This is a genomic window from Roseomonas populi (assembly GCF_024594815.1).
Taxonomy (GTDB): Bacteria; Pseudomonadota; Alphaproteobacteria; order Acetobacterales; family Acetobacteraceae; genus Roseomonas; species Roseomonas populi.
On record NZ_JANJOU010000001.1, the window covers coordinates 331071 to 443646 of the forward strand.

At 71.4% G+C, this 112576-nt stretch carries 99 protein-coding genes, 1 tRNA gene and 2 pseudogenes (2 of these 102 only partly in view); 51 read left to right on the forward strand and 51 right to left on the reverse strand.

What is annotated here, in order from left to right:
• On the reverse strand, positions 1–433 hold the 5' portion of the coding sequence (locus NRP21_RS01710) for an ABC transporter substrate-binding protein (protein WP_257714430.1). The gene continues 1160 nt to the left of window position 1, outside the view; only the first 433 of its 1593 coding nucleotides appear in the window; its start codon is at positions 431–433; its stop codon lies off the left edge, out of view.
• Positions 434–549: 116 nt separating this feature from the next.
• Here NRP21_RS01710 and NRP21_RS01715 point away from each other — a divergent pair, with 116 nt between their 5' ends.
• The gene (locus tag NRP21_RS01715; RefSeq protein ID WP_257714431.1) at positions 550–1269 is read left to right on the forward strand and encodes a gamma-glutamylcyclotransferase; all 720 of its coding nucleotides are present in this window, start codon (positions 550–552) and stop codon (positions 1267–1269) included.
• On the opposite strand, the gene NRP21_RS01720 is transcribed toward NRP21_RS01715, so the two are convergent.
• The 4 genes from NRP21_RS01720 to NRP21_RS01735 all read right to left on the reverse strand — a co-directional run bounded on the left by NRP21_RS01720 (position 1235) and on the right by NRP21_RS01735 (position 5201).
• The gene (locus NRP21_RS01720; RefSeq protein ID WP_257714432.1) at positions 1235–2647 is read right to left on the reverse strand and encodes an NAD(P)(+) transhydrogenase (Re/Si-specific) subunit beta; all 1413 of its coding nucleotides are present in this window, start codon (positions 2645–2647) and stop codon (positions 1235–1237) included. The genes NRP21_RS01715 and NRP21_RS01720 overlap by 35 nt on opposite strands.
• Positions 2648–2651: 4 nt before the next feature.
• Positions 2652–3056, reverse strand: a complete 405-nt coding sequence (locus NRP21_RS01725) for an NAD(P) transhydrogenase subunit alpha (protein WP_257714433.1) — start codon at positions 3054–3056, stop codon at positions 2652–2654.
• A 13-nt stretch (positions 3057–3069) separates the two neighbouring features.
• Positions 3070–4218 (reverse strand): Re/Si-specific NAD(P)(+) transhydrogenase subunit alpha, encoded by a 1149-nt coding sequence (locus tag NRP21_RS01730; protein ID WP_257714434.1) that lies wholly within the window; start codon positions 4216–4218, stop codon positions 3070–3072.
• 89 nt (positions 4219–4307) lie between these two features.
• The gene (locus NRP21_RS01735; protein WP_257714435.1) at positions 4308–5201 is read right to left on the reverse strand and encodes a LysR family transcriptional regulator; all 894 of its coding nucleotides are present in this window, start codon (positions 5199–5201) and stop codon (positions 4308–4310) included.
• Between the two features lie 109 nt (positions 5202–5310).
• On the opposite strand from NRP21_RS01735, the gene NRP21_RS01740 reads away from it, so the two are divergent.
• From NRP21_RS01740 to NRP21_RS01750, 3 genes are read left to right on the forward strand one after another with little or no spacing between them, the layout of a single operon-like run.
• Positions 5311–6291 carry a Bug family tripartite tricarboxylate transporter substrate binding protein gene (locus tag NRP21_RS01740; protein WP_257714436.1) on the forward strand — a complete coding sequence of 327 codons (981 nt, stop codon included), beginning with the start codon at positions 5311–5313 and terminating at the stop codon, positions 6289–6291.
• Positions 6291–7646: an acyclic terpene utilization AtuA family protein gene (locus NRP21_RS01745; RefSeq protein ID WP_257714437.1), complete on the forward strand. Its 1356-nt coding sequence runs from the start codon at positions 6291–6293 to the stop codon at positions 7644–7646. Before NRP21_RS01740 ends, NRP21_RS01745 begins: the two co-directional genes overlap by 1 nt.
• A complete protein-coding gene (locus NRP21_RS01750; protein WP_257714438.1) occupies positions 7643–7954 on the forward strand; it encodes an AtuA-related protein in 312 nt (103 codons plus the stop codon). The genes NRP21_RS01745 and NRP21_RS01750 overlap by 4 nt, the downstream gene beginning before the upstream one ends.
• A 158-nt stretch (positions 7955–8112) precedes the next feature.
• On the opposite strand, the gene NRP21_RS01755 is transcribed toward NRP21_RS01750, so the two are convergent.
• Together NRP21_RS01755 and NRP21_RS01760 are read right to left on the reverse strand one after the other, a co-directional pair.
• Complete coding sequence (locus NRP21_RS01755) at positions 8113–9468, reverse strand: ABC1 kinase family protein (protein WP_257714439.1); 1356 nt, start codon at positions 9466–9468, stop codon at positions 8113–8115.
• Complete coding sequence (locus NRP21_RS01760) at positions 9461–11305, reverse strand: M3 family oligoendopeptidase (RefSeq protein ID WP_257714440.1); 1845 nt, start codon at positions 11303–11305, stop codon at positions 9461–9463. The genes NRP21_RS01755 and NRP21_RS01760 overlap by 8 nt, the downstream gene beginning before the upstream one ends.
• A 140-nt stretch (positions 11306–11445) precedes the next feature.
• On the opposite strand from NRP21_RS01760, the gene NRP21_RS01765 reads away from it, so the two are divergent.
• The 3 genes from NRP21_RS01765 to NRP21_RS01775 all read left to right on the forward strand — a co-directional run bounded on the left by NRP21_RS01765 (position 11446) and on the right by NRP21_RS01775 (position 15078).
• Complete coding sequence (locus NRP21_RS01765; RefSeq protein WP_257714441.1) at positions 11446–13170, forward strand: AMP-dependent synthetase/ligase; 1725 nt, start codon at positions 11446–11448, stop codon at positions 13168–13170.
• Positions 13171–13252: 82 nt separating this feature from the next.
• The gene (locus tag NRP21_RS01770) at positions 13253–14227 is read left to right on the forward strand and encodes a Bug family tripartite tricarboxylate transporter substrate binding protein (protein WP_257714442.1); all 975 of its coding nucleotides are present in this window, start codon (positions 13253–13255) and stop codon (positions 14225–14227) included.
• Entirely contained in the window at positions 14224–15078 is an 855-nt protein-coding gene (locus tag NRP21_RS01775; RefSeq protein WP_257714443.1) for an amidohydrolase family protein, read from the forward strand. Before NRP21_RS01770 ends, NRP21_RS01775 begins: the two co-directional genes overlap by 4 nt.
• A gap of 17 nt (positions 15079–15095) precedes the next feature.
• Here NRP21_RS01775 and NRP21_RS01780 read toward each other — a convergent pair whose 3' ends face one another.
• From NRP21_RS01780 to NRP21_RS01795, 4 genes are all read right to left on the reverse strand, one after another.
• Entirely contained in the window at positions 15096–15407 is a 312-nt protein-coding gene (locus NRP21_RS01780) for a DUF2312 domain-containing protein (protein ID WP_257714444.1), read from the reverse strand.
• Between the two features lie 202 nt (positions 15408–15609).
• The gene (locus NRP21_RS01785) at positions 15610–16290 is read right to left on the reverse strand and encodes an EI24 domain-containing protein (protein WP_257714445.1); all 681 of its coding nucleotides are present in this window, start codon (positions 16288–16290) and stop codon (positions 15610–15612) included.
• A complete protein-coding gene (locus tag NRP21_RS01790) occupies positions 16291–16596 on the reverse strand; it encodes a DUF1244 domain-containing protein (protein ID WP_257714446.1) in 306 nt (101 codons plus the stop codon). It lies immediately after the preceding gene.
• 81 nt (positions 16597–16677) lie between these two features.
• Positions 16678–17100 carry a GFA family protein gene (locus tag NRP21_RS01795; protein ID WP_257714447.1) on the reverse strand — a complete coding sequence of 141 codons (423 nt, stop codon included), beginning with the start codon at positions 17098–17100 and terminating at the stop codon, positions 16678–16680.
• Between the two features lie 538 nt (positions 17101–17638).
• Between NRP21_RS01795 and NRP21_RS01800 the strand changes: the two genes are divergently transcribed.
• On the forward strand, positions 17639–29629 hold the full coding sequence (locus tag NRP21_RS01800) for an SdrD B-like domain-containing protein (RefSeq protein WP_257714448.1): 11991 nt from the start codon (positions 17639–17641) through the stop codon (positions 29627–29629).
• Between the two features lie 83 nt (positions 29630–29712).
• On the opposite strand, the gene NRP21_RS01805 is transcribed toward NRP21_RS01800, so the two are convergent.
• Positions 29713–30030 (reverse strand): hypothetical protein, encoded by a 318-nt coding sequence (locus tag NRP21_RS01805; RefSeq protein ID WP_257714449.1) that lies wholly within the window; start codon positions 30028–30030, stop codon positions 29713–29715.
• Positions 30031–30132: 102 nt separating this feature from the next.
• On the opposite strand from NRP21_RS01805, the gene NRP21_RS01810 reads away from it, so the two are divergent.
• Positions 30133–31185, forward strand: a complete 1053-nt coding sequence (locus NRP21_RS01810) for an exopolysaccharide biosynthesis polyprenyl glycosylphosphotransferase (protein ID WP_257714450.1) — start codon at positions 30133–30135, stop codon at positions 31183–31185.
• Positions 31186–31236: 51 nt separating this feature from the next.
• Here NRP21_RS01810 and NRP21_RS01815 read toward each other — a convergent pair whose 3' ends face one another.
• The 6 genes from NRP21_RS01815 to NRP21_RS01840 all read right to left on the reverse strand — a co-directional run bounded on the left by NRP21_RS01815 (position 31237) and on the right by NRP21_RS01840 (position 39096).
• Complete coding sequence (locus tag NRP21_RS01815) at positions 31237–32862, reverse strand: hydantoinase B/oxoprolinase family protein (protein WP_257714451.1); 1626 nt, start codon at positions 32860–32862, stop codon at positions 31237–31239.
• Positions 32862–34901 carry a hydantoinase/oxoprolinase family protein gene (locus tag NRP21_RS01820; protein WP_257714452.1) on the reverse strand — a complete coding sequence of 680 codons (2040 nt, stop codon included), beginning with the start codon at positions 34899–34901 and terminating at the stop codon, positions 32862–32864. The genes NRP21_RS01815 and NRP21_RS01820 overlap by 1 nt, the downstream gene beginning before the upstream one ends.
• Before the next feature lie 83 nt (positions 34902–34984).
• On the reverse strand, positions 34985–36349 hold the full coding sequence (locus NRP21_RS01825; protein WP_257714453.1) for a TRAP transporter large permease: 1365 nt from the start codon (positions 36347–36349) through the stop codon (positions 34985–34987).
• The gene (locus NRP21_RS01830) at positions 36346–36972 is read right to left on the reverse strand and encodes a TRAP transporter small permease subunit (protein ID WP_257714454.1); all 627 of its coding nucleotides are present in this window, start codon (positions 36970–36972) and stop codon (positions 36346–36348) included. Before NRP21_RS01830 ends, NRP21_RS01825 begins: the two co-directional genes overlap by 4 nt.
• Positions 36969–38057, reverse strand: coding sequence for a TRAP transporter substrate-binding protein (locus tag NRP21_RS01835; RefSeq protein WP_257714455.1), 1089 nt, complete (start codon positions 38055–38057; stop codon positions 36969–36971). The genes NRP21_RS01830 and NRP21_RS01835 overlap by 4 nt, the downstream gene beginning before the upstream one ends.
• A 145-nt stretch (positions 38058–38202) precedes the next feature.
• A complete protein-coding gene (locus NRP21_RS01840; protein ID WP_257714456.1) occupies positions 38203–39096 on the reverse strand; it encodes a LysR family transcriptional regulator in 894 nt (297 codons plus the stop codon).
• Positions 39097–39398: 302 nt separating this feature from the next.
• Between NRP21_RS01840 and NRP21_RS01845 the strand changes: the two genes are divergently transcribed.
• Positions 39399–39989 (forward strand): PEP-CTERM sorting domain-containing protein, encoded by a 591-nt coding sequence (locus tag NRP21_RS01845; protein ID WP_257714457.1) that lies wholly within the window; start codon positions 39399–39401, stop codon positions 39987–39989.
• 479 nt (positions 39990–40468) lie between these two features.
• Here NRP21_RS01845 and NRP21_RS01850 read toward each other — a convergent pair whose 3' ends face one another.
• The 6 genes from NRP21_RS01850 to NRP21_RS01875 form a co-directional block, all read right to left on the reverse strand.
• Entirely contained in the window at positions 40469–41458 is a 990-nt protein-coding gene (locus NRP21_RS01850; protein WP_257714458.1) for a Bug family tripartite tricarboxylate transporter substrate binding protein, read from the reverse strand.
• 64 nt (positions 41459–41522) lie between these two features.
• Positions 41523–42743 carry a CaiB/BaiF CoA transferase family protein gene (locus NRP21_RS01855; RefSeq protein ID WP_257714459.1) on the reverse strand — a complete coding sequence of 407 codons (1221 nt, stop codon included), beginning with the start codon at positions 42741–42743 and terminating at the stop codon, positions 41523–41525.
• Between the two features lie 7 nt (positions 42744–42750).
• Positions 42751–43728, reverse strand: coding sequence for a hydroxymethylglutaryl-CoA lyase (locus tag NRP21_RS01860; protein ID WP_257714460.1), 978 nt, complete (start codon positions 43726–43728; stop codon positions 42751–42753).
• A gap of 10 nt (positions 43729–43738) precedes the next feature.
• Positions 43739–44476: an enoyl-CoA hydratase/isomerase family protein gene (locus NRP21_RS01865; protein WP_257714461.1), complete on the reverse strand. Its 738-nt coding sequence runs from the start codon at positions 44474–44476 to the stop codon at positions 43739–43741.
• Complete coding sequence (locus tag NRP21_RS01870; RefSeq protein ID WP_257714462.1) at positions 44473–46398, reverse strand: acetyl/propionyl/methylcrotonyl-CoA carboxylase subunit alpha; 1926 nt, start codon at positions 46396–46398, stop codon at positions 44473–44475. The genes NRP21_RS01865 and NRP21_RS01870 overlap by 4 nt, the downstream gene beginning before the upstream one ends.
• Before the next feature lie 20 nt (positions 46399–46418).
• Positions 46419–48044: an acyl-CoA carboxylase subunit beta gene (locus NRP21_RS01875; RefSeq protein ID WP_257714463.1), complete on the reverse strand. Its 1626-nt coding sequence runs from the start codon at positions 48042–48044 to the stop codon at positions 46419–46421.
• A gap of 166 nt (positions 48045–48210) precedes the next feature.
• Between NRP21_RS01875 and NRP21_RS01880 the strand changes: the two genes are divergently transcribed.
• Positions 48211–48990: an IclR family transcriptional regulator gene (locus tag NRP21_RS01880; RefSeq protein ID WP_257714464.1), complete on the forward strand. Its 780-nt coding sequence runs from the start codon at positions 48211–48213 to the stop codon at positions 48988–48990.
• 48 nt (positions 48991–49038) lie between these two features.
• Here the strand turns inward: NRP21_RS01880 and NRP21_RS01885 are convergent.
• Together NRP21_RS01885 and NRP21_RS01890 are read right to left on the reverse strand one after the other, a co-directional pair.
• A pseudogene (locus NRP21_RS01885) lies at positions 49039–49488 on the reverse strand (SDR family NAD(P)-dependent oxidoreductase); the annotation flags it as partial.
• A 24-nt stretch (positions 49489–49512) separates the two neighbouring features.
• Complete coding sequence (locus NRP21_RS01890) at positions 49513–50304, reverse strand: helix-turn-helix domain-containing protein (protein ID WP_257714465.1); 792 nt, start codon at positions 50302–50304, stop codon at positions 49513–49515.
• A 137-nt stretch (positions 50305–50441) separates the two neighbouring features.
• Between NRP21_RS01890 and NRP21_RS01895 the strand changes: the two genes are divergently transcribed.
• The 10 genes from NRP21_RS01895 (at position 50442) to NRP21_RS01940 (ending at position 58553) form a co-directional block, all read left to right on the forward strand.
• Complete coding sequence (locus tag NRP21_RS01895; RefSeq protein WP_257714466.1) at positions 50442–51764, forward strand: CaiB/BaiF CoA transferase family protein; 1323 nt, start codon at positions 50442–50444, stop codon at positions 51762–51764.
• Positions 51761–52738, forward strand: coding sequence for a Bug family tripartite tricarboxylate transporter substrate binding protein (locus tag NRP21_RS01900; RefSeq protein ID WP_257714467.1), 978 nt, complete (start codon positions 51761–51763; stop codon positions 52736–52738). Before NRP21_RS01895 ends, NRP21_RS01900 begins: the two co-directional genes overlap by 4 nt.
• 4 nt (positions 52739–52742) lie before the next feature.
• Positions 52743–53900 carry an acyl-CoA dehydrogenase family protein gene (locus NRP21_RS01905; RefSeq protein WP_257714468.1) on the forward strand — a complete coding sequence of 386 codons (1158 nt, stop codon included), beginning with the start codon at positions 52743–52745 and terminating at the stop codon, positions 53898–53900.
• Positions 53900–54898, forward strand: a complete 999-nt coding sequence (locus NRP21_RS01910; protein WP_257714469.1) for an acyl-CoA dehydrogenase — start codon at positions 53900–53902, stop codon at positions 54896–54898. Before NRP21_RS01905 ends, NRP21_RS01910 begins: the two co-directional genes overlap by 1 nt.
• Positions 54895–55689, forward strand: coding sequence for a crotonase/enoyl-CoA hydratase family protein (locus NRP21_RS01915; protein ID WP_257714470.1), 795 nt, complete (start codon positions 54895–54897; stop codon positions 55687–55689). Before NRP21_RS01910 ends, NRP21_RS01915 begins: the two co-directional genes overlap by 4 nt.
• Before the next feature lie 208 nt (positions 55690–55897).
• Positions 55898–56377, forward strand: a complete 480-nt coding sequence (gene msrB / locus NRP21_RS01920; protein ID WP_257714471.1) for a peptide-methionine (R)-S-oxide reductase MsrB — start codon at positions 55898–55900, stop codon at positions 56375–56377.
• A gap of 102 nt (positions 56378–56479) precedes the next feature.
• Entirely contained in the window at positions 56480–57178 is a 699-nt protein-coding gene (gene msrA / locus NRP21_RS01925; protein WP_257714472.1) for a peptide-methionine (S)-S-oxide reductase MsrA, read from the forward strand.
• 49 nt (positions 57179–57227) lie between these two features.
• On the forward strand, positions 57228–57725 hold the full coding sequence (locus NRP21_RS01930) for a GAF domain-containing protein (RefSeq protein ID WP_257714473.1): 498 nt from the start codon (positions 57228–57230) through the stop codon (positions 57723–57725).
• 429 nt (positions 57726–58154) lie between these two features.
• Positions 58155–58352, forward strand: a complete 198-nt coding sequence (locus tag NRP21_RS01935; RefSeq protein WP_257714474.1) for a hypothetical protein — start codon at positions 58155–58157, stop codon at positions 58350–58352.
• A 27-nt stretch (positions 58353–58379) separates the two neighbouring features.
• The gene (locus NRP21_RS01940) at positions 58380–58553 is read left to right on the forward strand and encodes a hypothetical protein (protein ID WP_257714475.1); all 174 of its coding nucleotides are present in this window, start codon (positions 58380–58382) and stop codon (positions 58551–58553) included.
• 14 nt (positions 58554–58567) lie between these two features.
• Here the strand turns inward: NRP21_RS01940 and NRP21_RS01945 are convergent, their stop codons facing one another.
• From NRP21_RS01945 to NRP21_RS01965, 5 genes are all read right to left on the reverse strand, one after another.
• Positions 58568–58744, reverse strand: a complete 177-nt coding sequence (locus NRP21_RS01945) for a hypothetical protein (RefSeq protein ID WP_257714476.1) — start codon at positions 58742–58744, stop codon at positions 58568–58570.
• Complete coding sequence (locus tag NRP21_RS01950) at positions 58741–58926, reverse strand: hypothetical protein (protein WP_257714477.1); 186 nt, start codon at positions 58924–58926, stop codon at positions 58741–58743. The genes NRP21_RS01945 and NRP21_RS01950 overlap by 4 nt, the downstream gene beginning before the upstream one ends.
• A gap of 509 nt (positions 58927–59435) precedes the next feature.
• Positions 59436–59511 (reverse strand) — tRNA-Glu (locus NRP21_RS01955).
• A 24-nt stretch (positions 59512–59535) separates the two neighbouring features.
• Positions 59536–59736, reverse strand: a complete 201-nt coding sequence (locus tag NRP21_RS01960; protein WP_257714478.1) for a DUF2256 domain-containing protein — start codon at positions 59734–59736, stop codon at positions 59536–59538.
• Between the two features lies 1 nt (position 59737).
• The gene (locus tag NRP21_RS01965) at positions 59738–60028 is read right to left on the reverse strand and encodes a DUF6476 family protein (protein WP_257714479.1); all 291 of its coding nucleotides are present in this window, start codon (positions 60026–60028) and stop codon (positions 59738–59740) included.
• On the opposite strand from NRP21_RS01965, the gene NRP21_RS01970 reads away from it, so the two are divergent.
• Together NRP21_RS01970 and rpoH are read left to right on the forward strand one after the other, a co-directional pair.
• Entirely contained in the window at positions 60015–61025 is a 1011-nt protein-coding gene (locus tag NRP21_RS01970) for an RluA family pseudouridine synthase (RefSeq protein WP_257714480.1), read from the forward strand. The two genes, NRP21_RS01965 and NRP21_RS01970, sit on opposite strands and share 14 nt — an antisense overlap.
• A 298-nt stretch (positions 61026–61323) precedes the next feature.
• Positions 61324–62208, forward strand: coding sequence for an RNA polymerase sigma factor RpoH (gene rpoH, locus NRP21_RS01975; RefSeq protein WP_257714481.1), 885 nt, complete (start codon positions 61324–61326; stop codon positions 62206–62208).
• Positions 62209–62292: 84 nt separating this feature from the next.
• On the opposite strand, the gene NRP21_RS01980 is transcribed toward rpoH, so the two are convergent.
• Positions 62293–63459 (reverse strand): MFS transporter, encoded by a 1167-nt coding sequence (locus NRP21_RS01980; protein WP_257714482.1) that lies wholly within the window; start codon positions 63457–63459, stop codon positions 62293–62295.
• 140 nt (positions 63460–63599) lie between these two features.
• Positions 63600–64883 carry a Gfo/Idh/MocA family protein gene (locus tag NRP21_RS01985; protein WP_257714483.1) on the reverse strand — a complete coding sequence of 428 codons (1284 nt, stop codon included), beginning with the start codon at positions 64881–64883 and terminating at the stop codon, positions 63600–63602.
• A gap of 151 nt (positions 64884–65034) precedes the next feature.
• On the opposite strand from NRP21_RS01985, the gene NRP21_RS01990 reads away from it, so the two are divergent.
• Together NRP21_RS01990 and NRP21_RS01995 are read left to right on the forward strand one after the other, a co-directional pair.
• Positions 65035–65544 (forward strand): VOC family protein, encoded by a 510-nt coding sequence (locus NRP21_RS01990; RefSeq protein WP_257714484.1) that lies wholly within the window; start codon positions 65035–65037, stop codon positions 65542–65544.
• A gap of 32 nt (positions 65545–65576) precedes the next feature.
• Positions 65577–66950, forward strand: coding sequence for a deoxyribodipyrimidine photo-lyase (locus tag NRP21_RS01995; RefSeq protein WP_257714485.1), 1374 nt, complete (start codon positions 65577–65579; stop codon positions 66948–66950).
• Positions 66951–67229: 279 nt separating this feature from the next.
• Here NRP21_RS01995 and NRP21_RS02000 read toward each other — a convergent pair whose 3' ends face one another.
• The 3 genes from NRP21_RS02000 to NRP21_RS02010 all read right to left on the reverse strand — a co-directional run bounded on the left by NRP21_RS02000 (position 67230) and on the right by NRP21_RS02010 (position 70607).
• Positions 67230–67895, reverse strand: coding sequence for a hypothetical protein (locus tag NRP21_RS02000; RefSeq protein ID WP_257714486.1), 666 nt, complete (start codon positions 67893–67895; stop codon positions 67230–67232).
• 76 nt (positions 67896–67971) lie between these two features.
• Positions 67972–69162 (reverse strand): FAD-binding protein, encoded by a 1191-nt coding sequence (locus tag NRP21_RS02005; RefSeq protein WP_257714487.1) that lies wholly within the window; start codon positions 69160–69162, stop codon positions 67972–67974.
• Positions 69159–70607, reverse strand: a complete 1449-nt coding sequence (locus NRP21_RS02010) for an FAD-linked oxidase C-terminal domain-containing protein (RefSeq protein ID WP_257714488.1) — start codon at positions 70605–70607, stop codon at positions 69159–69161. Before NRP21_RS02010 ends, NRP21_RS02005 begins: the two co-directional genes overlap by 4 nt.
• Before the next feature lie 139 nt (positions 70608–70746).
• Between NRP21_RS02010 and NRP21_RS02015 the strand changes: the two are divergent.
• A pseudogene (locus NRP21_RS02015) lies at positions 70747–70974 on the forward strand (VOC family protein); the annotation flags it as partial.
• A gap of 13 nt (positions 70975–70987) precedes the next feature.
• Positions 70988–71125, forward strand: a complete 138-nt coding sequence (locus tag NRP21_RS02020; protein ID WP_257714696.1) for a VOC family protein — start codon at positions 70988–70990, stop codon at positions 71123–71125.
• A 52-nt stretch (positions 71126–71177) separates the two neighbouring features.
• Here the strand turns inward: NRP21_RS02020 and ykgO are convergent, their stop codons facing one another.
• Positions 71178–71303 carry a type B 50S ribosomal protein L36 gene (gene ykgO / locus NRP21_RS02025; RefSeq protein ID WP_209376756.1) on the reverse strand — a complete coding sequence of 42 codons (126 nt, stop codon included), beginning with the start codon at positions 71301–71303 and terminating at the stop codon, positions 71178–71180.
• A 334-nt stretch (positions 71304–71637) separates the two neighbouring features.
• Here ykgO and NRP21_RS02030 point away from each other — a divergent pair, with 334 nt between their 5' ends.
• Positions 71638–71967 (forward strand): hypothetical protein, encoded by a 330-nt coding sequence (locus NRP21_RS02030; protein WP_257714489.1) that lies wholly within the window; start codon positions 71638–71640, stop codon positions 71965–71967.
• Here the strand turns inward: NRP21_RS02030 and NRP21_RS02035 are convergent.
• Both NRP21_RS02035 and NRP21_RS02040 read right to left on the reverse strand, forming a co-directional pair.
• Entirely contained in the window at positions 71958–73226 is a 1269-nt protein-coding gene (locus NRP21_RS02035) for an Hsp70 family protein (protein WP_257714490.1), read from the reverse strand. The genes NRP21_RS02030 and NRP21_RS02035 overlap by 10 nt on opposite strands.
• An 89-nt stretch (positions 73227–73315) precedes the next feature.
• Positions 73316–74146 (reverse strand): sulfite exporter TauE/SafE family protein, encoded by an 831-nt coding sequence (locus tag NRP21_RS02040; RefSeq protein WP_257714491.1) that lies wholly within the window; start codon positions 74144–74146, stop codon positions 73316–73318.
• A 108-nt stretch (positions 74147–74254) separates the two neighbouring features.
• On the opposite strand from NRP21_RS02040, the gene NRP21_RS02045 reads away from it, so the two are divergent.
• From NRP21_RS02045 to NRP21_RS02055, 3 genes are all read left to right on the forward strand, one after another.
• The gene (locus NRP21_RS02045; protein ID WP_257714492.1) at positions 74255–75016 is read left to right on the forward strand and encodes a sulfite exporter TauE/SafE family protein; all 762 of its coding nucleotides are present in this window, start codon (positions 74255–74257) and stop codon (positions 75014–75016) included.
• 176 nt (positions 75017–75192) lie between these two features.
• A complete protein-coding gene (cuyB, locus tag NRP21_RS02050; RefSeq protein WP_257714493.1) occupies positions 75193–75912 on the forward strand; it encodes a cysteate racemase in 720 nt (239 codons plus the stop codon).
• Between the two features lie 75 nt (positions 75913–75987).
• The gene (locus tag NRP21_RS02055) at positions 75988–77574 is read left to right on the forward strand and encodes an ABC transporter substrate-binding protein (protein WP_257714494.1); all 1587 of its coding nucleotides are present in this window, start codon (positions 75988–75990) and stop codon (positions 77572–77574) included.
• Positions 77575–77614: 40 nt separating this feature from the next.
• Here the strand turns inward: NRP21_RS02055 and aceA are convergent, their stop codons facing one another.
• A complete protein-coding gene (gene aceA / locus NRP21_RS02060) occupies positions 77615–79027 on the reverse strand; it encodes an isocitrate lyase (RefSeq protein WP_257714495.1) in 1413 nt (470 codons plus the stop codon).
• 130 nt (positions 79028–79157) lie between these two features.
• Between aceA and NRP21_RS02065 the strand changes: the two genes are divergently transcribed.
• On the forward strand, positions 79158–80561 hold the full coding sequence (locus NRP21_RS02065; protein WP_257714496.1) for a helix-turn-helix domain-containing protein: 1404 nt from the start codon (positions 79158–79160) through the stop codon (positions 80559–80561).
• Here NRP21_RS02065 and sugE read toward each other — a convergent pair.
• The 3 genes from sugE to NRP21_RS02080 form a co-directional block, all read right to left on the reverse strand.
• A complete protein-coding gene (gene sugE / locus NRP21_RS02070) occupies positions 80550–80870 on the reverse strand; it encodes a quaternary ammonium compound efflux SMR transporter SugE (RefSeq protein WP_257714497.1) in 321 nt (106 codons plus the stop codon). The two genes, NRP21_RS02065 and sugE, sit on opposite strands and share 12 nt — an antisense overlap.
• 103 nt (positions 80871–80973) lie before the next feature.
• Positions 80974–81213, reverse strand: coding sequence for a hypothetical protein (locus NRP21_RS02075; protein ID WP_257714498.1), 240 nt, complete (start codon positions 81211–81213; stop codon positions 80974–80976).
• A 139-nt stretch (positions 81214–81352) separates the two neighbouring features.
• Positions 81353–82423 carry a tartrate dehydrogenase gene (locus NRP21_RS02080; protein ID WP_257714499.1) on the reverse strand — a complete coding sequence of 357 codons (1071 nt, stop codon included), beginning with the start codon at positions 82421–82423 and terminating at the stop codon, positions 81353–81355.
• A gap of 117 nt (positions 82424–82540) precedes the next feature.
• On the opposite strand from NRP21_RS02080, the gene NRP21_RS02085 reads away from it, so the two are divergent.
• Both NRP21_RS02085 and NRP21_RS02090 read left to right on the forward strand, forming a co-directional pair.
• Entirely contained in the window at positions 82541–83827 is a 1287-nt protein-coding gene (locus NRP21_RS02085; RefSeq protein ID WP_257714500.1) for an NAD(P)/FAD-dependent oxidoreductase, read from the forward strand.
• Positions 83828–83900: 73 nt separating this feature from the next.
• Positions 83901–84497, forward strand: coding sequence for a hypothetical protein (locus tag NRP21_RS02090; RefSeq protein ID WP_257714501.1), 597 nt, complete (start codon positions 83901–83903; stop codon positions 84495–84497).
• 6 nt (positions 84498–84503) lie between these two features.
• Here NRP21_RS02090 and NRP21_RS02095 read toward each other — a convergent pair whose 3' ends face one another.
• Positions 84504–85502, reverse strand: a complete 999-nt coding sequence (locus tag NRP21_RS02095; protein WP_257714502.1) for a mitochondrial fission ELM1 family protein — start codon at positions 85500–85502, stop codon at positions 84504–84506.
• A 96-nt stretch (positions 85503–85598) separates the two neighbouring features.
• Here NRP21_RS02095 and NRP21_RS02100 point away from each other — a divergent pair, with 96 nt between their 5' ends.
• Positions 85599–86324: an orotate phosphoribosyltransferase gene (locus tag NRP21_RS02100; protein ID WP_257714503.1), complete on the forward strand. Its 726-nt coding sequence runs from the start codon at positions 85599–85601 to the stop codon at positions 86322–86324.
• Between the two features lie 269 nt (positions 86325–86593).
• On the forward strand, positions 86594–88876 hold the full coding sequence (locus NRP21_RS02105; protein ID WP_257714504.1) for a hypothetical protein: 2283 nt from the start codon (positions 86594–86596) through the stop codon (positions 88874–88876).
• 139 nt (positions 88877–89015) lie between these two features.
• On the opposite strand, the gene NRP21_RS02110 is transcribed toward NRP21_RS02105, so the two are convergent.
• Entirely contained in the window at positions 89016–89624 is a 609-nt protein-coding gene (locus NRP21_RS02110; RefSeq protein ID WP_257714505.1) for a hypothetical protein, read from the reverse strand.
• A 219-nt stretch (positions 89625–89843) separates the two neighbouring features.
• Here NRP21_RS02110 and NRP21_RS02115 point away from each other — a divergent pair, with 219 nt between their 5' ends.
• The 6 genes from NRP21_RS02115 to NRP21_RS02140 all read left to right on the forward strand — a co-directional run bounded on the left by NRP21_RS02115 (position 89844) and on the right by NRP21_RS02140 (position 96800).
• A complete protein-coding gene (locus tag NRP21_RS02115) occupies positions 89844–91175 on the forward strand; it encodes an Nramp family divalent metal transporter (protein ID WP_257714506.1) in 1332 nt (443 codons plus the stop codon).
• Positions 91176–91240: 65 nt separating this feature from the next.
• Positions 91241–92179 carry a 2-hydroxyacid dehydrogenase gene (locus NRP21_RS02120; protein WP_257714507.1) on the forward strand — a complete coding sequence of 313 codons (939 nt, stop codon included), beginning with the start codon at positions 91241–91243 and terminating at the stop codon, positions 92177–92179.
• Positions 92180–92190: 11 nt separating this feature from the next.
• A complete protein-coding gene (locus tag NRP21_RS02125; protein ID WP_257714508.1) occupies positions 92191–93312 on the forward strand; it encodes a DUF2252 domain-containing protein in 1122 nt (373 codons plus the stop codon).
• 32 nt (positions 93313–93344) lie between these two features.
• Positions 93345–95042: a peptide ABC transporter substrate-binding protein gene (locus NRP21_RS02130; protein ID WP_257714509.1), complete on the forward strand. Its 1698-nt coding sequence runs from the start codon at positions 93345–93347 to the stop codon at positions 95040–95042.
• 10 nt (positions 95043–95052) lie between these two features.
• A complete protein-coding gene (locus NRP21_RS02135) occupies positions 95053–95982 on the forward strand; it encodes an ABC transporter permease (protein WP_257714687.1) in 930 nt (309 codons plus the stop codon).
• A complete protein-coding gene (locus NRP21_RS02140) occupies positions 95979–96800 on the forward strand; it encodes an ABC transporter permease (protein ID WP_257714510.1) in 822 nt (273 codons plus the stop codon). Before NRP21_RS02135 ends, NRP21_RS02140 begins: the two co-directional genes overlap by 4 nt.
• 9 nt (positions 96801–96809) lie before the next feature.
• On the opposite strand, the gene NRP21_RS02145 is transcribed toward NRP21_RS02140, so the two are convergent.
• Positions 96810–97406: a TetR/AcrR family transcriptional regulator gene (locus tag NRP21_RS02145; RefSeq protein ID WP_257714511.1), complete on the reverse strand. Its 597-nt coding sequence runs from the start codon at positions 97404–97406 to the stop codon at positions 96810–96812.
• 141 nt (positions 97407–97547) lie between these two features.
• Between NRP21_RS02145 and NRP21_RS02150 the strand changes: the two genes are divergently transcribed.
• Positions 97548–97946 (forward strand): RidA family protein, encoded by a 399-nt coding sequence (locus NRP21_RS02150; protein WP_257714512.1) that lies wholly within the window; start codon positions 97548–97550, stop codon positions 97944–97946.
• Between the two features lie 13 nt (positions 97947–97959).
• On the opposite strand, the gene NRP21_RS02155 is transcribed toward NRP21_RS02150, so the two are convergent.
• Entirely contained in the window at positions 97960–99933 is a 1974-nt protein-coding gene (locus NRP21_RS02155; RefSeq protein WP_308219860.1) for a PhoX family protein, read from the reverse strand.
• 114 nt (positions 99934–100047) lie between these two features.
• A complete protein-coding gene (locus NRP21_RS02160; RefSeq protein ID WP_257714513.1) occupies positions 100048–100620 on the reverse strand; it encodes a DUF2585 domain-containing protein in 573 nt (190 codons plus the stop codon).
• 103 nt (positions 100621–100723) lie between these two features.
• Here NRP21_RS02160 and NRP21_RS02165 point away from each other — a divergent pair, with 103 nt between their 5' ends.
• Both NRP21_RS02165 and NRP21_RS02170 read left to right on the forward strand, forming a co-directional pair.
• Positions 100724–101956: a hypothetical protein gene (locus NRP21_RS02165; RefSeq protein ID WP_257714514.1), complete on the forward strand. Its 1233-nt coding sequence runs from the start codon at positions 100724–100726 to the stop codon at positions 101954–101956.
• 118 nt (positions 101957–102074) lie between these two features.
• Complete coding sequence (locus NRP21_RS02170; RefSeq protein ID WP_257714515.1) at positions 102075–102809, forward strand: NADPH-dependent F420 reductase; 735 nt, start codon at positions 102075–102077, stop codon at positions 102807–102809.
• 9 nt (positions 102810–102818) lie between these two features.
• Here NRP21_RS02170 and NRP21_RS02175 read toward each other — a convergent pair whose 3' ends face one another.
• Positions 102819–104015 (reverse strand): Zn-dependent hydrolase, encoded by a 1197-nt coding sequence (locus tag NRP21_RS02175; protein WP_257714516.1) that lies wholly within the window; start codon positions 104013–104015, stop codon positions 102819–102821.
• A 79-nt stretch (positions 104016–104094) separates the two neighbouring features.
• The gene (locus NRP21_RS02180; protein WP_257714517.1) at positions 104095–105273 is read right to left on the reverse strand and encodes a calcium-binding protein; all 1179 of its coding nucleotides are present in this window, start codon (positions 105271–105273) and stop codon (positions 104095–104097) included.
• Between the two features lie 188 nt (positions 105274–105461).
• Between NRP21_RS02180 and queA the strand changes: the two genes are divergently transcribed.
• From queA to queG, 4 genes are read left to right on the forward strand one after another with little or no spacing between them, the layout of a single operon-like run.
• On the forward strand, positions 105462–106529 hold the full coding sequence (queA, locus tag NRP21_RS02185) for a tRNA preQ1(34) S-adenosylmethionine ribosyltransferase-isomerase QueA (protein ID WP_456300225.1): 1068 nt from the start codon (positions 105462–105464) through the stop codon (positions 106527–106529).
• Positions 106526–107680 (forward strand): tRNA guanosine(34) transglycosylase Tgt, encoded by a 1155-nt coding sequence (gene tgt, locus NRP21_RS02190; RefSeq protein WP_257714518.1) that lies wholly within the window; start codon positions 106526–106528, stop codon positions 107678–107680. Before queA ends, tgt begins: the two co-directional genes overlap by 4 nt.
• Positions 107677–108138 carry a preQ(1) synthase gene (gene queF / locus NRP21_RS02195; RefSeq protein ID WP_257714519.1) on the forward strand — a complete coding sequence of 154 codons (462 nt, stop codon included), beginning with the start codon at positions 107677–107679 and terminating at the stop codon, positions 108136–108138. Before tgt ends, queF begins: the two co-directional genes overlap by 4 nt.
• On the forward strand, positions 108135–109187 hold the full coding sequence (queG, locus tag NRP21_RS02200; protein ID WP_257714520.1) for a tRNA epoxyqueuosine(34) reductase QueG: 1053 nt from the start codon (positions 108135–108137) through the stop codon (positions 109185–109187). Before queF ends, queG begins: the two co-directional genes overlap by 4 nt.
• A gap of 16 nt (positions 109188–109203) precedes the next feature.
• Here the strand turns inward: queG and NRP21_RS02205 are convergent, their stop codons facing one another.
• A complete protein-coding gene (locus NRP21_RS02205; RefSeq protein WP_257714690.1) occupies positions 109204–109929 on the reverse strand; it encodes a GntR family transcriptional regulator in 726 nt (241 codons plus the stop codon).
• An 804-nt stretch (positions 109930–110733) separates the two neighbouring features.
• On the opposite strand from NRP21_RS02205, the gene NRP21_RS02210 reads away from it, so the two are divergent.
• Both NRP21_RS02210 and NRP21_RS02215 read left to right on the forward strand, forming a co-directional pair.
• Positions 110734–111498, forward strand: a complete 765-nt coding sequence (locus NRP21_RS02210; protein WP_257714521.1) for a transglycosylase SLT domain-containing protein — start codon at positions 110734–110736, stop codon at positions 111496–111498.
• A gap of 68 nt (positions 111499–111566) precedes the next feature.
• Positions 111567–112576 carry the 5' portion of a ligase-associated DNA damage response exonuclease gene (locus NRP21_RS02215; RefSeq protein WP_257714522.1) on the forward strand. Its footprint extends 58 nt past the window's final position, so only the first 1010 of its 1068 coding nucleotides appear in the window; the start codon lies at positions 111567–111569; its stop codon lies beyond the right edge, outside the window.

Here is a 112576-nt window from a genome sequence, read left to right on the forward strand (position 1 = left end):
AGAGGATGCGGCGGTCATCGGGGGCCGAGAGCTCGTCCGTGGCGGCCATGAGCGTGGCACCGAAGCCGTCTCGGCTGGCCCAGCGGCGGATGGAGGCGACGCAGTCCCGGGCGAGCACGGGCTCGCCGTCGTGCCAGCGCAGGCCCTCGCGCAGGGTCAGGGTCCAGCGGCGGCCGTCCTCCTCCACGGTGTGGCCTTGCACCATCTGCGGCTGCGGCTGGTAGTCCGCATCGGTGCCGTAGAGGGTGTCGAACACCATGAAGCCGTGGTTGCGGGTGACGTAGGCGGTGTTCCAGTGCGGATCGAGGGTGGAGAGGTCCGCCTGCGGGATGAAGCGCAGGACCCGCGCGCCCGCCCCGGTTCCCTGGGCCGCCGCCAAGCCGGGGGTTGCCAGCGCGGCGCCCGCCGCGCCCAGGAATTGCCTTCGCCGCATCACACCCCAACCTTCTGCCAGGCCCGTATGGCAGCACGGGTTGCCGCGCCCGTCACCCTCCGCCGCACAACTGAAGGGCCCCTGCCCCGTTGGTCCCCCGCAGCACCGGACCGACCATGCCCCAGCTCACGCCCGACCTGATCACCCGCGTTCCTCCGCCGCCCGAGGGCTCCGCCGCGCCCCCGCCGGACGAAGCCCGGCTGCGGGCGGAGATGACGGTGTTCCTGCACGACCGGGACCCGAAGCTCGGCATCTGGGTCTTCGCCTACGGCGCGCTGATGTGGAAGCACGAGGACTGCGCGCCGGATATCATCACCCCGGCGCGGCTGCCGGGGCTGGCGCGCCGCTACGAGCTGTCGGACGTGCATGACCGGGGGGCGCCCGCGCGGCCGGGGCTTACCCTCGGGCTCTCTCCCAACGCGGCACTGGCCTGCCCGGGGCTGCTGCTGCACCTGCCGGGTCCGGATCTGCCGAACCGCCTCTGGCCGGTGTGGAAGCAGGAAATGGGGCCAGGGTTCTACATACCGGAATGGCATGACGCGCTGCTGACCACCACCCATGACGGGCACGGCGCCCCGGTGCGCGCGCTGTGCTTCGTCACGCGCCGGGACCACCGGCTCCATGTCGGGGAGCGGCCGGTGCACGAGGTGGCGGATACCCTGTCCCGCGCCGCCGGGCCGAACGGCAGTGCCGCCGCCTATCTGATGGACGCCGTGGGAATCCTGCGGGCGAACGGGATGCGGGACGCGATGCTGGAGAGCATGGAGGCGGAGGTTGCCCGCCGCCTCCATGCCATGGAACCTACTTCTGGAGAGCCTGGACGATCTGCTGGGTGACCTTCTTGGCGTCCCCGAACAGCATCATGGTGTTGTCGCGGAAGAAGAGCTCGTTCTCCACGCCGGCATAGCCGCTGGCCATGCCGCGCTTGACGAAGAACACTGTCTTGGCCCGCTCCACCTCCAGGATGGGCATGCCGTAGATGGCGGAGGATTTGTCCGTCTTCGCGGCCGGGTTGGTCACGTCGTTCGCGCCGATGACGTAGGCGACGTCGGCCTCCGCGAATTCCGGGTTGATCTCCTCCAGCTCGTGCACGTCGTCATAGGGCACGTTGGCCTCGGCCAGCAGGACGTTCATGTGGCCGGGCATGCGGCCGGCGACGGGGTGGATGGCGTATTCCACCGTCGCGCCCTCCTTCTTGAGGAGGTCCGCCATTTCCCGCACCACCTGCTGGGCCTGGGCCACCGCCATGCCGTAGCCGGGGACGATGATGACCTTGCCGGCGTTCTTCATGATGTAGGCCGCGTCCTCCGGGCTGCCGGACTTCACGGGGCGGGCCGGGCCGGCATTGCCGCCGGCCGCCGCCGCGCCGCCCGCCTCGGCGCCGAAGCCGCCGAGGAGGACGTTGAGGATGGAGCGGTTCATCCCCTTGCACATGATGTAGGAGAGGATGGCGCCCGAGGCGCCGACGAGGGCGCCGGTGACGATCAGCAGCAGGTTGCCGATGGTGAAGCCGATGCCGGCCGCGGCCCAGCCGGAGTAGGAGTTCAGCATCGAGACGACGACGGGCATGTCTGCCCCGCCGATCGGGATGATGAGCAGGAAGCCGAGCGCGAAGGACAGGATCGCGATGATCCAGAAGAGCCAGGCCGGGCCGCCTGTGGCGACGAAGGTGGCGATCAGCAGGATCAGCACGATGCCCAGCGCCGCGTTCAGGGGGTGCTGGCCCTTGAACAGGATGGGCGCGCCGGACATGCGCCCAGCCAGCTTGGCGAAGGCAATGACGGAGCCGGAGAAGGTGACGGCGCCGATGGCCAGGCCCAGCGACATTTCGACCAGGGACTGGGCGTGGATGTTGCCGGGGGTGCCGATGCCGAAGCTGGTGGGCGCGTAGAGGGCGGCGGCGGCCACGAAGACGGCGGCGAGGCCGACCAGGGAGTGGAAGGCGGCCACCAGCTGGGGGAGCGCCGTCATCTGGATGCGGTTGGCCACCACCGCGCCGATGGTGCCGCCGATGGCGAGGCCGGCGATGATGAGGCCGATGCCGCCGACCCGCATCCCCGGCTGGGCGAGGGTGGCGACGATGGCGATCGCCATGCCCACCATGCCCATCATGTTGCCGCGCCGGCTGGTGCTGGGGTGGGAGAGGCCCTTCAGCGCCAGGATGAAGAGGATGGAGGCGACGAGGTAGGCGAGCGTCGAGAGCGTGTGCGCCACCGGTTCAGCCCTTCCGCTGGAACATGGCGAGCATCCGCCGGGTGACGAGGAAGCCGCCGAAGATGTTCACGGCGGCCAGGGTGACGGCGAGGAAGCCGAACGCCTGGGCGATCCAGGATTCTCCGAGGCCCGTGGCGAGCATGGCGCCCACCACGATCACGGAGGAGATGGCGTTGGTGACGCCCATCAGCGGGGAGTGCAGCGCGGGCGTCACGCTCCAGACCACGTGGTAACCGACGAAGCAGGCCAGCACGAAGATGGTGAAGAGCAGGAGGAAGGGCTCCGCGGCGGCCGCGTGCTCCTCGATGATCGGCATGGCTTCGCCCGCGGCCGCGCGGGCCTCAAGCGCCAGGGCCATGGCCCGTTCGGCCATCGCCTGGGCGCGGATGGCGAGTTCCTCAGCGTGCATGTGTCGGGTTCCCTCAGCCGGCCGCGAAGTTCGGGTGCACCACCTGGCCGCCGCGCGTGAGCATCACGCCGCGAACGAGGTCGTCCTCCGCCGGAAGGGCCGGCTTGGAGGAGTCCTTGTCCCAGAAGGTGGTCAGAAAGGTCAGGAGGTTGCGGGCGTAGAGGCTGCTGGCCGCGGCGGGGATGCGCGCGGGCCAGTTGCGCCAGCCCAGGATGATGACGCCGTTCTCCGTCACCACCCGCTCGCCGGGCTTGGTCAGGGCGCAGTTGCCGCCCGCGTCGGAGGCGATGTCCACGATGACGGAGCCGGGCTTCATGGAGGCGACCATGGCCTTCGTGACCAGGATCGGGGCGCGGCGGCCCTGCACCAAGGCCGTGCAGACCACGATGTCCATCTTGGCGATGGCGCCGGCCACGACCTCGGCCTGCTTGGCAAGGAATTCGGGGCTCATCGCCTTGGCGTAGCCGCCTGAAGTCTGGGCGGCCTTCGATTCCTCGTCCTCGTAGCCGACGAAGCTGGCGCCGAGGGACTTGATCTCCTCCTTCGCGGCCGGGCGCACGTCCGTCGCGGAGACGCGGCCGCCGAGGCGGCGGGCGGTGGCGATGGCCTGCAGCCCGGCCACGCCCGCACCCATCACCAGCACGTTCGCGGCAGGGATGGTGCCGGCCGCCGTCATCAGCATGGGGAAGGCCTTGTCGAAGGCCGCCGCGCCCTCGATCACCGCGCGGTAGCCCGCGAGGTTCGCCTGGGAAGAGAGCACGTCCATGCTCTGCGCGCGGGTGGTGCGGGGCAGCAGCTCCATCGCCGCGGCGTCCACCCCGGCGGCGGCCATCCGGGCCACCGAATCCTTGTCCGCGCCCATGGTGGCGATCACCAGCGCGCCGCGCGGGATCAGGGCGAGCTCGTCGGGCCCTTCCTCCCCCTCCGCCAGCGGGGCGCGGACCTTCAGCACGATTCCCGCGCCGGAGAGGGCGGACGCGGCGTCGGGCGAGACCTCCGCCCCGGCCTCGGCATAGGCGGCATCGGGGATGCCGGAGGCGGTGCCCGCCCCGCTCTCCACGGCAACCGTGTTCCCCAGCGCGATCAGCTTCCTCACCGTCTCCGGCGTCGCCGCCACCCGGGCCTCGTCCGCCCGGCGCTCCTTCAGTACGGCAAGCCGCATGATTCCGTTCCCGTCGCTTCCTGCACGCAGGATCGCGGGGCGTATCAAAAGCTGCAAGTCCGGAAGGACAGCAGGGGCGGCGGTGCGGGTCAGCCCCCCTCCCCGGCCGCTTCCCGCAGGGCGGCCAGGAAGGCCTCCGCGGCCGGGGAAAGGGTTCGCCCGGCGCGGCGGATGAGGAGGATGTCCCGCCGGATCTCCGGGCGGGCGATCGGGGCGGCGGCGATTCCGGGCAGGTCGGCCCCGACGGCGGAGGAGGGGAGAATCGCCACGCCCAGCCCGGCCCGCACGAGGCCGAGCGCCGTGCTCATGTAGGTCACCTCATAGGCCGGGGAGGCGGCCAGGCCCTGCCCGGCGAAGGCGCGGTCCACCAGCACGCGCACGCTGCTCTCGGGGTCGGTGAGGATGAGGGGGCTTCCCGCGAGGTCCGCCAGGTCCACGGAGGGGCGCCCGGCCAGGGGATGGCCTGCGGGGATGGCGGCCACCATGCGGTCAGCGATGAGCGGGGTCGCCTCCAGCTCCGTGTCGGCCTCCAGGTCGGTGCCGATCGCCAACTCGACCTCCCCTGCCCTCAGGAGCGCCGCGACGCGCCGGGCCACAGCGTCCCGGATCAGGATCTGGATGCCCGGCCGCCTCTCCCGCAGCCGGGCCAGGGCGCGGGGCAGCAGGGTGGTGCCGATGGAGGGCAAGGCGGCCAGCCGCACCGTGCCCACGCGCTGCGCCGCCACGTCCCGGGCCTGGGTGACCAGCAGGTCGAAGTCGCCGATCAGGCGCTCGAACTCGGCCGCGAGGCGGAGCCCCTCGGCGGTGGGAAGGGTGCCGCGGGCGCCGCGGTCCAGCAGGCGAAGGCCGAGCGCCTCCTCCAACTGGCGGAGCTGCACTGTCAGGGTTGGTTGGGAGACGCCCAGGGCCTCGGCAGCCCGCGTGAGGCTGCCGAGGCGGACGGCGGCGACGAAGGCGCGGGCTTGTCGCAGGCTTACGGCCATGGAGTTCCTCTATGGGACCGATCAGAAGCTTTCAATTGTCTGATGGCGGGTCGTCGGCTCAACTGGGCGGAGAAGCACGGGCCGCACCCGCCGCACGAGGAAACCTGCCATGAAGTCCCCTGCCGGCACGCGCCGGGCCCTGCTCGCCGCCCTTGCCGCCCCTGCCCTTGCCCGCCCGGCCCTGGCCCAGGCGGCTTATCCGAGCAGGCCCATCCGCATGATCGTGCCGTTCGCCGCGGGGACGAGCACGGACATCATGACCCGCCTCGTCACGCCGCGCATGACGGAGGAGCTGGGGCAACCGATCGTGGTGGAGAACCGGCCGGGCGCGGGCGGGATCGTGGGATCGGACGCCGTCGCGAAATCAGCGCCGGATGGGTACAACCTGTGCATGGGGTCCATCGCGTCCCACTCGGTGAATGCGACGCTGATCAAGACCATCCCCTATGACGTGCTGCGGGATTTCACGCCCGTCTCGCTCGTCACCAATGCGCCGAACCTGCTCGTCGTCGGCAATTCCGTGCCGGCGAAGAACCTGCCGGAGTTCATCGCCTGGGCGAAGACGCAGCGGAGCGTGGCCTATGCCTCGGCGGGGAACGGCACGTCCTCGCACCTCGCGGGGGAGTTGCTGAAGCTGCGGACGGGCGCGCCGCTGGAACACGTGCCCTACCGCTCCGCGCCCCAGGCGCTGACGGACGTGATCTCCGGCCAGGTGCCGATGACGATCTACCAGGTGACGGCGGTGCTGCCCTTCGTGCGGGACGGGAAGATGCAGGCGCTGGCCGCCACCTCCGCCAAGCGGCTGGAGTGGACGCCGGAGGTGCCGACCGCGATCGAGCAGGGGATCGCCGACTTCGACGTCTCGGCGTGGCACGGACTTTTCGCGCCCGCCAACCTGCCGGCGCCGATCCTGGAGAAGGTTTATGCGGCGCTGAACAAGGCGCTGACGGACACGGCGCTGCGGCCGAAACTGGTGGAGCAGGGGCTGGAGCCGGTGGGGATGCCGCCCGCGCAGTTCCGGCCCTTCCTTGAGGGTGACATCGCCAAGTGGCGCGAGGTGATCCGCGCCGCCGACATCAAGGCGGACTGATGATGCTGCGGATCGGCTGCGGCTCCGGCTTTTCCGGGGACCGGATCGACGCGCCCATTCCCGTGGTCGCCGCGCTCGCGGCGGCCGGCGGGCCGGCGGCGCTCATGCTGGAGTGCCTGGGGGAGCGGACCCTGGCGCTGGCCCAGGGGGAGCGGCTGAGGAATCCGGACCACGGCTACGAGCCGATGCTGGAGGCACTGCTGCGACCGATCCTGAAGACCTGCCGGGAGCACCGCATCCCCATCGTGACGAATGGCGGCGCGGCCAATCCCCGGGCCGCCGGCCGCGCGGCGCTGCGGCTGGCGGCGGAGCTGGGGATCGAGGGGCTTCGCGTGGCCGTGGTGGAGGGGGACGACGTGCGGGGCACCGATGCGCTCGATGACCTCGCGCCCTGGGAGGGCGAGCCGGGCGCGGTGATGGAGAAGGAGAAGGTGATCGCGGCCAATGTCTATCTCGGGGCGCAGCCGATCGCGCGGGCGCTGCGGGAAGGGGCGGAGGTGGTGATCACCGGGCGGTGCTCGGACCCCGCCCTCGCGCTCGGGCCGATGATCGCGCATTTCGGCTGGGCGGAGGATGACTGGGACCGGCTGGCGGCGGGAACGGCCTGCGGGCACCTGCTGGAATGCGGGAGCCAGGTGACGGGGGGGTACTTCGCCGACCCTGGCGTGAAGGACGTGGAGGGAATGGCGGAGATCGGCTTCCCGATCGCGGAGATCGACGGGGATGGCGGCTTCACCATTACCAAGCCGTCCGGCACGGGCGGGCTGGTGGACCTCCGGACGGTGAAGGAGCAGCTGCTCTACGAAATCCATGATCCCGCCGCCTACCTGACGCCCGACGTGGTGCTGGACATCACGGAAGTTGAGCTGGAGCAGGAAGGGCCGGACCGGGTGCGGGTGCGGGGATGCCGCGGCAAGCCGCGGCCGGACCGGCTGAAAGCCACCGTCTCCTTCCCCGGCGGATGGCTGGGCGAGGGCGAGATCTCCTATGCCGGGCCGAATGCGCGGGCGCGGGCGGAGCTGGCCGGGCGGACCTTGCTGGAGCGCGCCCGGAACCTTGGGCTTGAGGGCCGCGCGCGGCTGGACCTGATCGGCGTGGCGAGCGTGCACGAGGGCGATTCGGGCGCGCTGCGCGGGGTGCGGCGGGACGAGCCGGCCGAGGTGCGGCTGCGGCTTTCCCTGGCGACGGAGGCCCGCGCGCCTGCGGAGCGGGCGACACGGGAGGTGCTGGCGCTGCTGTGCTGCGGGCCGGCCGGGGGCGGCGGGGCGCGCATGCGCGTAGTGGACCGGGTGCGAACCCTCTCCTTCCTCGTGCCGCGCGAGCGCGTGCACCCGACGGTGGAGTTCGTGGCGTGATCCTGCACCAGCTCGCCCATGCCCGGGCCGGGGACAAGGGCAACCGGCTGAACATCGGCCTTTTCGCGCGCGATCCCCGGCACTACCCGCATCTGGCTGCCGAAGTGACGGAGGAGCGGGTGATGGCTCTCTTCGCGCATCGCGGCTGCACGAAGGTGGTGCGCTACGAGTTGCCGCGGCTGCACGGGTTCAACTTCGTGCTGGACGACGTGTTGGAGGGTGGCGTGAACGGCGCGCTGAACCTGGACGGGCATGGGAAGACCCTGTCCTTCCTGCTGCTGGGGATGGAAATCCCGGCGCCCGGCTGAGGGCGGCGCGCACGGATCCTCAGCCCGGAACCGGGATCAATCGGGCGGCCCCTGGGAACCCTCGACGACCCGCAGCTTCGGCTACCTGACCGAACGTCACGAGCCGCTGACAGTCGCCATCTCTGTTGCGATAGAGAGGCGGGAGCCCAGAAGGCGGCCTAGGGGGCCGCCTCGGGAACGCCCGCCTCGCGCAGGGTGGCGGACTGGCGCGCGGCCAGATCCTCCTCGCGGTAGTCGTCCACCAGCTCGTGGAAGAGCTGGTGCCAGTTCATCTCCGCCTTGAGGCGCAGGAAGACGCTTCCCAGGCCGACCGCGGCGCGGTCCATCAGCACGAACTCGCGCGGGGGGCGCACGCCGCCGACGCGCTTGAGGCCGGCATGGACCTCCTCCGCGACCTTGCGGCCGTATTGCGGGTCGTTCGTCTCCTGCACGGGACGGATGCGGTCCTCCAGCAGGGGCTCGTAGAGGAAGCGGGCCCAGCGGAGGAGGACTTCCATCGTCTCTCGCTTGAGGTCCTTGAAGCCCCAGAGCTCGAAGGCGTGGGCGGCCTTGTCGTTGTCGGAGTCCCGCACCGCCTCGTAGAGCGTGAGCGTCCCCGTGATGAAGCGGGGCGGGAAGACGCGGATGGCGCCGAAATCCAGCAGGTTGATGCCGCCATCGTTCGGACGGACTTGATAGTTCCCGAGATGCGGGTCGCCGTGGATGATGCCGTAGCGGTAGAGCGGCACGTACCAGGCGTGGAACAGCGCCTTGGCGTAGGCGTTTCGCTCCTCCAGCGAGGGCTCCTCGGAGAGGCGGGTGAGGATGGAGCGGCCGTCCAGCCAGCTCATCGTCAGCAGGCGCTTCGTGGTCAGCGCCTGCACGGGGGTGGGCACGTGCACATGGGGCTGGTCGCGCAGCATGAGGCCGTAGGCGCGCATCTGCGCGGCCTCGCGCTCGTAATCCAGCTCCTCGCGCAGGCGCTCGCTCAGCTCCTCGTACACGTCGTCGTGCTGGATGGTGTTGTCCATGCGCGCGTAGAGGCCCATGGCCAGCCGGAGCTGCTTCAGGTCCGCCTCCACCACGCTCGGCATGTCCGGGTACTGGAGCTTGCAGGCCACGCGCGTGCCGTCCTTCAGCGTCGCGCGGTGGACCTGGCCGAGGGAGGCGGCGGCGGCGGCCTCGCGCCCGAAATCGGTGAAGTTGGACTCCCAGGCCGGGCCAAGCTCCGTGCCCATGCGGCGGCGGACGAAGGCCCAGCCCATGGGCGGGGCATTGGCCTGCAGGGAGGCGAGCTGCTGTGCGTACTCCTCCGGCAGGGCGTTCGGCACGGTGGACAGGAACTGCGCCACCTTCATCAGCGGGCCCTTCAGCCCGCCGAGGATGGATTTCAGGTCCTCGGCATGGGCCGCCTTGTCGGTCTTGATGCCGAGGAAGCGCTCCCCCGCCACGCGCGCCGCGATGCCGCCCACGGCGCCCGATGTGCGGGCCATGCGGCGGATCTCGCCGAAAAGGGAATTCTCCCGGTCAGCCATCCGCGCGCTCCAGCTCGTCGATGAAGCCCGCGATCACGTCCAGGCCGCGCTTCCAGAAGCGGGGGTTGGAGGCGTCGAGGCCGAAGGGCGCCAGCAATTCCTTGTGGCGCAGCGTGCCGCCTGCGCGGAGTAGGTCCAGGTACTTGCCGGCGAAATCCGGCACCGCCCCGTCCTGGTACACGCCGTAGAGGGCGTTCACCAGGCAGTCCCCGAAGGCATAGGCATAGACGTAGAAGGGCGTGTGCACGAAGTGCGGCACGTAGGACCAGTACACGCCGTAGTCGGGCGTGAAGTCGAAGGCCGGGCCGAGGCTTTCCGTCTGCACCCGCATCCAGAGGGCGGCGATCTCCTCCGAGGAGAGCTCGCCCTTGCTGCGGGCGTCGTGCAGCAGCGTCTCGAAGCGGTAGAAGGCGATCTGGCGCACCACCGTGTTCAGCATGTCCTCCACCTTGGAGGCGAGCATCAGGCGGCGGCGCGCGGGATCCGTCTCGGCGTCCAGCATGGCGCGGAAGGTCAGCATCTCGCCGAAGACGGAGGCGGTCTCGGCCAGCGTCAGCGGCGTGCCGGACATCAGGTAGCCCTGGTCGGCGGCCAGGCGCTGGTGGACGCCGTGGCCCAGCTCATGCGCCAGCGTCATCACGTCCCGCGTCTTCCCGTGGTAGTTCACCAGCAGGTAGGGATGGGCGGAGGGCACGGTGGGGTGCGCGAAGGCGCCGCTGGCCTTGCCCGGGCGAAGCGCGGCGTCGATCCAGGGCTTGTCGAAGAAGTCGCGGCCGAGCGCCGAGAGCTCCGGGCTGAAGGCGGCGTAGGCGTTCAGCACCTGGTCGCGCGCGGCTTCCCAGGAGATGGCGCGGTCCACGTCACCGGGCAGCGGCGCGTTGCGATCCCAGTGCTTCAGCTTGTCCAGGCCCAGCCAGCGGGCCTTCATGGCGTAGTAGCGGTGCGACAGGCGCGGGTAGCTCTCCACCACGGCGGAAACGAGGGCGTCCACCACCTCGTCCTCCACCATGTTGGCGCGGTTGCGGGAGGTGCCGGGGCGCGGGTAGTTGCGCCAGCCGTCGATGATCTCCTTGTCCTTCGCCAGCGTGTTGGTGATGAGGGAGAAGAGGCGGATGTTGTCGCCGAAGGCTTTCGAGACGCCGGTGGCCGCGGCCTCGCGCACCGCGCGGTTCGGATCCGACAGCAGGTTCAGCGCGGCGGAGACGGTCAGCTCCTCCGCCCGGCCCTCCCGCGTCACGGGCACGCGCATATGGGCCACCGTCTCGTCGAAGAGGCGGTTCCAGGCGGAGCGGCCGGTCACCTCCTTCTCGTGCAGCAGCTTCTCCACCTCGTCCGAGAGCTGGTGCGGGCGGAAGACGCGCAGGTCGCGCAGCCAGGGGCGCCAGCGGGCCAGTGCCGGGGAGCCGGCGATGCGGCCCTCCAGCAGGCCGTCGTCCAGCCGGTTCAGCTCCAGCGTGAAGAAGAGCAGGTGGCTGCCGATGCCGGTCACCCGCTCCTGCATGGTCTGGTAGAAGCGCCCGTTCTCCGCGTTCTGCGCGTCGCCGCTGAAGAGCAGCTGGGCGTAGGACATCACGCGGCCGATGATCTCCTCGATCCGCTCGTACTCGCGCAGCGCCGCGGCCAGGGCATCTCCGGAGAGGGAGGCGAGGCGGCCGGCATGGGCGGATTCGAAGGCCTGGGCGGCGCGCTCGGCGGCATCCAGATCGGCGGCCAGCGCGGGGTCGTCGGGGCGGGCGTAGAGGTCACGCAGGTCCCATTCCGGCAGGCGCTCCGCCGCCGGGGCGGCGCCGATCCGGGACTCCGTGTCTCGGACTGGCGCGGGGTTTTCACGAGTCATTCGGTCGGGACGCCTTGTGGTATCGGGATTCTCCCCCCCGATATAAGCCCGTGCCAAGGTGAGCCAAGGGCGGCCGGGGCGGAAGCACGGGCGGAACACCCCTTGGGGGTGGCCCGGACCGAACGGGGATGGGGAGCGGAATGGATCAGGTGACGGGCCACCCTGAGGGGGAACGCTGGACGAGCCTGCCCGGCATGATGCTGGGGCTGGCGGCCCGAAACCCCGATGCTCCGATGATCCGCCATTGGCAGGGGGGCGCTTGGCGGCGGACGCTTTGGCGGGACTTCGCGCTGGCGGTGGCGAATGTCGCGGCGGGGCTGCGGGCCCAGGGCGTCTCGCCGGGGGACCGGGTGGCACTGGTAATGGAGAGCCGGCCGGAGTTCCTGATCGCGGACACGGCGCTGATGGCGATCGGGGCCGTGACCGTGCCGACCTATGTCACCAATACCGTCGCCGATCACGCCCATGTGCTGCGGGACAGCGGGGCGCGCGCCGCCATCGCGGGCAGCGCCCGGTTGGCGGGGCGGCTGCGGGAGGCGGCGGGCGACGACGGGCTGGACCTTCTGGTCTGCCTGGAGGAGGCGCCGGGCGCGCTGCCCTGGTCCGAGCTGGCCGCGGCGCCGGGCGACCTCGCGATGCTGCTGGCGGAAGTGCAGCACATCCCGGAGGGGCGGCTGGCCTGCCTCATCTATACGTCCGGCACGGGCGGGAAGCCGCGGGGGGTGATGCTGCCGCACCGCGCCATGCTGGCGAACCGGGAGGGGGTGGCGCCCTTCATCCGGCAGCTCAACATCTACTGGAAGGGGGAGTGCTACCTCTCCTTCCTGCCGCTCTCCCATGCCTATGAGCACACGGTGGGGGGGTTCCTGCTGCCTTCCTGCGGGCTGGAGATCGTCTTTTCCCGCGGGGCGGACCGACTGGCGAACGAGTTCCGGGAGATCGAGCCGGCCCTCGTCACCGCCGTGCCGCGGCTGTTCGAGGTGTTGAGGACGCGGATCCTCGCGGGGCTGGAGAAAGAGAAGCCCTGGAAGCGCAAGCTCTTTGACCGGACCCTCGCGCTCGGGCTGCGGCGGCTGGACGGGCCGCCGCTTGGGCTGCTGGAGCGGCTGGAGGACGCAGTGCTGGACCGGCTGGTCCGGAAGCCCGTCCGCGCCCGGTTCGGCACCAAGCTCTGCGCCCTGGTTTCCGGCGGGGCGCGACTGGACCCGGACCTTTCCGGCTTCTTCCTCGCGCTCGGCGTGACGGTGCTGCAGGGCTATGGCCAGACGGAGGCGGGGCCCGTCGTGGCCGTGAACCTGCCCTGGGACAACCAGCGCCGCACCGTCGGCAAGCACGTGGCGGGGGTTGAGGCGCGGATCGCGGAGGACGGGGAGCTGCTGATCCGCGGCAACCTCGTGATGGACGGGTACTGGAACGCGCCGGAGGCGACGAGCGCCGCCCTCTCCGTTCCGCCCGGGGAGAACCGGCCCTGGCTGCATACGGGCGATGTGGGCGCCATCGACGCGGAGGGGCGCATCACCATCACCGACCGGAAGAAGGACTTCATCAAGACCCTCGGCGGCGACATGGTGAGCCCGGCGCGGATCGAGACGCTGCTGATGGCGGAGCCGGAGATCGCGCAGGCCGTGGTGGCGGGTGAAGGGCGGCCGGGGATCGTGGCGCTGGTGGTGCCGGCGGAGGGTGCCTCGGCCGAGAAGGCGGTGCAGCGGATCAACGGCAAGCTCTCCTCGCTGGAGCGTATCCGCAAGTGGACGGCGGTGGATGCCTTCACGCTGGAGAACGGGCTGCTCACCCCCACCATGAAGGTGAAGCGGCGCGCGGTGCTGGAGCGGCATGCGGGGACCGTGGACGGGCTCTATGGCTGAGGCTTGACCGCTTCCGTTCCGCCCGCCTGAACTGCGGGGAAGGAAGCGGCCGGCATCGAACCGGCCGCGCGGAGGAACGGGAATGCTCAAACGCCGCCACGCCCTGGCGCTGCCTGCCCTTGCGCTTATGGCGCGCCCTGCCCTTGCAGCCTGGCCGGAGCGCCCGATCCGGGTGGTGGTGCCTTATGCCGCGGGCGGCAACATCGACGTGGTGAGCCGCCTTCTGGCCCCTGCCCTGACGGAGCGCCTGGGCCAGCCCGTGGTGGTGGATAACCGGCCGGGCGCCGGCGGCAGCCTGGGGGCGGAGCAGGTGGCCCGGGCGGCGCCGGACGGCTACACGCTGCTGGCCGGTTCCAACGGGCCGATCACGGTGAACCCGCTGGTGCAGGCGCGGCTGCCCTATGACCCGCTGCGCGACCTGGTTCCCGTCGCGCTGGTGAATGCCGTGCCGCTGGTGCTGATCGTCGGGGGCGCCAATCCGCCGGCGACGCTGGCGGCCGCCATCGCCGAATCCCGGGCGAAGCCCGGGAGCTTCACCACCGGGACGCCCGGCGCCGGCAGCACCGCCCATCTCGCGCTGGAGCTGTTCAACAACGCCTCCGGCGCGGAGCTGACGCACGTTCCCTACCGGGGTGGCGGCGCGGTGGTACCGGATCTCATCGCCGGCAATATCCGCGCGATGTTCGTCGAGCTCTCCACCGCCCTGCCGCTGCACAAGGAGGGCAAGGGGCGCATCCTTGCCGTCGCCTCGAAGAGCCGTGCGCCGCAGCTGCCTGACGTGCCGACCTTCGTGGAGGCGGGTGTGAGGGACTTCACCGCGGCGAGCTATTGCGGGCTTCTCGCGCCGCGCGGGACGCCGGCTGCCGCCGTCTCGGCCATCCGCGACGCGGTGGCGGCCGCGACCAATGACGGCACCATCCGGGCGAAGCTGGAGGGCATGGGATCGGAGGTGGCTTCCGGCGCCGAGCAGACGCCGGACGGGTTCATGGCCTTCCTGCGACGGCAGGCAGAGGACGGGAAGCGCGCCGCCGAAATCGCCGGGCTGAAGCCGGAATGAGCGCGCCCGATCCCCGGGTGCCGGAAGGCGCCTGCGATTGCCATTGTCACGTCTTCGGCCCGGCCGCGCGCTTTCCCTATTCCGAACCGCGGTCCTACACGCCGGAGGACGCGCCGCTGGAAGCCTATCTGGCGCTGCTGGACCGGCTGGGACTGGCGCGCGGCGTGATCGTGCAGCCCAGCGCCTATGACCGCGACAACAGTGCGACGCTGGATGCGCTGCGCCGCGCGCCGGACCGGCTGCGCGGCGTGGGGGTGGGCGGGGCGGAGCTGACACCGGCGATGCTGCGGGAATGGCACGCGGCGGGGATCCGCGGGCTGCGCGCCAACGAGTACCGGCGCGCCGGCCAGGCCGCCTATCACGGCGGGGTCCGGCTGGAGGAGATCGAGCCGCTGGTGCCGGCAATGCGGGACATGGGCTGGCACCTGCAGCTGTGGCTGGATGCGGCGGACCTGCCGGAGCTGCTACCGCGCCTCGCACGGCTGCGGCTTCCCGTGGTGGTAGACCACATGGGGCGGCTTCCCCACACGCGCGGGACGGGCGATCCGGGGTTCCAGGCCCTGCGGCGCGGGGTGGCGGAGGGGACGCTCTGGGCGAAGGTCTCCGGCACCTACCGGCTGGGCGCCACCGCGCCGGACTACGCGGAGGCGCGGCCGTTCCACGATGCGCTGGTGAGCGCCAATCCGGAGCGGCTGGTCTGGGGCACGGACTGGCCCCATCCCCGGCCGGAAGGGCCCGTGCCGGATGCCGCCCGGTTGCTGGAGGTGTTCCTGGACTGGACACCTTCTCCGGCGCGGGAGCTGATCCTCTCCCGCAACCCGGCACTGCTGTACGGCTTCCCGCCCGCCTGAGGCGGGCGGGGGCGCGATCACATGCCGAGCGCGCGGCGGTAGAGGTCGAGGAGGGTCTCCATCTCCTCCACCTCGGCCGGCTCCTGCTTGCGCAGGCGGATGATCTGGCGGACCACCTTCACGTCGAAGCCCGCGCTCTTCGCCTCGGCGAAGATGTCCTTGATGTCGTCGGCGAGCGCCTTGCGCTCCTCCTCCAGCCGCTCCACCCGCTCGATGATGGAGCGCAGGCGATCGACGGCGATCCCACCCACATCCGGGTCCGGGTCGGCGGCCTGCCTCGCGCGGCTCGCGGCGGCCTCGTCGTCGATGTCGAAAGGTACGTCGGACATGCCAATCCCCTGGGGCAACCCCCTTGCTCCGCTCGGCGGCCGGGCGGGGCGGGCGCTTGCCGCGCCATCCCCCTTCCCTTGCCGCCCCTCAGCCCCCCTCGGGCGAAGGCGCGGGTCTTACCCCCGACGCGCCTTCCGCCTCAATGCCCAGATGCAGGAAAGGGAACCTTCCGGGAACGGCGTGGCACGCAGGCCACCCCGTTCAGTTCACGGGACCATCGGCGCCGCGGTGCAGGAGGTGGGTCATCGCCGCCGTGCCGAGCACGGGCACCAGCAGGTTGGCGAAGGGCACCAGGGCCAGGGTGGCCATGACGGCACCCACGGCGACGACTGAGAATTCCCGCCGCTTCCGCAGCAGCCGCGCCTCCACCACCGGCAGGCGGCGCTGGGCCACACCCTCGAACAGCCCGTGGCCGAGGGAGACGGCCGCGACGACCCAAAGGAGCACGCCGCCCACCAGGGGCAGCAGCAGCGCGATGGGCAGCAGCACGAGGTTCAGCGCCAGCACCTTCAGCGCCAGGACGAGGTTGAACACGCCCTGGGAGGCGAGCGAGGCACCGCGGCGCGGGGGCGGCAGGGCCGGGTAGTGGCGCCGCTCCACCGCCGCCGCCGTTTCGTCCAGGAAAAGGCCGGCGATGGCGAGGGCGAAGGGCACGAAGAGCCAGAAGGCCGCGAAGAGCCCGGCAACGCCGCCCAGCACCCCGGCCGCCGTGGCCAGCCAGCCCGTGCCGCCGGCCAGCGCGTCCATGGCCCAGCCGGCGAACCAGACGAGGGCGCCCAGCGCCAGCAGGGCCCCGGCCATGCCCTTCAGCAGCGGGCCGCGGAAGCCGCGATCGAAGACCTGGTCGAAGGGCATGACCAGGCTGGCGAGGACGGCCTGCACCTAGTGGCCCGGGTTGGACTTGGCGAAGGCGGCCTTCTGGTCGGCCGAGGCCTCCTTCTGGTGCTTCGCCTGCCACTCCTTGTAGGGCATGCCGTAGACGATCTCCCGCGCCTCCGGGTCCGGCAGGGGAATGCCCTGCCCTTCCGCCGCTTCCCTGTACCAGCGGGAGAGGCAGTTCCGGCAGAAGCCGGCCAGGTTCATCAGGTCGATGTTCTGCACGTCCGTGCGCTCGCGCAGGTGCTGCACCAGGCGGCGGAAGGCGGCCGCCTCCAGCTCGGTCCGCGTGCCGTCGTCAATCTCGGTCATGGTGATCCCTCTCTCGGCCGCCGAGATGGGGTGGGGCGAGCGCCGGCGCTATCCCTCCCCCTGGGCTCTCCCCCCGGGCCCTCATCCCGGGCCCTTATCCCGGGTTGCGGCGTAGCTCGGCAGCCCGTCGCAGGGCGCGGCCCAGGGGATGCCGGCCGCGACGCGGGTGTGGTCCGCCGGGGGCACGGCCGACGGATCGTCGAGGGTCGCCGTCGCGACGTCCATCTCGTCCGGCAGGTCGTGCTCACGGAAGGTCATGGGGGTGCCGCAATCCCCGCAGAAGCCGCGCTCCGCCCTGGCCGACGAGGCGTAGCGGCGCATCGCCCCGCGCACCACGCGAAACTCGGCGCGCCGCACGCTGAACCAGGCCACCACGGGCGCCCCGGCGACGCGCCGGCAGTCCACGCAGTGGCAGATCGTGGGGTGGAAGGGCCTGCCCCGCGCCTCGTAGCGCACGGCACCGCAGTGGCAGCCGCCCGACAGCACGGAATCGTCGATCGCCATTCCCGCCTCCCCGGTTCAGGGCAGCGTGACATCGCCGCGTGGCCAGGGAAACCGCCGGTGCATCGGCGACCCTGGCGCGAAATGGGCTGGGGCCTCAGCAACACCGGAGCGCCTTGGCTGCGCTGGAGCGGCGAGGCAGCCAGAGGCGGATCGGTATTTCCCAGGCCGAAACGTCACGAATAGTTGAGCCCAGTAACGTCTCACCAACTGGAAATTTCTCTCGGAATTACGTTAAACAACCCCAGGTTGATAAACCTAAGGTTAACCATCCGTTCGGGCGACCCATCTGCCATGAAGCACCCGGAATTCCACCGGACTACATCAGTAGGTTGGCCGCCCGGGGTGGCATACCGCCCGGTATTCCCCGCCAGGGCCCGCGCACACACCCCCTGCCGCACAAGCCTGTCCTAAGCCGGGCTGACCGAGGCGCGAACGCCGCTTCGGCCCCCTGCTCCGCCTGATCCAACGCCGGGCCGTCCTGCCCCGCCCGGCGCGAGCCCAGAAGCACGCCCCCGAAAACCGGACCCACGAGGAAACCATGGCCGTCACCGTTGACACTGCCCTCGGCGATACTCCGCGGAACAGCAACGTCACACTGCTGAATCTCGGCACCTCGACAATCACGGGGGAGGTGACAGACAACACGCTGCGGTTCGGGTCCAGCAACACCATCACCTTCGCCGGCAACTCTGGTGTGTACCACGGCAGCACGAGCGGCGTGGCGGCAACACCCTACGGCGAGGCAGGGAACTACTTCGCTTCGGAGCCGGTAACCCTCGGTGCGGGTGTCACCATCAATTTCGCCACCGCGCAGCGCTATTTCGGCATTGAGTGGGGTTCCGCGGACGCGAGCAACACAATCAACTTCTACAACGGCAACACCCTGATCTACAGCATCAGCGGCTCAGACGTGCTGTCGGGAGCGAACGGGTCCCAGGGGGCGGACGGCACCGTCTACGTCAACCTCAACTTCGCGTCGCCCACGCTGGCCTACACCCGGGTGACGCTGGTCGCGGCCACGCCCGCCTTCGAGTTCACCGACGTCGCCTACTCCGCCTCGACCGTGTCCGTCGCGGCGGGGCAAACGGGGACGCCGACGGTGGTCACGGCCACTGATACTGGGACGGGCCGGATCGTCGGCTTCGACACTGTGCCCGCGAGCCTCTCCGGAACCGTTTTCCTCGACCAGGGCGCCGATGGCACCCGGGACACTGGCGACGCGGGCGTCTCCGGCGTTACCGTCCGGCTGTTCAACTCCAGCGGCACCCTCGTCAGCACGGACGTGACGGATGCGAACGGCCGCTACGACTTTAACAACGTGCCGGCCGGCACCTACAGCGTGCGGGTGACCGCGCCCAGCGGCAACAGCTTCTCCCCCATCACCACCGGCTCTTCCGGCAGCGCGGTCAATACCAGCGGCACCGCTTCCATCACCCTGGCGGCCGGCAGCAGCGGCTCCGTCAATGCCGGCGTGTTCGCGCCTGCCTCGATCAGCGGCTTCGCCTTCACCGACAGCAACGGCAACGGGACCCGAGATCCGCTTGAGCCGATCGTCGCGGGGCAGACGGTGCAGCTGGTGAACAGCGCCGGCACGGTGGTGGCCACCACCACCACTTCCATCCTCGGCGCCTATTCCTTCACGGGCCTCACCCCTGGCAGTTACCAGGTGCAGTTCGTGGCGCCGAACGGCACCATCTTCACCGGCCAGGACCGTGGCACCAACGACGCGGTGGACAGCGACGTCGGCGCGAACGGCCGCACCGCCCCCATCACTCTCACCTCGGGCAGCAGCGTGGTGAACGTGGCGGCCGGAACCCTGGTGCCCGTCACCGTTTCCGGCTCGGTCTTCACGGACAGCAACGGCAACGGCATCCGCAGCACGGGTGAGGCCGGCGTTTCAGGCGCGACCGTGCAGCTGGTGGACACCTCGGGCGCGGTGGTGGCGACCACCACCACCACCGCCACCGGCGCCTATTCCTTCGCCAACATCGCGCCCGGCACCTATCAGGTGCAGTTCGTGGCCCCGAACGGCACGGTGTTCACCCTGCAGAACCAGGGCCTGGACGTCACGGCGGACAGCGACGCGGGATCGAACGGCCGCACCGCCGCCTTCACCCTCGCCTCGGGCGGTAGCGCCACGAATCTCGGGGCCGGCGTGTACACCCCCGTCAGCGTCTCCGGCACCGCCTTCGTGGACGCGAACGCGGACGGCATCCAGGGCACGGGGGAGGCCGGGATTGCCGGCCAGACCGTGACGCTGCTGAACTCCCTCGGCCTGCCCGTTGCGACCACGACCACCGGCGCGAACGGCGCTTACTCCTTCACGGGCCTGCCGCCCGGCACCTACCAGGTGCAGTTCCCCGTGCTCACCGGTTCCGTGTTCAGCCCGCAGGACCAGGGCGGCAACGACGCCGTGGACAGCGACGTGAACGCCCTGGGCCGCACCGGCACCTTCACCCTCGCCTCCGGCGGCAGCGCCACCAACCTCTCGGCCGGTTCCTACGTGCCAGCCACGGTCAGCGGTGTCGGCTTCGTGGACGTGAACGGGGACGGCGTGCAGGGCACGGGCGAGCTGGGCATCGTCGGGCAGACCGTGCAGCTGCTGAACAGCGCGGGCAACGTGGTGGCCACCACCATCACCGGCGTGGGCGGCGCCTACTCCTTCCTCGGGGTCACCCCCGGCACCTACCAGGTGCAGTTCCTGCTTCCCAGCGGCGCCGTGTTCACGGGCCAGGACCAGGGCACGAACGATGCGGTGGACAGCGATGTTGGCGCGACTGGCCGCACCGCACCCATCAGCCTGACCTCCGGCAGCAACGTGGCCAATGTCTCGGCCGGCTCCTTCGTGCCGGGCACCGTCGCCGGCAACGTGTTCAACGACCTGAACGGCAACGGCATCCGCAATCCGCTCGCGCCCCCGGTGGCGGGCGCGACGGTGCAGCTGGTGAACAGTGCCGGCGCGGTGGTGGCGACCACCACCACCGCCTCCACGGGCGTCTACTCCTTCACCAACGTCGCCCCTGGCACCTACCAGGTGCAGTTCGTGGCACCGAGCGGCACGGTGTTCACGCTCCAGAACCAGGGCCTGGATCTCGCGCTGGACAGCGACGCCAACCCCACGACGGGGCGGACGGCGCCCTTCACCATCGTCTCGGGCGGTAGCGCCCTCACCCAGTCCGCGGGCGTCTTCACGCCCGTCTCGGTCTCCGGCAACTTCTTCACCGACGTGAATGGCGACGGCGTGCAGGGTACGGGCGAGACCGGCATCGCCGGGCAATCCGTCCAGCTGCTGAACGCGCTCGGGACGGTGGTCGCGACCACCACCACGGGCGCCAACGGCGCCTACGCCTTCACCGGCGTGGCCCCGGGCACCTACCAGGTGCAGTTCACGGCCCCCAACGGCGCCGTGTTCACCGCCCAGAACCAGGGCAGCAACACCGCGGTGGACAGCGATGTCAACGCGGGGGGCCGCACGGGCCTGTTCACCCTCACCTCCGGCGGCAGCGTCACGAACCTGTCCGCCGGCGCCTATGTGCCGGCCACGATCAGCGGCGTGGGCTTCCTCGACAACAACGGCGACGGCATCCAGGGCGTCGGCGAAACCGGGGTGGCCGGCCAGGTCGTGGCGCTGCTGAACTCGGCCGGGGTGGTGGTTGCCACCACCACCACGGGCAGCAACGGTGCCTATTCCTTCACCAACGTCGCGCCCGGCACCTACCAGGTGCAGTTCACGGCGCCGCTCGGCAGCGCCTTCACGGCCCAGGACCAGGGCACGAACGACGCGACGGACAGCGACGTGAACGCCCTCACCGGGCGCACGGCGAACATCTCCGTCGCCTCCGGCCAGACCGTGGCCAACGTCTCCGCCGGCACCTATGTCCCGGTTTCCATCGGCGGCACGATCTTCAACGACGCGGATGCCAGCGGCGTCCGCGACGTGCTCGAGCTGGGCGTGGTCGGCGCCACCGTGCGCCTGCTGGACGCCAACGGCACGGTGGTGGCGACCACCGTCTCGGGCGTGGGCGGCGCCTATGCCTTCTCGGGCCTGGCCCCGGGCCAGTACCAGGTGCAGTTCGTGGCGCCTAACGGCACGGTCTTCACCGCGCAGGACCAGGGCACGAACGAGAACCTCGACAGCGACGCCAACCCGAGCACCGGGACCACCGCCCTCGTTACCCTCATCTCCGGGCGGACGCTCGTGAATGTCGGGGCCGGCGTCTACGCGCCCGCCGCGACCGGCACGGGCAACATCTTCTTCGTGGACGCCAACGGCAACGGCGTGCGGGACGCGGGCGAGGCCGGGGTGGCCAATGCCAGGGTCAGCCTGCTGAACAGCGCGGGCACGGTGGTGGCGACCAGCACCACGGACGCGAACGGCACCTATTCCTTCACCGGCGTTGCACCGGGCACCTACCGGGTGCAGTTCACCGCGCCGAACGGCACCGTGTTCACCGCCCAGAACCAGGGCCTGGACGTCACGGTGGACAGCGACGTCAACCCCACCACCGGCATCACCTCCGGCATCGTCGTGCCGCAGGGGAGCACGATCTCCAACATCGGCGCGGGCATCTTCACGCCGGTGAGCGTCAGCGGACGGGTTTTCACCGATACGAACGGCAACGGGATCCAGAACGGGGGCGAGCCCGGGGTAGTCGGCCAGACGGTCCAGCTGCTGAACGCGGCGGGTGCGGTGGTGGCCACCACCACCACCGGCACGGACGGCAACTACAGCTTCAACGGGCTGGCGCCAGGCCAGTACCGGGTGCAGTTCTCCGCCCCGGCCGGCAGCGTCTTCACGGCCCAGGACCAGGGCAGCAACGCCGCCGTGGACAGCGACGCGGACCCGGCGACGGGGCGGACGGCGCTGCTCACCCTCGCTTCCGGCCAGTCGGCGCCGAATATCGCGGCGGGCACCTTCGTTCCCGTCAGCATCAGCGGCACGGCCTTCACCGACGCGAACGGGGATGGCGTGCAGGGCAGCGGCGAGGCCGGGGTTGTCGGCCGGACCGTGCAGTTGCTGAACGCCGCCGGCACGGTGGTGGCCACCACCACCACCGGCGCGGGCGGTGCTTACTCCTTCACCGGGCTGGCGCCCGGGCAGTACCAGGTGCAGTTCGCCGCGCCCGCCGGCACTGCCTTCACGGCGCAGGACCAGGGCGGCAACGACGCCGCCGACAGCGATGTTGACCCCACCACGGGCCGCACGGCGCTGATCACCCTCACCTCCGGCCAGGCGGCGACCAACGTGTCCGCCGGCAGCTTCACCCCCGTCAGCATCGCCGGCACCGTCTTCGTGGACAGCAACGGCGATGGCGTCCAGGGGACGGGCGAGACGGGGCTGGCCGGGCAGACCGTGCAGCTCATCAACGGCGCGGGGGCGGTGGTTGCCACCACCACCACCGGCAGCAATGGCGCCTACTCCTTCGCCGGCGTCGCGCCCGGCACCTACCAGGTCGGCTTCGTCACGCCGGCGGGCACGGTGTTCACGGCCCAGGACCAGGGCAGCAACGACGCGGTGGACAGCGACGTGAACCCCGGCACGGGGCGCACGGCGAACATCACGGTCGCCTCCGGCGGCAGTGCCGCGAACGTCTCGGCGGGTCTTTTCACGCCGACCACGGTCAGCGGCAACGCCTTCGTCGATGCGAACGGCAACGGCATCCAGAACAGCGACGAGGCCGGGGCGGCCGGCCTCACGGTGCAGCTGGTGAACACGGCCGGGACGGTGGTGGCGACCACCACCACCGGCAGCAACGGGGCCTACTCCTTCGCTGGCGTCGCGCCCGGCACCTACCAGGTGCAGTTCGTGGCGCCCAACGGTACGGTGTTCACGGCCCAGGACCAGGGCGGCAACGACGCCGTGGACAGCGACGCCAATGCCACCGGCCGGACGGGCTCCATCACCGTCGGGTCCGGTCAGACGGCCGCCAACGTCTCCGCGGGCTTCTTCACGCCGGTCTCCTTCGCCGGCACCGTCTTCACGGACACGAACGGCGACGGCATCCAGGGCACGGGCGAGTCGGGCACCGCCGGCCAGACCGTGCAGCTGCTGAACAGCGCGGGCGGCGTGGTCGCCACCACGACCACCGGCGCGGGCGGCGCCTACTCCTTCACGGGGATCGCGCCCGGCACCTACCAGGTGCAGTTCGTCGCGGCCAGCGGCACCGTGTTCACGGCGCAGGACCAGGGCGGCAACGACGCCGTGGACAGCGACGCCGCGGCGAACGGCCGCACCGCGGCCATCACCCTGGCCTCCGGCGGCAGCGCGGCCAATGTCTCGGCCGGCACCTTCACCCCTGTCACCGTTTCCGGCTCCGTCTTCGTCGACGCCAATGGCGACGGCATCCGGAACGCCAGCGAGACGTCGGTGGCGGGGGTTGCGGTGCAGCTGCTGAACAGCGCCGGCACGATCGTGGCGACCACCACCACCTCCTCCAGCGGCGCCTATTCCTTCACGGGCGTGGCGCCGGGGACGTACCAGGTGCAGTTCGTCGGGCCCGCCGGCACCGCCTTCACCACCCGCAACGCCGGCACCGACGACACGGTGAACAGCGACGCCAGCGGCAATGGCCGGACGCCCCTGTTCAGCCTCACCTCCGGCGACAGTATCACGAACCTCTCGGCCGGCATTTTCACGCCGACCACGGTCAGCGGCACCGCCTTCATCGACGCGAACGGCAACGGCATCCGCAACACCGGCGAGGTCGGGGCAGCCGGGGTCACAGTGCAGCTGCTGAGCGCCGACGGCAGTGTGGCGGCGACCACCACCACCTCCGAGACCGGCGCCTACTCCTTCACGGGCGTGGTTCCCGGGACCTACCAGGTGCAGTTCGTCGGACCGAACGGCACGGTGTTCACCGCACAGGACCAGGGCAGCAACGACGCGATCGACAGCGACGTCAACGCCTCGGGGCGTACGGCGAACATCGCCGTCAGCTCCGGCCAGGCGGTCGCGAACGTCTCGGCCGGCTTCTTCTCCCCGACTTCCGTCTCCGGCACTTTCTTCACGGACACGAACGGAGACGGAATCCAGGGCACGGGCGAGACGGGCACCGCCGGCCAGACCGTGCGGCTGCTGGACGGCTCGGGCGCCGTGGTGGCGACCACCACCACGGGCGCGGGCGGCGCCTACTCCTTCAACAACGTCGTTCCCGGCACCTACCAGGTGCAGTTCGTCGCCGCCAACGGCACGGTCTTCACGGCCCAGGATCAGGGCAGCAACGACGCCGTGGACAGCGATGTCGGCAGCACCGGGCGGAGCAATGCCTTCACCCTGGCGACGGGCGAGAGCGCGGCCAACGTTTCGGCCGGTACCTTCACTCCCGTCACCATCTCCGGCTCCGTCTTCACGGACGCCAATGGCAACGGCATCCGGAGCGCTGGCGAGGCGGGCGTGACGGGCCAGACCGTGCAGCTTCTGGACGGCAACGGGGCGGTGGTGGCCACCACCACCACGGGTGCGGACGGTGCCTACTCCTTCACGGGCGTGACCCCCGGCACCTACCAGGTCCAGTTCATCGGGCCCAACGGCACCGTCTTCACCGCCGCGGACCAGGGCGGTGACGACACGGTGGACAGCGACGCTGGGCTGAACGGCCGCAGCGCGCCCATCACCCTGAACTCCGGCGGCAACGTCAGCAACGTCTCCGCCGGCGTCTTCACCCCTGTCACCGTGGCCGGCACCTTCTTCACGGACCGGAACGGGGACGGCGTGCAGGGCACGGGCGAGGCGGGCGTGGTCGGGCAGACCGTGCAGCTGCTGAACAGCGCCGGCGCGGTGGTGGCCACCACCACCACCGGCACAGGCGGCGCCTACTCCTTCAACGGCGTGGCGCCGGGCACCTACCAGGTCCAGTTCACCGCGCCGAACGGCGCCGTGTTCACGGCCCGGGATGCCGGCAGCAACGATGCCGCGGACAGCGACGTGAATGCGGCCGGGCGCACCGACGCCTTCACCCTCGCTTCCGGGGGCAGCATCTCCAACCTCTCCGCGGGCGCCTTCATCCCCGCGGCGATCAATGGGGCAGGCGACCTCGTCTTCTCCGACAACAACCGCAACGGCATCCGCGACGCGGGCGAGGACGGGCTGGCCGGGATCACCGTCAACCTGCTGAACCCGGACGGCAGCGTGGCGGCGACCACCACCACGACGGCCACCGGCAACTACTCCTTCGCCGGGATCACCCCAGGCCAGTACCAGCTGCAGTTCGTGGCGCCGAATGGTGCCACGTTCAGCCCGCGCAACATCGGGCCGGACGACACGATCGACAGCGATGTCACGCCTTCCACCGGCAGCGCTCCCCTCACCTTCGTTTCGGGCCAGACGCTGGACAACTTCGCGGCGGGCCTCTTCGTGCCGGGCAGCTTCAGCGGCTCGGGCGACGTCGTCTTCGCGGACAACAACCGCAACGGCATCCGCGACGCCGGCGAGGGTGGGCTGGCCGGGATCACCGTCCGCCTGCTGAACCCGGACGGGACGGTTGCCGCCACGACCACGACGGCGGGTAACGGCGCCTACAGCTTCGCCGGCGTCGCGCCCGGCCAGTACCAGGTGGAGTTCTTGGCGCCAGCCGGTGCCACGTTCGGCCCGACGGATGCCGGCACCAACGACGCGATCGACAGCGATGCCAACCAGGGCACGGGCCGCACCGGGCTGATCACGGTGGGCCCGGGCGGGACGGTGAACAACGTCGCCGCCGGCATCTTTGTCCCCGCCACCATCAGCGGCTCGGGTGACTTCGTCTTCGCGGACAACAACCGCAACGGCATCCGGGATGCAGGCGAGACGGGGCTGGCGGGCATCACCGTCAACCTCCTGAACGCGGATGGCAGCGTGGCGGCGACCACCACCACGACCGGTACCGGCAACTACTCCTTCACCGGCATCACCCCAGGCCAGTACCAGCTGCAGTTCGTGGCGCCGAACGGTGCCACGTTCAGCCCGCGCAACATCGGGCCCGACGACACGATCGACAGCGATGTCAGCCCGAGCAACGGCAGCTCCCCACTTTTCACGCTCGGCGCGGGCCAGACCATCGACAACTTCGCGGCGGGCCTCTTCGTGCCGGCCTCGATCAGCGGCGTGGGCGACGTGATCTTCGCGGACAACAACCGCAACGGCATCCGCGACGCCGGCGAGACGGGGCTGGCGGGCATCACCGTCAACCTCCTGAACGCGGACGGCACCCTGGCCACCACGACCACGACGGGGGCCGACGGGACCTACGGCTTCGCGGGCGTCGCGCCGGGCCAGTACCAGGTGCAGGTGGTGGCGCCCACGGGCGCCACCTTCAGCCCGCGCAATGTCGGGTCGGACGACAGCGTCAACAGCGATGTCGCGCCGGCCACCGGCATCTCCCCTGTCGTCACGCTCAGGCCGGGGCAGACGCTGGATAACCTCGGCGCGGGACTTTTCGTGCCGGGCAGCTTCAGCGGCTCGGGTAACATCGTCTTCGCGGACACCAACCTCAACGGCATCCGCGATGCCGGCGAGGGTGGGCTGGCGGGCATCACCGTCCGCCTGCTGAACCCGGACGGGACGGTTGCCGCCACCACCACCACGAACGGGAGTGGCAACTACAGCTTCGCGGGTGTCGCGCCCGGCCAGTATCAGGTGGAGTTCGTTGCGCCCACCGGAGGAACCTTCGGGCCGACGGACGTTGGCACCAACGACGCGATCGACAGCGATGCCAATCCGGGAACGGGCCGCACCGGGCTGATCACGGTGGGCCCGGGCGGGACGGTGAACGACGTCGCGGCCGGCATCTTCGCGCCCGCGTCGATCAGCGGTTCGGGCGACTTCGTCTTCGCGGACAACAACCGCAACGGCATCCGCGACGCGGGCGAGACGGGGCTGGCAGGCGTTACCGTCAACCTCCTGAACCCGGACGGGACCGTGGCGGCGACCACCACGACCACGAGCGCGGGGGCGTACTCCTTCACGGGTCTGAACCCCGGCCAGTATCAGCTGCAGTTCGCGGCGCCGAACGGTGCCACGTTCAGCCCGCGCAACATCGGGCCCGACGACACCATCGACAGCGATGTCGCGCCGTCCACCGGCACCTCTGGGCTCATCACGCTCAAGGCGGGGCAGGTCTTCGACAACTTCGCGGCGGGCCTCTTCGTGCCGGCCTCGATCAGCGGCGTGGGCGACGCGATCTTCGCGGACAACAACCGCAACGGCATCCGCGACGCAGGCGAGACGGGGCTGGCCGGGATCACCGTCCGGCTGCTGAACACGGACGGCACCGTGGCCACCACCACCACCACGGGGGCCGACGGGACCTACAGCTTCGCGGGCGTCGCACCGGGCCAGTACCAGGTGCAGGTCGTGGCGCCCACGGGTGCCACCTTCAGCCCGCGCAATGTCGGGTCGGACGACAGCGTCAACAGCGATGTCGCGCCGGCCACCGGCATCTCCCCCGTCATCACGCTTCGCCCGGGGCAGACGCTGGATAACCTCGGCGCGGGACTTTTCGTGCCGGGCAGCTTCAGCGGCTCGGGCGATGCGGTCTTCGCCGACAACAACAACAATGGCATCCGCGACGCGGGTGAAGGTGGGCTGGCCGGGATCACCGTCCGCCTGCTGAACCCGGACGGGACAATCGCCGCCACGACCACTACGAACGGGAGTGGCAACTACAGCTTCGCGGGTGTTGCGCCCGGCCAGTACCAGGTGGAGTTCGTGGCGCCGACCGGCGGGACCTTCAGCCCGACGGACGCCGGCACCAACGACGCCATCGACAGCGATGCCAACCCGGGCACGGGCCGCACCGGGCTAGTGACGGTGAGCCCGGGCGGGACGGTGAACAATGTCGCGGCCGGTGTCTTCATCCCGGCCTCGATCCAGGGCTCGGGCGACTTCGCCTTCGCGGACAACAACCGCAACGGCATCCGCGACCTGGGCGAGGACGGGCTTGCGGGCATCACCGTCAACCTGCTGAACCCGGACGGCACCCTGGCCGCCACCACCACCACGGGGGCGGACGGGACCTACAGCTTCGGCAGCATCGGTGCGGGCCGCTACCAGCTGCAGTTCGTGGCGCCCACGGGTTACGCCTTCAGCCCGCGCAACATCGGGCCGGACGACAGCATCGACAGCGACGTCAGCCCGAGCAACGGCAGCTCCCCCGTCTTCACGCTCGGCGCGGGGCAGACCCTGGATGACTTCGCGGCCGGGCTCTACCAGGTCACCACGCAGGTGGGCGGCAACGTCTATGTGGATGCCAACGGGAACGGCGTGCACGACGCCGGCGAGGCAGGCCTCGCCGGGGTGGAGGTCCGGCTGCTGGACGCGAATGGCGGGGTCCTCGGGCCGGTCACGACGACGGATGAGGGCGGGAACTACTACTTCACCGGCCTCGCCGCGGGCAGCTACCGCGTGCAGTTCGCGCCGCTGATCGGGACGGCCTTTACCCTGCAGGACCAGGGCGGGTCCGAGTTCCTGGACAGCGACGCGTCCCCGGCCGATGGCGTGTCCAGCCTGGTGGTCACGCCCGGGTCGAACGCTTCCGACCTGCGGAGCACGGCGGGGCTCGTCCTGGCTCTGGACCCGCTGACCGGCCTCGTGCCGGTCACCAACCTGACCGACGGTCCGGACGGCTTCCCCGGTACGGACGCCTCCGACCACATCTCCGGCGGGGCGGGCAACGACGCGATCAACGGCCTGGGCAGCAACGACGCCCTCTACGGCGGGGATGGCGATGACCAGATCAACGGGCATCTGGGCAACGACTTCCAGGACGGCGGCAACGGCAACGACAACGTCCAGGGCCAGCAGGGCGACGACACCCTCCTCGGCGGTGCCGGCGACGACATCGGCGAGGGCGGCGACGGCAACGACCTGCTGGAGGCCGGCGCCGGCAACGACAACATGCAGGGCGAAGGAGGCAACGACACGCTCTACGGCGGCAGCGGAAACGACATCCTGACGGGCAACGAGGGCAACGACATCGTGGTCGGCGGCACCGGCAACGACTCGCTGCAGGGTGCCTCCGGCACCGACATCGTCATCGGCGGCCAGGATGACGGGCGCATGAGCCTGAACGCCGCGGGCCGGGTGACCGGCATCGTCTTCGGTGACGTGATCGAGGGCAATGCCGGGGCGGACGCCTTCGTCTGGCAGGCCGGGGACGGCGTGGACTTCATGCTGGACTTCAACCCGAACGAGGGCGACACACTCACCATCTACGGCTACGACCGGTTCCAGGTGGTGCAGCGCTCGGACCAGGGTCAGATGGTGCTCTACCTGGACGAGAACTCCGGCTTCGTCCTGAACAACGGCGTGTTCCAGGGCTCCACCGCCAACGACGTGCTGCCGGGCATCCGCTTCGTGCCCAACACCGCGGACGCGCCGGGCTCGATCGTGGGCGGGGACGCGGTGGTGCCGGTGCTGGCGCAGAACTGGTTTGCGCGCTTCACCGGCGGCACCGAAGTGCCGGTCTCGCAGGGCTTCGTGGACACGGGCTCACCGCAGACCGCCGTCTCGGTGCAGACCATCACGGACCATCACGGGATCACCTTCACCTGACGGTTCCGCCCGCGTGGCGCATCGGAAGGGGGCGGACGGAAGCGTCCGCCCCCTTCCTCTTTCCGGTTGATCAGATTGGGCGGTCAGGCCCGCGGAGCCGTCTTCTGCAGGATGTCCTCGACGCGGCCGACGAGGTCCCGCCGCATGGGACGGGTGGAGAGGATGTGGTCCGCATCCGGGATCAGCTCCACCCGCATCCCCGGCATCCCGGCCAGGTGCCGCCCGCCCTCGCCGAAATGGGCGTCCATCTCCTCGAGCCCGGAGTCCCGGTCGCTGTAGAGGAAGGTGACACCCGTGCCCCGGGCGGAGAGGGTGCGCAGCCAGCCCGCGACCCGGGCCGGGCCGAGCACCCGCGAGAGGACGGGCGGCAGCACGCGCCCGACGCCGGCGATCCCGCGCACGACGGAGCGCTTCCAGGCCAGCTTGACCGGGGTGGGCAGAAGGGCGCGGAGGAGGTCGATGGGCGCCGCGCGCGCCTTCCAGGCATCGGCCAGCGCGCGCCATTGCAGCTGGTTGACCGCCGCGGCGCTCTGGCGGCGCGCCGGCTGTCCTGGCTGAAGGCAGCGCCGCGGCGGATCGCGCTGATCGGCAACAGCCCCTCGGCGCTGCGGCTGCTGAGGCACCTGCGGGCCTTGCCGGATCGCGGGGACACCGTGGTCGGCTTCTTCGACGACCGGCTGCGGGAGGGACCGCTGGATGGGCTGCTGCCCCGTCTCGGCGACGTGGACGACATCGTGGGCTACATCCACGAGCACGAGCTGGACCTCGTCTACATGGCGCTGCCGTGGTCGGCCGGCGAGCGCATCTCGCAGCTCCTGGGCCGCTTGCGCTACCTGCCCCTGACCGTGCGGCTGATCCCCGATCGGTCGCCACCGGCCCTGCGCATGCACGAGGCGGACGAGATCGACGGCGTGGTGATGCCGACGCTGATGCTGCCGCCCTTCTCGGCGCTCGGCGCGATACTCAAGCGGGGGGTGGACATCATCGTCTCGGCGATGCTGCTGGTGCCGCTCTCCGCTTTCATGCTGGCGGTCGCGCTGGTCATCCGGATCGACAGCCCGGGGCCGGTCTTCTTCCGCCAGGTACGGACCGGGCAGTACGGCCGCCCCTTCGCCATCCTGAAGTTCCGCAGCCTGCACGTCGCGCAGGCGGATAGCGGGGCGGAGAAGCTCGTCACCAGGGGAGACCGCCGTGTCACCGGCGTGGGCCGCTGGTTGCGGAAGTACTCGATCGACGAGCTGCCGCAGCTGCTGAACGTGCTGCTGGGCGACATGTCGCTGGTCGGGCCACGGCCTCACGCATCCCGGGCCAAGGCCGATGGGCGAATCTACGCGGAGGTGATGCCGGACTACATGCTGCGCTACCGCGTGAAGCCGGGCATCACGGGATGGGCCCAGGTGAATGGCTGGCGCGGCAACACCGACACGGAGGAGAAGCTGCGCAAGCGCGTGGAGTTCGACTTCTTCTACATCGAGAACTGGTCCTTCCTCGGGGATATCAGGATCCTCGTGCAGACCTTCGTCTCCGTCGTCGCGCCCCCGCCGGAGAACAACTAGGCGCACGGGGAGAGGAAGGGCCCCTTCCCTCCCCGCGGCAGGTTGCCGGTGTCAGACCTCGACATAGCCGAGCGCGACATCCCGCGCCCGGGCCTCGGGACCACGTGCCGCGGGGTCGCCGTAGCCGCCACCGCCGGATGTCTCCAGCCGCACGATGTCGCCGCGGCGCAGGCGCAGATTGTTCACCTTGGAGCCGTATGCCGTGCGCTCCCCATCCCGGGTGACGAAGAGGCGGCCCTCGCGGCCGGGCTCGCCGCCTTCAAGTCCGTAGGGGCGATGGGTGAAGCGCTCCAGGTTGGCGGTGAAGATGGCCTCCGCGCTGTCGATCCGCCATTCCCGGAAGAGGCCGAGGCCGCCGCGGTGCTTGCCCGCGCCCCCTGAGCCCGGCAGCAGCCCGTAGCCGGTGACCGTAAGGGGCATCTCGCTCTCGATCATCTCGGCGGGGATGTTGAAGTTGTTGTGCATTCCGAAGGTGTAGCCGGAGAGGCCGTCCTGGTCGGCATAGGCGCCGCTGCCGCCCACCTCGATCTCCACCAGCACGCCGCGCTCCCCGTTCTCGTTGATCGTCTGGAAGGAGCAGACGTAGGAGACGCCGTAATAGGCGGCGGGCACGCGGCCGGGGATGGCTTGGTGCAGCGCGCCGAGGATGGTGGTGGCCAGGCGGTGCGTGACGGCGACGCGGTTCGCCACGGGCGCGGGGTGGCGGGCGTTCACGATCAGCCCTTCCGGCGCGATCGTGCGGATGGGGCGGTAGCAACCGGCGTTCGCCGGGATCTCCGTGTCCGCGATCGCCATGATGCAATAGGAGACGGCGGAGGAGGAGGATGCGAGGGTTGCGTTGATCGGCCCGACCGCCTGCTTGCCGCAGCCCGAGAGGTCCACCGTGATCTCGTCGCCCCGCACCTCCACGGCGGCGTGGATGCGGACGGGGTCCGCCGAGATGCCGTCATTGTCGAGGAAGTCCTCGAACTCGTAGCGGCCGTCGGGGATGCGGGCGATCATGGCGCGCATGGCGCGCTCGCTGCCGTCCAGCATCCGGGCGCAGGCCGCCATGAAAGCGTCCGCGCCGGTGCGGGCAGCCAGGCGGCGGATGTTCGCCTCTCCCACGGCGAGGGAGGCGAGCTGGGCCTGAAGGTCGCCCCAGAGCATGTCCGGGCGGCGGACGTTCTGGCGCATCATCGCCAGGATATCCTCGTCCAGCACGCCCGCCTTCACCAGTTTCAGCGGCGGGATGCGGAGGCCTTCCTGGAACACTTCCGTCGCGGCGGCGGCGTAGGAGCCGGCGGCCATGCCGCCCATGTCTAGGTGGTGGCAGAGCGTGCCGACGATGGCCACACGGGCGCCGTCCACGAAGACCGGGCGGAAGGCCAGGATGTCCGGGATGTGCTGGCCGCCGCAGTAGGGGTCGTTGGTGATGACGACGTCACCGTCCTGCCAGCGCTCCGCCGGAAGATGATCGCGCAGGACGGTCAGCAGGCCGGCGCCCATGGAGTTGAGGTGCTGCGGGATCCGCGCGGCCTGGGCGATGTTCTCGCCATTGCCGTCAAAGATGGCGGTGGAATAGTCCAGCAGCTCCCGCACCACGGTGGAGCGGCTGGTGCGCCACACCGTCACGTCCATCTCGGCGGCCGCGGCGGTCAGGGCGTTGCGGAGGATCTCGAGCGCGACGGGGTCCATCAGACGGCCTCCTTCATATCGACTTTCCTGGCGATCAGGGTGCCTTCGGGGCCGGGCGAGAGGTGCCAGCCCTGCGTGACGAGGATGGTGGTGTACTCCTCCTCCACCAGCGCGGGGCCGGCGACAGGGGCCGTGATCCTTTCCCGCTGGTGGACGGGCACGCTGCGCCAGGCGCCGCCGAGCCAGATCTCGCGGGGTTCGGGCACGCGGTCGGCGCCAAGGCCGGCCGCGCGGGTGGCGTGGATCTTCGGCAGCAGGCCGGTCACGGCCATGCGGAGGGCGACGAGCTCCACCGGCGCGCCGGGATTGGAGTAGGAGAAGCGCTGGGCGTGCAGGGCGTGGAAGGCGCCCAGCAGCGCGGCGAGGTCGGGCGCGGCGGGCCAGGGCACCACCAGCTCGAAGGCCTGGCCGTGGTAGCGCAGGTCGGCCGAGACCGCGAAGCGGCGATCCGTATCCGGCACGCCGTCCGCCGCCAGCAAGACCTCGCCCTGTTGCCGCAGCGCGCCGATGGCCTCCTCGATCCAGGGCAGCGCGGCCTCGTCCAGCGGCATGACGCGGGAGCGGGCGAGGTCGTGAACGATGTCGGAGTGCAGGATGCCGAAGGCGGAGAAGGTGCTGGCATCGGCGGGGAAGACCACCTCCGTGATGCCCAGCTCCTCCGCCACGGGCACGGCGTGCAGGCCGCCCGCGCCGCCGAAGGAGAGGAGGGCGAAGTCGCGGGGGTCCAGACCCTTCTCGAAGAGGGAGAGGCGGGCGGCGGCGGCGAGGTTGGTGTCCGTGACCGCCAGCATTCCCTCGGCGGCGCCCTCCATCGCCAGGCCGAGCGGCGCGCCGACCTTCTCCGCGATGGCGCGGCGCGAGCCCTCCTGGTCCAGCTTCATCGCGCCGCCGAGGAAGAAGCGCGGGTCCAGCCGGCCGAGGGCGATGTTGGCGTCCGTTACTGCCGGCTCCGTGCCGCCGCGGCCGTAGCAGACGGGGCCGGGGCGGGAACCCGCGCTGCGCGGGCCGACGCGGAGGCGCCCGGCCTCGTCCACGCTTGCCAGGGAGCCGCCGCCGGAGCCGATGGTGCGGATCTCCACCATGGGCAGGCGCACGGGCAGGTTGTCGATCTCGCCCTGGGTCTTCAGCGTCACCGCGCCGTCCCGCACCACGCAGACGTCGTAGCTGGTGCCGCCCATGTCCACGCCGAGAAGGTTGGGACGGTCCAGGCTTTCGGCCATGCGAAGGGTGGCGAGCGCACCGCCGGAGGGGCCGGAGAGAAGCAGGCGCGCGGGCTGACGCTTCGCCATGTCCGGGCTGCACACGCCGCCATTGGACTGCACGAGGAGAAGGCGGGCGACGAGCCCGGCCTCCGCCATCCGGCGCTCCAGCCGGTCCAGGTAGTTGCCCACCACTGGCATGAGCAGCGCGTTCAGCACGGTGGTGGAGGAGCGCTCGTATTCCCGGATCTCCGGGCTGATCTCGGAGGAGAGGGAGACGGGCAGGCCGGTGGCGCGCAGGGCCTCGGCCACCATCCGCTCATGCGCGGGATTCACATGCGCGTGGAGGAGGCAGACAGCGACGGATTCCGCGCCCAGCGCAGCCAGGCGGGGCAGGATCGCCTCCACCGCGGCACGATCCAGCGCCTTCTCCACGCCGCCATCGGCGCGCAGGCGCTCCGGTAGGCCCAGGCGGCGGTCGCGGGCGATCAGGGGCGGTTCCTGGTGGGGCCGCAGGCCGTAGATGTCGCGGCGGCCGTGGCGGCCGATTTCCAGCACGTCCTCGAAGCCCGCGGTGGTCAGCAGCACGCCCTTCGCCAGCCTGCGCTCCAGCACGGCGTTGGTGGCGATGGTGGTGCCGTGCAGAAGCAGGCGGATGTCGTGCAGGGCGAAGCCGAAGCGCCCAGCCGCCTCCGTGATGCCGGTGAGGAGGCCGATGGAAGGGTCCTCCGGCGTGGTCGGCGTTTTCAGGCTGCGCAGCGCGCCGTTGCGCTCGTCGAGGATCTGCAGGTCGGTGAAGGTGCCACCGATGTCGATGCCGATCCGGATAAAGGGTTCCATGGTGCGGGGGAACTCCGGGCAAGGTTGGGGCGTCGCGCGGCCCAGGGGGCGCGCGGGGCCGGTGGTCGGACGGGGTTGGACGCTCAGCCCATGAAGGTGAGCGGCCAGAGGGCGATGGCGGGCCAGATCAGCAGCAGACCGACCGCGAGGAGGTAGGCGAGGAGGAAGGGCATGACGCCGGCGAAGACATCGGTGATCGGCCCTCCCTTCGGGCGCATGCCCTGGAGGACGTACATCACCGTGCCGTCCGGCGGGCTGATCTGGGCGATCTCCACCAACATCGTCACCACCACGCCGAACCAGATCGGGTCGTAGCCGAGGGCGACGACGATCGGGAACACCACGGGCACGGTGGTGATGATCATGGAGAAGCCCTCCATGAAGGTGCCGAGGGCGAAGTACATGCCGATGATGGCGAGCATGATGGCCCAGGGCGGGACCGGCAGGTGGGAGATCACCTCGGCCAGCGCCTGGGGCACGTTGATGAGCGTGAGGATGTAGTTCAGCAGGTAGGCGCCGAGGATGATGAGGCCGAGGAGTGCCGTGTTGCGCGCCGTGGCCTCCGCCGAGGCGTTGAGCATGGCGAAGGTGAGCTTGCGCTCGATCGCCGCGAAGAAGAGCGAGCCGGCGACGCCGAGAGCCGCCGCCTCTGTCGGCGTGGCGTAGCCGCCATAGATGGAGCCAAGCACCATGATGATGAGGGCGACCGTCGGCACCAGCCCGACGAGGGAGCGGAGCTTGACCGAGAGCGGGATGGGCGGCGGCCGGTCCAGCGGGTTGCGGATCCCGTGCCAGAGGATGACGGCGACGAAGAGGGCCGTGACGAGCACGCTGGGCAGGATGGCCGCGACGTAGAGGGCACCGACCGAGGTCTCGGTGATCAGGCCATAGACGATGAAGGTGATGCCGGGCGGGATGAGGTTGCCCATGGCGCCGCCGGCGGCGAGCGATCCGAGCACCATGCGCTGGCTGTACTTCGTGTCGTTGAAATAGGGCAGCGCGACAGAGCCCATGGTGGCCGCGGTGGCGACCGAGGAGCCGGAGATGGCGGAGAAGAGCGCGCAGGAGGCGATGTTGGTGTGCAGCAGCCCGCCGGGCAGGCGGTTCAGCCAGACGTTCAGGGACTTGTAGAGGCGGTCGGACAGGCCCGCCCGCAGCAGGATCTCCCCCATCAGCAGGAAGAGCGGCACGGCGATCAGCACAAAGTTGCTGGACGGCCCCCAGAAGGTCTGGCCGGCGAAGAGCCAGAAAGGGCGCTCCGAGAAGAGCAGGCCGGTGAGCACCGCAAGGATGCCGAGCACGGCCGCCACGTGCACGCCGGAGCCGAAGAACACGACGAAGACCGCGATGAGGCCGAGGATCTCCGCGATCGGCAGGGACTGGCCCGTGCCGGCGGCGGCGAAGACGAGTGTGCCGAGGAGCGCGAGGAGGAAGACGATGGCGATCATGCCGGGTGCTCCTCCCGCGCCATGGCCACGGCCTCCAGCGCCTCCTGCGTCTCGTCATCGACGGAGCGGGAGCCGAGAAGGGAGTCCACCTCCTCCGGCAGGCCGAAGAGGAGGGCGAGCACGGATTCCAGTAGCAGCACGAGGGTCATCGCTAGGAAGGCGAGCAGGCCGAAGGCCCAGATGCCCTGGGGAATGTCCAGCGGGATGCGCAGGGCGCTGTTGTCATGCGCCTCGAACAGCATGGACTCGTCCAGGATCTGCCAGCCCGCCCAGGCGACGAAGCCGGCGAAGGCGGCGAGCATGGCGAGTGACAGCACGTGCAGCAGCGCGCGGGCGCGCAGCGGCATCCGGTTCACCAGCACGTCCACGCGGATATGGGCGCGGCGGGCCAGGGTATGGGCCAGCGCCCAGGCGATGCCGCAGGCCAGCATGTAGGAGGAGATCTCAACCGTGGCGGCGGAGGAGACACCGAAGAAGCTTCGGCCGACCACGTCGAAGGTGATGAGGGCGGCGCAGGCGATGTAGTTCCAGCCCGCTAGGTAGGCCATCACGGTGGCGACGTAGGACACGCCCCGGGTCAGGCCCCGCGCCGCGGCGAGCGGCGCGGGAACGGCTCCGCTCAACGGCGGTACTCCACGCCGCTGATGGGGGCGACGGCCTGGTTGTAGACCTCGCCGCAGCGCGCCCCGCAGCGGCCCACCCAGTTCGGCAGGATGGTGGAGCGGAAGGTGTTCGTGACGAGTTCCTTGTCCGCCGGCGTGGCGCGCACCAGCGTCATCGGGCGGGGGGATAGCGGGTGCAGCTTGCAGTCGGCGGCCACCCCCGTGGCGCAGGCCAGCCCGTCCTCGGTGGCGATGCGGCCGAGGTCCCAGAGCTTGTCGTTCATCTCGCGGAAGGTGCCTTCCATGAAGGCGCGCACCGCGGGGTCCAGCCGGTTCCACCAGGCCAGGTTCACCATGTAGCCCGCCAGCGACCAGGAGAGCGGCAGGTCGGAGATATGGGAGGAGACCTCCGGCCAGCGCCCGGCGGCGCCGCTTCCCGTGCCGGTCACGGCGCAATCCACCACGCCGCGCTCCAGCGCCGAGTAAACCTCGGGGAAACCGATGGAGACGGGCTGGGCGCCGAGGCTGGTGACGAGGTCGTTCAGCGAGTTGCCGAAGGTGCGGATCTTCCGCCCGCGCAGGTCCGGCAGGGTGGCGAAGGGCTGGCGGCAGAACAGGACCTGGGCAGGGAAAGGATAGATCACCATCAGCCGCACCCCGAACCGCTCCAGGTCGCGGTTGGCGGCGGGCAGGATGGCGTCGGCGATCTTCTTCGCCTGCTCGATGTCCGGCGAGAGGCCGGCGAGGTCGATGCCGTCCAGGATCGGCACGTCGCCCGAGAGGGTGGAGAGGGTACCGGCGCCGATGTCGGCCTGGCCGGAGCGGACGAGGCGCACGATCTCGGCCCCGCCGAGGTTCCGCTCCGCGTGGGAGGAGAGCTGCATGGTCAGGCGGTTGTTCGTGCGCTGCGCCAGCATCTCGCGCAGGTAGGGCACGTCCACCCGCGTGTACTGCGGCATGGTCGGCAGCGGCTGAGTCACGGCCGACATGCGGACGGCCGGGCCTGCGGGCAGGCTTTCCGGCATCTGGGCCGATGCGCCGGAGGCAAGGGAAAACGCCAGGGCCAGGCCGGCGGCCAGGCGGCACGCGAAGCGGTTTGCCATCATCTCTCGCCTCTTCAGGGGCAGGATGCCGTGTGCATGCGCGGCCGGGCCGTCCTTCTCGATGGGCCGTCTTGCCGGCGTCGTAAGTAGGCGGGGTGAGCAGCCCTAAGGGCAAATTACGATTTCTGACGCTTATGCTTCACGCCAGCTAATGATTCGCTGCATAGGAATGCGCCAGTTCGACCGCGATCTTCGCAAGCATCGGGACGAGCGCGACCTCGGGCGCGCGCCGGTAGGTGGCGGTGAAGCGGATGGGCGGCAGGTCCAGCCCGGGATCGACGAGGTGCAGGTCGCCGCGCGCCAGCTCGCCCCGCATTACCGCTTCCGGCAGCATGCAGATGCCCAGCCCGTCCACGGCCATGCGGACGATGGTGGCAATGGAGGCGCTGACGTGGATGCGCGGCACGGACCGCGTGCAGTCGCGCAGGGCCTGCTGGAGCTGGTGGTAGTTGAGCGTGTTCCTGGGGTAGGTCACGAAGGACTGGCGCGCCAGGGTTCCGGCGGTCAGCCGGCCCTGGCCCAGCCCGAGGCGCGGGCTGCAGGCGAAAGCGTGCGGGAAGTCGTTCAGCTCCAGGTCCACGAAGTCGGGCTCGGAGATGGGGCCGACCATGAAGGCGAGGTCCAGCTCGTGCCGCAGCAGGCTTGCCCTCATCCGGACGGTCAGGTCCACCTCGATGTCGAAAGTGACGGAGGGGTGGGCGCGGTTCACCCGCCCGATGAAGTCGGGCAACCAGGTCTGCGCGATGGTCTCCGAGACGCCCAGGCGGACCACCCCGCTGTAGCTTGTGGGCGCGGAGGTGGCCTGCAGGAGCTCCGTCCGCATCTGCAGCAGCCTGTCCGCGTGCTCCAGGACCACCCTGCCCTTCGGCGTGAGGACCGCCGCGCGGTGGGTCCGCTCCAGCAGGCGGCCGCCGAGCTCCTGCTCCAGGGCTGCGATGCGCTGCGAGACGGCGGACTGGGTGGTGTAGAGGCGCTCCGCCGCCCGGGCGAAGCTCCGCAGCGTGGCGACCCAGTAGAACACCTCCAGGCTGCGGAATTCCACCAAGGCGTCAGGCTCCAGCTCTTTCGAGGAAGCAGAGTTCTTACCAGGACTCCGGGGCGGCCGGGATCGAAGCCGCGGTGGGAGACGGACAGGGCCAGGATCGGCGGTGTAGTCGGGGGCGAGATTGCGGGGTCATCGCGCCTCTCGGTTGTCGGAGATCCTTACAGTTTTCAATCTGCGGAATGAATTCCGGAATAACACATTGATCCTTAATGGTAAATTCTGCGGCACGGTTTGTGCGCTAACGGGGGAGGACCAACCCGGTCCGACGTGCCGATAGGCCATCCCTGGGAGACCAACCTGTGCGACATCTTCTTCTCGCCGCCAGCGCCTTGGCGGGCATCTGCGCCGCACCGATCGTGGCCCAAGCGGCTCCAATCGTGGGCCAGATCAGCTTCGGCGGTCCGCTCAGCTTCTCGACGGCCGGCAACACGACGAGCATCGACTTCGGTCCGACGGCGAACGTGACGCAGGGCACCGCCACGGGTTCCTTCTCGCCCGGCTTCAGCCCGGGCTGCTTCGCCTGCGCTGTCTTCAACGACTTCAGCTTCACCGGAACGGGTGCGGTCGCGCCCTTCCAGCTTTATTCCGCCACCCTCGGCGGGCTCACCACCAGCTTCATTCTCAATGCCGTTACCTTCGTTGCGCAGAACAACAACGGCATCGGCGCCTTCCTGAACCTCGAAGCGTCCGGCACCCTGTCGCTGACGGGCTTTGATGCGACCCCGGGTCTCTTCACCTTCTCCACCCAGCCGGGCGCCCAGAACACCACCGTGAGCTTCTCCGCCACCTCCTCCGCCGTGGCGGTGCCGGAGCCTGCCTCGCTGCTGCTCTTCGGTGCCGGGCTCGTCGGCCTGGGCCTGGCCCGTCGCTCCCGGGCGCGGGCTGCCTGAGGCACCAGCACACGGCCTCGCGGCGCACGGCACTCGGACAGCCCCGGGAGAACACCCGGCTTGTTCGGGGCCGTGCGCCGCCCCAGCCCGCTCCCTGCAAGATCGTCCTTCCCCCCGCCCGCCCCCCCCTCCGCGCCCCGCCGCCCAACCCCCGGGGGTGGGGGGGCCCCCCCCCCCCGCCCCAGCCCGCTCCCTGCAAGATCGTCCTTCCTGCCCGGAAGGTGGCTGATCGAGCGCTCCTTCGACTGCTTCGCGTGCGACTATGCGCGATTGCCCGGAACCTCGCAGGCCAGCGCCTCGTCGCGCTCATCGTCCTGCTGCTCCGACGTGCCGCAGGACCGCCGCCAGCTCGCAGCACTCGCTCGGCGACGGCAGGGGCATGGGCATGGGCAGCCCTGCTCCGGATGTTCAGCCCGTCACCTGGGGGAGAACAAGCGGTCGCAGGGATGCGCCGGCTCGAGAGTGAGAGGCTCTCGGCCTCACTCGGGCTTGATGTTCGCGTCGCGGACCAACTTCCCCCAGCGCGCGTACTCGTTGCGGACGAAGGCCGAGAACTGGTCCGGGGTGTCCGCGACGGGAACGGCCCCGAGCGCGTCCAGCTGGGCGCGCAGCTCGGGGAGCCTGACGGCCGCGGCCACGGCCTGCTGCATCTCCTCCGCCCGCTCGGCGGGCAAGCGCGGCGGGCCCCAGATGCCGTACCAGCTGCTGACCTCGAAATCCCTCACCCCGGCCTCGGCGACGGTCGGTAGTTCCGGGAAGGCCTCGACCCGCCTGGCCGTGGTGACGGCAAGCGCGCGGAGCTGCCCCGCCCGCACCGCGGCGGCGGAGGACGGCAGCGAATCGAACATCAGCTGGACGTTGCCGGCCATCAGGTCCTGAATGGCGGGGCTGCTGCCCCGGTAGGGAACGTGGACCATCTCGGTCCCCGTCGTCAGCTTGAACAGTTCGCCGGCGAGATGTGGCGCGGCCCCCGCGGAGGATGAGGCGAAGGAGAGCTCGCCCGGGCGTGCCTTGGCGTAGGCGATCAGCTCCGCGACGCTCCTGACGGGAAGCTTCGGCGTGACGACCAGGATGAGAGGCACCGCCGCGATGTTCGTGACCGGCGTGAAGTCGGCCAGGGCGTCAACCGGCATGGACCGCTGGAAGTGCGGCACGGTGGCGTGGGCGGAGGCATTGACCAGGAAGGTCGTGCCGTCCGGCGCGGAGCGCGCGACATCGACCATCCCGATCACGCCCGAGCCGCCGGGCTTGTTCTCGACGACGATCGTCCTGCCGAGGGTGGAGCCAGCCCCGGCCGCGACCACCCGCGCCAGGATGTCCGTCGGCCCGCCGGGCGGGTAGGGCGTGACGAAGCGGATGGTGCGCCCGCCCCCTTGCGCGCGGGCGCTGCGCACGGCCGCCGCACCGGCCATCGCCATCCCGAGGGCGACGCGGCGGCTGACCGACCGTGTCTCTGCCGCTGATCTCATCGAACGCTCCTCCTGTTCTGTTCGTTGGTGCCACGGGGCGAGCCGGGCGGCACATCCCGGCCCCTTACCCTGGCGCGACGCCGCCTTCGTGCTGATGGGCCGTGCCGCAGGCCATGAGCCGGTCGATCTCCTCGCCGGGAAGGCCGGCTTCGAGGAGGACCGCCCGGGTATCGTAACCGACCGGCGATGCCGCCCGTCCCGCCTCCGCGGGCGCGCCGTCGTGCAGCACGGTCGGCCGCAGGCTGCGCACCCGCCCCTCCGTCGGGTGCTCGACATCGCGGAACAGGCCGACGGCGTTGAGGTGCGGGTCCTCCAGCAGGCTCTCGAGGGAGTGGCACGGCATCGCCGGCACGTCCGCCGCCGCGAACAGTTCCAGCAGCTCCGCCGTGCGGCGCTCCTCCACCAGCCTGCCGCGCTCCGCGTACCAGTGGCGCACGTGGCGGACGCGGCTGGCCACGGAGACGAAGCGGGGGTCGTCGGCCAGGTCCGGCCGCCCGAGCACCGTGAAGAAGGCGCGGACCTGGGCGTCCGTGTTGGCCGTCAGGCTGATCCAGCCGTCGGCGGTCCGCATCGGCCGGTTGTTCGGGTCCAGCAGCCGGACGTCGCCCGGGGCGCCGATGGGCGGGGAGAAGCTCTGCGCGCCGAGATGTTCCGCCAGCACGAAGGCGGCCATGGTCTCGTGCATCGGGACCTCGATGGCGCTGCCCTCCCCTGCCCGCTCCCGCTCGAAGAGGGCGGACATGACGGCGCCGGCGGCGATCTCGCCCACGAGGTGGTCGCAGAGGAGAAGGGGGACGTAGGACGGAGCTCCGTCCCGCCTCTCGAACAGCCCGCCGATACCGGCCGCGCCCTGCACGACGCTGTCATAGGCGGGCTTGCCCTCATAGGGGCCACCGGGGCCGAAGCCGGTGATGGTGCAATAGACCAGCCGGGGTAGCCGGGCGCGGAGCCGCGCCGCGTCCAGCCCGAGCCGCCGCAGCGCCTCCGGCCGCATGTTGGTGACGAGCACGTCGCACCCGGCCGCGATCGCGAGCAGGGCATCGCGCCCCGCTTCCGCCTTCAGGTCCAGGCAGACGGTGCGCTTCTTCCGGTTGAGGTGGAGGTAGCACCCGCCGTGCTGCCCCGTGGGCGAGCGGCCGCCGAGGGAGCGCAGCAGGTCGCCGCCGCGCATCTCCACCTTGATCACCTCGGCGCCGTAATCGGCCAGCCGCTGCGTGCAGGCCGGCCCGACGACGACGGTGGTCAGGTCGAGGACCCTGATGCCGCGCAGGGGGGTATTCGACATGGGTGGGCTATCCCGCTGCCGCGCCGACCGCATCGGCGGTGGCGCCGGGGATCAGCGGGTTGAGCCCGGTCCGGGTGACGCGGCCGAGGAGCGGCCTGCCCAGCGCCTCCTCGCAATCCGTGGCTGTCGCGACCAGGCGTCCGAGGTCGATGCCGGTCCGGATCCCCATGGACTCGAACAGGTTCACTAGGTCCTCGGTGCAGACATTGCCGGTGTAGCCGCCGCCGTACGAGACCTTGCTGGGATGCCCGCCGACGCCGCCGAAGGAGGAGTCGAACCACCGCACCCCGGCCCCGCAGGCCGCCGCGCAGTTCAGCAGGCCGGTGCCGCGGGAATCGTGGAAGTGCGCGATGAGACAGGCCTCAGGGAAGGTATCCCCGATGCGCCGCACCATGGTCTCCACCGTCCGGGGCGTCGCCATGCCCGTGGTGTCGCCCAGAGCGATGCGGGTGATGCCGTTCTCCAGGAAGGCGCCGACGTCGCGCAGCACGGAGTCCGGATCGACGGGGCCCTCGAAGGGGCAGCCGAAGGCGACGGAGATCGTGCCGATGGTGCGGAAGGCATCCCCCGCCTCCCGCGCCATCTCCGCCACGTTCTGCCACTGCGCGGCGCGGTCCCGGTTCAGGTTCCGGCGGGAATGGGATTCGGAGGCGGAGACGAGGAAGCTCACCTCGTTCGCGCCGAAGCCCAGCACGTGGTCGGCCAGGGCGCGCTCCACGGCACGGGGGTTCGCGCAGGAGGCCTTGTAGAAGACGCCATCCCGCCGAGGCAGCGCGCGCAGGACCTCGCTGGCGTCGGCGAACTGCGGCACGACCTTCGGGTTCGAGTAGGAGGTCGCCTCCACCCGCGGGAAGCCGATGGCGGCGAAGCCGTCGATCAGGCGCACCTTCTCGGCCGCGGCGATCTCCTGCGTCTCGTGCTGCAGGCCGTCTCGGGCGAAGCACTCGCAGATGACGACGTCGGCCATGGGAGAGGTGCTGCTCATCGCCGGCTCCTCACGCCCCTGCCGCCCGCTTCGGGAAGCTGCGCATGGCCAGGTTCAGGTCCCGCCCGGCCGCCAGCGCCTGATCGAAAGGCAGTTCGGAGGCCTTGTAGAAAAGCTCCTTGGTGGCCTGCATCGCCATGGGCGACCAGCCGGCCAGCAGTTCCGCCACTTCCACCGCCCGCGCCAGGACCTGCTCGGCGGGCACGACGTCGTGGGCGAGGCCCAGCTCCGCGGCCGCCTTCCCGTTGAGGATGCGGCCGGTCGCGACCAGCCCGAAAGCAGCCTTCGGCCCGACCTGGCGCACGAGGTTCGCCATCACGATGGCCGCGACGATGCCGTGCCGCAGTTCGGGGTAGCCCAGCCGCGCGTCCCCGGCGATCACCATCAGGTCGGCCGCCAGCGCCAGCCCCGCCCCGCCGCCGAGGGCATTTCCCTGCACGGCGGAGACGACCGGCTTGCGGACCTCGCGGAAGACGCCGTGCAGCTCCGCCGTCAGGTCCGCCCGGCGCGCCGCCACGGCGTCCCGGTTCTCCGAGAGGGCGGCGAATTCCCGCGTGTCGGCACCCGCGCAGAAGGAGGGGCCGGCCCCGGCCAGGACGACGGCGTGGCAGACATCGTCCGCGGCGGCGGCGCGCAGCTCCTCCAGCAGCCGGGTGGTGAGGGCCGTGTCGAGGGCGTTGTGCTTCCCTGGCCGGTTCATTGTCAGGACGCGCACGGACGCCCTGCTCTCGACGAGGAGTTCCGTCATGCCACCTTCTCCTCCGGGGTGATCTCGACGAGGACCTGCCCGGTGGAGACCATCTGGCCCGGCGAGACCAGGATGCGCGCCACGGTCCCGGCCACCGGCGCGGCGTGCGCCATCTCCATCTTCATCGCCTCCACGGTGCAGATCTTGCTGCCCGCCGGAACGGCCTCGCCGGGCTGCACGAGGATCGAGGCGAGCCGGCCGCTCATCGCGGCGCGCAGCTTTCCATCCGCCCCGGCATCGCCGCCCTTGCCCGAACCTGCGTAGGTGACGTCGGTGAAGGTGGCCGCCCTTCCCTCGAACTGCACGTGAACGCGATCCCCGTCCGCCTGCGCCACGGCCCGCCGGTCCACACCGTCCAGGCGGAAGCGGATCTCGTCCCCGGTGCGGCCGGTGACGAGAAGCTCGGCTCCGGTGGCCATCACCCGGCCGCCCTCCACCTCGGCCTCGTGCGTCGTCCCGTTCTCGTCCAGCAGCCGGAGTGTCGCGGGCCGGCCGGCCCCGCCCTGCCCGGGCGGGCAGAGCGCGGCGGCGGCGAGCGCGGCCTGGAGCGGGTCCACCCGGAACTCCCGCGGGATCAGCGCGTCCCTGTGCTGGTCCAGGAATCCCGTGCCCACGCCGCCCGCGGCGAAAGCCGGGTGCTCCAGGCAGCGGATCAGGGTCTCGCGGTTCGTGCGGATGCCGAAGACCACCGTCTCCCGCAGGGCGCGGAGCAGCTTCCTGCGCGCGTCCTCCCGGTTCCGGCCGCCCGCGATCAGCTTCGCGAACATGGAATCGTAGAAGGGCGCGACCTCGTAGTCCGTGTGCACGGCGTGGTCCGTGCGGATGTGGTCCGGGGCGCGCCACAGCGCGATCCGGCCGCTCTGCGGCAGGAAGTCGCGCAGCTCGTCCTCGGCGCAGAGCCGCACCTCGATGGCGTGGCCGGAGAGGGACACGTCCTCCTGCCGCAGCGACAGCGGCTCCCCCATGGCGACGCGCAGCTGCCACTCCACGAGGTCGAGGCCCGTGATGGCCTCGGTCACGGGGTGCTCCACCTGCAGGCGGGTGTTCATCTCCATGAAGTAGAACTCGCCGCTCCGGTCGAGCAGGAACTCGAAGGTTCCCACGCCCTCGTAGCCGATGCTGATCGCGGCGGAGACGGCGGCGCGCCCCATGCGGTCCCGCAGCGCGGGATCGAGGCCGGGCGCGGGCGCCTCCTCGATCAGCTTCTGGTGGCGGCGCTGGACGGAGCAGTCCCGTTCCCCGAGGTGGATGCCGTTGCCATGGCGGTCCACCAGCACCTGGATCTCGACATGGCGGGGATCGACGACGACGCGCTCCACCAGCATCCGGTCGCTGCCGAAAGCGCCCATTGCCTCGGCGCGAGCGGAGCGGAGCAGTTCGCCGAAGGTGGACGGGTCGGAGACGATCCGCATGCCGCGCCCGCCGCCGCCGGCGGTGGCCTTCACGATGACCGGGTAGCCGATGGCCTCCGCCTCGGCGGCGAGGCGGGCTTCCTCCTGGTCCTCTCCGTCATAGCCGGGCACGCAGGGAAGCCCGGCCGCGCGCATCACGCGCTTCGCCTCGGCCTTGTCACCCATGGCCGTGATGGCGCCCGGCGGTGGCCCGACGAAGACCAGGCCCGCATCCAGGCAGGCCCGCGCGAAGTCTGCGTTCTCTGAGAGGAAACCGTAGCCGGGATGCACGGCATCGGCGCCGGCCGCGCGTGCAGCCGCGATGATTGCGGGGATGTTCAGGTAGGATTCCGCCGGCGCGGCGCCCCCCACCCGCACCGCCCGATCCGCCATGCGGACATGCGGCGCATTGGCGTCCGCGTCCGAGTAGATGGCGACGCAATCGAGCCCGAGGGCGCGCGCGGTCCGCATGATGCGCAGCGCGATCTCGCCGCGATTGGCGACGAGGAGGGTCCTGATCCCGGCTTTCACGTCCGTATATCCTCCCCGCGTCACGGCCGCGCCACGCCGAACTGCATCGGCGCGACCCCCCGGGCCGCGGCGTCGCGGCACAGGTCGAGCGTCAGGGCGAGCACGTCGCGGGTCTCGCGCGGGTCGATCACCCCGTCGTCCAGGACGTGGGCGCTCGTCGTGAAGACATCCATCTGCCGCTCGAAGTTCTCCCGCACCTTGCGGGAGAGCTCGGCCAGCTTCTCCTCGTCGGCGCTGCCGCCCCGGCGCAGCATCGCCGCGCGGTTCACGTCCACCATGGTCCCGGCCGCCTGCTCCGCGCCCATAACCGCGGTTCTCGCGTTCGGCCAGGAGAAGAGGAAGCGCGGGTGGAAGCCGCGCCCGCACATGGCATAGTTGCCCGCCCCGAAGGAGGCGCCGCAGAGCACGGTGATCTGCGGGACGGAGGCGTTGGTGATCGCCTGGATCATCTTCGATCCGTGCTTGATGCTCCCGCCCTCTTCGAAGGCGCGGCCGACCATGAAGCCCGTGATGTTGTTCAGGTAGATCAGCGGGGTCTGCGACTGGCAGCAGGCCTGGATGAAGTGCGTCGCCTTCGCCGCGCCGGCCGGCTCGATCGGGCCGTTGTTGGTGATGATGCCGACGGGGTGGCCCTTGATGGAGGCGTGGCCGCAGACCGTGGCGGAGCCGTAGAGGGCACCGAAATCGAGGAATTCCGACCCGTCCGCGATGCGCGCCACCACCTCCCGCATGTCCACGGGGGTGCGGTGGTCCTCCGGCATGATGCCGAGCAGTTCCTCCCGGTCGTAGAGCGGCTCGCTGTAGCGCGGCTCCGGCCGCGGGGGCAGGTGCCGCGCCCAGCCAAGGGAGGCGACGACGTCGCGCGCCGTGCGGATGGCGTCGCGGTCGTCCTCCGCCAGGTAGTCGGCGAGGCCGGAGACGGTGGCGTGCATCTCCGCTCCGCCCAGCTCCTCATCCGTCGCGATCTCGCCGGTGGCCGCCTTCAGCAGGGCGGGCCCGGCGAGGAAGGCGCGCGAGCGGCCGCGCACCATGATGATGTAGTCGGACAGCCCGGTCTGGTAGGCGCCGCCCGCGGTGGAGGCGCCATGGGTCACGGTGACCACCGGAAGGCCCGCCGCCGATAGCCGCGCCAGGTTGCGGAACTTCTCGCCGCCCCCGACGAAGGTCTCGACGCGGTAGTTCATCAGGTTGGCGCCCGCGCTCTCGACGAGCTGCACGAAGGGCAGGCGGTTCTCCAGCGCGATCTCCTGCACCCGCAGCAGCTTCTCCAGGCCCTTCGGCTGGAAGGCGCCCGCATCGATGCCGGAATCGGAGACGCAGACCATGCAGCGCGTGCCGGAGACGGTGCCGATGCCGGCGATCAGCCCGCCGCCCGCGATCATGCGCCCGTCCGAGCGCGCGCGGCCCATGCCGTAGCCGGCGAGGGAGCAGAGCTCGAGGAAGGGCTCGCCCCGGTCCAGCAGCAGGGCGAGGCGCTGCGCCGGGAGCATCTGTCCCCGCTCCTCGAACCGCTTCCTGGACGCGTTGGAGGCCTCCCGCGTGGTGGCCTCGATCGCCCGGACCTTGCCGAGCTTCTCCGCCATGGAGGCCCGGTTCCGCTGGAACTCCTCGCTCCCCGTCCCCAGGGAGCTCTCGATCTTGGACACGCTGGCAGCCTTCTATGTCTGACCCAGGACAGTCCCAGCAGTTTTGCTGGATGAAAGTTCATTCTACGTCGACACTCTAATATCGGCCGATGAAGCTCGGCAATCCCGCTTGTCATTGAGAACACTCGCAAGGTAGAAAGTTGCAACAGATGAAAGTCAAAATGGGATGCGGGCAAAGGACGGGGTCGGGGCCATCGAGAAGGCGTGCCGGGTGCTCAAGGCCATGTCCGACGGCCGCAACACGCGCCTGACCGAGATCTCGGCGCATTGTGGGCTGGACAAGGCCACCGCGCTGCGGGTGCTGGAGATCCTGGCGAGGGAGGGGCTGGTGGTCCGGGACCTCGCCAGCAAGCGCTACGCCCTCGGCCCGGAGGTGGCGCGGATCGCGAGGGGCGTGGGCGAGCCGGTCGATTGGTCCGCCGTGGTGCGGCCCAGCCTGCAGAGACTGGCCGGGCAGTTCGAGGACACCGCCCTCGCCTCGGTGGTGAGCGGCCTGGAGATGGTGTGCGTCGACCTGCAGGTCGGCCAGTACCCGTTGCGGGCGCAGTTCCAGGAGGTCGGGAGCCGGCGGACGCTCGGCGTCGGCTCCAGCGGCATGTCGGTCCTCGCCGCGATGCCCTTGCCGGAGAGGTCGGCCACCCTGCGGCAGATCGAGCGGCGCCTATCGCAGTATCCCGCCATCACCCCGGCGCTGATCGAGGAGACGATCGGGCGCGCCGAGGGGCGTGGCTATGCCGTGCTGGTGGATGCGGTCGTGGTGAGGATGGGCGGCATCGCCGCCGTCGTGCGCGCACCGGGTGGCCGGCCCATCGGGGCGCTCAGCGTCGCCGCCCTCGCCGAGCGTATCCTCGACCGCGAGGCCGCGCTGGCGGCAGCGGTGATGAGGGAGGCGGCGGAGGTGGAGGCGCGCCTGGCCGCCATGGCGCCGGCGGACTTCGTCTGGTGAGCGGCGCGCCGCCCGCCGGCCCGGGCTGGGGACGCCAGAGCCCGGCGCCACGGCGTTCACCCGGATCCTGCGGGCCGCCAGCATCGCCGCCTGGCTGCCGGCGTAGTTGATCAGGAGCGTCTTCACCGCCGAGTAGGCCGGCGTGCGCGTCGAGGTCCTCATGCCCGAGATCGAGGCGACGTTGACGATTGACCCCTCCCCTGAGGATTCAAGGAAGGGGATGGCGGCATGACTGGCACGGACCGTCCCGAGGACGTCCACAGAGAGGCCCGCGACCCAGCCAGCCTCGTCATTCTTCACACCAAAGCCGGAGGCGTTGTTAACGAGGACGTCGATCCCGCCGAGCGCCTCCACGGCGGCATCGGCGAGGTCGCAGGCCATGGCGTGCGCCGCCACTCCGCGTGCGGCGATCTCGCCCCATGTCTCCTCCAGCGAGGCAGCGTTCCGCGCGCAGACCGAGACGGCCGAGCCGGCCTCCGCGAAGGCCAGCGCGGCGATGCCGCCCTCGCGGAGCCGCCGCCGTCAGGCCCGGCCGCGCGACCGCGCGAGGGCGACTGAGACCTCCCCCGCCGCGCCCTGCAGCACGGGAAGCAGGCGCCGCACGACCTCGTCCCGCTCCGTCGCCTCGTTGAGGTACATCAGGTTCAGCGCGGCAACGGCCACCCCGTCGAGCAACACGGGCACGCCGATCGCGCTCGCCAGGCCGCCGTACTCGCGCGCGGCGTAGGCGTCGTCCATGGTGGCGAAGCCGGCCTCGCGCACGACGCGCAGGAAGCGCTCAGCACGCGGCGGGTCGCGCGCCGGCTCGTTCCAGGGATCGGGCGAGGCGGCGGCCAGCGCCAGGGCGCGCTCGCGCTCCGCCGGCCCGCAGAAGGCGAGGAAGGCGCGGCCGAGCGACGTGGCCAGGATGGGTGCCCGGTAGCCGGGGCGGCGCCCGAAAAGGAGCCGCCCCTCGACGCGGCTGGTATGGGCGACGACCATCGCGTCCCCGTCGAAGACCGCGACATCCGAAGGCCAGCCGACGCTCCGCCGCAACGCCTCCATCACCGGGGTGGCGGCGATGCCCACCTCCCGGTGCGCCGCGTAGCCGGCACTGAGTTCGAGCGTGCGGCCGGTCGGCACGTAGACGGCCCGGTCCCGCTGCCGGATCACCAGCCCGGCATGGATCAGCGTCTCCAGCATCCGCACCACCGCCGGCTGGTTGAGGCCGGTGAGGTGGTGGATGTCCTTCACCGTGGCGCCATCCAGCCGGTTCACCGCGCGAAGTACCTCCAGGCCGCGCAGCAGGGCCGTGACGGGTTCATAGGACGGCATTTGCGGATCTCTCGAACGGCAACGAATCCCTGTTTCCCGGCCCGGGATCCTGCTGCTAGGCTAGTCCTGAAACTCTATTTCATCAAGTGAAACTGACGTGGCGGCCTGCATTCTGGCCGCCGGGAGGAAGAGCCCGAATGGGCCATTCAGCGAAGCTCGGCGCCGGCGAGGATGATGCGCGCGACGCAGACCTGCTGCCCGGGCCCCTGGCCGGGCTGAAGGTGCTCGACCTCTCCCGCGTCCTGGCGGCCCCCTGGGCAACGCAGATCCTGGGCGACCTGGGGGCCGAGGTGCTGAAGGTGGAGCAGCCCGGCAAGGGCGACGACACCCGCCTCTGGGGCCCGCCCTTCCTGGAGGACGGGTCGGCGCGGCCCGACGCGGCCTATTACCTCTGCGCCAACCGGAACAAGCGGTCCCTGGCGATCGACTTCGCGCGGCCCGAGGGCGCGGCGCTGGTCCAGCGGCTGGCCGAGGGGGCCGACATCCTCGTCGAGAACTACCGCGTGGGCGGGCTTGCGAAGTACGGCCTGGATGCGCCGGCCCTGCTGCGACGGAACCCGCGCCTGATCTATCTCTCCATCACCGGCTTCGGACAGACCGGCCCCTACGCGGCGCGCGGCGGCTACGACTTCCTGGTCCAGGGCATGAGCGGGCTGATGAGCGTCACGGGCCGCCCAGGGGGCGAGCCGGGCGAAGGGCCGGTGAAGGTCGGGCTTCCCGTCAGCGACCTCTTCACCGGCCTCTACGGGACCACCGCCATCCTGGCCGCGCTGAACCACCGCCACCGCACCGGGGAAGGGCAGCACATCGACTGCGCCCTGCTCGACAGCCAGGTGGCGCTGCTGGTGAACCAGGCGATGAACTACCTGGTGGGCGGCGAGGTGCCGCAGCGGCTGGGCAACGCGCATCCGAACGTGGTGCCCTACCGGGACTTCGCCTGCACCGACGACTACGTCCTCGTCACCTGCGGCAGCGACGGGCAGTTCCGTGCCCTCTGCGTCCTGCTCGGGCGCGACGACCTCGCGGCCGACCCGCGCTTCGCCACCAATCCCGGCCGGCTGCGCGACCGGCGCGTGCTGGAGGTGGAGCTGGCCCGGTCCATCGCGCCCTGGCGCGCGGCCGAACTTCTCGCCGCCATGGCGGAGGCCGGCGTTCCGGGCGGGCCGATCAACACCATCGACCAGATCCTGGCGGACCCACAGATCGCCGCGCGGGAGATGCTGCGCCGGATGCGGCGGGAGGACGGGACGGAGATGGAGGTGATCGCCTATCCCGCCCGCCTGTCCCGCAGCCCGGCCTCCTACCGCCTCGCGCCGCCGCGCCTGGGGCAGGACACGCGCGCCGTGCTGGCGGCGGAGCTGGGGCTGGACGAGCAGGCCATCGAGGCGCTGTGCGCCGCCGGCGTGATCGCCACGGCCGGGCCCGCCCGGCAGGACCGGGAAGCGGAGAGGACAGCATGACCCACCCCCATCGCCGCACCCTGCTGGCGGGCCTCGCCGCCCTGGCGGCCGCGCCCGCCGCGCGGGCCCAGCCGGCCCCCTGGCCCGCGCGGCCGATCCGGCTGGTGGTGCCCTTCCCGCCGGGCGGGCCGACGGACATCGTGGCGCGCGTGCTGGCGGAGCGCATGTCGCGCAGCCTGGGCCAGCCCATCCCCGTGGAGAACCGGCCGGGCGCCAACGGCAACATCGGGAACGAGGCCGTGGCGAAGGCGGAGCCGGACGGCCACACGGTGCTCTACAACACCTCCTCCATCGCGCTCAGCCCCGCGCTCTACACCCGCCTTCCCTACGACGCGATGCGCGACCTGGCGCCGGTGGTGCAGACCGCGACCATCCCCCTCGTGCTGGCCGTGAATCCCTCCCTGCCCGTGCAGGACGTGCGCGGCTTCGTGGAGTACCTGCGCGCGCGGCCGGGGAAGCTCTCCTACGGCTCCGCGGGGAATGGCAACGTCACGCATCTCGGCGCCTTCCTGCTGCTGCAGTCGCAGGGGTTGGAGGCGGTGCATGTCGGCTACCGCGGCAGTGCCCCCGCGCTGGTGGACGCCGCGGCGGGGCAGGTACAGTTCCTGACGGACACGGTGAACTCCGCCCTCCCCCTGATCCGCGAGGGCCGGCTGCGCGCACTGGCCGTGACCAGCCCGAAGCGCCTGGCGCCGCTGCCTGACGTGCCAACGGTGGCCGAGACGCTGATCCCCGGCTTCGAGGTGGGCGCCTGGCAGGGCATGATGGTGCCCGCGCGCACCCCGCCCGCGATCGTGGAGCGGCTGAACGCCGCGGCGATGGGCGCCCTGGCCGATCCGGAGGTGCGGGCGAAGCTGGCCGAGCAGGGCACGGAGCCGCTGGGCTCCACCCCCGAGGATTACGGCCGCATCCTGCGCGAGGAGACCGCGCGCTGGGGCCGCGTGATCGCGGAGAGCGGCGTGAGGCTGGATTAGCTGCATGATCGGAGCCCTCCCCCTCGCCGCCATCCCGCCGGAGGACGAGGCGCTGCGCCCGGAGATCCGCGCTTTCCTGCGGGACGCGGTGGCCGATATCCCGCCCGAGCGCCGGGCCCGCTCCTGGATGGGCTTCAACCCGGAGTTCAGCCGGAAGCTGGCCGGGCGCGGCTGGCTGGGCCTGACCTTCCCCAGGGAGTATGGCGGCGCCGGGCGCGGGGCCTTCGCGCGCTACGTGCTGGTGGAGGAACTGCTGGCCGCGGGCGCGCCGGTCTCCGCACACTGGATCGCGGACCGGCAGAGTGGGCCGCTGATCCAGCGCTTCGGGACGGAGGCGCAGCGCCGCTTCTACCTGCCGCGCATCTGCCGGGCGGAGGCCTTCTTCTGCATCGGCATGAGCGAGCCCAACACGGGCTCGGACCTCGCCAGCGTGACCACCCGCGCGGTGCGCGAGGGCGATGGCTGGCGGCTGAACGGCGCGAAGATCTGGACCACCAACGCCCAGCACTCCCACTACATGATCGCCCTGGTGCGGACGGGCGGCACGGCGGCGGACCGGCACAAGGGCCTTTCCCAGATCATCGTGGACCTGCACGCGCCCGGCGTGCGGATCAGCCCGATCCGCGACCTGGCGGGGGACGCGCACTTCTCCGAGGTGGTGTTCGAGGACGTGTTCCTGCCCCTAGACGCGCTGATTGGGGAAGAGGGTTCCGGCTGGGCACAGGTGAACGCCGAACTGGCCTTCGAGCGCAGCGGGCCGGAGCGCGTGCTCTCCTCCGCCGTGCTGCTGGACGAGTGGGCGCGCTGGCTGCGCGAGGCCAGTGGGGTCGGGAATGCGAGCGAGGCGGCGGAGGCGCTGCTGGGCCGCCTGCTGGCGCACCTGGCCGTGCTGCGCGCCATGTCCGTCGCCGTAACGGGGCGGCTGATGGAGGGCGAGAGCCCGGTGGTGGAGGCGGCGCTGGTGAAGGACCTCGGCACCGAGTTCGAGCAGCTGATCCCGGTGGTGGTTGCGGACATCCTGGCGCGGCCGGGCCCCGTCCCGCCCGGGCCGCTGATGCGGACGCTGGCCTATACGGCGGCCATGGCGCCTTCCTTCTCGCTTCGCGGCGGCACGCGGGAGATCCTGCGCGGCATGATCGCGCGCGGGATGGGGCTGCGCTGATGGACAGCCTGCTGGTCCGCTCCGCGGAGGAGCTGTTCTCCCGCCACGCCGACCCCACAGCGGTGCGCGCCATCCGCGCGGGCGGCTCGCCCGAGGTGCTGTGGGGGGAACTGGAGCGAGCCGGCTTCCCCGATGCACTCGTGCCAGAGGACGCTGGCGGGGCCGGCCTGCGGGCCGCCGAGGTCCTGCCCGTGCTGATGGCGGCAGGGCGCTTCGCCGTGCCGCTACCGCTGGGCGAGACGATGCTTGCCCGCGCTGCCCTCGCCGCGGCGGGGGAGGAGGTCCCGCCCGGCGCGATCCTCCTCGGTGAGCCGCTCGGCGGCGGGGCGCGGGTGCCCGCCATCGGCGCGGCCGACTGGGTGCTGCTGCCCGGGGATAACGGGGCGCTGTTGCTGCCAATGGCGAAGGCGGCGGAGGACGAGGGCGCTGGCTCCCCCTTCGGCCGCGTCCTGCGCTGGCCCGGCGGCGCGGGGCGGCGCCTGGCCGTCCCGGACCTGTTCCCCGCCGGCGCCTGGGCGGAGGTGGCCGCCATGGCCGGAGCCATGGAGCGGATCCTGGAGAGCACGGTGCGCCACGCCGGGGAGCGCCAGCAGTTCGGCCGCCCCGTGGCCGCCTTCCAGGCTGTGCAGCAGCAGATCAGCGTGATGACGGAGGATGTGTTCGCCGCGCGCATGGCGGCGCAGCTCGCCTCGGTGCCCGATGGGGATGGGGTCGCCGGGTTGAACCCCCTGCGGGTCGCCGCCGCGAAGCTGCGCACGGGAGAAGCCGCAGTGCGGGTCTCCGCCATCGCCCACGCCGTGCACGGCGCCATGGGCATCACTGAGGAGCTGGACCTGCACCTCCTGACGGAGCGGCTGCGGACGGGCCGGGTGCGCTTCGGCGGAGAGGCGCACTGGGGCGGCTGGCTCGGCCGCCGCTTCCTGGCCGGCGACGAGACGGAAACCCTGGCCTTCGTGCGCGCGCATCTGGGCCCTTCAGCGCCGGAGGCAACGGCATGAGCGACTTCCTGATCTTCGAGCGCGAGGGGCCCGTCGTTACCCTCACCATGAACGCGCCCGAGCGGCGCAACGCACTGGGCATCGAGGGCGAGACGACGGAGGCCTTTACCGAGGCGTGCCGGCGCATCGCGGCCGAGGCCGATGTGCGCGCGGTGATCCTGACGGGGGCGGGAACGGCCTTCTCGGCGGGCGGCGACCTGAAGTCCATGCGGGAACGCTTCGGCATGCCACCCGCCGAGATCCGCGAGAGCTATCGCCGGGGTATCCAGCGCATCCCACTGGCGCTCTACGAGCTGGACGTTCCGACGATCGCCGCGGTGAACGGCCCGGCGATCGGCGCGGGGCTGGACCTGGCCTGCATGTGCGACATCCGCATCGGCGCCGAGAGCTCCCTCTACGCCGAGAGCTTCGTCAGCGTGGGCATCGTGCCCGGCGATGGTGGCGCCTGGCTGCTGCCGCGCGCCGTGGGGCAGTCCAAGGCGGCGGAGATGGCCTTCACGGGGGACCGGCTGGACGCGCGGGCGGCGCTGGAATGCGGGCTGATCTCCCGCGTGGTGCCGGATGGCGCGCTGATGGACGCGGCCCGGGAGCTGGCCGGCCGCATCGCCCGCAACCCACCCCAGGTGCTCCGCATGACGAAGCGGCTGCTGCGCGAGGGACAGCATATGCGGCTCTCCTCCCTGCTCGAGATGTCGGCGGCCTTTCAGGCGCTGGCGCATACGACGCGGGACCATAGGGAGGCGGTGGAGGCCTGGTTCGACAAGCGCAGGCCGGACTTCGAAGGCCGGTAGCCGATCACGTTCCTCCGCGCCTGCCGGGCGAGTGACGCCGGACGGCGCCGAACCCGGCGGCCTCTCGCGGCAGGAGATCGCGCGGCGTTTCGCCGGTGTGCCGCGGGTGGCCGCCGGTGGTTTCGGGTACGCCGCCCTGGAAGCCGGCTGTATCCGGCAACATATAGCGGCTGCACGGGAGCATCGCTCCCGCATGGAGCCGACCGTCATGCCGACCAGGCGCCTTGTCCTGTCCTGCACCGCCGCCCTGGCGCTGCCCGCCCTCGGCGCCAGCCGGCCCGCGCGGGCCGAGCGCTTTGCCGTGAATTACGGGGACGCCGAATGGCGCCGCCGCCTCACCCCGGCGCAGTACACGGTGCTGCGGCAGAGCGGGACCGAGCCGCCCTTCTCCAGCCCGCTGAACGACGAGCACCGCCGCGGCACCTTCGCCTGCGCGGGCTGCGGGCAGGATCTCTTCTCCTCCACGGCGAAGTTCGACAGCGGCACGGGCTGGCCGAGCTTCTGGACCGTGCTGGACGGCGCGGCGGACATTACCCGGGACACGAGCCACGGCATGGTCCGCGACGCCGTGCACTGCCACCGCTGCGGCGGACACCTCGGCCATGTCTTCGAGGACGGCCCGCGCCCGACCGGGCTGCGCTACTGCATGAACGGCGTCGCCATGGCCTTCAGGCCGGCGCAGGCCTGATCCCGGCGGTCCTGCTGACTTCGCCACCTCTGCGTGCCCACCTCTGCGTGCCTGGGGCGCAGATCCGCCTCTTCGGTTCCAGCCCCATACGGGAACTCCGGTATGCCCCGCGTTGATCGCCGCGCCCTCCTCGGCCTGAGCGCCGCGGCCACCCTCGGCGGTCTCGGACTGCTGGCCCGTTCCGGGGCCGCCGAAGAAGCCCGCGCCCTTCCCGCACCGGCCCTGGATCAGGCCGGGGGCACGGGCCGCGCAGTCTTCGCCGGCGGCTGTTTCTGGGGCGTGCAGGGTGTGTTCCAGCACACGGTCGGGGTGACCCGCGCCGTGTCCGGCTATGCCGGCGGTGACCGCGCCAGCGCCGACTACGAGACGGTCAGCACCGGCCGCACGGGCCACGCGGAGGCCGTGGAGGTCACCTTCGACCCCGCGCAGGTCACCTATGGCGCGCTGCTGCAGGTCTTCTTCTCCGTGGCGCACGATCCCACGCAGCTCAACCGCCAGGGGCCGGACAGGGGCACCCAGTACCGCTCCGCGATCTTCCCCGCCGATGCGGAGCAGGACCGGATCGCGCGCGCCTACATCGCCCAGCTCGACGCGGCGCGCGCCTTCCCCGCACCCATCGTGACGCGGATCGAGGCCGACAGGCCCTTCTTCCCGGCCGAGGCCTATCACCAGGACTACATGGCCCGGCACCCCAGCCAGCCCTACATCGTCATCAACGACCGTTCGAAGGTGGCGGCGCTCCAGCGCCTCCTGCCGCAACGCTACCGCGAGAGGCCCGTGCTGGTGGCCTCGGCGGGCTGACCGTGGCAGGGCGGGGCTGAATGAGCCCCAGGGCCTGCAGGGAGACGACATGTTCGCCGAAGCCCCGATCGAGACCACCGACAAGCCGGCCCTCTACGCCGAGCTGGGAGAGCAGCTCCGATCCCTCCTCGACGGAGAAACGGACGCCATCGCCAACGCCGCCAACACGGCGGCGCTGATCTTCCACGCCCTTCCCGACCTGAACTGGGCGGGTTTCTACTTCCTGCGGGAGAATGACGAGCTGGTGCTCGGCCCGTTCCAGGGGAAGCCGGCCTGCATCCGCATCCCCTCGGGGCGTGGCGTGTGCGGGGCGGCGGTGGCGCGCCGAGCCTCCGTGCTGGTGGAGGATGTGCACGCCTTCCCCGGCCACATTGCCTGCGATGCCGCCTCGCGCTCGGAACTGGTCGTGCCGCTGGTCGGGGAAGGCCGCATCCTCGGCGTCATCGACCTGGACAGCCCGCTCATCTCCCGCTTCGACGCGGAGGACAGGGCCGGGCTGGAGAGGCTGGCGGCGATCTACGTGCGGGCCCTCGCGCCCGCTGGCTGAGCGGGGTCCTCGACCTCTTCGCCACCGGGTTGCCGGGGCGCTACTGGCGTGAAGCCGGAGCGGTTCGGCCTGAGGTCGATCAGCTGCGTCTCGTCCGGGCAGTCCAGCCCCTGGACGAGCAGCGCGTTCCCCTCCCGCCCGACCAGCCGGACGATGCCAGCCGGACGATGCCAGCCGGATGATGGAGGTGCCGATGGGGTTGGGCCGCACCGGCGAGCGGAGGGAGAACGCCCTCGCAGTGCGGCCGGGTGATCCCCGGCCGCCGCCCTCACAGCGGCCCTAGGTGGTTTGTGGGAGATCGGTCGCCTTTGAGTAAGGCGGCACCTACGGACTGATCGGCCCGACGCGACGCCGCTGGGCACTTGCCAATGGCCGGCTTGGACGGGAATGTTGCGCTCTGGTTACTGCAAGAAAATCGGGAGGCAAACAGTGTCCGAGAACGCCGGTCGTACCGTCGAGCAGATGCTGGCCGAACTAGTCCACCACGCGCATGAACTGAGTGAGGCGCAGAGGCTCACCGCAGATCTCATGCGGTGCATCACCGAAACTGCGGAAGAGAAGGCCGCCGTGCCCGCGGAGTGGCGGCCAGGTGCCGTGGAGCATGAGATCCCGCTGGCTGCACACTAGCGCTCAAATATTGCATCGTCTTAACGGATGTCGGACAAGGTCGGCTCCAAAGCTCTGGAGTCGCTTATGTCGCAGTTTGGTGGCCGTACTCCTGAGGCCATGCTCGCCGAGCTCGTTCATCACATGGCCGCGATGACGAAGGAGCAGAAGGACACGAACGCTCTCCTGCAACAGCTCATCCAGAAGCTGGGTGGCAAGTAGAAGCCGGCTCGGGATCACTCTGCGTCCTCGACGGCCGGCACCGCCGGGAGAGGCATCGGGTCGCCGGCGCGCATGAGACGCCCGGCCGCAAGGTGGTGAATGGCCATGGCGGCCAGGGTCAGAGTGCTGACGGCGGCATGGGCGTGCGCGAGGCGGCGCCGCGCCGTCACCAGCGCCATATCTCCTCTCATGTCTCCTCCTCGTCCTCCTTGCTCATGGCGCCCCGCCGCGAGCGAATGGCGCCGTGGGCGGTGAGCAGCCCGGCGAGGCCGGCGAAGAACATGGAGCTGATGGCGACGATCTGCTCTGCGGTCAGGCCAAGCGTATCGGCGTCATGAACCTTCGCGAGAGGACGCCTGCGATCGTCGCGCATGCGAGCAGCATGGTGATGATCGGTGAGAACGGGTCCAGGCTCATCGCGCCCAAGCCGGCCGGCACCACGCTAGGGCCGTGAGGCACCGTCACCGTGCAATTGGACCTGGTCGCCGTGGTGATGACCTGGGATGGCACGGAAGCAGGAGCAGCTGCTGGTCTCGTCGCGCGACCGGCCCGATGGCGCTGAAGCTGGCGGGTGTTTTCAGCCAGGTCGGCCGCGCCCTGACCGGCCCCACCAACGACAAGAGCGACGGGAGCAACGCCCGGAGCGCCGACCGCGACCTGCTGGGGAGGAGAGCGCCGAGCGGCTGGAGAGGATCCTTGGTGGGGTCATCGACGCGGCCGAGGCGGTATGGAAGCAGACCCGCGCCACCGGGCTGACAGGACGCGCGCCCGGAAAGGCGAAGCGGGAGGCGCTGGAACCCGGTGTGGAATCTGGCAACCAGAAACAAAAAACGCGGCGCCGGAGCACCGCGTGATCTGCTGACTTACCGAGAGAAAGCCGGATGGCGTCCCCAAGGGGATTCGAACCCCTGTTACCGCCGTGAGAGGGCGGTGTCCTAGGCCTCTAGACGATGGGGACGTGGGCCGTCGGTGGAGGCGGCTTCTATCCGCGATGCCCGGGGGGCGCAAGCGGGGTGGGGACGATTTCCGCGTTCTTTTTCGCGGCCGGGTGCCGGCCGCTCCGGCAGGCGTCCGAACAGTGGCGAACCGCGTCCCAGTCCCGCGCCCATTTCCGGCGCCAGGAAAAGGGCCGGCCGCAGGTGGCGCAGGTTTTCTCCGGCAGATGCGGCTTGCGGTGCACCACCTCACTCCGCGACGCGGATCTCGCCCAGCACGGCGCCGCTGCGCGTGTCCAGGATCACCAGCCGCTCCCCGTCCGGGCGCTGGACCCACACGGCAAGGCGGCCTTCGGCCCCCGGCGCGACGCCGGCGATGCGCGTGCCGGGCGGCTGGCGCAGGGAGAGATCGGCGGCCGCGGCCACCGGCGCGGCGGGAACGGCCTTGCCGGCGCGCTGGATGATCATCACAACCAGCGTGACGGTGCCGCCGATGATCAGCACCCCCATGACAGCGACGAGTATCTTGAGCGCGCGCAACGACACCTCCGATGGCAAGCCGGGCGAAAACGGGCCCGGGGTCCTCTCCTTCACCGCCACCGCCGAGCAGGCGGGGGATCGGCTGGATCGGGCTTTCGCCGGCATGGGCGGTCTCTCCCGCTCCCGCGTCAAGGCGCTGGTGGAGGGCGGGCTTGCGGCGCGGGACGGGGCGGTGACGCGCGACCCCTCGGAATCGCTGCGGCCGGGGGCGGTCTACACGCTCTCCGTCCCGCCGCCCGAGGCCGCGACCCCCCTGCCCCAAGCCATGCACCTGACGATCCTCTACGAGGACCGGGACCTGATCGTGCTCGACAAGCCGGCGGGGCTGGTGGTGCATCCCGCGCCCGGCAACCCGGACGGCACGCTGGTGAACGCCATCCTCGCCCATGCCGGGGAGGAGCTCTCGGGCATCGGGGGGGAAAAGCGGCCGGGCATCGTCCACCGGCTGGACAAGGACACGAGCGGGGTGATGGTGGTGGCCAAATCGGAGGCCGCCCACCACGCCCTCTCCACCGCCTTCGCAGAGCGCGACCTGGAGCGGAGCTACCTGGCCCTGGCCTGGGGCGTCCCCTCCCCCTCCTCGGGGAGCGTGGAAGCCTCGATCGGGCGCCACCCGGCGGACCGCAAGCGGATGGCGGTGGTCACGCGTGGGGGCAAGCACGCCCTCACCCACTACGCGACGGAGCGGGCCTGGGGGACGGCCTGCGCCCTGGTCCGCTGCCGGCTGGCCACCGGGCGCACCCACCAGATCAGGGTGCACATGGCGCATATCGGCCATCCGCTGGTGGGGGACCCGGTGTACTGCCGCAGGGTGCCAGCCGTGTCGCGCAGCCTGCCGGAGGGGCCTAGGGAGGCGCTGCTGGCCTTCCCACGGCAGGCGCTGCACGCCCAATCCCTGGGCTTCCGGCATCCAGTGACGGGGGCGCCCCTGTCCTTCTCCTCGCCCCTGCCGCCGGACATGGCGGCCCTGGTGGAGGCCTTGGACACGGGTGCGTGACACCCGACTTAACCCGACTTGCGCGGTCAGGTTTTGCTTGCGAACATCGCGCGAATAGATTACAAGCAATTCAGCTTCAGCGTCCGGGTGCCACGAAAGGGTGCCGTAAGGTCGCCGGTCCATTCTCGCTTCGCGTCCGCGAAAACGGGCGGAAAACATCGGGGGTGGCAGGCGTTCTTCAGGGCTCAGGGCCCGGTGCGCGGAAGAGAGGTACGGATGTTCCGTGCCGACGACTTTGCCGTCCGCGCGCCCGCCACACCCGGGGGCTGCCCGGCCGGTCTAGGAGGCAGATGCTCTTATGGCTTCCACTGCGATGATACCGATTGCCCCCGAGGGCAACCTCTCCCGCTATCTGCAGGAGATCCGCAAGTTTCCCATGCTGGCGCCGGACGAGGAGCTGAACCTCGCCAAGCGCTGGCGCGACAACCAGGACGAGGGCGCGGCGCACAAGCTCGTCACCTCCCACCTGCGGCTCGTCGCCAAGATCGCCATGGGCTACCGCGGCTACGGCCTGCCGGTGGGTGAGCTGATCAGCGAAGGCAACGTCGGCATGATGCAGGCGGTGAAGCGGTTCGACCCGGACCGCGGCTTCCGCCTGGCCACCTACGCCATGTGGTGGATCCGCGCCGCGATCCAAGAGTACATCCTGCACTCCTGGTCGCTGGTGAAGATGGGCACCACCGCCGCGCAGAAGAAGCTGTTCTTCAACCTGCGCCGCCTGAAGGGCCAGATGGCCGCCCTCGAGGAGGGCGACCTGAAGCCGGAGCAGGTGGAGAAGATCGCCCGCGTGCTGCAGGTGCCGGAGCAGGACGTGGTGTCCATGAATCGCCGCCTGGCGAGCCCGGACAACAGCCTGAACGCCCCCATCCGCTCCGACAGCGAGGGCGAGTGGCAGGACTGGCTGGTGGACGACAGCGAGAGCCAGGAGGAGGAGCTCGCCGACCGGGAGGACATGACCAACCGGCGCGACCTGCTCAACTCCGCCCTGCAGTCCCTGAACGACCGGGAGCGCCACATCCTGATCGAGCGGCGGCTGAAGGACGAGCCGACGACGCTGGAGGAGCTCTCCCAGCAGTACAACATCTCGCGCGAGCGGGTGCGCCAGATCGAGGTGCGCGCCTTCGAGAAGCTGCAGAAGAACATGAAGCGGCAGATCGTCGAGCGGCGCCTCGCAGTCGACTGATCGCGGCGGCTTCCAGGCCGGAATGACGAAGGGGTGGCGGAGTGATCCGCCGCCCCTTTCGCTTGTCCAGGTCCGCCCGCCGGCTCAGGCGGTGTCGGGCCGCCTGCGGCGGATGATGAGGAGCGGCCCGATCAGGCAGCCGATCGCCCCCGCCAGAAAGATGGCAGGGTAGCCGCCGATCCCGACGATCAGCCCCGCCAGCGGGCCGGAGAGGCCCACGGCGATGTCGAGGAAGGCGCTGAAGCTGGCGATGGCGAGGCCCCGGCTGGCCTCCGGCACGCGCCGGACCACCTCCACGCCGAGGGCGGGGTAGATGAGGGAGAAGCCTGCGCCCGTCAGCGTGGCGCCGAGCAGGGCCACCGTCACGTTCGGCGCCGTCCAGAGCAGCACCTGGCCCACCGCTTCCACCACTAGCGAGATGGCGGCCACCCGCGCCCCGCCGATCCGGTCCGGCATATGGGAGAAGAAGGCGCGGACGATGATGAAGCCGATGCCGAAGCCGGTGAGGGAGAGCCCCGCCCCCTCCCAGCCCTGGCTGGCGAAGTAGAGCGCGACGAAGCCGCTCAGCACGGCCTGCGGCGCGATGCCCAGGCAGAGCGCGAGGCCTTCCCGCCACACCAGCCCGATCATCCCGATGAAGGAGGCGCGCCCGCCGCGCTGGACCGGCGCGATGGAAGGCCGGGACAGGGCGATGACGAGCCCGACCAGCGGCAGGGCGGCGGTGGCCAGCGCCACTGCGACAAATCCGCCCTGCGCCATGAGGAAGAGCCCGACGGGGGCCCCGAGGCCGATCGCCACGAACATGGCGATGCCCTGCCAGGTCATCACCACCCCCGTCCGGCGCGGGCCGAGGGTGAGGATGCCCCAGGTCATGGCGCCGATGAGGAAGAGGCTCTCCGCCGGCCCCATGATCAGCCGCCCGGCGATGAGCACGGCGAGCGAGATCTGGGGATCTGGGATGTAGGCGGAGACGAGGTAGGTAAGGCCGGAGAGAACGGCCAGCGGCAGCCCTATCAGGGCGCCCCAGCGGGGTCCGCGCCGGTCGATCATGGAGCCCGCCCACTGGCGGGTGAGGATGGTGGCAAGGGATTGAATCCCCGCCACCCAGCCAGCGGTGACGAGGCTGAAGCCCAACTCGTTGTGAACGCGGAGGGAGAAGACCGGCAGCGGCATGGCAATAGCCAGGAAGCCGGTGAGCACGATGGTCACGAACGGCCAGAGCCGCCACGCGGAAACGGATTCGGATTGCATGGGCAATGCGCCTCAATCGGGGCCGGTGGCCCGGGGGGCGCGTTGGATGACGCTAACGCTTGCGGCCGGCGCGTGGGGCGCCGGGCGGGACCTTCTGCCCGCCCGGCGCGCGGCCCGTCAAGCCGACCGCCCGCCGGGAATCAGCCGGCCTGGGCCGGCTCCGGCCCGCGCGTGGGGCCGGGCGGCTTGGGCAGATCCACCGGGCGGCCTTCGGCGGCGGAGCGGTAGATGGCGGCCATCAGCGCCTGGTCGTGGGCGCCCTCCTCGCCGGGGGTGTGGGGCTGCCGGTTCTCCTTCACGCACATGGCGAAGTGGTCCAGCTCCAGCGCGAACTGGTTCTTCGGCTCGATGCGCTTCTGCTCCCGCACGGCCACCCCGCCTTCCCGGCGCGACACGTACATCTGCTGACCGTGGTAGGAGAAGGCGTCCGGCATCTCCACCGTGCCCTTCTCGAAGTGCAGCGTCATGCTCTTGTCGTTGAAGCTGTCGTAGGAGGAAAGGCAGTTGGCGATCACGCCGGAGGGGAAGCGGAGCATGAAGGAGACGCTCTCCTCGATCTCCTTCCAGCGCTGGTCGCCGGGCGGGGAATAGATGCGCGCGAAGACGTCGTTCGGCTCCTCGCCCGTGATGTAGCGCGTGGCGTTGAGGCAGTAGAGGCCGATGTCGGGCAGCGCGCCGCCGCCTGCCAGGGCGCGGTCGAAGCGCCACTGGTCCACCGTGCCGGAGGACTGCACGTTCGTCGCCTCGATGGAGCGCAGCTTGCCCAGTTCCCCGCTGCGGGCAATGCGGATGGCCTCGCGGTTGAAGGGCTCGTACTGGCAGCGATAGGCGATCATCAGCCGCACCCGCGCCCGCGCGCAGGCCGCCACCATCGCGGCCGCGTCCTCCGGCGAGGTCGCCATCGGCTTCTCGCAGAGCACGTGCTTGCCGATGCCCGCGCTGCGCTCCGTGTACTCGCGGTGCATGGCGTTGGGCAGGCCGATATAGACGGCCTGCACCGCCGGGTTGTCGCGCAGCTTCTCCAGATCCTGGTAGGAGTGGACCGCGCTCTCGGGGATGCCGTAGCGGCGGGCCACGGCGCGGCCCTTCTCCGGACTGCCCGTCACCAGCGCGACGGGGCGGGCCATCTTCGCCTCGCCGAAGGCGGGCAGCGTCTCCTCCACGCTGATGCGGCCGAGGCCGATGATGGCGTAGCCCACGCGCTCGCCGGGCGGCAGCGGATTGGGGGCGGGCGGGGGCGGCGGCTCGGCCTCGCCGCGCCAGTTGGGAAAGCGCACGCGGCCGTCCTGCACGCCGCCGAGATCGGTCTCGGTGGGCGCCGGGTAGCCGGGTGCGCCGGCAGCGCCGAGCGCGAGGCCGGCGGCGGTCAGCCCGCCCGCGCGCAGCAGGCCGCGGCGGCTGGCGCCTTCGGAATCCTTGGCCATGTCATTCTCCGGCTCTGTCGGGGTCGCACCGGGGAACGCCCGCCGGGCGGGGCCCGTTGCCCATTGGCGGCGTCCATGCCGCCCATTCCCGATGACGATTGGGCGCGCGGTGCCGGAGGCGCCAGATTGGCGGGGACGAGGGAGCCCGCCCATGCCCGACACCAGTCCCGCCTCGATGCAGCAGCCTGTTGTCGCGCCCACCGGGCTGCGGATCGGGCACACGCACCTGAAAGTCTCCAACCTGGAGCGCGGCCTGGCCTTCTGGCGCGACGTGATCGGGCTGGAGGAGACCTGCCGTTATCCCGGTGCCGTCTTCCTCTCGGCGGGCGGCTACCACCACCACATCGCGCTCAATACGTGGGAGAGCGAGAACGGGCCGCCCCCGGCCCCGGGCACCACGGGGCTGTTCCATGTCGCGCTGCTCTATCCAGACCGCGCGTCGCTCGCGCGTGCGGTGAAGGCGGTGCTGGCGGCGGGGATCAGGCTCGACGGCGCCTCGGACCACGGCGTGTCAGAGGCGATCTACCTGCGCGACCCGGACGGGAACGGGGTGGAACTCTACGTGGACCGGCCGGCGGCGGAGTGGCCGCGGCACCCGGACGGGACGCTGGCGATGTTCACGCGACGGCTGGATCTCGCGGCGCTGCTGGCGGCGGGCTGACAAAGCAGCGCCCGCCCCTACATGGCCGGGCGATGATCCAGCCCAGCCGCATCGAAACGATCAAGGACGCGCCGGAGAACCCGGACGGCCGCTACGTCCTCTACTGGATGGGGCTGTCCCAGCGCGCGCGCTTCAACCCCGTGCTGGAGCACGCGGTGGACCTGGCGAATGAGCGCGGCCTGCCCGTTCTCGTCTGCTACGGCATCGCCGAGGGCTTCCCCGAAGTGAACGCCCGCCACTGGGCATTCCTGCTGGAGGGGATGGCGGAGGTCGGGCCCGCGCTGGAGAAGCGGGGGATCGGCTACGTCGCGCGCAGGGCCCCGCCGGTGGAAACGGCGCTTGAGATGGCGAGGGACGCCGCGCTGGTGGTCTGCGACCGGAGCGAGCTGCGCCCTCCCCTCGCCTTCCAGGCGGATTTCGCGGCGCGCTGCCCCTGGCGCGTGGTGCGGGTGGAGGGGGACGTGGTGGTGCCGGTGGGCACCGCCTCGCCGAAGCACGAGATCGGGGCGCGCACGCTGCGGCCGCGCATCGGGCGGCTGCTGGACGAGTACCTGGTGCCGATGAAGGAGCGGCGGGTGCGGCGGAAGATGGAGGCGGTGCCGGAGAGCACGCTCGATCTGTCCGACGTGCCGCGGCTCGTCGCCGGGCTGCGCGCGGACCAGTCGGTGCGGCCGGTGCGGCGCTTCCGGGGTGGTACGGCGGAGGCGGAGCGGCGGCTGAAGCGCTACCTCGCTGGCCCCTTCGCGGAATACGGCACGAATCGCGGCCGCCCGGAGGCGGGCGCGGCGTCCCACATGAGTCCCTACCTGCATTTCGGCCAGATCTCGCCCGTGGCAATCGGGCTGGCGGTGCGGGAATCGCCCGTGGGCGGGCCGGAGGACCGGCAATCCTACCTGGAGGAGCTGATCGTCCGGCGGGAGCTGGCGATGAACCACCTGCGCTACGAGCCGCGCTACGACAGCTACGAGGCCGCCCCGGCCTGGGCGCGCAAGACGCTGGACGCGCACCGGGGCGATCCGCGGCCCTTCCTCTACACCGCCGCGCAGTTCGAGGCGGGCGAGACCCATGACCGCTACTGGAACGCGGCCATGAAGGAGATGCGCGAGACCGGCTACATGCACAACCACATGCGCATGTACTGGGGTAAGAAGATCCTGGAATGGTCCGCCTCTCCGGAAGAGGCTTTCGAAACGACGCTGCGGCTGAACAACCGCTACTTCATCGACGGGCGGGACGCGAATTCCTTCACCAACGTCACCTGGCTCTTCGGCCTGCATGACCGGCCCTGGGGGCCTCGTCCGGTTTATGGCAACGTGCGCTCGCTCGGCGCCGCGACGCTGAAGAAGTTCGACGCGGACGCCTATGTGCGGACGGTGGACGAGCTGGCGGCGGCGGAGGCGGGCTGAGGGTCCGCCCTCTTCCCGCTCTCAGAGCATCCGCAGGTTTTTCGGCGGCAGGAACTCGTCGGTGGAGGCCTGCTCCGGCGTGGGCAGCTTGAAGGTATCCACCGTCGCGTCGATCTGCCGCTTCAGCCGCGCCGGTTTCACCTAGGAGGGGCCGTTCTGGCGCAACTGCCCGGCGATCAGCGTTCGGTCGGTTGATCGGTCCCGTCCTGCCCCTGATCCCATCACGATCGGCGCTCGCGGCCGGATCGTGATGGGACGGCTAGAAACGGGCCGGGTGCCTCAGCCCCGGTCGGGGAAGGTCACGTCGGTGACGCTGCAGAGGTCCACGCCGTGCACCTCCTCGGCGGAGCGGTTCTCGTACTCCACCCGGACATCGTAGTTGCACTCGCCGGCCGGCAGGCGGATGGCGAAGCGGCCGCCGGGCGGAACGGTGGAGTTGCCCAGCCGGTCCTCGCCCCAGTTGCTGTCGGAGCCCGGGGAGGCGCGCAGCACCTGGATCGTCTTGTTGGTGCGGTTCACGAGGTTGAAGGAGGGGTTGCCGGAACGCCCGGGCTGGGCGGCGCCGCCGCGCTTGCCGTCCGCGCTGCGCCCCCCGCCCTGGCCCTGCTGGCCGAAAACCACTTCGTTCGTGCGGCAGGTGTCGATGCCGCGCCGCTCCTCGGAGCGCCCGCCCTGATAGACCACGCGGACATCATTGGTGCACTGGCCGGCGGGCAGGCGCACGGCGAAGCTGCCGCCATCGGCCAGCACGTCGTTCCCCAGCAAGTCCCGCCCCCAGGTGTTCTGCTGGGCGGAGGAGGCGAAGAGCTGCTCGATGACCTGGCCGGAGCGGTTGACGACGTTGAAGCTCGGATTTCCCCGCGATTGGGCGAGGGCCTGCCCGGAGAGACCAGCGATAAAGGCAAGAGCAAGGGCGCCCTGGCGAGGGATCGTCAACCGCGTCACGTCTGTTGTTCCTCCGTAGGATTCGGAGGCGGAGATTGGCCGCGCCGCCGCATCTGCAACAGACAGTAATGCGTGATCAGGCGCCCGCGCGCATCCGGCCGGGGTTGAGGCGCCCCGAGGGGTCCAGCGCCGCCTTCACCCGCGCCGCGATGGCGGCCAGCGGCGGTGGTTCGGGCGGGAGGACGGCAACGGCGGCGCGCAGCGGGTCCGGGGCGCGGAACAGGGTGAAGGTGCCGCGGGCGGCCCCCGCCGCAGCGGCCACGGCCTCGTGCGCCGCCTCCGTGGCGGGGCCGGCGGCCCAGACCAGTCCGCCGCCCCAGTCCAGCAGGCAGCGGGCGCCGAATGCCCCGCGCAGCGCCCGCACGGCCGCCGGCGCGGCCGAGGGGCGGAGGGAGAGGCGCCACACCGCCTCCGCCTCACCCGGGGACAGGGGCTCTGCCTCGCGGACGGCGCGCCACAGGTCGCGGGACGCCTCGCCCTCCAGCACGCGCCCGCCGGGCAGGGCCGCGCGCAAGCGGCCCATGCGGTACTCCACCGAGGCCTCCACATCTTCCAGCCGCAGCAGGGCGACGGGGCCGGACAGGCCCGCCGCCGCGCTGCCGGCGGGCAGCATCGCCGCGCCGGTGATGCCGTAGGGGCTGGTGAGGCCGGCCGAGAGGGTGGCGATGCCCGCCGCCTCGTCCTCCACCGGGACGGCCAGGGTGGCGGTGCGCCCGGCGGCGGGGCCAAGCTTCAGCGTCACCTCCGTGATGACGCCGAGCGTGCCGTGGCTGCCCGCGAGCAGCTTGCACAGGTCCAGCCCGGTGACGTTCTTGTGTACCCGGCCGCCGGAGCGAAGCACCTCCCCCGCGCCGTTGACGAAGCGGATGCCCAGCACCGCGTCGCGCAGCGCGAAGCCGGTAATGCGGCGGGGGCCGGAAAGATTGGCGGCGACCAGGCCGCCGATCGTCGGCGGCGGGGCATCCGGCACGCCCATCAGGGCGCGCAGGTCGGGCGGCTCCGGCACGAGGATCTGGTTCTTCTCGGCCAGGGCGGCCTCGATCTCCGGCAGCGTCGTGCCGGCGCGGGCGGAGAGGACCATCTCCTGCGGGCGGTAGAGGGTGATGCCCGTCAGGTTGCGGGTGGAGAGGGTGCGGGATGCCTGGACCGGGCGCAGCATCCCCCGCTTGGTGCCGTTGCCCTCCACCGCCAGCGGAGCGGCGGCGTTACGGAGGGCAGTGGCGATCCCCTCCTCCGTGGCGGGGGCGAGGTCGAGGACGGCGCTCATTCAGCGGCGACGGTCAGGGCCTGGTTGCCCTCCAGCGGGAAGACCTTGGCGGGGTTCAGCAGCCAGTCCGGGTCGAAGGCCGATTTCACGCGGCGCTGCTGGGCGAGTTCGGGGGCGGTGAACTGCACGGTCATCAGGTCGCGCTTCTCCACGCCCACGCCGTGCTCGCCCGTCAGGCAGCCGCCCACCTCCACGCAGAGCTTGAGGATGTCGGCGCCGAAGGCCTCGGCCTTGCGGAAGCTCTCGGGGTCGTTGGCGTCGAACATGATGAGGGGGTGCAGGTTGCCGTCGCCGGCGTGGAAGACGTTGGCGACGCCCAGGCCGTACTCCTCGCTCATCTCCCCGATCCGGCGCAGAACATGGGGCAACTCGCCGGTGGGGATGGTGCCGTCCATGCAGAGGTAGTCGGGCGAGATGCGGCCCACGGCCCCGAAGGCGCCCTTGCGGCCCTTCCAGATCGCCGTCGATTCCTCCGCGCTGGTGGCGACGCGCATGGAGATGGGATCGAAGCGCGCGCAGATGTTGCGGATGGCCTCCAGCAGCGCGTCCTGCTCCTCAGCGCTGCCCTCCACCTCGATGATCAGCATCGCCTCCGCGTCCAGCGGGTAGCCAGCATGGGCGAAAGCCTCGCAGGCGTGGATGCAGGGACGGTCCATGAATTCCAGCGCCACGGGGATGACGCCGCTGGCCATGATGGCGTCAACGGCCGCGCCCGCCACCTCCGTGCTGCGGAAGGCGGCGAGCATGGCGCGCTGGCCCTCCGCCGCGCGCAGGATGCGGACCGTGACCTCGGTGACGATGCCGATCTGGCCCTCGCTGCCGGTGATCAGGCCCAGCCAGTCGTAGCCGGCAGAATCCAGGTGGCCGCCGCCGATCTCCAGCACATCGCCATCGATGGTGACGATCTTCACGCCGAGCAGGTTGTTGGCCGTCACGCCGTACTTCAGGCAGTGCGCGCCGCCCGAGTTCATCATCACGTTGCCGCCGATCATGCAGGCGAGCTGGGAGGAGGGATCGGGCGCGTAGAAGAAGCCCTGCCCTTCCACGGCCTTGGTGATGCCGAGATTGGTGACACCGGCCTCCACCACCGCCAGCCGGTCCTCGAAGGAGACCTCCAGGATGCGGTTCATCCGCATCATCCCGACCACCACCGCGTCCGCCAGCGGCAGCGCGCCGCCGGAGAGGCTGGTGCCGGCACCGCGGGGCACCACGCGCACGCCGTTGTCCCGGCAGAAGCGCAGTACGGCGGCGACCTGTTCGGTGGATGTGGGCAGCACGACCGCCAGGGGCATCTGGCGGTAGGCGGAGAGGCCGTCCGTCTCATAGGGGCGCAGGCGCAGGGGCTCGGTGATCACGCCGTCTCCCGGAACCAGGGCGCGCAGCCCGGCCAGGATTTCGTTGCGGCGGCCCAGCACCTCCGGCTTGGGCAGGGGCAGGGCGATCATGCGGGCGTTCCTTCGGTGCTTGGAAACCAGATTGGGATCGCGGCGGGGCCGGGGCAAGCCGAACCGGGGTGCCGGCGTGCCGTTACGGGGGGCGTGCCGGCCTCGGAGGGGCTGGCGGCAGGAGGGGCGGAGCCAGAGGATGATCCACCACGTCTCGTTCGGCACGAACGACATCGCCCGCGCCCGGGCCTTCTACGACCCGGTGCTGGGCGCGATCGGGCTGCGCCTGATCAAGCAGGACGACGCCGGGGCACATTACGGAACGGGGGACATCCTGTTCAGCCTCGTCCTGCCGGTGGACGTGCGGCCCGCAGGGCCGGGCAATGGCGCGCATGTCGCCTTCGCGGCGGGCACGCGGGCGATGGTACGGGATTTTCACCGTGCGGCGCTGGCGGGGGGGAGGCACGGAGGACGGTCCCCCGGGCCTGCGGCCGAGCTACAACGCGAACTACTACGGCGCCTTCGTCCGGGACCCGGACGGCAACAAGATCGAGGCGGTGACCCACTCGGCGGAATAGCCCCGCCGGGCTCGCCTAGCCGCGGCGGGACGAATCCCGCCGCGCCGCAACCTCAGCCCTGGCGGGCCTTCAGGCGCGGGTTCTTCTTGTTCAGCACGTAAAGGCGGCCGCGGCGGCGCACCAGCACGCAGTTCTTGTCACGCGTCTTCGCGGTCTTGAGGGAGTTACGGATCTTCATCTGTCAGCCTGGCCACACGTCGAGGGGCGGGGCGACGTGAGCCGTCCCCCGGGGAGAGGGCGCGGTATATGGGTACCGGGGCGCCGGGTCAACCGCGGAGGCGGCAAACCATGTCGCAGGGGTGACGTTCGGTTTACTATCGCACTGCAACATGTCCCTGCCGAGGGAGCCGCCCCATGATCAAGCGCCTGCGCCGCGCCCTGCGCCGCCTTTTCACCCGTTCCGCCTACCGGCCGGAAAGGCGGTATATGCGTGGGAACCGCGCCGCGGGCTGATCCTCCCGGGCGATCTCCGGGGGAAGGTCGGGGCCGCGGCCGACGAGGAAATGCCGCCCATGCCCGATCCGGCCCCGCCCGAGGACCTGAAGGTCGCGCGCCAGATCCTGCCCAGCGCGGGCACGATGATCGGCATCTGCACAACCCTGGTGGGCCTGGTGAAGCTCCTGGAGAGCCAGGTAGGGGGCGACAGCCGGGCGGATGAAGTAGGCGGGCTGGTCAGCGTGATCTTCCTGGCCAGCGTCATCCTCTCCTACTCGGCGATCCGCCTGGTCCAGATGCGTCCCCGCCTCAGCCATTGGCTCGAGCGAATGGCGGACCTGCTCTTCGTCCTTGGGCTGCTGGGGATCGCCGGGCTGACCCTCCTCTTCGCCTACGATCAGCTCTGATCCCGGCCCATCAGCGCCAGCCCTTCGGCCACCGAGACGAACTCGCCGCCGCCGAAGATCCGCTCCTCCCCGAAGCGCCGGGCAAAGAGGGCGCGGACGGCCGGGACCAGGGAGGTGCCGCCGGTGAGGAAGACCCGGTCCACCCCGTCCGGGCCGATCCCGGCATCGGCCAGGGCGGCGTCCACCGCGGCCTCCATGCGGGCGAGGTCGGGGGCGATCCAGGCCTCGAACTCGGCCCGGGCGATCGGGGCCTCGATGGTGAAGTCCTCGTGCTGGAAGTGCAGGACCGTCTCCTCGGCCGAGGAGAGGGCGGCCTTGGCGGAGGAGACGGCGCGGTAGAGGGCGTAGCCCGCCTCGTCCTCAATCAACTGGACCAGCCTGTGCAGGCGCTCCGGGTGGTCGGCGGTGCGGGCCACCTCGGCGATCTCGCGCAGGGTCTTCGGGCCGCGCATGAGGGGCAGCTGGTGCCAGCGGGCGAAGCTGGCGTACCAGGCCGGGGGCACGGGCAGCGGCTTGCCCATGATCCGGTACTCGTCCCCCTTGCCCAGGCGGGGGGAGACAACGCGGTCGATGATCCGGGTGTCGAAGGCATCCCCCGCCAGGCCCACGCCGGCATGGCCCAGCGCCCTCACCCGGGCCGGCGGCCGGGATACGCCAAGCGGCGACCCGGGGTCGAAGCGCATGACGGAGAAGTCGCTCGTGCCGCCGCCGAAGTCGCCCACCAGCACGGTGGAGGGGCGGTCGATCCCGGCGGCGAAGCGCTGGCCTGCGGCGGCGGGCTCCAGCGCCACCTCCACCGCGGGCAGGCCGGCGGCAGCGAAGGCGGCACGCAGGCGCGTCTCGCCGAAATCGTCGTCCGCCCTGTCTCCCACGAAGCGGACGGGGCGGCCCACCACCACCCGCGCGCCCTCCATCGTCGCGGCGAAGGGGGCCAGCAGCTCGCGCAGGAAGAGGGCGACCAGCGATTCCAGCGTGAAGCGGCGGCCGAAGATCCGGGTCTCCGTGAAGCTGTGCTGGGCCAGGTAGCTCTTCATGGACATGACGAGGCGGGAGGCGAGCGGCTCCTCCAGATAGGCCTCGATCCCCGCGGGCCCGGCGGCGTGGCGCATGGCGCCGCCCCGGGGGTCCGACCAGAAGCAGAGGACGGAGCGGAAGACCTCGCCGGTGTCGCGGGCCAGGGTCTCCGCCGTGCCGTCCGGACGCAGGGCGGTGACGACGCTGTTGGTGGTGCCGAAATCGATGCCGATGACGGGCTGCATGCGCCGTTCCCCGCGAAAAGGGGGCGGGTTCAACCCTGCCCGGGGCGCGCTGGCAAGCCCCCCGCCGGTGACGTGTTCAGGTCACCGCCTCAGGTCACCAGGGAGTAGATCATCCGGACCGCCGTGATGCCCAGGAACACGGCGAAGGCCCGCTTCAGCGCCAGCGGCGGGATGGTGTGGGCGAGGTGCACGCCCCAGGGGGTGGCGAGCATGGAGGTGGGCACGATCAGCAGGCACCCGATAAGGTTGACGTAGCCCAGGCTGAAGGGCGGGAGCAGCGGGTTGCCCCAGCCAGCGTAGATGAAGCCGATGGCGGCCGGGATGGAGATGACGATCCCGAAGGCGGAGGCCGTGGCCACGGCCGAGCGGATGGGCGTGCCGAAGAGGTTGAGCAGCGGCACGCCGACGGTGCCGCCGCCGATGCCCATCATGGCGGAGATGCCGCCGATGAAGACCCCGAGGATCTGGCGGAGGATCCCCGTGGGGAAGGTCTCGCGCAGCCGGGAATCGACGCCGGTGAAGCCCATGTTGAGCGCGACCAGCAGCGCGATGACGGCGAAGACGGCCGTGAGCGTGGAGCCCCGGACCCAGATGGCGATCACCGTGCCGATCAGCACGCCCACGACGAGGGAGGGGATCATCGCCTTCAGCAGCGGCACGTCCATGGCGCCGCGGGCGTGGTGCTTGCGGGCGGACTGGATGGAGGTGGGGATGATGGTGGCGAGCGAGGTGCCCACCGCCAGCTTCATCTGCACCGCCTCCGGGATGGAGAGGAAGGGGAAGACGTTGAACAGCACGGGGACGATGACGATCCCCCCGCCGACCCCGAGCAGCCCAGCCAGAGTGCCGGAGACGAGCCCCGTGGCCGCCATGACAGCCGCCAGGGCGGCGATCCAGACGGGGTCCTGCATGTGGTCCATGGGCATTTCCTGCGGCACGTAGTCGGTGAATGGGCTGTAGGCCGGAACGGGCGGCATGTCAGCGGGGGGCGCTGGTGCGCGGGCGCCCCGCGGCGCATGGTTCGGCCCGTGCCACTCATCACCGACCCCTGGTTCTACGCCCTGGCCATCCCGGCCTTCCTGCTGAACGGGATCAGCAAGGGGGGGTTCGCCTCCGGGGCGGGCAACGTCTCGGTGCCGTTGATGGCCACCATCGTGCCGGCGCCGCAGGCGGTGGGGATCGCCCTGCCCGTGCTCTGCGTGATGGACGTGGCAGGGCTGCGCGCCTGGTGGGGGCGCTGGAGCGGGCGGGAGATGAGGGCGATCCTGCCGGCGGGGCTGCTGGGGATCGCCATCGGCTCCCTCACCTTCGGCCTCTTCACGGCGCAGGCGATCAGCCTGTTGCTGGGGGTTCTGACGCTGGCCTTCCTGGCGCGCGGCATCCTGCAGCGCCTGCGGGGCGCGCTGCCGCCCCCTGCCCCGCCGAGCACGCCCAGGGCCTGGCTCTTCGGCGCGGCCTCCGGCTTCACCAGCACCCTGGCGCATCAGGGCGGGCCGCCGCTGGCCATGTATCTCTACCCGTTGAGGCTGGACCGGCAGGTGCTGGCGGCCACCACCACGGTGTTCTTCGGGGTGATGAACTACGTGAAGCTGGTGCCGTATATCGGCCTGGGGCTGCTGGACTGGAGCAACATCCTGACCAGCCTCGTCCTGGTCCCCTTCGCGCCCATCGGGGTGCATCTGGGCATATGGCTGCAGAAGCGGATCAGCGACCGCACCTTCTACAACGTGGTGTATGTGCTGCTGGCGGTCAGCGGCACGAAGCTGATCTGGGACGGCCTGGGCGGCTGAGGCGGCTTCGGCGGCTGCGCCGCCGGCTGGCGTCCTGGCGGCTGCGCCGCTGGCTGGGGTTCTGGCGGCTGCGCCGCCGACTGGGATTCTGGCGGCTGCGCCGCCGGGTGTGGTTTTGGCGGCTGTGCCGCCAGCTGTGATTTTGGCGGCTGTGCCGCCGGGCAGAGGGCAATGCGATGACGGATCGGGTGCTGGGCGTGCTGGGGGGCATGGGGCCGCTGGCGAGCGCGGAGTTCATGCGCCAGCTCACTCTCCTGACGCCGGCGGAGCGGGACCAGGACCATATCCCGGCGATCCTCTGGTCCGACCCGCGCGTGCCGGACCGCACCGCCGCCCGCCAGGGGCGCGGGCCGGACCCTCTGCCCGCCCTCGTCCGCGGGATCAGGGGCCTGGAGGCGGCGGGGTGCGGCGCCATCGCGATCCCTTGCAACACCGCCCATGGCTGGATCGACGGGATGCGGGCGGCCACCCGCCTACCCATCCTGCACATCGTGGAGGCGGCGGCGGAGGCGCTGCGCCGCCAGGGCATCGGGCCCGGACCGGTTGGGGTGATGGGTACGGCGGGGACGCTGGCCATGGGGCTGTACCAGCAGGGGCTGGAGGGGGATGGCTGGCATGTCTCCGTGCCGACCGAGGAGGAGATGGCGCGGCTGGTGACGCCGGGCATCGCGCTGGTGAAGGCGAACCGGGTGGCAGACTCCTACGCCCCGCTGGCCGAGGCGGCGCGGGCCCTGGCGGCGCGCGGCGCGCGGGCGGTGGTGCTGGGCTGCACGGAGATCCCGCTCGGCGTCGCCGCCGGCCCTGCCCTGCCCTTCCCCGTGGTGGACACGATAGAGGCGCTGGCCCTGGCGGCGATCCGCTGGGCGAAGCCGGAGGCCGCGCGCGCGGCGGCCTGAACTGCCCCGTTCTTGCATTCCGGTGGCAGGATGAACCGGCCGCACGGGCGCGGCCCAGGAGCAGAGGACACCGCGATGAGCACCACACGCCGCAGCCTTCTCGCCTCGGGGGCCGCGATCGGCGCGGCCGGGATGCCCTGGATCGGCCCGGCCCGCGCGCAGGCGGCGGCGCCGCTGCGCTTCATCCCCTCCACGCCGCTGCCCTCGCTCGATCCCATCGTGGCGACGAGCTACGTGATCCGGAACCACGGCTACCTCATCTACGACACGCTCTTCGCGACGGACGAGAACTTCCAGATCCGCCCGCAGATGGTGCAGCACTGGGAGGGTGCGCAGGATGGGCTGAAGTGGACCTTCCAGCTGCGCGACGGGCTGATGTTCCACGACAACACGCCGGTGCGCGCGGGGGACTGCATCGCCTCCATCAAGCGGTGGTCGGCGCGCGACGCCTTCGGGCAGACCTTCGCCACCTTCGTGGACTGCTACGATGCGGTGGATGCCCGCACCTTCGCGGTGCGGCTGAAGCGCCCCTTCCCGCAGATCACGGCGGCGCTGGGCAAGCTCTCCTCCAACGTGCCCTTCATCATGCCCGAGCGCGTGGCGGCCACGGACCCGGCGCGCAACATCACGGAGGCGATCGGCTCTGGCCCCTGGCGCTTCCAGACCGGGCAATGGATCCCCGGGCAGAACGCGATCTACGAGCGCTTCGCCGCCTACAAGCCGCGCGAGGAGGCGCCCAGCTGGGCCGCGGGCGGGAAGGTGGCGAAGATCGACCGGATCGAGTGGCTGGCGCTGACCGAGCCCTCCGCTGCCGTCGGGGCGCTGATCCAGGGCGAGGTGGACTGGTACGAGCAGCCGCCGGTGGACCTGCTGCCCGTGCTGAAGCGGGACCGCAACATCACCATCCAGAACGTGCCGCTCGGCCTGGCGCTGCTGATGCGCTTCAACCACCTGCAGCCGCCCTTCAACAACCCGAAGGTGCGGCAGGCCGTGATGATGGCCATGAAGCAGGAGGACTACATGCAGGCGGTGGTCGGCAGCCCCGACTACTACGCCGAGGCGAAGACCTTCTTCACGCCTGGCTCACCCATGTCCACCGGCGCGGGCGGGGCGGAGGCGATCCGGGGCGACCTGAACCGCGGCAAGGCGCTGCTGCGCGAGGCAGGCTATAACAACGAGAAGGTCGTGCTGCTGGCCCCGGCCGACCAGCCCATCGCCTATAATCAATCCCTGGTGACGCAGGAGCTGCTGAAGAACCTCGGGATGAACGTGGAGCTCGTCTCCACGGACTGGGCGAGCTTCATCGGGCGGCGCGCGAATCGTGGCGCGCCGGATGCGGGCGGGTGGTCCGTGTTCCACACACTCTGGTCGGGGGCGGACACGCTGAACCCCGCGCTGCACCCGCTGATCCGCGCCAATGGCGCCGCCGCCTGGTTCGGCTGGCCGGAGGACCGGGAGTTGGAGTCGCTGCGCGACGAGTGGATCGCCAGCGACGACACCAATACGCAGAAGACGCTGGCCGCCCGGATCGAGCGCCGCGCCTTTGAGGTGGTGCCCTATGCCCCGGCGGGGAAGGTGGAGCAGCCCATGGCCTACCGGAAGAGCCTGACGGGGATGGTACTCTCCCCCGTGCAGTTCTTCTGGAACATGGAGAAGAAGTAGGGGGTGGCGGGGGCCGCCATCGCGGCGGCCCCCTGCCCTCTCACTTGGCGGTGGCGGGCTGGTTGCGCTCGCTACAGGCCCAGCCATGGCTGTGGACCAGGCCGTCATCGTGGTCCACCGGCTCTCCGCCGATGCGCGGCGTGGGGCCGTGGTCCTCGTGGAACTGCGCGGCCTCGGTGGAGTGGGCCAGCGCCGTGGTGGAGGAGCGGCCGCCGCTGGCCGCCGTCGCCACCGCGTCGAAGTAGCCCACGCCGACCTCGCGCTGATGGCGCGTGGCGGTGTAGCCGTCCGGCTCCGAGGCGAACTCGGCCTGCTGCAGCTCCGAGTAGGCGGCCATGCCGCGCTCCCGGTAGCCCTTGGCCAGGGTGAACATGGAGTGGTTCAGGCTGTGGAAGCCGGCCAGGGTGATGAACTGGAACTTGTAGCCCATGGCCGCGATCTCGCGCTGGAACTTGGCCGCGGCGGCCTCGCCCATCTTGCGCTTCCAGTTGAAGCTCGGGGAGCAGTTGTAGGCCAGCAGCTTGCCCGGGAACTCGCGGTGGATGGCCTCGGCGAAGCGGCGGGCGTCGTCGAGGTCCGGGTCGCTGGTCTCCCACCACAGCAGGTCGGCATAGGGCGCGTAGGCCAGGCCGCGGGCGATGGCGTAGTCCTTCCCGCAGCCCGGGCGGATGCGGAAGAAGCCTTCCGGCGTGCGCTCCCCGCTGATGAAGGGGTGGTCGCGCTCGTCCACGTCGCTGGTGAGGAGTTGGGCGCTCTCCGCATCCGTCCGGCAGAGCAGGATCGTGGAGACACCCTCTACATCCGCGGCCAGGCGCGCCGCGTTCAGTGTGCGTATGTGCTGGGAGATCGGCACCAGCACCTTGCCGCCGAGATGGCCACACTTCTTCTCCGAGGCCAGCTGGTCCTCGAAGTGCACGCCAGCCGCGCCCGCCTCGATCATCGCGCGCATCAGCTCATAGGCGTTGAGCGGGCCGCCGAAGCCGGCCTCAGCATCCGCGATGATCGGCGCCATCCAGTGGGTGTCGTCGCCGCCTTCCTGCGTCGCGATCTGGTCGGCGCGGCGGAGCGAGGCGTTGATGCGGCGGATGACCTTCGGCACGGAGTCCACAGGGTAGAGCGACTGGTCCGGGTACATTTCGCCGGCCGAGTTCGCGTCCGCCGCCACCTGCCAGCCGGAGAGGTAGATGGCCTTCAGCCCGGCCTTCACCTGCTGCAGCGCCTGGTTGCCCGTCAGCGCGCCGAGGGTGGGCACGAAAGGCTCCGTGTGCAGCAGGTGCCACAGGCGCTGCGCGCCCATCTCCGCAAGCGTGTGCCGGATGCGGAAGGAACCTGAGAGGCGCGCGACGTCCTCCGGCGTGTAGTCGCGGCGGATGCCGTCGAAACGACCGGGGCCGGCGGGGTAGCCGCTGCCGGAACCATCGGGGGAATAGTTGGGGCTCGTCGTCGGGTGCATCGCGTGTCCTCCTGCGATGAGTGAATGATTGACAAATAGCGCCCGAAAGCGAGGGATGTTCGACGTGCATTCCTGCAAACCCGTGGTGTGTTTGACAGGATCGGCGTGAAAATTGTGAAGGTTGTAAATCATGGCGCGTCCCATGATTGGCCGCGTGGTGCGGCGGCTGCGGAAGGAGAAGGGGCTGACGCAGGCCTCGCTCGCGCTGCGCCTGGGCATCTCCGCGAGCTACATGAACCTGATCGAGGCGGATCAACGGACGATCACCGCGAGCCTCGTCTTCAAGCTGGCGGATGCGTTGGGCGTCGATCTCGCCGTGCTCTCGGGCCAGGCCGAAGGGCGGCTGGAGGCAGGGCTGCAGGAGGTGTTCCGCGACCCGCTGCTGGGCGCGGAATCCGTGCCGGAGGAACAGGTGGCGGCGCTGGCCGCGGCGCCCGATGCGGCGCGCGCCGTGCTGGCGCTTTGGCGCGCCTGGCGAGTGGCGCGCGAGGATTCGGCGGGGCTCGCCCTTCCCTCCGGCCGCCGAATCCTGCTGCCAACCGAGGAGGCGCGCGACGCTTTCCACGATGCCGCCAACCACTTCCCGCTGCTGGAGGAGACGGCGGAGGCACTGCGCGCGACGATGGAGGAGCCCTCTCCGCAAGGGCTGGACCACGCGTTGGCGCAGCGGCTGCGCGCGCATCACGGGCTGTCCGTCACGGTCGGCGTGCTGCCGGGCGCGGCGCTGCGCCGCTACGACGCCGCGGCGGCGCAGCTGTTGCTGAGCGAGTCCCTGCCGCGCGAGAGCCGCAGCTTCCACCTCGCTTTCACCCTCGGGCTGCTGGAGGCGCGGGACGCGGTGGATCGGGTGATCGCGGCGATCGGCCCGTCATCCGAGGAGGCGGGATCGCTGCTGCGGATCGGGCTGCTGAACTACGTGGCGGCGGCCGTGATGATGCCCTACGCACCCTTCCAGTCAGCCGCGCGGGCGCTGCGGCACGACGTGGCGGCGCTGTCGGCCCGCTTCGCCGTTTCCTTCGAGCAGGCCTGCCACCGGCTCTCCACCTTGCAGCGGGAGGGGGCGCGGGGCCTGCCCTTCTTCTTCCTGCGCGTGGACCCGGCGGGCAATGTTTCCAAGCGCTTCTCGGCGGCGGGCTTTCCCTTCGCGCGCGGCGGCGGGTCATGCCCGCGCTGGATCCCGCACGCCGCCTTCGCCACGCCGGGGCGCGTGGTGGTGCAGGTGGCGGAGCTGCCGGACGGCGCCGCCTTCCTCTGCTTCGCGCGCACGGTGGAGCACGCGGCGGTGCGCTGGGGGGAACCGGCGCCGGTGCATGTGGTGGCGATGGGCTGCGAGCTCGGGCGGGCTGAGGAGGTCTGCTACGCGGACGGGATTGACCTGGACTCGGCGCGGGTCGGGATCGGGCTCTCCTGCCGGCTCTGCGACCGGGTGGATTGCCGCTCCCGCGCCTTTCCGCCGCTGGAGCACCGGCTGCTGCTGGACCCTGCCTCCGCCGGCGCCCCTTACCGGTTCAGCCCGGCCCCTTCAGCCCGGTGAAGCCAGCTTCAGCCCCACCAGCCCGGCCAGGATGAGGGCGGCGCTGGCGATCCGAAGCGGCGTCGCAGCCTCCCCCAGCACGGCGATGCCGAGGACGAAAGCGCCGAGCGCCCCGATTCCCGTCCAGATGGCATAGGCGGTGCCGAGGGGCAGGCTCCGCATGGCGAGCGCGAGGAGGCCGACGCTCGCGGCCATGCCGGCGAGGGTGATGACGCTCCAGAGGGGGCGCGTGAAGCCGTGGGATGCCTTCATCCCATAGGCCCAGAGAACTTCGAGAAGACCGGCGAGGATCAGGTACAGCCAAGCCATGGCGAGGCCCCTTCCGATGGGGCCGGGCCGTCCCGGCGTTGGTCAGATAGCGCCGCAGGTCGTCCCGCGGCGGCTCCGGCGCATCAGCCCGCGCCGGATGGTGTCAGTCGCAGTCGCAGCCCGGAGTGGGGCCGGGATCGACGCGGACGATGTGGTGGTCGATCCACTCCGCGACAAGGCGGCGCGCCTCGGCCACCGAAGCCTCGGGGTGGTGGATGCGATACAGCGAGGTGCAGGCACCGAAGGCGCTGTAATCGTTCGTGCCGACGTCGCGCAGCTCACGATAGGCCGTGACGACGGCCCGCTCGCAGTTGCGGGCGATGTAGCTGTAGTCGTGCCCCATCCGATCCGATCCCGTTCCCCGTGTTGCGATGTTGTTGAGAATAACTCGCAACACCTGGTCGTGTTATACCGATAGCTGAACAAGCGTTCAAGTGTTCAGTGGTAACCGGGCGGCAAAACGCCGCCCGGCCGGAATGAGGCTATCCCCGCCCGACCACCTCGGCCAGAGCCTTTCCGACCTCCAGCGTGCCGGCATTGCCGCCCAGGTCCCGCGTGCGCGGGCCGCCCTCGGAGAGGAGGGACTCGATGGCGTCCGTCACGGCGGCGGCGGCCTCGTGCTCGCCCAGGTGCTCCAGCATCAGCGCGCCGGACCAGATCTGCGCGATGGGGTTGGCAACGCCCTTCCCCGCGATGTCGGGCGCCGAGCCGTGGACCGGCTCGAACATGGAGGGGTGCTTGCGCTCCGGGTTGATGTTGGCGCTCGGGGCGATGCCGATGGAGCCCGCCACCGCGGGGCCAAGGTCGGACAGGATGTCGCCGAAGAGGTTGGAGGCCACCACCACGTCGAACCAGTCGGGGTGCTGCACGAAGTGGGCACAGAGGATGTCGATGTGGAACTGGTCCGTGCTGATCTCCGGGTAGGCCTTCGCCATCTCGGCGAATCGCTCGTCCCAGTACGGCATGGTGAAGGTGATGCCGTTGGACTTGGTGGCGGAGGTCAGCTTCTTGCGCGGGCGCTTCATCGCCAGCTCGAAGGCGTACTTCATCACGCGGTCGCAGCCCGTGCGGGTGAAGACGCTCTCCTGCGTCACGAACTCGCGCTCTGTCCCCCGGAACATGCGGCCGCCGGAGGAGGAGTATTCACCCTCCGTGTTCTCCCGCACCACGACGAAGTCGATCTCCGCCGGCGTGCGGTTGGCGAGCGGGGAGCGCACGCCCGGCATCAGGCGGCAGGGGCGCAGCGAGATGTACTGGTCGAAGTCCCGCCGCATGGGGATCAGCAGACCCCAGAGGGAGACGTTGTCCGGCACGCCCGGCCAGCCCACGGCGCCGAGGAAGACGGCATCGGATTGGCGGAGCTGGTCCAGCCCGTCATCCGGCATCATCTTGCCGGTCTTCGCGTAGGTCTCGCAGGACCAGTCGTAGTGGGTCAGCTCCAGCTCGAAGCCAAAGCGGCGGGCGGCGGCGTCCAGCACGCGCAGCCCCTCCGGCGTGGTTTCCTTGCCGATCCCGTCCCCCGGGACCACCGCGATGCGGTGCTTGCGCGCCATAATCGTTCCCCTATCCCTCGGCCCCGGTTTGGTGCCCCGCAACCGATCGGGCGGCAAGCCCCTTCAACCCGGTAGCGCCCCGGAAGACACCAGGGCGGCGCGACAGGAGGCCTTCGGATGGCGGGACCGCACCGGCTGGTGGTGGTGGGCGCGGGGGCGGGCGGGCTGGACCTGGCCACGCGGCTCGCGCGGCGCCGCGTGCCGGGGCTGGCGGTGACGCTGGTGGACCGCGCCTCCTCCCATGTCTGGAAGCCCCGGCTGCACCAGGTGGCGGCGGGCACGCTGGACACGGCGCAGGACGAGATTACCTACCTGGACCACGCGGCGCGGCTGGGGATGGCCTTCCGCCCGGGCCTGCTGCGGGGGATCGACCGAGCGGCGCGCCGGATCACCCTCGGTACGGTGCAGGACGAGGCCGGGCGGGACGAGGTGACGGCCGAGGTGCCCTACGACACGCTGGTGCTGGCGATCGGCAGCACGGCCGACGACTTCGGCACCCCGGGCGTGCGGGAGCACGCGGTGTTCATCGACAGCCGGGAGCAGGCCGAGGCCTTCCGGGTGGAGCTGCGCCGTGCCGTGGTGCGGGCGCTGGACGATCCGGCGGTGCGGGAGGTCTCCATCGTCATCGTCGGCGGCGGGGCCACCGGCACGGAGCTGGCGGCGGAGTTGCACCAGGCTTTGGACCTGGCCTCAGGCTACGGGGTGCCGGACCTGCGGGACCGGCTGCGGGTGACGCTGGTGGAGATGGCGCCGCGCATCCTCTCCGCCTTGCCGGAAAAGGTGTCCACCGCCGCCACCGCCGTGCTGCGCAACCTCGGCGTGACGGTGCTGACCGAGGCGGCGGTGGCATCGGTGGACGAGGCAGGCGTGACCCTGAAGGACGGTCGGCGGGTCGAGGCCTCTATCCAAGTCTGGGCCGCGGGCGTCCGCGCCCCCGCCATCACCCGGGCGCTGGACGGGCTGGAGCTGGACCGCGCCGGGCGGATCCGCGTGGGCGAGGACATGGTGAGCCTGACGGACCCCGCGATCCTTGCCCTGGGCGACTGCGCCGCGCTGATTCCGGCCGGGGGAGAGAAGCCCTTGCCCGCCACCGCCCAGGTGGCCCACCAGCAGGCCCGGCACCTGGCGCGGCACCTGCCCGCTCGGCTCTCCGGCACGCCGCTGCCGCCTTTCCGCTACGTGCCGCGCGGCTCCCTTGTCTCCTTGGGGGACTACGATGCCTTCGGCAGCCTCGGGCGGCTAGGCATCCTGAAGGGCGCCTTCATCGAGGGATGGCTGGCCCAGCTGAGCTACACGATGCTCTACCGGCAGTTCCAGCTGGTGGTGCATGGATGGCGGGCGCCGCTGGTCTGGCTCGCGGGGGCGCTACGGTCGCTCGCGCGGCCCTCGGTGCGGCTGGATTGAGGACCTCAGCGCGAGCCGCTTGGCCACGCCTGCCCGGCCGGGCAAAAGGCGGTTCCGTCACCGAGGAACCCGCATGAAGGCGGCCTTTGCCCTGATTTCCGCGCTCGCCCTGTTCCCGGGGGCGGAGGCGCGTGCCCAGGCCCCCTCGCCCCTGCCGGAGCAGCCCTCGATGGCGCCGTCGCGGGACGTGGCCGTGACCTACCGCATCACCGGCGCCGGGCCGGGAACGGCGGAGATGCGGGTGGCGTGGACGGCCTCCGGCCTTTCCCGGATGGAACCGCCGGGCGCGCCGGGCTGGATCCTGGTGGAGCGGAACCCGCCGCGCGCGACCATGGTGGTGGATTCCGAGCGCAGCTTCATGGAGTTGCCGGCCGAGATGGCCGCGGGAATGCGGCTGGACCCGCCGCCCGGCGCGGCCCTGACCAAGGGCCGGGAGGACCGGGTGGCGGGCGAGTCCTGCACCCAATGGGCCGGGCCACGCCGGACGGTGATCTGCGTGACGGCGGAGGGGGTGCTGCTGCGCTCCGTCTCGGCCCTGCCCGGCGGCGGGGAGAACCGGATGGAGGCCACCTCTGTCCGCTACGGCGCACAGGACCCGGCGCGCTTCCGCGTGCCGGCGGGCTACCGGCGCAAGCAGGCGCCCGGGCCGCTGGTCCCGCAGCGGCGGTAGGGCGCCTCAGCCCGCCAGGAAACGGTCCCGGATGACCGCTGCCACGCGCCCGCTCTCGTCCAGCGGGGCGCGGGGCGGGGCGTTCGGGAAGGCCGCGAAGGGCGCGGCCTGGCCGGCGGCGAAGAGGCTCTCGCGCAGGGCCATGTGGCGCGGCGCGTCGGGCGGGGTGCCGGCGACGAAGACGGGCGCGGATGTCGCCAGTGCCTCCGACAGCATGGAGACGGAATCGCCCGTCACCACCACCGCATCGGCAAGGGCGAGGAAGGCCGCGTAGGGGTTCGGGCCCTCCTGCCCCCATCGGTGCAGCAGGCCCGGCACGCCCGACAGGCGCGCGGCCACTGCCTCGGCCGCCGCAGCGCCGGTGCGGCGGCTGGTGGTGGCGAGCACGCTGCCGGCACCTGGGACCACCCGGCCGATGATCGCGGCCGCCTCGGCCGGGTCCATCCCCTCCCCCCGCACGGCGCCGCCCAGCAGCACGGCCACGCGCGGGCGGGGCAGCGCGGCGAGGTCCGGGCGGGATTCCCGCGCCGCCGCGAGCGCGGCGGGGGAGATGCGGTGGGTGGCGCCGAGGATTGGCAGGATGTTCGGGGCGGGCGCGGGGTGGTCGTGCCGGCCGATCACCAGCAGGTCGAAATCCGCCGCCGCCGCGCCCGGCCGCATGCAGTGGACCGTCCGCGCCCCCTGCCGCCGCAGCCAGCGGGAGACGGGGGCGGAGCGGCGCCCCGCGGCGATCACGAGCGACGGCCATTCCGGCACGATCCGGGGCGTGGTGCCCGGCGGCACGCGGGACCAGGGGCCTTCCAGCGCCGCCCGCCGCAGCCCTTCCCGCGCGCGCGCCGTGAGACCGAGGAGGCCCGGCCAGGGTAGCGGCAGCCGCGCCAGCGGGCCCCATTCCAGCGGGACGGCGCGGAAGGGCCGGTCCAGCCGCTCCGCGATGCCCAGCGCCTGCGCCGCCGTGCCGGCGCGCGGGTCGGCGAGGACCCAGATCCCCCCTTCCCCGCTCACCCCTGCCGTGCCCGTTCTGCGCATGGACGCCGCCGGGCCGTGCCGCTAGGGATCGCCGGATTTACGCCGCCGCCGACCGGGACAGGAGATATCGACATGGCCATGCAGCACGCCTCCGAGTGGGACCGCGACGCGGCGCTCACCACCGCCCGCATCCTCCTGGAGATCAAGGCCGTCAACTTCCGGCCGGAGGAGCCCTACACCTTCACCTCCGGCTGGAAGAGCCCGGTCTATATCGATTGCCGCCGGATCATCTTCTTCCCGCGCGCCCGCCGCGTGATCTGCGACCTGGCGGCGGAGAAGATCGGCCGGCACATCGGCTACGAGGCGATCGAGGCCGTGGTGGGCGGCGAGACGGCGGGCATTCCCTTCGCCGCCTGGATCGCGGACCGGCTGATGGCGCCCATGGCCTATGTGCGGAAGAAGCCCAAGGGCTTCGGGCGCAACGCGCAGATCGAGGGCGACGTGCCGGAGGGCAAGCGCACCGTGCTGGTGGAGGATCTGACGACCGACGGCGGTTCCAAGATCCGCTTCACTCAGGCGCTGCGCGACGCCGGCGCCATCTGCGACGACACCTTCGTGGTGTTCTTCTACGGCGTCTTCCCCGGCGCCTTCGACACGATGAAGGCGATGAACCTCAACCTGCACCACCTCTGCACCTGGTGGGACGTGCTGGAGGTGTGCCGCGAGCGCCCCTACTTCTCCGAGGAGGCGCTGCGTGAGGTGCGGCGCTTCCTGGAAGACCCGATGAGCTGGTCCAAGGCCCGCGGCGGCATCGGCAGCGCCGAGGAGGCGGTGGCGAAGGGCATCACGGCGGGCTGAGCGCCACTTCCGTCCGGGATCGACATGATCGATAAGGACCGGGGTGGGTCCGGCGACGCAGCCCAAGGCTGACGGCGCCGGCCAGGGGAGGCCTGGAGATGGCGAGTTGGAAGCGGATGGTCGGAACGGATGGTTCCGACCTTCCAGGCGACGTTGGTGCCGGGATGTCCGGCGAGATGCTCCTTCCCTTTTCCGGTCCCGGGCCGCTCCACTCCCAGATCACTCCCCAGTTCGCCCTTCCCCCGATCTTCCCTGGGATTTCGCTTGGCATGGCCCCGGTCGAGCTGGTTGAGGGCCGGTCCGATCCGGAGCCGGTCGCACTTCCTGGGGGGCAGGACAGCGCGGACGACGCTCCCTCCACCGCTGCCGCCTTCGCGGAGAGGAGCGGAGCGCAGGACGTGACCATCTGCTCCTGCACGCAGATCTATGTTCCCCCGCCCGTCGTTCTGCCTGTGGCCCGGGAGATCGGCCCGGTGGACGCGAACGGCGTGCTGCGGCCGAGCGGCGGCGGCACCATCGCGGACCCGAACTTCCGGGGCATCACCGGCGCCGCGGTCCTCTCCCTCGCGACGGGCGCCTGGACGGTCGATCTCGGCACGGAGGCGACGCAGGCCTCGGCGCGGCCCGGGGACGGGTTCTTCCGCATCCAGGCGGAGGGGACCCGCACGACCTCCCTCAGCGTCGTGTCGGACCCGGACCTCATGACGACCCGGACCTGGGTGCTCGGCTCCACGGGGAATGACCGGATCGAATCAGGCTCGACCGCCGATCGGCTGGAGGGCGGGGCGGGGAGCGACACGCTGCGGGGCGGGGCGGGCGACGATAGCTTCGTCTTCCGCCCGGGGCAGCTGGGCGGGGATGCGGAGGTGGATGGCGGCATTGGGTGGGACACGCTGCGCCTGCTCGGCGGAGAAGGGATCGCTTCCGGCGACTTCGCGCGGATCCGCGACATCGAGGCGATCAGCGTCGCGCGGACCGACGGGAATGCGGTGTACGATCTGACGGGCGCCGGCGCGGCCTTCACCGGTGGCAGGGTTTGGATGGTCCTGAACGCCGAGGACACCGGCACGCATGTGGTCCGCGGGCCCGACGATGCCGAGGCCTTCACCTTCAAGGGCGGGGCCGGTGTGGATCACGTGATGCTCGGCCCAGGCAGGAATGTGGTGACCGGAGGCGGCGGCGCCGACATCTACAACTTCGACCACGTGGTGGCTCGCCCGCTTGGCGATGCCGTGGTCATCACCGACTTCGCCGATGGCGAAGACCGGATCGAGATCACGGCCGGCGCGAGAGGCTGGAATGCGACAGTGGGCACGCTGCTGGCCTATGTCCAGGAATCGCCCGACGGACTCCAGCTAAACGCCAAGGGCTATAGCCAACAGATCCTCCTCAAGGGGATCACCGCATCGCAACTGTGGATCGACGACTTCGTCACCCCATGGGCCGCCCCCGCCGGCACGGCTCCTTCCCAGGACTGGCACGTGGACAGCGGGACGGCCCCCTCCATGCACGGCGGCAGCGGGACGGACCGGCTGGTCGTGACCATGCAGCCCGGCGATGTCCTAACCGACAGCTTCTTCGAATCGCTGGACGGGTTCGACGCGCTCGTCCTTGCTGGGACAGGTGGTGCGGGCGGACAACAGAGCGTGGTCATGGGGCCGAATGCCTCACACGCCTTCGGAACCTCGCGGCCGATCTCCGTGACGGCGGATCCGGACACCGCTCTTTCCCTCGATTACCGGGACCTCCCGAACGGCGGGACGATCGATCTCCATGGAAGCAATCTGGACGACGTCATCGTGGCCGGGTGGGGCCCTGACATCATCGATGGAGGACTGGGCAACGATACCATCGATGGCGGGGGCGGCTTCGACCTGATGCGCGGCGGCGATGGCGATGACACCTTCATCATCAACGCGGGCCATGTTGGTTCCGGCATCAGCAGCAACAGCAGCATCGGCTACTTGCTGCTGGATGGCGGGGCCGGGTGGGACACGTTGCAGTTCAACACCTCGGTTATGGATCCGATTTTCGGGATGAGGGGGATCAGGAACATCGAAGAGATCCGGATTGCTCCGACCCCCTCGAGATCGACCTATCATTTTCCCGCCTTCGATTTGTTCGGCGCGCCGACCTTCACGGACAACAAGGTCTTCATCAACGCGCACGATGCCGGAAGCTCGGGTGTCGATATCTCCTCCTCGGCCCTAAACGAGAATACCAGCGCGACCGTCATCGGTTCGGCGGGCGATGACGTGCTGGATCTGTTCTATTCCAACGCAACCATGACCGGCGGAGCAGGAGCTGACAGCTTCCGGCTCAGCTCCCATCGCGGATTGCTCACCATCACGGATTTCGAGAACGGTGTGGACCATCTGATGCGCCCCGCCGGGGCGTATGGCTGGACCTCGTCCACGTTCCAATCCATCGTCGATGGCGCCCGGGATACCCCCGATGGCCTTCTTATCGGCCTCGCCGGAGAGGCCAATACGCTCCTCGTCGGCATGAACCGGGCTCAGTTCGATTTCAGTGACTTCGTACTCTATCTCTAGAGCAGATCGCCATGGGGACAGCGTTGCCCTCAAGCGTGAACCCGCCCCCTGATCAGCAGGCAGGAGCGGCCGGAGTGAGCCGAAGCGAACGGATGCCGCTCCGAGCCCGGTAGCAGCGGGCTCGGAGCTTCCAGGTCCCTTACCTTGGCGGCTGGGTCCCCGGCGCCGCGGGCGCGCCGGGGGCGCCCTGCATCGTCTGGTAGCCCTGCGGCACCTGGAAGCGCGCGGGGTCCTGCGCCCCGTAGCGCACCTCCGTCGCTTCCATCCCGCCCTGCTGGCCGTTCGGGCCCTGGCCGGTGGCGCGCAGCGTCACGCCGTCCTCGGTCAGGCAGGCCACGCCCTGGCCCTGCGGGCCGCTCGCCGCCCATTCCGTGCAGGTGAGCCCGGCGATGGTGGCGGTACCCCGGCGCTCGAAGCGCACCCCCTCCGGCACGGGCTGCGTGATGACGCGCACCATGTCCGGCGGCATGGGCATGAGCATGCGCTGCTGATCGATCACCATGAGACCCGTGCCCGCCTTGCGGTCCAGCAGGATCCAACCGGGAGCACCGGGCGGCTCCACGCGCTGCCTGCCTTCCGCCACGGACCATGCCATGCGCAGCGGGCCCGGCGGCGCCCCGGCGCCGAGGGCCCGGTAGGTCACGGCCACGTCGCGCGTGGGCAGGGTGGCGGGCGGCGCCGTCTGGGCCGAGGCCGGCAGGGCGGGCAGGGCGAGGGCGGCGAGGACGACGAGCCTGGGCAGCGACATGCAGAGTTCCTCCGTCGGGCCCGTTGTGAGCCGCGCGGGCACCGGCTGCCCAGGCACCGGCCGCGCACGATTGGGCGAGGAAGGTGCACACACATGCTTGCGGCACTGCGGCAAACCATCCACATTCGTGCAAAGCATTGAAATTCAATGGGATACCTAGACAGGTCTCCACCTGAACAGGTGTTCATCCATGCCTTGTGACGAGGAAACCGGATGTCGATGGCCCGACGCGAACTCCCCCTGGCCGGGCACACGCATGACAGCCGCAGCCTGCCGGAGGTGAACCGCAGCGTGGCCGTGCCAAATGCCGGCGGCTGGCTGCGGCGGCTGCTGGCCTTCATCGGGCCGGGCTACCTCGTGGCGGTGGGCTACATGGACCCGGGCAACTGGGCCACGGCGCTCGCGGGTGGGTCGGCCTTTGGCTACACGCTGCTCACCGTCGCGCTGCTCTCCTCGCTGATGGCGATCCTGCTGCAGGCTCTCTGCGCGCGGATCGGCATCGCCACGGGGCACGACCTGGCGCAGCTCTGCCGGGACCGCTTTCCGCGCTGGGTGGGCGTGCCGCTGTGGTTCCTGGCGGAGATCGCGATCTGCGCGACAGACCTGGCGGAACTGATCGGCACGGCCATCGCGCTCCAGCTCCTGTTCGGCATCCCGCTGATGGCGGGCGTGCTGCTGACGGCGCTGGATGCCTTCCTCATCCTCTGGCTGCAGAACAAGGGGATGCGCTGGCTGGAGGCTTTCATCATGGGGATGATCGCGCTCATCGCCGGGTGCTTCGTGGTGCAGGTGGCGCTGGCGGACCCGGTCTGGGGCGAGGTTCTGCGGGGCTACCTGCCCTCCACCTCGATCGTGACGAACCAGACGCAGCTCTACATCGCGCTCGGCATCCTCGGCGCCACGGTCATGCCGCATAACCTCTACCTGCACACCGCCGTCATCCAGTCCCGCGACATCCGGCAGGACGAGGAGGGGAAGAAGGAGGCGATCCGCTTCGCCACCATCGACAGCACGGTGGCGCTCGGCCTCGCGCTGCTCATCAACTCCTCCATCCTCATCCTCGCCGCCGCCGCCTTCCACGCGAACGGACAGACGGAGGTGGCGGAGATCCAGGACGCGCACCAGCTGCTGGCCCCGATCCTCGGCACGGCGGCGCCCTATCTCTTCGCCATCGCCCTGCTGGCCTGCGGGCTTAACTCCACCGTCACGGCGACGCTGGCCGGGCAGGTGGTGATGGAGGGTTTCCTGCACATCCGCCTGAACCCGGTGGTGCGGCGCCTGTTGACGCGGCTGATCGCCATCATCCCCGCCGTGATCGTGACGGCGATGTACGGGGAGAGCGGGACGGCGCAGATGCTGGTGCTGTCCCAGGTCGTGCTCTCGCTCCAGCTACCCTTCGCGGTGATCCCGCTCATGCTCTTCGCGGCGGATCGCAAGCGGTTGGGGGCGCTGGTGGCGCCGCGCTGGCAACTGGCGCTGGGCTGGGCCTCGGCGGCGCTGATCGTGGTGCTGAACGTGAAGCTGCTGGTGGACTTCATTCTCGGGGATTGAGGGGGCTGGATGGCGCGGCCATCCGGGGCCAGCATCACGCGCCCGAGCAGCGGAGCCGACGCGCCATGCCCATTCCTGTCCTCGTCCTGATCGAGCTGCTGCCGGAGCAGCAGGCGCGGCTGCGGGAGGCAGGGTTCGAGCTGCATCCCGCCCCCGGCGCGGCGGAACGGGAGCGGGTGGTGGCGGAACGGGGAGCGGGCTTCCGGGCCGTGCTGACCAACGGCTCCACCGGCCTCACCGCCGCCGAGATGGAGCGGATGCCGGCGCTGGAGATCGTCTGCGCGCAGGGCGCGGGCTTCGAGAGGATCGACGTGGCGGCCGCCCGGGCGCGCGGCCTCGTCGTCACCCACGGCCCTGGCACGAATGACAGCTCGGTGGCCGACCACGCCATGGCGCTGCTGCTGGCGGCCGCGCGGGGGATCGTGCGGGCGGATGCGGCGGTGCGGCGTGGGGAGTGGCCGCGGCTGACGCGGCCCGCGGTGTTCGGGAAGCGGCTGGGCATTCTCGGCCTCGGCCGGATCGGGGCGCAGATCGCGGAACGGGGCGCGGGCGGCTTCGGGATGGCAGTGGGATATTGCGGGCGGCAGAGGCAGGAGGGGGTGGAGCACGCCTACTTCCCTTCCCCCGCCGCGCTGGCGGCATGGTGCGACTTCCTGGTGATCGCCACGCCGGGCGGTGCGGGCACGCGGGGCCTTGTCGATGCCGCCGTGCTGGAGGCACTGGGGCCGGAAGGGTTCCTGGTCAACATCGCCCGCGGGACAGTGGTGGACACGGCGGCGCTGATCGCCGCGCTGCGGGCGGGGCGCATCGCGGGCGCCGCGCTGGACGTGGTGGAGGGGGAGCCGAAGCTGCCGGAAGGCTTGGCGGAGCTGGAGAACGTTACCCTGACCCCGCATGTGGCGGGCCGCTCGCCGGAGGCGGTGATGGCGACGATCGGGCTGGTGATCGAGAACCTGACGGCGCACTTCGCCGGCCGTCCCGTCCTGACCCCCGTGCCGGCCTGAGAGGACGCTCCATGGACATCCTGGCATCGGTGGCCCGCTACGAGGACGACCTGCGGGCGGAGATGGGGCGGGAGGTGCTGCAGGAGGGGCTGGACGAGAAGCGCCGGAAGATGGCGGGCAAGGACCCCTTCCCCTTCCTCCGCGCCACCTACTGGCGCTGGGCGGAGACGGTGCTGGACGTGGCGCCGGACCTTGCCCATGCCCCCGCCGTGCTGGCGGTGGGCGACATCCACCTTGAGAATTTCGGGACCTGGCGCGACGCGGACGGGCGCCTGGTCTGGGGCGTGAACGACTACGACGAGGCGGCGGCGATGCCCTACGCCCTGGACCTGCTGCGCCTGGCGACGAGCGGGCTGCTGGCGGGCGGAGAGCGCGGCGCCGCCGCGATCGCGCGGGACATCCTGGCCGGCTACGCCGCAGGGCTGGAGGCGCCCGGCGCGGCGGTGCTGGACCGGGAGCGCCGCCCGCTGCGCGAGGCCGTCATGGTGCCGGAGGAGCACCGGGCCGATTTCTGGAAGGGGATGCGACAGAAGCGGGAGGCCTTCGAGGCGCGCCCGAAGCGGCAGCGCCCGACGATCTGGCCGCGCTACGAATCGGCTCTGCGCGCGGCCATGCCCCCTGGGGCCGAGCCCTCCCGCCTGTGGTACCGCAGCGCCGGGCTGGGCAGCCTCGGCCGCCCGCGCTGGGTCGCGGAGGCGGAATGGGCCGGCGACTGGGTCATCCGGGAGGCCAAGGGCGTCATCCCCTCCGCCTGGGGCCGCGCCCACGGGGGCGGGCACGCGATCCGGTGCATGGAGGTGGCGACGGGCCGCTTCCGCGCGCCCGATCCCTGGTACCGGGTGGCGAACGGCATCGCGGCCCGGCGCCTCTCACCGAACAACCGCAAGATCGAGGCGGACAAGCTCTTCGCGCCCGGCGCCAAGGGGCTGCTCGGGCGGGACGTGCTGCTCGGCGCGCCGATGCTGCAGGCCATGGGGGCGGAAGTGGCGGCAATCCACCTGGGCAGCGAGGGCGTGCGGGACGCGATCCGCCGCCACATGAAGGCCCAGCGCAGCGGCTGGCTCGGCCGCCTGGCCACGGCGGCCGCGGCGATGGTGGAGGAGGAGCACCGGCAGTTCCGGCGCGCCCGCTAGCCCCTGGCGGGGAAGCCCTGCACAATCCCCCGATGCAGACGCCCCCCGCTGCCCTTACCCGCCGCGCCGCGGTTCTCCTGGCCCTGACCGCCGGCGCCGCCTTCCCGGCCGAGGCCCAGACCCAGACCCAGACCCAGGCGCGCGATACGCTGACAGTCGGGATCGCCCAGGCTACCGGCACCTTCCACCCGAACATCGAGAGCATGCTGGCGAAGTCCTACATCCTGGGCTTCGCGCGCCGGCCGCTGACGGGCCACGGGCCGGACTGGAAGCCCGTCTGCTTCGCCTGCGAGGCCGTGCCGACGATCGAGAACGGCGGCGTGGTGCTGGAGACGACTCCGGACGGCAAGCCGGGGATGCGCGTGACCTGGCGGCTGCGGGAGGACGGGCGCTGGGGCGATGGCCGCCCCGTGACGGCGGAGGACATGCGCTTCGCCTGGGAGGCGGGGCGCGCCTTCGAGACGGGCTTCGGCGGCGCGGAGTTCTATCGCAGCGCCTACGAGTTCCAGTCCAGCGATCCGCGCACGGTGACGCTGCGATTCGACAGGGTGAATTTCGAGGCGGGCAGCGCGGGCGGCTTCGAGCCCCTCCCCGCGCATATCGACCGCGCGATCTGGGAGGCGGACCGGCGCAACTACCGGTCCCGCACCGCCTACGACACGGACACCGCCAATCCCGGGCTGTGGAACGGCCCCTACCGCATCGCCGCCGTGCAGCCGGGCGCGGGGGTGACGCTGGAGCGGAACGCGGCCTGGGCGGGGCCGGCACCAGCCTTCCGGCGCATCAACGTTCGCGTGGTGGAGAACTCGGCGGCGCTGGAGGCGCAGCTCCTCGCGGGGCAGGTGGACATGATCTCTGGGGAGCTGGGGCTCTCCCTGGACCAGGCGATCGCGTTGGAGAAGCGGGCGCGCGGGCGCTTCCGCTTCGAGTACCGGCCGGGGCTGGTGTGGGAGCACCTGGACCTGCGGATGGACCAGCCGCCGCTCTCCGACCTGCGGGTGCGGCAGGCGCTGATGATGGCGATCGACCGCGGGCGGATCGTGGGAAGCCTGTTCGAGAACCGCCAGCCCGTCGCCGCCACCGCCGTGCACCCCGACGACCCGATGGTGGACAAGTCCCTGGCACCCTGGCCTTTCGACCTGGCACGCGCGCAGGCGCTGCTGGAGGAGGCGGGGTGGAAGCCGGGGCCGGACGGCATCCGGCGCAACGCGGAAGGCGCGCGGCTCTCCGTGGACCTGCAGACCACGGCCGGGAACCGATCGCGCGAGACGGTGCTGCAGGTGATCCAGGGCATGTGGCGGGCGGCGGGGGTGGAGGCGCGCATCGGCAACCAGCCGCCGCGCGTGCTGTTCGGGGAGACGCTGTCGAAGCGCCAGTTCAACGGCGCCGTGCTCTTCGCCTGGATCAGCAGCCCGGAGAACGTGCCGCGCACGACGCTGCACTCGGACGAGATCCCGCGCGCGGACCGGAACTGGTCTGGCCAGAACTTTCCGGGCTACGCCAACCCGGAGATGGACGCGCTGCTGGAGGCGCTGCCGCAGGAGCTGGACGCGGAGAAGCGGCGGCCGCTCTGGGCGCGCCTGCAGGCGATGACGCATCGGGACCTGCCCGCCCTTCCCCTCTGGCACCGTGCGGAGCCGCATGTCCTGCCGCAATGGCTGGATGGCGTGCGGCCGACGGGGAACATGTCGCCCTCTTCCCTCTGGGTGACGGATTGGCGGGTGCGCTGACGTGCTGCGAATGATCGTCTGGCGGGTGCCGCAGATCGCGGCAACGCTCGTGATCCTCTCCCTCGTCGCCTACCTCGCCATCGGCGCCATGCCGGGCGATCCGATCTCGCTCGCCATGATGGCCGATCCGCGGCTGGGGCCGGAGGACGTGGCGCGGATGCGCGCGCTGCACGGGCTGGACCAGCCGCTGCTGGCGCGCTGGTGGGCCTGGGCCGTTGGCGTGCTGCGCGGTGAGTTCGGGTATTCCCGCCTCTTCGCGCGGCCGGCGGCGGAGGTGCTATTGCCGGCTCTGCGGGGCAGCCTGGTGCTGCTGGGCACTGCACTGGCGCTGGCGGCGGGCATTGGCGTGGCCGCCGGGATGCTGGCGGCGCTGCGGCCGCGCTGGCGCGGGGCGGTGGACGCGCTGGCACTGGTTTCGCAGGCAGTGCCGGCCTTCTGGCTGGGGATACTTCTCATCATCCTCTTCGCCGTCACGCTGGGCTGGCTGCCGGCGGGCGGGGTGCCGGATTCCGGCGGCCTTGCGGAGGCGCTGCGCTTCCTCGTGCTGCCGGTCGCGACCCTCGCGGTCGCGCATCTCGCCGCCTATGCGCGGCACACGGCGGCGGCGATGGCGGATGTGCTGCGCGCGCCCTGGATCACCGCCGCCCGCGCGCGGGGGGCGCCGGAGGCGCGGATCGCGTTCCGCCACGCCCTGCCGAACGCGGCCGTGCCGCTGCTCTCCATCCTGGCGCTTGATGCGGGCGGCCTGGTCTCGGGCGCGCTGATCACGGAGACGGTCTTCGCTCGGCCCGGCATGGGCAAGCTGCTGACGGATGCGGTGATGGGCAGCGACCAGAACCTCGCCCTGCTCGCGCTGCTTCTGGTGGCGGGGGTGACGATGCTGGCGACACTGGCGGCCGATCTGGCGCAGCGCGCGCTGGACCCGAGACTGGCGGCATGACGCGGCTGCGCGCGGGGGTGGCGATCCTGCTGCTGCTGGTCCTGGCCGCGATCGCGGCGCCGGCTGTGGCGGCGTGGCTGGGGGTGGACCCGGAGGTGCCGGACATCCTGGCGCGTCAGGCGCCGCCCTCCATCGCGCACCCGCTGGGCACGGATGAGCTGGGGCGGGACATCCTCGTGCGGCTCCTCATCGGGGCGCGCGTCTCGCTGACCGTGGGTGCGGCCGCGGCGGTGGCCTCCACGGTGCTGGGGCTGGCGGCGGGGCTTCTGGCAGCTTGGCGCGGGGGCTGGGTGGATGCGCTGGTGATGCGGCTGGCGGACGGGCTTCTCGCCCTGCCCGCCCTGCCGCTGCTGGTGCTGCTCGCGGCGCTGGACCCCTCCGCCATCGGGCTGCCGCGCGGGGATGCCTCCGCCGACGTGGTGCGGATCGTGGGCATCCTCGCGCTGTTCGGCTGGGTGGGCGTCGCGCGGCTCACCCGCGCCGCCGCCATCTCCGTGCTGGCGCGGGACCATGTGCGGGCGGCGCGGGCGCTGGGCGTGGGCGAGGGGCGGCTGCTGCGCCGGCACGTGGTGCCCGCGCTGGCGGCGCCGCTGGCCGTCGCGGGATCCCTGGCGGTCGCGGGGGCGATCCTGGCGGAGAGCACCCTGTCCTTCCTCGGCCTGGGCATCCAGCCGCCGGCCGCGTCCTGGGGCAACATGCTGGCGAACGCGCAGGACCTGGTGTTCAGCGCGCCCATGGCGGCGCTGTGGCCGGGGCTGGCGATCGCCCTAGCGGTGGCGGGGGCGATGCTGGTGGCGGACGGGCTGCGGGAGGGCTGAGGGCCGCCCTCACCCCCTCTCCCGCAGCAGGCCGGAAGCAAGGAAGCGGAAAGCCTCGATGGCCTTAACGAGGACGGCACGGGGATCGTCGGAGGCGGCAACCCAGAGCGCGGCGTTCAGCGCCGCGCCGTTGACGAGCCGGGCGGCGGCCTCGGCATCCACCGGCCGGACGGTTCTCTCCTCGATCAGCGCCTGGATCGTGGCCGTCGTCGTGCGGAGGCAGGCGTTCTGCCCCGGCCACTGAGCGGGATCGCCGAGGACAGCCGGGCCGTCGAGCAGCATGATGCGCTGGATCTCCGGCTCCAGCGCCATCTCGATATAGGCCACGCCTTCCTCGATGAAGCCCTGCCACGGGGTTTCCGCGCGGTCCCGCGCGGCGCGTGCGCCCTCCGCCATTTCCGCGTCAATCTCGTCGATCACGGCCCGCAGCAGGCCCTTCTTGTCGCCGAAGTTGTGGTAGAGCGCGCCCCGCGTCAGGCCCGCCTCCGCCGTCAGCTCGTCCATCGACGCGGCCGCGTAGCCTTTCTCCGCGAAGGCTTTCCGCGCCGCCCGGATGAGCTTGGCCCGGGTCTCCTCCATCATCTTCGCGCGCCGACCAGTGGCCAAGATTGCACCTCAAAATTCGCATACGCTACGTATGCCGGTTGACATACGCGGCGTATGTCCCGAGATATCCGCATACGGGGCGTATATGGAATGCCCCTGCGGCCGGCGCCAAGCTCCGGCCCTTCATAGCAGGAGAGACCCATGAACAAGCGCGACGCGATCTTCCCGCCCGGCCGGCAGGCGCTCTACGAAAAGCACCGCTACTCGGCGGCTATCCGGTCCGGCGACTTGGTCTTCGTCTCGGGCCAGGTCGGGAGCCGCGAGGACGGTTCGCCCGAGCCGGACTTCGAGAAGCAGGTCCGGCTGGCCTTCGAGAGGCTGAACGCCGTGCTGAAGGCCGCCGGCGGCAGCTTCGACGACGTGGTGGACGTGACCACCTTCCACACCGACCCGGAGAGGCAGTTCGAGACAGTGCTGGCCGTCAAGAACGAGGCGATCGGGCCGGCGCCCTACCCCGCCTGGACGGCGGTGGGCGTGACCTGGCTCGCGGGCTTCGACTTCGAGATCAAGGTGGTTGCCCGCATCCCCGCCGCGGGCTGAACCGGGCGCGCGGTCAGATCCCGACCACGCCCCCGTCCTTCTTCACGATGGCGATCACGGATGGCCGCGGCGGCATGCCCGGCTGGAAGTCCGGCCAGCGTGTGGAGGGGTTCTCGAAGGTGCTCTCCGCGTCCTCGCCGGGATGCTGGATGGCCAGGAAGACGGTGCGGTCGCCCGGGCCAATCAGGGGGCCGCACACCTCAGCGCCCTGTGGCGCGGCGTAGAAGCGCCGCGTCAGCGCGCGGCCTTCCCCGTCCGTGTCGGCGGCGTAGAGGCCATCCGCCACCTTCGCCGCATGGGGCGCGCCGTCCGTCGCGATCCAGATGCGGCCCTTGCTGTCGAAGGCGCAGTTGTCCGGGCAGGAGAGCCAGCCGGAATCCGGGCCGACGGCGCGGTGATAGGCTGCGCCGGCGCTCGTGCCGGGCTGGCCGGCCATCAAGAACACCTCCCAGCGCGCCGTGCGGGCGGCGTGGTCGCGGTTCCCCGGCGGGATGATCTCCAGCGCGTGGCCGTGGGCGTTGCTCGGGCGCGGGTTCGTCGCGTCCAGCCGGTCCGGGCGGCGGCTCGTGTTGTTGGTGAGCATGACATAGACGCGGCCATTGACGGGGTTCGTCTCCACGTCCTCCGGCCGGTCCATCGGGGTCGCGCCGAGCAGGTCGGCGGCGCGGCGGGTTTCGATCACCACGTCGCCCTGGCTGCGGAAGCCGTTCGCCTCGGTCAGCGGGCCCTCGCCATGCACCAGCGGCAGCCAGTCCAGCGTGCCGTCGTCGTGGAAGCGGGCGACCATCAGCGTGCCGTCGTCCAGCAGGTCGCGGTTGGCGGCTGGGTCCTCGCGGTTCCAGGGGCGGGCGGTGACGAACTTGTAGACGTAGTCGAAGCGCTCGTCGTCGCCCATGTAGATCACCACGCGGCCGTCCGGCGCCACCGCGTGGGTGCAGCCCTCGTGCTTGAAGCGGCCGAGGGCGGTGCGCTTCACGGGTTGGGAGTTCGGGTCATAGGGGTCGAACTCCACCACCCAGCCGAAGCGGTTCGGCTCGTTCGGCTCGTTCGGCTCGTTGCCGACATCGAAGCGCGCCTCGTGGCGTAGCCAGGGGAACTGGGGATCGCGCACCAGGCCGTAGCGCTTGTAGGCGGCGGCCTGCGCGCCCGTGGCGACCGCATCCCCGCCGAAGTAGTAGTTGAAGTTCTCCTCGGCGATCAGGACCGTGCCCCAGGGCGTGTTGCCGCCGGCGCAGTTGTTCAGCGTGCCCAGCACGCGCGTGCCGGTGGGATCGTCCTTCGTACGCAGCCGCTCATGGCCCGCAGCGGGGCCGCTGATGCGCATCGGCGTCTCCGCGGTGATGCGGCGGTTCATCTCGCCGCCCGCCACCGGCGCCCAGCGGCCGTCCTGGCGGCGGATCTCCACCACGCTGGCGCCGTGCGCCATGATCTGGGTGCGGACCTGCGCCGCCGTGGCCCGGGTGCGCGCGGCCTTCGCGTCGCCGAGCCCGGGGAACATCAGCTCGGGGTTGGTGTACTCGTGGTTCACCACCAGCAGCCCGTGCTCGCCGCCCCTGCTGCCCTTCGGCAGGGGGAAGAAGTCCAGGTAGTCGTTGTTGTAGCCGAACTGCAGGGCCTGGGCCTCGGCGGTCTGGTTCGCCGGGTCGAAGGCGGGGGCGCCGGGCAGGACCGGATCGCCCCAGCGCATCAGGGTCTGGATCTCGTAGCCCTCCGGCACCACGGAATCCGGGCTGTTGGAATGGGGCAGGCCGCGGAAGCCGAGGGTGGAGGCGCCCTCGGGCTGCGCGCCGGCCCCGGCGCGTGCCCGCGCAGGCAGGGTTGCGGGCAGCACACCGGCCGCGGCGGCGCCGAACAGCCCGCGCAGGGCCGTGCGGCGCGCCAGGCGGCGGCCGATTACGGAGCCGATGGGGTCGTCCGGCGCGGGATTGCTGCCGAGATCCTCCATGGCCTGCTGCGTCAGGGCAGGCCTGTCCACATTCACCGGCACCCCAGTCTTCCCCCAGTTTGATCCGCGCCCCTTAGACGGGCTCCCGGCAGGACGGGATGACAGATGGGTGTCGTTTCCGCGACACGAAACCCGCGGGCACGGCAGAGCGGCCGTTCAGCCCGGCAGGGCGGCCTGCCACTGGCGGATCGCCTCCACGGGGTAGAGCAGCATCAGCACGTTCAGGGTCAGGTTGTCCCGGATCACGGCCAGGGCCAGCAGCTCCATCCCCAGGCCGAGAAGCAGTGCCGCCCACCAGGGCAGCCGCGCCGCGATGAGAAAGCCCAGCAGCATGAAGCCGAGATCGGCCAGGGAGTTCACCACGCTGTCGCCGCTGTAGCCCAGCGCGGCCGTGGCCTCGCGGTAGCGGTCGATCACCATGGGGGTGTTCTCCGCCACCTCCCAGGCCGCCTCCAGCAGCGCGGCCATGACCGCCCGCGCCCCGAGGCCCGCGCGCGGCGCCAGCCAGCGGAAGAGCGCGTAGAAGAGCAGCCCGTGCACGAGGTGGGAGAGCGAGTACCAGTCCGCGAGGTGCTGCGAGTTCTCCGCGCTGTTCACCGCCCCGTGCCAGAGCTTCACCGAGCCGCAGGCGCAGATCGGCACCCGCCCCATGGCTAGCAGGGTTGTGGCCAGGGCCAGCGCGATGGCGGCGAGGGCGAGGGCGGTCCGGGAGGAATGGGACAGGCGCATCCCAGCGCCTTGCCACGACCGGGCCCGGAAGGCACGGGCTTGGCACGGCGGGCGGCGACGTTAGAAGCGGCGCAACAATCCCACTTTCCCTTCCGAGGCCCGCATGGCGCCGCGCGCCGCCTCCCTCATCGGCCAGCCCCCTGCCCTGCGCGACCTGCGCGGGAGCGAGTACGACGACGGCCCCGGGCCGGGCGCCCTGTTCCGTGGCTCGCCCGGGCCCTGGTGGCGGTCCCCTACCCTGCCCCTCTGCGGCGCCGCCCTGGTGGCGCCGGGCCTGGCCGTGGTGGCCCCCTGGGTCCTGGCGCCGCTGCTCGCCCTCGCCGTGCTGCTGGCGCTGCCCGGCCAGTGGCGCGAGCAGCGGGCCTGGCCCTGGCCCCGCGCCGCCGCTCTGGCGCCCCTGGCGCTGGCGGGCTGGGGTGCCGCCTCCGCGCTGTGGGCGCCCGATCCTCTCCGTGCCCTGACGGGCGCGGGATACCTTGCCGCGGCCGCCCTGCTCGGGGGCGCCTGCGCCGTGATGGTGGAGGATGAGAGGCTGGGCGCCCGGCGGGGCCTGGCGGCCTGCGCCGCCATCGGCTTCGCGGGCGGGCTCGCCCTGATGCTGTCCGGCCCTGTGGCCGCGCCGGCGGCGCCCTACCTGGCCATCCTTCCGCCGCTGGCGCTGCGCCTGCGGGTGCCGGCGCCCTGGCGCTGGCTCCTCCTCGCCGCCGCGACCGGGGGCGCGCTGCTGCTGCCAGGCGAGACCGCCCGCCTTGCCGCCCTGGCGGGCGGCGGGGCCGCGCTTCTCGCCGGGCTGGGCGGGCGGGTCGTCTCCTCCCTTCTCGCGCTTGTCCTGGCCGGCGCCATGCTCGCCTCTCCCGTGCTGCTGCCGCGGGCGATGCCGGACATCGCTGCCGGCGCGTCCCGGCCCGTGCTGCAGCGCCTGCTGGGCTGGGATTTCGCCCTGGAGCGGGCCGGGCGCGCACCCCTCGCCGGCTGGGGCATGGAGGCCAGCAGGAGCCTGCCGGGGGCCCACGCCACGCCCTCGCCGGCGGCGATGGCGCGGATCGGCATTCCCGGAGAGGTGCAGGAACAGCTCCTCGCGGGCGGGGTGGAACGCATGCCGGACCGCCCTGGCAACGCCGCCCTGCAGGTCTTCCTCGAACTGGGCTGGATCGGGCTTGGCCTTGCCGCACTGGCCGTGCTGGCGCTGGGCTGGGGGGCCGCACCGGCCGGTACCGGCGTGCTGGCGGCCGCCGCCGTGGCCAGCCTCGGCATCGGTGCGTGGGAGCCCTGGTGGCTGGGGAGCCTGGCCTTCACGGGGGCGCTGGCGGCGGCGCTGTCCGTGCGGCGGGGCTGAGGGGCGGGGCTGAGGGGCGGGACGGGCCCTGGCGTTCGTTCGCGTCCCGCAATGCTGTGGCTGCGGACGGCCCGGCGGGACTAGGCTTGGGCATCCACCCCCGCAGGGAACGCCCGCCATGACAGCCGCAGCCAACCCGATCCCTCGCCGCAGCCTGCTCCTGGCGGGCGGAGCCGCTCTCCTGCTTTCCGGCCCCGGGGGAGCCCTGGCCCAGCCCGCGTCCCGGTCGCCCATCGGCATCATCGGCTCCGGGCGGCTGGGGGGTACGGTGGGGACGCTCTGGGCCAAGGCGGGGCACCCTGTCCTCTTCTCCTCCCGCCATCCGGAGCGGCTGAAGGAGCTGGTGGAGGCCGCCGGGCCGAATGCGCGGGCCGGATTGCCGGCCGAGGCCGCCGCCTTCGGCGAGGCACTGCTCGTCGCCGTGCCCTACGGCGCCCTGCCGCAGGTCGGGCAGGAGCTGGGGCAGGCCCTGCGCGGCAAGGTCGTGCTGGATGCCTGCAACGCCGTCGTCGCGCGCGACGGCGCGGTCGGGCAGGCGGCGATCGAGCGCGGGATCGGCCTTGCCTCCGCGGAGCACCTGCCCGGGGCGCGCGTGGTGCGGGCCTTTAACACACTGGGCTCCCGCGTGCTGGCGGAGCAGGCGCACCGGGCGGGCGGGTTGGTCGCCATTCCCCTCGCCGGGGACGACGCGGCGGCGCTGGAGACCGCTTCCGCCCTGGTGCGCGACGCGGGGTTCGATCCCGTGGTCGTCGGGCCGCTCTCGCGCGCCACGGATTTCGCCATGGGCGCGCGGGGCTACGGCCAGGTCGTGGCGGCGCCGGAACTGCGGCGGATCCTCGGCCTGACCGGCTGATCCCGGCGGCTACGCCGCCAGGATGCGGCGCGCCCCTTCGGCCAGCACGCGCATTCCCAGCGCCAGGTCCTCGTCCTTCGTGTCCTCCGTCCAGTGGTGGCTGATGCCGTTGATGGAGGGCACGAAGAGCATGGCGGCGGGCATGATGCGGGCCAGGTACTGCGCATCGTGCCCGGCGCCGGACGGCATGCGGAGCGACTTGCCGGGGGCAAGCGCCTCGGCGGCCGCCTCCAGTGCGTCCTGGAAGGCGGGGTCGCAGACGGCGGGGGTGGAGAGGGACATGGCCTCCAGAGTCGCCACCGTGCGCTCGCGCCGGTTGCTCTCGGTGACGCAGCGGCGCAGCACCTCCTCCAGCCGGCGCAGCACGTCGATGTCCACGTCCCGGTACTGGAACAGGATCTCGGCGCGGCCGGGGATGATGGACGGGGCGCCGGGGGAGAGGGCGATGCGCCCGGCGGTCCAGACCGTGCGCTCCGCGCAGTGGCGGGGGAACTCGGAATCGATCATGGCGAGGAGGCGCACGGCGGCCATGCCGGCGTCGCGCCGCTCGTCCATGGTGGTGGTGCCGGCGTGGTTCTGCTGGCCCTCGATCACGATGCGCCACTGCCAGATGGCGACGATGCCGGTGACGACGCCGATGCCAAGGTCGCGCTTCTCCAGCTGGCGGCCCTGCTCAATGTGCATCTCCAGGAAGCCGCGGTAGCGGGCGGCATCGGCGCGCAGGCGCGGGCGGCCCTCCAGCCCGGCCTCTCGCAGCGCCTCGCGCAGCGGCTTGTCGTGGTACTTGTTGGCCAGGCGGTCGATCTCCGCCTCCTCCAGCAGGCCGGTGAAGGAGCGGCTGCCGATGAAGCTGCCGTAGTGGCCTTCCTCGTCGGCGAAGACCGCGACGTCCACAGGCAGGCCGCTGGCCGCGAGGTGCAGCGCGGCCACGCAGCCAAGCGCGCCGTCCAGCCAGCCCGCCTCGTTCTGGCTCTCCAGGTGGCTGCCTGCCAGCAGGTACGGGCCGGGCCCCTTGCTGCGGCCGAGGATGTTGCCGACGCCGTCCATCTCGGCCTCCAGCCCCTCCTCCTTCAGGCGGGAGAGGAACCAGTGGCGTGCCTCCATGTCCTGGGGGGAGTAGGTGGGGCGGTGGACGCCGGTCTTGAACGCGCCGAACTCGCGCAGCCGCTTCAGGTCCGCCAGGAAGCGATCCGTGTCCACCTGCATGCTCAGTTCCCGTCCTCTCAATTTACGGGCGCAGGTTAGGGCGGATCGGCCGCGCGCAGAACCGGCGCGCGGCGGGATTTCACGCCAGCCAGTCCGAAGCCGCCAGCGGGACACCATCCACCGTCAGCTCCATCGCCTCGATGCCGGAGACGGAGAGGCCGAGGTGGAGGTCCGTATAGGCCGCGTCCTCGCCGTGCCCGCCGGCGATCCACCGCGCCAGTTCGGCGGCGGCCGCGCGGTTGGCGGGATCAACCCAGAAGCCGGACGCGAAGTCCAGCCGTAGCGTGTCGTGGCCCTCGCCGCCGATCAGGATATCGGGCGCGGTGGCGCGGTCGGCGAAGGCGTGGATCAGCAGGTCGTCGCCCGTGCCGCCATACAGGATGTCCACCCCCGCCCCGCCATCGAGAATGTCGTCCCCCTCACCGCCGAGCAGCGTGTCGCGCCCGGCGCCGCCGCGAATCAGGTCGTCGCCTTCGCCGCCATCGGCGATGTCGTCGCCCTCGCCGAGGAGGATCAGGTCGTCCCCGGCGCCGCCGTCGACCCGGTCGTCACCCGCGCCGGAGGAGATGAGGTCCGGGCCGCCGCCGCCGAGGATGGTGTCGTTGCCGCGCCCCGTGTTGATCAGGTCGATGCCCGGCCCGCCATCGACAAGATTGCTCCCGTCCCCGGCCTGGATGGCGTCGTTGCCCTCGCCTCCGAGGATCGTGTCGTTCCCTGCCCCGCCGGTGATGGTGTCGTTCCCAGCGCCGCCGAGGAGGAGGTCGTTTCCGCCACGCCCGTTGATGAGGTCGTTCGCCGCCCCGCCAATCAGGGTGTCGTGGCCGCCGCCGCCGATGAGGACCAGCGGGGCGGGCGGCGCCGGTGCCGCCGGCGCAGCGGGGGCGGGAGCCGGGGATTCGTAATCCGGGGTGCCGGTGGTCGGGGCGTCGGGAGCGGGGACAGCGCCGGGGGCGGATGCTCCGGTCGTCGGCACCTCCGGAGCGGGCGCGGCCTCTGGCGGAGCCTCGGACGGAACCTCTGGTCGAGCCTCGGGCAGCGTCGGCATGGCGGCTTCGGCCGCCGTCGCTGCGGGAGTGGGCGCGGGCTCCTCCACGGCGGGGCCGGCCGTCACGATCACCGGCAAGGGGACGGTTCCGGCCAAGGGCGCCATGAACGGCATCACCCAGGCGTTGAACCAGAACGCGAGGGCCACGGCGTGCGGGTCACCCTCCGGTTCGGAGATTTCGGCGGAGGGGCGAGGGAAAGGGGTGGCGCGCACGGATCGTTCACCAATCGCTAACGATCTCTTTTCTGAGACATGGCTGCGTGACCTACAACGTCAGACATGGTTAACTATTTTGATGTTCTCGTGAGCGGCCGTGCTTGCCCCCGCGCGCCGGAAGGGCTACCCGCCCCCGCCCCCCACAGCCGCTCTTCCAGTTGATCGTTCCCGCCCTGCCCCGCCCCCTGCACACCGCCGACTTCGCCTTCGACCTGCCCGAGGCGCTGATCGCCCAATCCCCCGCCCGCCCGCGCGACTCCGCGCGGCTGCTCCGCGTCGCGCCCGGCCTGCTCGGCGATGGCGGCGTGCGAGACCTGCCGGGGATGCTGCGGCCGGGCGACCTGATGGTGGTGAACGACACCCGGGTGATCCCCGCGCGCCTGCGCGCCCGCCGCCTGAGGGACGGGGGAGAGGCGAGGGTGGAAATCATGCTCAACCGGGCCGAGGCAGATGGCACCTGGCACGCGCTGGTGCGGAACGCCAAGAAGCTGCGCACCGGTGACGTGCTGGCCGTGGAGGGCGCGCCGGAGCTCGCCCCCCGGGTGGTCGAAACCCCGGTCGAGGGCGCCGTGAGGCTGGATTTTGGGCCGGACCAGGCCGCGTTGGCGGCCGCGCTGGAGAAGGCGGGGGAGATCCCGCTGCCGCCCTACATCGCCCGGCCGGAGGGCCCGCGGCCCGAGGACAGGGAGGACTACCAGCCCATCTTCGCCCGCACCCCCGGCGCGGTGGCGGCGCCGACGGCCAGCCTGCACTTCACGCCGGAGCTTCTCTCGGCCCTGGAGGCGCGCGGCGTGGGGCGGACGACGCTGACGCTGCATGTCGGCGCCGGCACCTTCCTGCCGTTGCGGGGCGAGGACCCGCGCGGGCAGCGGCTGCACGCCGAGTGGGGCGAGGTGACGGAAGAGGCGGCGGCGGCCATCAACGGGGCCCGCGCCAGGGGTGGCCGGGTGGTGGCCATCGGCACCACCGCGCTGCGGCTGCTGGAGGCGGCGACGGGGGCGGACGGCGTCACCCGGCCCTTCCGCGACCTGACGGACATCTTCCTGCTTCCCGGCCACCGCTTCCACGGCGCGGACGTGCTGCTGACAAACTTCCACCTGCCGAAGAGCACGCTCTTCATGCTCGTCTGCGCCTTCGGGGGCACGGAGAGGTTGAAGGCGGCCTACGCGCACGCGGTCGGGGCCGGCTACCGCTTCTACAGCTACGGCGATGCCTGCCTGATCGACCGAGACGACGAGGAACCTGACCGGTGAACGGCCCCCTCTCCTTCTCCCTGTCCGCGACGGACGGGGCCGCGCGCGCGGGCACGCTGCACACGGCGCATGGGGAGGTGCAGACCCCTGTCTTCATGCCCGTGGGCACCGCCGGCACGGTGAAGGCGATGACGGCGGACGCGGTGCGCTCCACCGGCGCACGGATGGTGCTGGGCAACACCTATCACCTGATGCTGAGGCCAGGCGCGGAGCGCGTCGGGCGCCTGGGCGGGCTGCACAGGCTCATGGACTGGCACGGGCCGATCCTGACGGATTCCGGCGGCTTCCAGGTGATGTCGCTGGCCGGGCTGCGGAAGATGGACGCCGATGGGGTGACCTTCCAGAGCCACATCGACGGCAGCAAGCATCGGCTGACGCCGGAGCGCAGCATCGAGATCCAGCACCTGCTGGATGCCGACGTGACCATGTGCTTCGACGAGTGCACCCCCTTCCCCGCCACGCCGGAGGAGGCCGCGAAGAGCATGCGGCTCTCCATGAAGTGGGCGGCGCGGTCGCGCGAGGCCTTCGTGGCGCGGGACGGCTACGGGCTGTTCGGCATCCAGCAGGGCAGCGTTTTCGAGGACCTGCGCGCGGAGAGCGCGCGGGCGCTGACGGAGATCGGGTTCGAGGGCTACGCGATCGGTGGCCTCGCGGTCGGCGAGGGGCAGGCGGAGATGTTCCGCGTGCTCGACTTTTCCGTGCCCATGCTGCCGCGGGAGAAGCCGCGCTACCTGATGGGCGTCGGCACGCCGTCCGACATCATCGGCGCGGTGCGGCGCGGCGTGGACATGTTCGACTGCGTCATTCCCACGCGGTCCGGGCGCACGGGCCGCGCCTATACCAGCCGCGGCGTGATGAACATGCGGAACGCGCGCTACGCCGACGATGCGTCCTCGTTGGACCCGGAATGCGATTGTCCGGCCTGCACGCGGCATTCCCGCGCCTATATCCAGCACCTGATCCGGGCGGAGGAGATGCTCGGGCCGATGCTGCTGACCTGGCACAACATCCGCTACTACCAGACCCTGACCGCGCGGCTTCGCGCCGCCATCCTGGAGGGACGCTTCGAGGCCGAGGCCGCCGCCATCGCGGCGAATTGGGAAACCCCGGCCCCGGCCGAGCCGCCCTCTCCGGAGGAGACCACCTCATGAACCACGACGTTTCCGGACTCACCATGCTCGGCCAAGCCACGGCCCAGCCGAACAGCCCTGAGGAAGCGGTGCTGGAGCGCGTGCCGAACCCGCATCCCGGCACGCACTACGTCGCCCGCTTCACGGTGCCGGAGTTCACCAGCCTCTGCCCCATCACGGCGCAGCCGGACTTCGCGCACCTGGTGATCGACTACATCCCCGGCGAATGGCTGGTGGAGAGCAAGAGCCTGAAGCTCTACCTCACCAGCTTCCGCAATCACGGCGCCTTCCACGAGGCCTGCACGATCGACATCGCCAAGCGGCTGGTGGATCTGCTGGAGCCGGCTTGGCTGCGGATTGGCGGCTACTGGTACCCGCGCGGCGGCATCCCGATCGATGTGTTCTGGCAGACCGGCGCGCCGCCCGCCGGCGCCTGGATCCCCGACCAGGGCGTGCCGCCCTATCGTGGCCGGGGATGAGTGACGACGCGCGCAGCGCCATCCGCGACGAGGCCTTGCGCCTGGGCTTCGACGCGGTGGGCTTCGCGCGCGCGGAGCTGGGGCCGGAGGTGCGGCAGCGCCTGGCGGACTTCCTGGCGGAGGGAATGCACGGCGAGATGGGCTGGATGGAGGGGCGCGCCGACCAGCGCGCGCATCCCCAGGCGCTGTGGCCCGATGCGCTCTCCGTCATCTGCCTCGGGCTGAACTACGGGCCGGAGGACGATCCGCTCTCCTACCTGGGGATGCCGGATCGCGGGGTGATCAGCGTCTATGCCCGCCACCGGGACTACCATGACCTCGTGAAGTCCCGGCTGAAGGCCCTTGCGCGGTGGATGGTGGCGCGCTTTGCCGGCACGGACGTGAAGGTCTTCGTCGATACCGCGCCGGTTTCGGAGAAGCCGCTGGCGCAGCAGGCGGGGTTGGGCTGGCAGGGCAAGCACACCAACCTCGTCTCCCGCACGCACGGGTCCTGGCTGTTCCTGGGAGAGATCTACACGACGCTGGCACTGGAGCCGGAGGAGCCGCACGCGGATCGCTGCGGCAGTTGCACGCGCTGCCAGGTAGCCTGCCCGACGGACGCCTTCCCCGCGCCCTACCGGCTCGATCCCCGCCGCTGCGTTTCCTACCTGACGATCGAGCACCGCGGACCGATCCCGGAGGAGTTCCGGGCGCGCATGGGCAACCGCATCTACGGCTGCGACGATTGCCTGGCGGTGTGCCCCTGGAACCGCTTCGCCACGCCGACCACCGTGCCGGGGCTGGTCGCGCGGGAGGACCTGGTGGCGCCGAAGCTGGCCGAACTCGCGGCGCTGGACGATGCCGCCTTCCGCGCGCGCTTCTCCGGCTCCCCCGTGAAGCGCATCGGGCGCGGGCGCTTCGTGCGGAACGTACTGAACGCCATCGGCAACTCGGGCGACCCGGCGCTGCGCCCCGTTGCGCTGGCGCTGATGGACGACGAGGACCCGGTGGTGGCGGAGAGCGCGCGCTGGGCCGCCGGACGCCTCGGACAGCCCCGCCCGGAGGCGTGAGCCGGCCCGCGAGGGGTCAGGCGATCTCCACCGCGTAGCGGTGCGCGCGCGTGTCGAGGCGGGAGACGCGGAGCTCCACCGGGCGGCCGGCGGCGTCGAAGGTCACGCGCTCGATCAGCAGAAGCGGCGTTCCCACAGGGCATCCCAGCACGGCCGAATCCGCCTCCGTCGCCGCGGTGGCGGAGAGGTTCTCCTCCGCCTGGACCACGATGATGCCGTGGGCATTGCGGTAGTGGACGTAGATCTCCGTCCCCAGCTGCTTCGGCGCCAGCGGCAGGAGGAGGTTGGGGAAGAAGGCGGCGGGCAGGCTGATGCGCTCGGCGATTCGCGGCTCGCCCTCGAAGACGCGGCTGCGGTCGATCCGGTGCACCGCCTCCCCAGGCGCGAGGCGAAGGCGCCGCGCCTCCTCCTCCGAGGCGGGGCCGGTGGTGATGCCGGTGATCAGGGTCTCCGGCTCCACCGGCCGCCCGGCCAGGTTGCGCACGCGGAAGAACTGGCCCAGCGCCTGCTGGCTGGTCTGCTGGGCGACGTAGGTGCCCCGGCCCTGCCGGCGCTCGATCAGGTGGCGCCGCTCCAACCCGGCCAGGGCGCGCCGCAGCGTGCCGGCAGAGACGCCGAGCTCGGCCGCGAGCTCGGGCTCGGCCGGTATGGCCTGACCGGACTTCCAGGAGCCGGACACGATCCTGTCGTTCAGGATCGCCTCGACCTGGACGTAGAGGGGGCGGGCGTCGGGCCGACGCATCTCGTTCAAGGGACGCTTCCGCGCTGCATGATGCGCGGCATCCTACCATTCCGCACCGCAGCGATGCGAGAGCGGCCTCGCGCCTGATCGTCTGGCAAACCGCTTGGAGATGAAGATTCCGTATTCCGGCCCATCCACGGAAGAAAGCGTCTTGTGTCTTATACAAGACTGTGCGACATCATCTCCGCCGCCGTCAAAGACGGGCCGGGTTTGGGGAAGGAAACGAAGGAGACGGCGCCGCGCCGTCGCGTCGCTGCCGAGGTGCGTGGCACCGGGCAGCGGGTGGGCGGCGCCGTCATCCTCTCCATCCCCTTCTCCCATTTTCCACATCGCAGGATCTTGCCAGGCCTTCCGGGTCTCTCCGGGGGCGTTCACTCACGCCCGTCCTTTTCGTTGCACAATCGGTTCGTTTCCGGCAGGTCCGGCTCTCTGCCCGATGCGGAATACTGTACTCGCAAGTTCCTTCCGCCGCCCTGATGGGCAGTGGTAAGTAGAAGTTGAATGCCGAATACTTGATCTTCGAGGGATGAAGAAACGTCCATCCCCCTTTGTGGCATGAGCAAGGCGGAAACCATCGTTTCGTCCTCGCGTTATACGGCCAGCGAGCGACCCCGCGGCATTTTGGGTTGCGCTGACCTCTGGGTTGCTGGTAGCGAATGTCGCATGACGTCCGCGCCCCCTGTGTCGACCTCCCCCGGTCGGCAGCTGAACGCGGCGTTCCCGTGCGCGATGCCGCGGAGCGCCCCTCCGACTCAAGCCGGGAGCCCGACCCCACGACGACGCCGTAGCGGCGCCGCACGGGTCGTGCTCGCGTCCACTCTCATCGTTGGCCTCGGCTCCCTCGCCGCTGGCTGCGCCACCGCCGAGGATGCCCCCCAGCTGGCATCCGGCGATGCCGCCCGGGACGGAGCCGACCAGGCCCCGGCCACCGGAACCGAGGCCACCGCCGGCCGCCGCCTGGCGCCCGGGTTCATCCTGGCCAGCAGCCGTCGTCCCGTCCGCAACGCCGCCGCGACCAGCCCCGTGGTCGAGCGCCGCGACATCGACAGCCCGCGGGCGGCCTGCCTGGACGCTGTCCGCCAGGCGGAGCGCGCGCACGACATCCCCGAGGGCCTGATGGTCGCCGTGGCCCTGGCCGAGTCCGGGCTGCACGCCCATGCCATGAACATCGGTGGCCGCGCCTACTTCCCGGACGGGATGGCCGAGGCCCGCCGCATCTACAACTCCGCCCGCCCCGGGCAGTACGTGATGGCCGGCTGCGTGCAGGTGAACGCCCGCGTCCATGCCCGCAACTCCGACTGGCCGCTGGACCCCTGGCGCTCCGCAGACTGGGGCGCCGGCTACCTGCGCCAGCACTACGAGAAGGCGGGGAACTGGGCGGATGCCATCCGGCGCTGGAACGGCGGCGGCGCCTCGGGCGACCGGCTGGCCTGCCGCGTCATGGCGAAGCTGAAGGTTTCCAATCCCGGCAGCTCCGTGCTGAGCGATACGCGCTGCGGCGCGACCAACATCGCGCGGGAGCGGCGGAACGGCGAGGCCCTGCTGGAGGTGGCGGAAGCCGCCGACTGATGGGTTGAAGCGGTGGGCGGAGGGCCAATCTTCCCCTCTCCATGCCCGCTCCCCATCCCGAAACCTGGATGAAGGTTACGCCCCTCGGCCTCCTCTGCGAGCCGGGGGGTTTCTACGTGGACCCCTCCCGCCCCGTGGAGCGCGCGGTGGTCAGCCACGGCCATGCCGACCATGCCCGCCCGGGCCACGGGGCGGTGCTGGCCACGCCGGAGACGCTCGCCATCATGCGCGCCCGCTTTGGCGAGGACCGGGCGGGGGACGAGCAGCAGGCGATGGCTTACGGTGAATCCGTGACCTGCAACGGGGTGCGGATCACGCTGGCCCCGGCGGGGCACGTTCTCGGCTCGGCCCAGGTGGTGCTGGAATGGCAGGGCAGCCGGATCGTCGTCTCCGGCGACTACAAGCGGCGGCGGGACCCGACCTGCGCGCCCTTCCTGCCGGTGGAGTGCGACGTCTTCGTCACGGAGGCGACCTTCGCCCTGCCGGTCTTCCGCCACCCGCCGGATTCGCACGAGATCCGCCGCCTGCTGGACAGCGTGGCGCTGTTCCCGGAGCGCGCCCATGTCGTCGGCGCCTATGCCCTGGGCAAGACCCAGCGGATTATTGCCCTGCTGCGGGAGGCCGGGTGGGACCGGCCTGTCTATCTGCACGGGGCGGTGGAGAAGCTCTGCACCCTCTACGAATCGCTCGGCGTACGGTTGGGCGAGCTGCTGCCGGTGCCGAAGGGACTGAAGCGCGGGCATCCGCCGATCCTGGCGGGGGAAATCGTGCTGGCGCCGCCCTCCGCGGAGGCGACTCCGTGGGCGCGGCGGCTGGCCGATCCCGTGACCTGCGCCGCCTCCGGCTGGATGACGGTGCGGCAGCGGGCGAAGCTGCGCGGTGTGGAGCTGCCCCTGATCATCTCCGACCACGCGGACTGGGACGAGCTTCTGGAGACGATCGAGGAGGTGCGCGCGCCAGAGGTCTGGGTGACGCACGGGCGGGACGACGCGCTGGTCCACGCGCTGGGGCTGCGGGGCGTGCGCGGCCGGGCCCTGCACCTGGTGGGGCGCGGTGACGAGGAGGATGAGGGCGCGCC

Bases quoted from the DNA above. Each gene is read 5' to 3' on its own strand.
- NRP21_RS01715 (WP_257714431.1), top strand. From the start codon at position 550: ATGCCCCAGCTCACGCCCGACCTGATCACCCGCGTTCCTCCGCCGCCC.
- NRP21_RS01725 (WP_257714433.1), bottom strand. From the start codon at position 3,056: ATGCACGCTGAGGAACTCGCCATCCGCGCCCAGGCGATGGCCGAACGG.
- NRP21_RS01730 (WP_257714434.1), bottom strand. From the start codon at position 4,218: ATGCGGCTTGCCGTACTGAAGGAGCGCCGGGCGGACGAGGCCCGGGTG.
- NRP21_RS01735 (WP_257714435.1), bottom strand. From the start codon at position 5,201: ATGGCCGTAAGCCTGCGACAAGCCCGCGCCTTCGTCGCCGCCGTCCGC.
- NRP21_RS01740 (WP_257714436.1), top strand. From the start codon at position 5,311: ATGAAGTCCCCTGCCGGCACGCGCCGGGCCCTGCTCGCCGCCCTTGCC.
- NRP21_RS01745 (WP_257714437.1), top strand. From the start codon at position 6,291: ATGATGCTGCGGATCGGCTGCGGCTCCGGCTTTTCCGGGGACCGGATC.
- NRP21_RS01755 (WP_257714439.1), bottom strand. From the start codon at position 9,468: ATGGCTGACCGGGAGAATTCCCTTTTCGGCGAGATCCGCCGCATGGCC.
- NRP21_RS01760 (WP_257714440.1), bottom strand. From the start codon at position 11,305: ATGACTCGTGAAAACCCCGCGCCAGTCCGAGACACGGAGTCCCGGATC.
- NRP21_RS01765 (WP_257714441.1), top strand. From the start codon at position 11,446: ATGGATCAGGTGACGGGCCACCCTGAGGGGGAACGCTGGACGAGCCTG.
- NRP21_RS01770 (WP_257714442.1), top strand. From the start codon at position 13,253: ATGCTCAAACGCCGCCACGCCCTGGCGCTGCCTGCCCTTGCGCTTATG.
- NRP21_RS01775 (WP_257714443.1), top strand. From the start codon at position 14,224: ATGAGCGCGCCCGATCCCCGGGTGCCGGAAGGCGCCTGCGATTGCCAT.
- NRP21_RS01780 (WP_257714444.1), bottom strand. From the start codon at position 15,407: ATGTCCGACGTACCTTTCGACATCGACGACGAGGCCGCCGCGAGCCGC.
- NRP21_RS01790 (WP_257714446.1), bottom strand. From the start codon at position 16,596: ATGACCGAGATTGACGACGGCACGCGGACCGAGCTGGAGGCGGCCGCC.
- NRP21_RS01795 (WP_257714447.1), bottom strand. From the start codon at position 17,100: ATGGCGATCGACGATTCCGTGCTGTCGGGCGGCTGCCACTGCGGTGCC.
- NRP21_RS01800 (WP_257714448.1), top strand. From the start codon at position 17,639: ATGGCCGTCACCGTTGACACTGCCCTCGGCGATACTCCGCGGAACAGC.
- NRP21_RS01815 (WP_257714451.1), bottom strand. From the start codon at position 32,862: ATGGACCCCGTCGCGCTCGAGATCCTCCGCAACGCCCTGACCGCCGCG.
- NRP21_RS01820 (WP_257714452.1), bottom strand. From the start codon at position 34,901: ATGGAACCCTTTATCCGGATCGGCATCGACATCGGTGGCACCTTCACC.
- NRP21_RS01825 (WP_257714453.1), bottom strand. From the start codon at position 36,349: ATGATCGCCATCGTCTTCCTCCTCGCGCTCCTCGGCACACTCGTCTTC.
- NRP21_RS01835 (WP_257714455.1), bottom strand. From the start codon at position 38,057: ATGATGGCAAACCGCTTCGCGTGCCGCCTGGCCGCCGGCCTGGCCCTG.
- NRP21_RS01850 (WP_257714458.1), bottom strand. From the start codon at position 41,458: ATGAGATCAGCGGCAGAGACACGGTCGGTCAGCCGCCGCGTCGCCCTC.
- NRP21_RS01855 (WP_257714459.1), bottom strand. From the start codon at position 42,743: ATGTCGAATACCCCCCTGCGCGGCATCAGGGTCCTCGACCTGACCACC.
- NRP21_RS01860 (WP_257714460.1), bottom strand. From the start codon at position 43,728: ATGAGCAGCACCTCTCCCATGGCCGACGTCGTCATCTGCGAGTGCTTC.
- NRP21_RS01865 (WP_257714461.1), bottom strand. From the start codon at position 44,476: ATGACGGAACTCCTCGTCGAGAGCAGGGCGTCCGTGCGCGTCCTGACA.
- NRP21_RS01880 (WP_257714464.1), top strand. From the start codon at position 48,211: ATGCGGGCAAAGGACGGGGTCGGGGCCATCGAGAAGGCGTGCCGGGTG.
- NRP21_RS01890 (WP_257714465.1), bottom strand. From the start codon at position 50,304: ATGCCGTCCTATGAACCCGTCACGGCCCTGCTGCGCGGCCTGGAGGTA.
- NRP21_RS01895 (WP_257714466.1), top strand. From the start codon at position 50,442: ATGGGCCATTCAGCGAAGCTCGGCGCCGGCGAGGATGATGCGCGCGAC.
- NRP21_RS01900 (WP_257714467.1), top strand. From the start codon at position 51,761: ATGACCCACCCCCATCGCCGCACCCTGCTGGCGGGCCTCGCCGCCCTG.
- NRP21_RS01905 (WP_257714468.1), top strand. From the start codon at position 52,743: ATGATCGGAGCCCTCCCCCTCGCCGCCATCCCGCCGGAGGACGAGGCG.
- NRP21_RS01910 (WP_257714469.1), top strand. From the start codon at position 53,900: ATGGACAGCCTGCTGGTCCGCTCCGCGGAGGAGCTGTTCTCCCGCCAC.
- NRP21_RS01915 (WP_257714470.1), top strand. From the start codon at position 54,895: ATGAGCGACTTCCTGATCTTCGAGCGCGAGGGGCCCGTCGTTACCCTC.
- msrB (WP_257714471.1), top strand. From the start codon at position 55,898: ATGCCGACCAGGCGCCTTGTCCTGTCCTGCACCGCCGCCCTGGCGCTG.
- msrA (WP_257714472.1), top strand. From the start codon at position 56,480: ATGCCCCGCGTTGATCGCCGCGCCCTCCTCGGCCTGAGCGCCGCGGCC.
- NRP21_RS01930 (WP_257714473.1), top strand. From the start codon at position 57,228: ATGTTCGCCGAAGCCCCGATCGAGACCACCGACAAGCCGGCCCTCTAC.
- NRP21_RS01940 (WP_257714475.1), top strand. From the start codon at position 58,380: ATGTCGGACAAGGTCGGCTCCAAAGCTCTGGAGTCGCTTATGTCGCAG.
- NRP21_RS01945 (WP_257714476.1), bottom strand. From the start codon at position 58,744: ATGAGAGGAGATATGGCGCTGGTGACGGCGCGGCGCCGCCTCGCGCAC.
- NRP21_RS01950 (WP_257714477.1), bottom strand. From the start codon at position 58,926: ATGCGCGACGATCGCAGGCGTCCTCTCGCGAAGGTTCATGACGCCGAT.
- rpoH (WP_257714481.1), top strand. From the start codon at position 61,324: ATGGCTTCCACTGCGATGATACCGATTGCCCCCGAGGGCAACCTCTCC.
- NRP21_RS01980 (WP_257714482.1), bottom strand. From the start codon at position 63,459: ATGCAATCCGAATCCGTTTCCGCGTGGCGGCTCTGGCCGTTCGTGACC.
- NRP21_RS01985 (WP_257714483.1), bottom strand. From the start codon at position 64,883: ATGGCCAAGGATTCCGAAGGCGCCAGCCGCCGCGGCCTGCTGCGCGCG.
- NRP21_RS01990 (WP_257714484.1), top strand. From the start codon at position 65,035: ATGCCCGACACCAGTCCCGCCTCGATGCAGCAGCCTGTTGTCGCGCCC.
- NRP21_RS01995 (WP_257714485.1), top strand. From the start codon at position 65,577: ATGATCCAGCCCAGCCGCATCGAAACGATCAAGGACGCGCCGGAGAAC.
- NRP21_RS02005 (WP_257714487.1), bottom strand. From the start codon at position 69,162: ATGAGCGCCGTCCTCGACCTCGCCCCCGCCACGGAGGAGGGGATCGCC.
- NRP21_RS02010 (WP_257714488.1), bottom strand. From the start codon at position 70,607: ATGATCGCCCTGCCCCTGCCCAAGCCGGAGGTGCTGGGCCGCCGCAAC.
- ykgO (WP_209376756.1), bottom strand. From the start codon at position 71,303: ATGAAGATCCGTAACTCCCTCAAGACCGCGAAGACGCGTGACAAGAAC.
- NRP21_RS02030 (WP_257714489.1), top strand. From the start codon at position 71,638: ATGCCCGATCCGGCCCCGCCCGAGGACCTGAAGGTCGCGCGCCAGATC.
- NRP21_RS02035 (WP_257714490.1), bottom strand. From the start codon at position 73,226: ATGCAGCCCGTCATCGGCATCGATTTCGGCACCACCAACAGCGTCGTC.
- NRP21_RS02040 (WP_257714491.1), bottom strand. From the start codon at position 74,146: ATGGACCACATGCAGGACCCCGTCTGGATCGCCGCCCTGGCGGCTGTC.
- cuyB (WP_257714493.1), top strand. From the start codon at position 75,193: ATGACGGATCGGGTGCTGGGCGTGCTGGGGGGCATGGGGCCGCTGGCG.
- NRP21_RS02055 (WP_257714494.1), top strand. From the start codon at position 75,988: ATGAGCACCACACGCCGCAGCCTTCTCGCCTCGGGGGCCGCGATCGGC.
- aceA (WP_257714495.1), bottom strand. From the start codon at position 79,027: ATGCACCCGACGACGAGCCCCAACTATTCCCCCGATGGTTCCGGCAGC.
- NRP21_RS02065 (WP_257714496.1), top strand. From the start codon at position 79,158: ATGGCGCGTCCCATGATTGGCCGCGTGGTGCGGCGGCTGCGGAAGGAG.
- sugE (WP_257714497.1), bottom strand. From the start codon at position 80,870: ATGGCTTGGCTGTACCTGATCCTCGCCGGTCTTCTCGAAGTTCTCTGG.
- NRP21_RS02075 (WP_257714498.1), bottom strand. From the start codon at position 81,213: ATGGGGCACGACTACAGCTACATCGCCCGCAACTGCGAGCGGGCCGTC.
- NRP21_RS02080 (WP_257714499.1), bottom strand. From the start codon at position 82,423: ATGGCGCGCAAGCACCGCATCGCGGTGGTCCCGGGGGACGGGATCGGC.
- NRP21_RS02085 (WP_257714500.1), top strand. From the start codon at position 82,541: ATGGCGGGACCGCACCGGCTGGTGGTGGTGGGCGCGGGGGCGGGCGGG.
- NRP21_RS02090 (WP_257714501.1), top strand. From the start codon at position 83,901: ATGAAGGCGGCCTTTGCCCTGATTTCCGCGCTCGCCCTGTTCCCGGGG.
- NRP21_RS02100 (WP_257714503.1), top strand. From the start codon at position 85,599: ATGGCCATGCAGCACGCCTCCGAGTGGGACCGCGACGCGGCGCTCACC.
- NRP21_RS02105 (WP_257714504.1), top strand. From the start codon at position 86,594: ATGGCCCCGGTCGAGCTGGTTGAGGGCCGGTCCGATCCGGAGCCGGTC.
- NRP21_RS02110 (WP_257714505.1), bottom strand. From the start codon at position 89,624: ATGTCGCTGCCCAGGCTCGTCGTCCTCGCCGCCCTCGCCCTGCCCGCC.
- NRP21_RS02115 (WP_257714506.1), top strand. From the start codon at position 89,844: ATGGCCCGACGCGAACTCCCCCTGGCCGGGCACACGCATGACAGCCGC.
- NRP21_RS02120 (WP_257714507.1), top strand. From the start codon at position 91,241: ATGCCCATTCCTGTCCTCGTCCTGATCGAGCTGCTGCCGGAGCAGCAG.
- NRP21_RS02125 (WP_257714508.1), top strand. From the start codon at position 92,191: ATGGACATCCTGGCATCGGTGGCCCGCTACGAGGACGACCTGCGGGCG.
- NRP21_RS02130 (WP_257714509.1), top strand. From the start codon at position 93,345: ATGCAGACGCCCCCCGCTGCCCTTACCCGCCGCGCCGCGGTTCTCCTG.
- NRP21_RS02135 (WP_257714687.1), top strand. From the start codon at position 95,053: ATGATCGTCTGGCGGGTGCCGCAGATCGCGGCAACGCTCGTGATCCTC.
- NRP21_RS02140 (WP_257714510.1), top strand. From the start codon at position 95,979: ATGACGCGGCTGCGCGCGGGGGTGGCGATCCTGCTGCTGCTGGTCCTG.
- NRP21_RS02150 (WP_257714512.1), top strand. From the start codon at position 97,548: ATGAACAAGCGCGACGCGATCTTCCCGCCCGGCCGGCAGGCGCTCTAC.
- NRP21_RS02160 (WP_257714513.1), bottom strand. From the start codon at position 100,620: ATGCGCCTGTCCCATTCCTCCCGGACCGCCCTCGCCCTCGCCGCCATC.
- NRP21_RS02165 (WP_257714514.1), top strand. From the start codon at position 100,724: ATGGCGCCGCGCGCCGCCTCCCTCATCGGCCAGCCCCCTGCCCTGCGC.
- NRP21_RS02170 (WP_257714515.1), top strand. From the start codon at position 102,075: ATGACAGCCGCAGCCAACCCGATCCCTCGCCGCAGCCTGCTCCTGGCG.
- NRP21_RS02175 (WP_257714516.1), bottom strand. From the start codon at position 104,015: ATGCAGGTGGACACGGATCGCTTCCTGGCGGACCTGAAGCGGCTGCGC.
- queF (WP_257714519.1), top strand. From the start codon at position 107,677: ATGAACCACGACGTTTCCGGACTCACCATGCTCGGCCAAGCCACGGCC.
- queG (WP_257714520.1), top strand. From the start codon at position 108,135: ATGAGTGACGACGCGCGCAGCGCCATCCGCGACGAGGCCTTGCGCCTG.
- NRP21_RS02205 (WP_257714690.1), bottom strand. From the start codon at position 109,929: ATGCGTCGGCCCGACGCCCGCCCCCTCTACGTCCAGGTCGAGGCGATC.